This is a genomic window from Micromonospora sp. WMMA1976 (genome assembly GCF_027497335.1).
In the GTDB taxonomy this organism is placed as follows: domain Bacteria; phylum Actinomycetota; class Actinomycetes; order Mycobacteriales; family Micromonosporaceae; genus Micromonospora; species Micromonospora aurantiaca.
On record NZ_CP114912.1, the window covers coordinates 5,545,775 to 5,660,549 of the forward strand.

Here is a 114,775-nt window from a genome sequence, read left to right on the forward strand (position 1 = left end):
GTGACGAAGGTCGAGGCGGCCCGGATCGCCACCGGCTTCGGCATCCCGGTGGTGCTGACCGCCGCGCCGCTGGCCGCGCCGGCGCTGGCCGGGGAGCCGGTCGGCACGTACTTCCACCCGAGCAGCCGCCGCCCCGCCGCGCGCCTGTTCTGGCTGGCGCACGCCACCGCGCCCCGAGGTCGCCTGCACCTCGACCCGGGCGCGGTGCAGGCGGTGGTGGACCGCCGCAAGTCGCTGCTGCCCGCCGGCATCACCGCCGTCGACGGCGCGTTCACCGCCGGGGACCCGGTGGACCTGGTCGACACCGCCGGCGCGCCGGTGGCCCGAGGGCTGGTCAACTACGACGCGGTGGAACTGCCGGGCCTGCTCGGCCGCTCCACCTCCGAACTCGCCGCGGCGCTCGGCCCGGCGTACGAACGTGAGGTCGTCCACCGCGACGACCTGGTCCTGCTGTGAGCCCCACCGATGAAGGAGTACGCACGATGAGCGTCGTCGAGCAGGCCCGGCGAGCCCGGGACGCGGCGGAAGCCCTGGCCACGGCCACCCGTACCGTCAAGGACGCCGCGCTGCACGCGATGGCCGACGCGCTCGTGGCGCGTACCCCGGAGATCCTGACCGCGAACGCGGCGGACCTGGCGGCCGGGCGCGAGGCCGGGCTGTCGGCGGCCGTGCTGGACCGGCTCGCGCTCGACGAGGGCCGGGTGGCGGCGATCGCCGACGCGCTGCGCCAGATGGCCGCGCTGCCCGACCCGGTCGGCGAGGTGGTGCGCGGCTCGACGCTGCCCAACGGTCTGGAGCTGCGCCAGGTGCGGGTGCCGTTCGGTGTGGTCGGCATCGTCTACGAAGGCCGGCCGAACGTGACTGTCGACGCCGCCGGGATCTGCCTGAAGTCCGGCAACGCGGCGCTGCTGCGCGGCTCCTCGTCGGCCGCCCACTCCAACGCCGCGCTGGTCGCGGTGCTGCGCGACGCGGTCTCCGGCGCCGGGCTGCCGGCGGACGCGGTGCAGCTGCTCGACTCCAGCACGCGCGACTCGGTGAAGGAGCTGATGCGCGCCCGCGGCCTGGTCGACGTGCTGATCCCGCGCGGCGGCGCGTCGCTGATCCGCGCCGTGGTCGAGGAGTCGACGGTCCCGGTGATCGAGACCGGCGTGGGCAACTGCCACGTCTACGTGGACGCCGCCGCCGACCTCGGCAAGGCCCTGGCGATCACGTTGAACGCCAAGACCCAGCGCCTGTCCACCTGCAACACCGCCGAGTCGCTGCTGGTGCACCGGGACGTGGCGGACGCGTTCCTGCCGGCCGTGCTGGCCGCGTTCGCCGAGGCCGGGGTGACGGTGCACGGCACGCCCGCTGTTGCCGCCCACTCCGACGCCGTGGTGCCGGCCACCGAGGAGGACTTCGGCACCGAGTACCTCTCCGCCGACATCTCCGTCGCCGTGGTCGACTCGCTCGACGCGGCGGTCGCGCACATCCGCCGGTACGGCACCGGCCACACCGAGGCGATCGTCACCGACTCGCAGCGGGCGGCCCGGGAGTTCGTGGCCCGGGTGGACTCGGCAGCGGTCATGGTCAACGCGTCCACCCGTTTCACCGACGGCGGCGAGTTCGGCTTCGGCGCGGAGATCGGCATCTCGACGCAGAAGCTGCACGCGCGCGGCCCGATGGGTCTGCCGGAGCTGACCAGCACCAAGTACGTGGTGACCGGAGACGGGCACCTGCGCTGACCGGACGTGCCTTCGCGGCGCGCCGGTCGCCGTACTGGTCTGGGCACACGCCAGATCGGGGAAGTGGCGGTATCCCGGCACCTTTGATGCCGCTACTTCCCCGATCTGGTGTTGATCATCGGCATGACCAGCGGAGGCACAACGGGCGGCACCGGGCCGGACAGCAGCTCCGGTGCCGGCTGCGCAGCAGGCCCGGTGCTCTCGTCGGGGAGCAGATCGGGCGTGACGATCCAGGCGGACCACAGTCCCTGCCCACTGTCCGGACCGGCCGACACCTCAACACCGGCTGACGGATCAGGCCCTGCTCCCGATCCGGGCATCGCATCCGACCCGGTGTCCGGACGGAACCAGGTCTCAGGCCCGAGACCCCGGGCCGGAAACAGCTCCGGCGCGCCGTCCGACAGCGCGGGCGCGATCCCCGGTCCGGCCGACGGGTCGGTGCCGAAACTGGACGACAGGTCGGAGCCGAAGCCCGCCGAAGGTTCGGGATCGCGGCCTGCCGACGGCTCTGTGCCCTGGCGGGACGACGGATCGGGGTCGAGACCCGCCGATGCGACAGATGCCTCGGCCGGGCCGGTCAACGGGCGAGCCGGGGCGGGCAGCGGAGACACGGGCGCAGGCGACGCGGGCGTGGAGGCGGGCGCCCCGGAGTCGGGCGCGGGCGGCGGCGATGCGGGGAGCCGGCGCGGGCGCGGGGCCGGCACCGCAGGCAACGCGGGCAGCTCGGCGGTCTGCGGCACCACGAACGGCGCTCCGGAGACCGGTGCCTCGGGCGTGTTCGGGCGGCACGCGCGGATCGCCCGCAGCGTGGTGTGCACGTCGAACTGGTGGCCGTCGTCGCTGTCCCAGCCGCCGTCGCTGCGCTGCGTCTCGGCGAGCCGCCTGCGCGCGGAGACCAGCAGCCATTGCTCCTCGCCCACGTCGACCCGGCGCAGTGTGGCGGCGAGCCAGGCCACGTCGGCCGGGGACATCCGGGGGATCCGGTCGGCCAGCACCGCCTGGATGCGGGCGGACTCGTAGTACATCTGCTGGCGGTGCAGCACCGCGGCGGCGAGCCAGCCGGCGGGCAGGAAGGACGGCCAGCTGCCGTCCGGGGCGAGCTGCGCGGCGAGCGCCTGGGCCGCCGCCTGCACCACACCGGCGTACGCGCCGCCGACCCGGTGGTCGAGCGGACCGGCGGCCCGCGCGTCCAGGCCGGCCACGGTCAGCCAGAACCCGGCGTTCGCGGTCTGGTAGAGCCGTGCCTCGGGATCACCGGGGGTGGCCCACTCGGGGGCGAGCCCGGCCAGCGAGGGGTCCTCGTCCCAGCCGCCGTCTGGTAGTTGCCGGGCGGCCAGCCAGTCCAGCGCGTGCCGGGCGGCGGGGCGGCCCAGCGCGCCGAGGTCGTCCAGCTCGGCCAGGCGGAAGCAGGTCGCGTCGATCGAGGCGACCTCGTCGTCGAGGACGGCGGGCCAGCCGCCGCCGGGCGCCTGCCCGGACTCGGCGGCGTCGAGCACCTCGGGCGGCACCGGAGCGCCGGTACGCAGCCGGGAGAGGCGGGCGCGGTCCACCGCGTCACCGTGAGCGACGACGAATCCGATCGCCGCGTCCAAGTCCACCACGGCACTGACGGTACTGGCGCGGCCGCGGTTACGCCTCGGTAGCTCGGTCAGGACCACCCGGCCCAGCGGTCGCCGCGATCGATCGTTTGCCCACGCCAGGTGCCCCGGAGAGCACGATGGGCCCGCCCGGAGCGCCGGGCGGGCCCATCGACACGACTCAGTACGCGGGCAGCGACGGGTCGACCTGCTTGACCCAGGAGAGCACACCGCCCTGGAGGTGCACCGCGTCGGAGAAGCCGGCCGCCTTCAGCGCGGCCAGCGCCTCGGCGGAGCGGACGCCGGACTTGCAGTGCAGCACGATCTGCCGGTCCTGCGGGAACTTCGCCAGCGCCTCGCCGGAGAGGATCTCGCCCTTGGGGATGAGCGTCGCGCCGGGGATCCGGACGATCTCGTACTCGGCGGGCTCGCGCACGTCGACCAGGAAGATGCCCTTGCCGGAGTCCTGCCAGTCCTTCAGCTCCAGCGCGGTGATGGTCGAGTCGACCACCGCCTCCTGCGCCTCCTCGGAGACGGCGCCGCAGAAGTCCTCGTAGTCCTCCATCAGGTCGGTGAGGGTCGGGTTTTCACCGCAGAGCACGCAGTTCGGGTCCTTGCGGACCTTGATCTTGCGGTAGCTCATCTCCAGGGCGTCGTACACCATCAGGCGGCCGACGAGCGGCTCACCGATGCCGGCGAGCAGCTTGATCGCCTCGTTGACCTGGATCGACCCGATCGACGCGCAGAGCACGCCGAGCACGCCGCCCTCGGCGCAGGAGGGGACCATCCCGGGCGGCGGGGGCTCCGGGTAGAGGCAGCGGTAGCAGGGGCCGTGCTCGGCCCAGAACACCGACGCCTGGCCGTCGAAGCGGTAGATCGAACCCCAGACGTACGGCTTGCCGAGCAGCACCGCCGCGTCGTTGACCATGTAGCGGGTGGCGAAGTTGTCGGTGCCGTCGACGATCAGGTCGTACCGGGAGAAGATGTCCCGGACGTTCTCCCGGTCCAGCGCGGTGTTGTGGATCTCCACGTTGACCAGCGGGTTGATCTCGCGGATCGACGCCGCGGCGGACTCGGCCTTGGACCGGCCCACGTCGGAGACGCCGTGGATGACCTGGCGCTGGAGGTTCGACTCGTCGACGGTGTCGAAGTCGATGATGCCGAGCGTGCCGACACCGGCCGCGGCCAGGTAGAGCAGGGCCGGCGAGCCGAGGCCACCGGCGCCCACACAGAGCACCCGGGCGTTCTTCAGCCGCTTCTGCCCCTCCACCCCGACGTCCGGGATGATCAGGTGGCGCGAGTAGCGGCGGATCTCGTCTACGGTCAGCTCGGCGGCGGGTTCGACGAGCGGGGGCAACGACACGGTGGACTCCCCGGGATCGGCGGTGTGACCGCGCCATTGTCGCTCGCCCGGGCCGGGATCGGCCATGATGAGGGACACTGCGCCCGAACTGCGGGACCGGGAATAACTCAGACGCCGTCGGTGGGCTCGCCTTCGTAGCGCACGCCGCCGACGTACGGCCAGGCGTTCGGCAGGCAGCCGTCCAGCCCGTACGTCTGCTGCTGCATCACCGGCGCGGGCGCGCCGGGCGCGGGGCACGCCTGGTGCAGCTCGCCGAACTCGTGCCCGACCTCGTGGTTGATCACATAGGTGCGGTAGACCTCCAGCGGGGCGCCGTAGTCGGGCACCGCTGTCATCCACCGGGCCAGGTTGAGCACGACCCGTCCAGGCAGCCGGCAGGAGGTGTACCGGTCGGTGCGCAGGCCGCCCTCGGCACACATCCGCTCGGAGGTGACGGGGGTGGCGAGGTAGACGGTGAAGTCGGCGGCGGCCGCCTCGGGCACCCGCTGCACCCGCAGGTCCCCCGAGGCGATCCAGCTGCGCGGGTCGCCCAGTACCGCGTCCACGGTGGCGGCGAACCCGTCGGCGTCCTGCCCCGTGTCCTGCTCGACCTCGACCCGGTAGCGGCGCAGCGGGCCCTCCTGTCCGCGTACCGGAGATCGGCCCTGGGCCACCGCGAACGTGCCGGGGCCGGCGGTGGGGTAGGCGGTCGGCGCCGCCGGGACGTCGGCCTCGGCGGCGCCGCGCGCCAGCGACGGTTCGGCGGCGAGTGACGCCCCGCCGTGTCCGGACGGCGGCGTGTTCAGCCGGGTGATCCCGGCCGCGCCGCCGACGGCCGCGAGCAGCATCGCCAGCAGCAGCACCGAGCGGCGGCGGCGCCGGCGCATCCGGCGCAGCGTGGGACGCTCGGGTGGCGGCGTGGTGGGGTTGTCGTAAGGGGACGACGAGGTCATGACCTCAGCGTGCCATGCAATTCGGGCATTTAGCTGCTTTTGCCACCTATGCCGCGAATGTTCTTCACAAACCGGCGCTCAGAGGGCCGGCCCGGTGTACCGCTTCCCACCCACGTAGGGCCACGGGTTCGGCCGGCAGCCCTTGAGGAACAGCGTCTGCTGCTGCATCACCGGCGCCGCCCGGCCCGCACCAGGGCATCCCTCGTGCCGGTGCCCGAGCTGGTGGCCCACCTCGTGGTTGACCACGTACAGGCGGTACGTGTCCAGCGGCATCCCGGCCTCGACCAGGTGCGGCGCCGAGGTCCGCCACCGGTCCAGGTTGATCACCACCTTGCCCGGTACCCGGCACGACGTGTACGGCACCCCGCCCACCCGGATGTCGATCCCGCCCGCCCCGCACAGCCGCCCCGCCGTGTCCCGGGTGGCCAGGTAGATCGTGAAGTCGTACCGGTCGCCCGGGCCGACCCGCTGCAACCGCAGCGTGCCGCCGTCGACCCAGCTACCCGGGCCGGCCAGGGCGCGCTGCACCGCCTCGCCGAAGGCGCGGACCTCCTCGCCGGAGCCGTTCTCCACCGCCACCCGGTAGCGGCGCAGCGTCCCCGAGCGGCCGAGCACGCCGCTGGTCCGCTCGTCGTACGCGAAGCTGCCCCGGCCCTTCGCCGGCCCTGGGCCGGACAGCGTCAGCACCGGCGCGGCCGGCGAGCTGGGCGCCACCGGAGGCGGCGGCGGGACGCTCGGCGTGGACGGTTCCCGCGTGGGCGCCGGCGGCTGGGCGGCGAACCCGTCGGTGACCCGCGTCCCCGCGCCCGCCGACGGCAGTTGCACCGCCACGCCGACCCCGACCGCGGCGGCGGCGACGAAGGCGCAGACCACGAGCGCGGTACGCCAGCGCGGAGACGAGGAACGGGAGCGTGTGGCACGAGGGCGGCGGGAGCTGGGCATCCGGCTCAGCCTGCCATGTCACGCTCCGTTCCGCTCTCCCCCATGCCGGTGGTGAGCGACGGTGTCGCCTCGGCGAGCAGCCCGAGCACCGCCCGCGCCACGGTCCGGGGCACCTCCAACTGGGCCACGTGCCCGACGCCGTCGAGCATCAGCAGCCGGCTGTCCCGGATGACCCGCGCCGCCTGCGGCGCCACCCGCACGTCGACCAGCCGGTCCTGCCGCCCGCCCACCACGAGCGTGGGCGCCCGGACCGCCGAAGCCTGCCGCCACAGCGCGCCCTCCCCCGGCAGGTACGACCGCAGGAAGCTGCCGACCAGGCCCCGGAACGTGCGCACGTACGCCGCGGCGTAGTGGGCCGCCTCGTACCGGACCCGGATCTCGTCGATCGCCTCCTGCCGGCGCTGCTCGCTGATCCGGGTCAGGTCCGCCACGCACGCCTCCATCACCTGCTGCGCGGTCACCTCCGGACTGAACTGGGCCAACCGCCAGGCGGCCAGCCGTTCGCCCCTGGGGATCGCCAGCAGCGGGAGCATCCGCCCCTGCAACGAGCGCCGGAAGTCCAGGAACGGCAGCGCGGGCGAGACCAGGGTGAGCGTGCGGACCAGGTCCGGGCGCAGCGCCGCCACCCGGACCGAGATCGCGCCGCCGAGCGAGTTGCCGAACAGGTGCACCGGCCCCCTGTCGCTGTGCTCGATCCAGCGGATCACCCGCTCGGCGAAGGACGGGATCGTGTAGCGCGGCCCCGGCTCGCTGCGCCCGAACCCGGGCAGGTCGATCGCCTGGCCGTCGAGCCGGTCGGCGAGCAGGCCGGCTAGGTCGGTCCAGTTCTGCGCCGACCCGCCGAGGCCGTGCACGTACAGCGCGGGCTCCGCGCCGGGACCGGTGGCCGGGGTGTCGCGGACGTGCACGAGCGTGCCGTCGAGGCGTACGTGCCGGCCGGGCCAGGGCGGCGGGACGTGGTGTGCGGGAAGGCTGTGCTCCGGCCACAGTGCGGCGCGCTTCATGTCTCCAGTCTCCCCCGCACGGGCCGTACCGCACACCGGCTCAGGAGAGCAGCGCCTCCAGCCGCCGGTTCACCGCCGCGAGCGTGGCCCGCACGACCGCCTGCCGAGGATCCCCGGCCACCAGCGCCGAACCGGCCAGCTGCTCCACCCAGCCGTCGCAGACCAGCAGCACCACCACGGTGGCGACCTCGCAGTTGCCGAACGGCACCACGGCGGCGTGCTCCACGAAGCACCGGCCGTGGTCGCCGGCCGGAACGCCCCGGCCGAGCAACTCGTCCACCGCGGCGGCGGCGGCCACCGCGCAGAGCCGCAGCACGTACCCGTCGACCGCCGGCCCGGTCGCGTGCCCCTCGGCCGTGCGGTCGCCCGCGACCAGGCGGACCTCGGTGGTGGCGTCCAGGCCGAACGTGCTCACCAGGACGTGCTCGATCACCACCCGGGGCCCCGGCACGCCGCCGGTGTCCAGCGGTCGCGACGGCGCGGTCTCCGTCGTGGTCATCTGACCACCGGAGTACGACGTCCCGAGCGTCACCGGGCTGCCGGTGGACATGCCGGTCGGCGCGGCGGCCAGCGACGTCTCGTCGACGGCGGCGCGCCCCCGGTGGGTGGCCTGCCGGCGGCGGCGCGGCGGCTCGTCGGCGTCGCCGGGCGCCTCGGCCGGACGCGTGGCGCGGTCCGCACCGAACCGCGCGTCACCGGAGCGGTTCGCGGCCGGACGGATCACACCGGTCCGCGCCGGCATCTCGTCGCCGCCCGTCTCGTCACCGTTGCGGGCCTCGACAGGCTCGGACTGCGCGGCGCGGGCCTCGACCGGCGGCGGCTGCGTGCCGGGTGCCCGGTTCTCACCCGTACGCGGCTCACCGGCGCGCTCCAGCCGGGCCGAGCGGCGGCGCAGCGGGGCCGGCGGCGGCACGGCGGGCGCGCCGGGCAGGTTCTGCGGGGCGGCGGCCAGGCCCATCCGCTCCTGGAGCAGCCGGGCCACCAGGCGGCTCACCTCGGCCGGGTCGGCGCCGTCGGCCAGGTCGAGCCGAAGGCTGTGCGCGCCGGCCGGGGTGCGGCGCAGCGCGGCGTCGCGTACGCCCGCCACCTCGCGGACCGCGTCGAGGATCGCGTTGACGTCGAAGCCTTCCGGCCGCTCCCGCAGGGGCGCGGGTTCGTCGTCGCGGCGCAGGTGGGTGGCGATGCGGGCGAGTTCGGGGGTCTCGGCGGACGGTTCCACTGCCGGTGGCTCCGGCACGACGGGCACGTCCGGTTCCGAGGGGACGCGCTGCGGCAGCACGGGGGACGGTTCCTCCGGTCGGGGCTCGGCGACCGCGTCGGCGGCCGGCACCGGTTCCGGTGCGGACCGGCGGGCCGCGTAGGGAGGGGCGCTCGTCGGGTGGGGCGCGGGGGTGGGGTCGAACCGCGGCGGGCCGCTCGTGGCGGGCACGTCCGAGGTCGGCGGGGCGGGGACGGCCGCCTCCGTGGGGGCGTATCCACCAGCCTGCGCGGGCGGGGCGCCGGCCACCGGCGGCGCGCCGGGTGCGGGCGGGGCACTCGTCGGCGGGGGGCCCGGGGGCGTGATCAGCGGGGCGACCGGCACCGGCGGCCCGGCCCAGGAGGGCCGCTCGTAGCCGTGCGGCGGTTCGGCGTCGCCCCGGGCCAGCCGGAACGGCCGGGTCGCCTCGAGCGTCGGCTCGGGCGCGGCGGGCGGCTCGTAGCGGCGGGCCGGCTCCGGCCCGGCACCCGGCTCGTACGGCCGGGACGCCTCGGGCTCGGCGGGCGGCGGGTACTGCCGCGTCGCCTCGGGGCCGGGGGCCGGTTCGGCACGCAGCGGCTCGTACGGCCGTACCGGCTCGGGCCGGGGTGGCTCGTAGGCGGCGGGCGGCTCGACGCGGGCCGGCTCGTACGGCCGCACCGGCTCGGGCGCCCACTCGGCCGCGCGGTCCTCGCGGGCGGTGCGGTGGGCGGCGCTGTCGTCCTCCCACTCCCGGCGCTCGGCGGCGGGCTCCTCGGCCCGGCGGGCCGGCGGCTCCTCCGCTCCCCGGGCCGGTGGCTCCTCGGCCCGGCGGGCCGGTGGCTCGTCGGTGCGGGCCCACGGCGGGGCCCAGCCGTCACCCCAGCTCGGGCGGTTCCAGGACGGCCCGGACCAGTCCGGTTCGGCGGCCCTCGGGTCGTCGCCCGCCGGCGGGTCGGCGGCGGCCCGCGGCTCGGCGCCGGTCGCCCGGCCCTCGGGCGGGTGCGCCTCGCCCGGTGCGTGCTCCGCCCGGTTCGCGGCCGGGGGCGGGGTGACCGGCCGGTCGGCCCAGCCCCGGGACAGCGACGGGGCGGATTCGGTGTTGGGCGCGTGGAAGCCCGGCGGCACCTCGAACCCGGAGGCGGCGGCGCCGACCGGCGGGACCTGGAGCGCCGGTGGCGCGGAGGTCGGCCCGCTCTCGGCCCAGCGCGGGGCCCGGGCGGCCGGGTCGTCGGCGGCGTGCCGGGAACCGGCGGTCTCCCCCGGGTCGGTCGGCTGCTCGATCGTCGGCGCCGGGCGCGGGGCCGGCACGGCCAGCCGTTCGCCGTCGGTGGGCCGGGGCGGCTCGTCCGCGGGCGGGGCACTGACCGGCGCCTGGCGGGTCACTGGCGACTCCTCCCCGGCGTGGTGCACGCCGTTGACGTGACGGCCGTTGACGCGGCCCGGTTCCGGCGCGGAGTGGCCGGGCAGCGGGGCCGGCAGGTCGCCGTGCCGGGGCGAGGAGGCGGCCCAGCCGCCGAGGTCGCCGTAGGGCCAGCCGCCGGGCGCCGGGGCACCGCGGGACCAGCCGTTCGGCGGGGGCGCCCAACCGCCGCCGGTACGGGCCGGGTCGTCCTGCCGGCCCGTCCCGTCGCCGTGCTCTCCCGGGGTGGCGGCTCCGGGTTGCCCTGTTTCACTCACCGCGCGCTCCTTGGTCGCCCCCGCTGAGGCTACCGTGTGGTGACAGTGGCGATAAGTTACAGCGGCGGGCCAATTCCGCGACGGGTTCACGAACCCGGACCGGTTCGGGTGATACGTGCCGGCTCGTACGCAGATACTCGGAGGATCCGATGACCGCAGTGGGGAACGGTGCACAGACCGCCGGTCGGCCCACCCGCCTGCCCCGCTCGGCGCGCCGTAAGCAGCTGCTCGCCGCCGCTCAGGAGGTGTTCGTCGCGCAGGGCTACCACGCCGCCGCGATGGACGACATCGCCGAGCGGGCCGGTGTCTCCAAGCCGGTGCTCTACCAGCACTTCCCCGGGAAGATGGAGCTCTACCTCGCACTGCTGGACACGCACTGTGACGCGATAGTGGCAAATGTGCAGGAGGCGATGAGCGGCACCAACGACAACAAGGAGCGCGTCGGCGCCGCGGTGCGCGCGTACTTCGACTTCGTCGACCACGAGAGCGAGGCGTTCCGGCTGGTCTTCGAGTCGGACCTGCGCAACGACCCGGCGGTGCGGCAGCGGGTGGAGCGGGTCGAGCAGGGCTGCATCGCCGCGATCACCGACACGATCATCTCGGACACCGGGGTCAGCCGCTCGCATGCCGAACTGCTCGCCTCGGGCCTGGTCGGCGCCGCCGAGACGGCCGCCCAGTTCTGGCTCGCCGGCGGCCGCCAGGTGCCCAAGGCGGAGGCCGAGGCGCTGGTCGCGGCCCTGTCCTGGCGGGGCATCGCCAGCTTCCCGCTGCAAGGTGAGTCAGCCTGAACATCGGGCCACCGGATCGGATAGCCTTCCCACGGTGGCTTTTTCGCCCCAGTTGAGGAGGCACAGTGGAGGTCAAGATCGGCGTGCAGTACGCGCCGCGGGAGCTGGTCCTGGAGAGCGCGCAGTCGCCGGCCGAGATCGAGCAGATCGTGACCGACGCCTTCGCCAAGAGCGAGGGCACGCTCTCCCTGACCGACGAGAAGGGCCGGCGCGTGATCGTTCCGGTCGGCAAGGTCGCCTACGTCGAGATCGCCGAGGCGTCGCCCCGCGCGGTCGGGTTCACCGTTCGCTGATTCCCGCGGCACCGGCCGCCGTGGCGGGCCTCCCCGCCACGGCGGCTCAGTTGTTCAAGCCGACTGCTGTCATCCGCGCGGTGTGCGCCTCGGTCAGCCGGCGCAGCAGCCCCGGCACGTCCCCGCCGGTCCGCCCGATCAACGCGACGAGCGCGCCCCGGTCGGCGGCGGCCACCCGGCCCGCCTGGGACAGCGCCTCACCGAGCAGCCGCCGCGCCCACATCGACAGCCGCCCGGCCGCCCGGGGATCGGCCTCGATCGCGGCCCGGATCTCGGCCGCGGCGAACTCGGCGTACCGGGAGTCGTGCAGCACGTCCAGCAGCAGCGTCCGGTCCGGCTCGTCCAGGCCGTCGGCGATCCCGCGCAGGAAGTCGTCGGTGATCGCGTCGCCCACGTACGCCTTCGTCACCGCCTCCGCCCAGTCCCGCGGCTCGGTCGAGTCGTGGTACGCCCGCAGTGCCTCGACGTAGGGGGCCATCGCCTCCTCCGGGGTGACGCCGCAGGCGACGAGCCGGTTGGTGAGCCACCTGTAGTGCGCGATCTCGGTGGCGGCCATCTCGCTGAGCGCGGCGCGGCGGCGCAGGTCGGGTGCGAGGCGCGCGTCGGCGGCGAGGCGGTCGAAGGCGAGCAGTTCGCCGTAGGCGACGAGCCCGAACAGGTCGGCAGCGGCGGGGTCGGGGGCGGACACGAACGCAGGCTACCGGCGTCACTGATGTGACTCAAGTCACAACAATTCGCCCCGCGCGCACGGCCACCACCTGGGAATCGGGACGACTCAGGGACCGTTCAGGTACGATGAGACAGTTGCCGTGGGCACCGAATCGGTCACTTGCTGATCAACGCCGGTCCCCGACGCGCGTGCGGCCCGGTCCGGCTCGGCGAATTCGCCCCTGACCGCGTGGCCCGCGCCATACCGATCGCGCCCTGAGGACTTGAGGGGCGCACCACGAGAGGGCACCCCCAAATCCATATGAGCGAGCAGATTTCCGGCCAGCCACTGGCCCCCACCGCCCCGGTCCCCCCGGAGGCACCCACGTTCGCCGCGCTCGGCGCGCGGCAGGAGACCGTCGAGGCGCTGGCCGCCGCCGGTATCACCCGCGCCTTCGCCATCCAGGAGTACGCGCTGCCGATCGCGCTGCGCGGCGTCGACCTGATCGGGCAGGCGCCGACCGGCACCGGCAAGACGCTCGGCTTCGGCATCCCGCTGCTGGAGCGGGTGTTCGCCCCGTCCGAGGGCAGCGACGGCGTGCCCCAGGCACTCGTCGTCGTACCGACCCGCGAGCTGGGCATCCAGGTCGCCAAGGACCTCGACGCCGCGGGCCGTACCCGGGGTGTCCGGGTGCTGCCGATCTACGGCGGCGTGGCGTACGAGCCGCAGATCGAGGCGCTCCGCAAGGGCGTCGAGATCCTGGTCGGCACCCCGGGCCGCCTGCTGGACCTGCAGAAGCAGAAGCACCTGCGGCTCGACCGGGTCCGCGCGCTCGTCCTCGACGAGGCCGACCGCATGCTCGACCTGGGCTTCCTGGACGACGTCGAGAAGATCCTGGCGATGCTGCCGGAGGATCGGCAGACCATGCTGTTCTCGGCCACCATGCCGGACCCGATCGTCACGCTGTCCCGGCGCTTCCTGCGCCGGCCGGTGACGATCCACGCCGGGCACACCGCCGAGACCGGTCCGTCGCCGCAGACCAAGCAGCTCGCGTACCGCACGCACTCGCTGAACAAGGTCGAGATCGTGGCGCGCATCCTCCAGGCCGAGGGTCGCGGGCTGACCATGATCTTCACCCGTACCAAGCGGGCCGCCGACCGGGTCGCCGAGGACCTCGACTTCCGCGGGTTCGCCGTCGCCGCCGTGCACGGTGACCTCGGCCAGGGCGCGCGTGAGCGGGCGCTGCGGGCGTTCCGGGCCGGCAAGATCGACACGCTGGTCGCCACCGACGTGGCCGCCCGGGGCATCGACGTCACGGGCGTCACACACGTGATCAACTACGACTGCCCCGAGGACCAGGACACCTACACCCACCGCATCGGCCGTACCGGCCGGGCCGGGGCCACGGGCTCCGCTGTGACGTTCGTCGACTGGGACGACATGCCCCGCTGGCGGATCATCGACAAGACGCTCGGGCTGGACATGCCCGAGCCGCCGGAGACGTACCACACCTCCGCGCACCTCTACACGGACCTGGACATCCCGACGGACGTCAGCGGCACGCTGCCGACCGCCGAGCGCACCCGGGCCGGCCTGTCCGCCGAGGTCGAGGAGGACCTGGGCGGCGGCAGCCGGTCGCGCCGGGGCGCGCGGCGCGGCGACAGCCGGGGCCGCGAGCGCGGCGACCGTGACCGCGGTCGTGGCCGTGGCCGGGGTGGCGAGGACGGTTCGTCCGCCGGTTCGACCCCCGCGCAGGCCGACGCCGGGGACGACGAGGCCCCGCGTACGCCGCGTCGGCGCCGCCGCCGCCGGGCCGGCGAGACGGTGGCCGGTGAGCCGACCGCGGTGATCGGCACCGAGGGCACGGCCGAGGCCGCCGCCGCACCGCAGGCCGCGGAGGGTGAGGCGGCGAGCAAGCCGCGTCGCCGCCGCCGTCGTCGCAGCGGCAGCACCGGCGCGCCCGCCGAGGCCAGCAACGCCGACTGACGAACACCACGGAAACGGCCTCCCGGACCCCGGTCCCGGAGGCCGTCCCCATCCCCGCCCCTCCCACTCGCCCGCTCCCTCACTCCCCACTGCGACGATCATGAAGTTGGCGGTGGCGCGCACGGCGTGTCGCGCCGTCAACTTCATGATCGCCGGGCCGGGTGTCCCCCGGGCGGGCGGCGGTGGGGCCAGGAAAGGTAGGTACTGATGCCGGAAGCGCTGGACTCGGCGCTCGCCGAGGTGCGGGCGCTGCTGCTCGCGCCGGGGCTGACCCGCGCGGTCGCCGCCGGGCGCCGTCGCGGGCAGCGTCCCTCGGTGGTACGCGCGGAGCTGCGCCCGGTCACGCTGAAGGCCGGCCCCCGGTTGCAGATCGCCGTCTCCGACGGATCACGGCCGCACACCCGCAACGTGGCACCGGGTACGGAGGCCGGCGCGGCGGTGGACGAACTGCTCGCCGAGCCGTTCGGCAACTGGCACGTCGAGACAGCCGACGCGACGCTCCAGCTCCGGGTGACCAAGTCCGGCGAGGCGCAGGTGCACCGCGCGGCGGCCAGCCGTCCGGCCGCCGAGCCGGGCGGGCACGACCGGGCCAAGGAGTGGCTGCTCGACCCCGGCGACCCCCTGTTCCGGGAGATCGGCGGCTCGGCTGCCAAGCGCCGCCAGGTCGACGCGTTCCTGCGCGCACTGGCGGCCACGTTGCCCGACGACCTCACCGGCCCGCTGCGGGTGGTGGACCTGGGCTGCGGCAACGCGTACCTGACCTTCGCCGCCTACCGCTACCTGGTGCAGCGCGGCCTGGACGTGACGCTCGTCGGGGTGGACGTGCGCGAGGACCAGCGCCGCCGCAACACCGAGCTGGCCGATCGGCTGGGCTGGGCCGACCGGGTCGGGTTCGTGGCCGGCACCATCGCCGAGGCGCCCGTCGACCCGGCGCCCGACCTCGTGCTAGCGCTGCACGCCTGCGACACCGCCACCGACGAGGCGCTGGCCCGGGCGGTGCGCTGGGGCGCCCGCTGGGTGCTTGCCGCGCCCTGCTGCCACCACGACCTGGCCGCCCAGCTCCGCGCCGGTCAGGCGCCCGCGCCGTACGAGCTGCTGACCCGCCAGGGCATCCTGCGGGAGCGGTTCGCCGACGTGCTCACCGACTCACTGCGGGCCGCGCTGCTGCGTCTGCACGGCTACCGCGCCGAGGTGGTGGAGTTCGTCGACTCCCAGCACACGCCGCGCAACCTGCTCATCCGGGCACGGCGGACGGCGGGCGCGCCCACCGACGGGCAGCGCGCCGAGTATCGCGAGTTGATCGGCCAGTGGGGTGTCACGCCCCGGCTGGAGACGCTGCTGGCCGAGGCGCGCTGAACCGAGGCGCGCTGAGGAGCGCCGAGCGCGGCGGTCCTACCGCCCGCGCTCGCCCCGGTTGCGGTCGCCCCGGTCCAGCACCGACACCCGCTCACCGCGGTTCGATGCCCGCTCGCCGTCGTGCGACGCGCTCGGAAACGGCACCACCTTCCCGGCATGCTCGGCGTTGCCGGCGGCGGCGAAGGCGTTCCACGAGATGTCCACGAGCATCCGCTTCAGCTCGGCGTGCCGGAGGGCGGCGTTGCGCTGCAACGCCATCCGCGCTCCCAGTACCACCGAGGCCAGCGTGGTGCAGATGGCACCGGTCGCGGCGATCAGGTGTACCCCGGTCGCGTCGCCTCCGCGTACCGCCAGCACCAGCAGCCAGATCCAGAAGCCGAGAGCGAACAACGCGGCCTTGGCCACGAAGAAGAGGCTCACCGCGCCGGGGCGATGCGGTACGGGACGGTCCGGCTCGGCCATGCTTCTCCTCCATCGATTCCCAGGGTTTCCTCAGCCTATTACCCGAAGTGCATTACCCGAAGCAGGCTTCCGCAGTCGTCGAGTCTCGCCGACAGGACCTCCGGACCGATCAGTCAGTTACTTCTCCGGCCCGGCGTACTAGGCTCGGGGCGCGAGCCGGGCCACCGGAGGAGGGGGACAGATCCACCAGGGATGGGTTCCGCAGACGTTTCGCCACAGATGGCCTTCGCGCGCTTCGTACGCCGGGCCATCGACGCCGCGCGCGAGGAGCGCGGCTGGACGGTGACCGACCTCGCCACCCACACCGGTGTCGGCCGTTCCACTGTGTTCCGCTGGCTGGCCGGCGACTGGCAGGACTACCCCGAACTCGCGAAGGTCCGCGGCTTCTGCGCCGCCCTCGACCTGCCGGTGGCTGCGGCGTTCCGCGCGCTGGGCCTGCCCGACGCCGGCCCGGTGCCCCGCCGCCGGGGTGCCGAGGACGGCCCGGTGGAGGCCGACGTGCGCGTCATCCTGGATCGGCTCGCCGACCCGAACGTGCCCGCCGAGGAGAAGCACCACATCCGCGACCTGCTCCGCTACCTGGCCCGCCGACCGGTCCGCCGGGCCGGCTGAGCGCCGGGCGGGCGACGGGGCTACGGGGGCTCAGGGCACCGTCAGCGTGAACTCGGCGGTCCGCACCACGCCGCCGACCTGGAAGTCCAGGAACATCCGGTAGCTACCCGGCCCCGGCGCGGTCAGCCAGAACGTCACGTCGTCGCCGTCGCGCACCGGCTCCGGGTGCACGTGCAGGTAACCCAGGTCGCCCTCGCGCAACGCCACCAGGTGCCCGTACGCCCCGAGGTACGGCTCCAGCGCCGCCGCCGCGCCGTCCGCGCCGGTGACCCGGAACCGCAGCGGCACCGACTTCCCCACCTCCGGCGTGCCCGCGTACCCGACGCTGAATCCGTCGACGGTGGCCGACGTGGCGGCGGCGGGCAGCGGCCGGGGCCGGTACGCCCCGGACGCGGTCAGGTCGGCGCCGAGCACCACGGCGACCTGGCGGCCGTCGTCGGCCACCGCGGTGAAGTCCGCGTACATCCGCCAGGGGCCCGCGCCCGGCGCCGTGATCGGGACCGACCAGGTGCCGTCGGCGGCCATCGTCGGGTGCAGGTGCCGGTAGCCGCTGAGGTCACGCCGGACCATGATCACGTGCATCGGCTTGTCGTGCACGACGGCGAACCGGGTGACCGCCCGGCGCTGGTCGTCGCGGATCTGGAAGCGCAGCTCACCGGCGCGGTCCGCGACCAGCTCGGTCGACGGCACCAGCGTGTAGCCGGACGAAGTGATCGACAGCCCGGTCGCGCCGTCGCCGCCGCCCTGCGTGACGGTGGCGCCGTCGTGCGTGTGGGCGCCGGTGCCGGGTGAGTGGGCGTGCGCGCCGCCGTCTGCGCCGCCCGTGGCGACCCCGGCCGTGGCGCCTGCGGGCCGGGCCGGGCCGGCCGGCGCGTTCATCCGCCCGAGACCGAAGCCGAGCAGCACGGCGAGCACCAGGCCGCCCACCACCAGGGCCAGCCGCAGCGTCTCCCGGTCGACGGCGACGGGCCCGGCCGCCCCGGCCGAACCACTCGCGCCGTTCCCGGCCAGCGCCGCGTCCCGGGCCAGCGCCGCGTCCCCGGGCTGCGCAGCGGGAGCGTCGGAACCGGCCTCGGAGTCGTCGGGGACGACGCCGGTGCCGGACGTGACGGACGACGACTCAGGCACCGCCGCCGACCAGCTCGTAACCCGCCTCGTCCACAGCGGCACGCACGGACTCGACGGGCAGCGGCGCCGCGCTGGTGACAGTGGCGGTGCCGCTCGTCAGATCGATCCGGACCTCGTCGACGCCGGGCAGCGCGGACAGCTCCTCGGTCACCGCCTTGACGCAGTGTCCGCAGGTCATCCCGGTCACGGTGTACGTCTGGACGACGGGTCGCTGCTCGGTCATGACCCCACGGTACCGCCGCCCGGGTGCGGGCCCGACGACGGTCCGCCGACGGTGGTGACGCTCGCATTCCGCCCGGCCCGGGAACTTTCCGCGCCGGCCGGGAACCCGCCACGCACCGCCGGGAACCCGCCCGCGGCCGGACGGGTCAGCCGGCCACCGCGAGCGCCAGCGGCAGCACGTCCGGAGCACCGGCCCGGCGCAGCAGCCGCGCCACCATGCCCATCGTCCAGCCCGAGTCGACCAGGTCGTCCACCAGCAGCACCGGCCCGTCCAGCCCGGCCAGCGCGCCGGCCAGATCGTCGGGCAGCTGGAAGGCGTCGTGCAGCGCGCGTACCCGCTGGGCGCTGTTGCCGCGCGGCCCGCCGCCGCCAGGCCCGGCCGGGACGACGTGGCCGAGCAGCGGCAGCCGGCCCACGGCGGCGATCCGCTCGGCCAGCGAGCCGACCAGCAGCGGGCGCGTCCGGGAGCCGACCGCGACCACGACCGCCGGTCGCCGGGGCCACGGGTCGTCGCCGTGCGCCCACGCCTTCAGCACCTCGACCACGGCGGCCACCACGTCGTCGGGCACCGGGCCGTCCGGCGCCTCCGGCCCGACCAGCCCGCGCAGCCGCCCGCCCCAGCCCAGGTCGGACAGGCGCCCCACGGCCCGGCCGGGCAGCGCCTGCTCCGCCGGGGGGATGCGGCCCTTCAGGGGTACGCCGACCGACTCCAACCCGGTCGGCCAGAGCTTCTTGGGCGGGATCGGCACGCCGGGGCGCCCGAGGAACGTCTGCGCGGCGGTCAGCGCCTGGTCGGACACGGTGGCGTCGAACAGCGGGCCGGCGCAGTTGTCGCACCGGCCGCAGTCGGCCGCCCCGCTGTCGTCCAGCCCTTCCCGCAGGTAGCGCATCCGGCAGGCGGACGTCGAGGCGTACTCCCGCATGGCCCGCTGCTCGGCGGCGCGCGCGTCGGCGACGCGCCGCAACCGGGCCTCGTCGTAGACCCAGGGCTCGCCGGTGGCGAGCCAGCCGCCGCGCACCCGGCGGACCGCGCCGTCCACGTCGAGCACCTTGAGCATCAGCTCCAGCCGGGCCCGGCGCAGGTCGACCACCGGTTCGAGGGCCTGGGTGGAGATCGGCCGCTCGGTGTCCAGCGCGGCGAGCACGGCGCGGACCTGCTCCTCGGGCGGGAAGGCGAGCGAGGCGAAGTACCGCCAGATCGCCGCGTCCTCCACGCCCGGCAGCAGCAGCACCTCGGCGTGCTCGACGGCGCGGCCGGCGCGGCCGACCTGCTGGTAGTAGGCGATCGGCGAGGGCGGCGCGCCCAGGTGCACGACGAAGCCCAGGTCGGGCTTGTCGAAGCCCATGCCCAGCGCGCTGGTGGCGACCAGCGCCTTGATCTTGTTGTCCAGCAGGTCCTGTTCGGCGGCCCGCCGGTCGGCGTCCTCGGCCTGCCCGGTGTAGGAGGCGACCGACCAGCCCCGGCCGCGCAGGAAGTCGGCAGTCTCGGTGGCCGCCGCGACGGTGAGCGTGTAGACGATGCCCGAGCCGGGGAGCCGGTCCAGGTGGTCGGCCAGCCAGGCCAGGCGGTGGGCCGGGCTCGGCAGATCGAGTACGCCGAGGCGCAGCGACTCCCGGTCCAGCGTGCCGCGCAGCACCAGGGCGTCACCGAGCTGCTCGGCCACGTCCTGCGTGACGCGGGCGTTGGCGGTGGCGGTGGTGGCGAGCACCGGCGTGTGCTCGGGCAGGTTGGCCAGGAACGTGCGCAGCCGCCGGTAGTCCGGCCGGAAGTCGTGCCCCCAGTCGGAGACGCAGTGCGCCTCGTCGACCACGAGCAGCCCGGTGGTGGCGGCGAGCTTCGGCAGTACGCCGTCGCGGAAGTCCGGGTTGTTCAGGCGTTCCGGGCTGATCAGCAGTACGTCGACGGCGCCGGCGTGGATCTCGGCGGTGATCTGGTCCCACTCGTCCAAGTTCGCCGAGTTGATGGTGCGCGCCCGGATGCCGGCTCGGGCGGCGGACTCGACCTGGTTGCGCATCAGCGCCAGCAGCGGCGAGACGATCACCGTCGGCCCGTGCTGGTTCCCCTCACGCAGCAGCGCGGTCGCCACGAAGTAGACGGCCGACTTGCCCCAGCCGGTGCGCTGCACGCAGAGCACCCGCCGCCGGTCGACCACCAGCGCCTCGATGGCACGCCACTGGTCCTCGCGCAGCCGGGCGTGGTCGCCCGCCAGCCGTCGCAGCACCGCCTCGGCGCGCTCCCGGACGGCCATCCGATCCTGGCTCATCCGGCATTTCTACCAGGGAGGGCGGACGACTCCGGCGGGCCGGACGGCGACGTGGGCGCCGGTGCGGGCGTCGGCGTGGGCGTCGGTGCGGGTGGCAGGAAGATCAGCAGCTCGCGCAGCGAGTCCGTCGCCGCCGCCGGCAGCAGGCACCGTGCGGCCAGCTCCTCCATCGACGTGTACGGGCCGCGCATCCGCCGGTCGACCACCACGTGCTGCGCCTGCGACCGGGTCAGTCCCGGCAGCCCGGCGATCACCTGGTCCGGCACCGAGTTGACGTCCACCAGTCCGCCGTCGTCGTACGCGCGGGGCAGGTCGGGGCGCCCGATGCGCAGGTCGTCCCGGGCCGACGGGTACTGGTAGAGCAGGTAACGGGCGTACTCCCGGCGCAGCCGGTTGCGGTCGGCGTAGGGCCGCCCACGCCAGAGGCCGCGCAACCAGGTGAGCAGCCGGCCGTTGAGCAGCACCACGTGCGGGACGCCCGCCGCCCAGGTGGTAAGCCAGATCACTATCAGGGTGGCCTCGGGTCCGCTGACCTCCTCGGTCTCGCTGCTGCCCAGGACCACCACGAACGTCACGGCCACGGTCAGGTAGTAGATCGCGGCGGCGACGCTGCCCCAGCCCCGGCGCCAGACCCCGTAGAGCAGCACCACCAGCCACGTGAGCATGCCGAACGAGAACAGGGCGACGAGCGCGCCGCCCACAGTCGCGACGACGCTCAACCAGCCGGGCACACCGGATGGACGCCGGGACGGCGGCACGGGGCCGATAAGCGGCGCGACAGGGGGCGAGACCCAGGGCGGCAGGCCGGTCGGCGACTCACCGGGCGGTGGCGGCGGAAACGGACCACCCGGCTGCGCCGAGACGGTGAACTGCACCGGAACGGTGAGCTGAGCCGAGACCGTGGGCTGGGCCGGCGCGGCGGGCTGGGGCGGGCTCTCGGCCGGGCCGGTGGGCAGCGGCCGGGCCGGTGCCTCGGCGGGGGCCGGAAGCGGCTCCGGGCCGCCCGCCCACCTCTCGCCGGGTCCGGCCGGACGACGCGGCGCCTGAGCCAGGAGGTCCGGGTCGGCGCGCAGGATGCGCCGGTGCAGATCCTGGAGCGGCTCGCCCGGCTCGATGCCGTACTCGTCGCGGAGCAGCCCGGCGTAGTCGCGGTAGGCGGCCAGCGCCTCGGCCTGCCGTCCACTGCGGTGCAACGCCAGCATGAGCTGGTGGCGCAGCCGCTCCCGGACCGGGAACTCGGCGACCAGCTCGACCAGCCGGCCGACCAGCTCGCCGTGCCGGCCGTCGGCCAGCTCCAGGTCGACACGCGTCTCCAGGGCGACCGCGCGCATCTCCACCAGCCGGTGCCGGGCCGCGTCGAAGTACGGCCCGGCGAACCCGGTGAACGGTTCTCCCTGCCACAGCTCCAGCGCGGCGCTCACCTCGGCGAGCGCCTCCTCCGTACGCCCGGCCGCCTGGGCCGACCGCGCACGCCGTACGCCGCGCTCGAAGCGCACCACGTCCACCGCCTCGGGCGGCACCCGCAGCAGATAGCCCGCGTCGGTGAGGGTGAGCACCCGGGCCGGCGTACGCGGTGACCGGTCGGGTTCCAGCACCCGGCGCAGACCGGCGACGTGCTTCTGCACCACGTTGAGGCCGTTCACCGGTGCTTCGTCCGGCCAGACCGCCTCGACGATCTGCCCGCTCGGCACGGGACGGCCGGCGGCGAGCAGCAGCACGGCCAGTACGGCCCGCTGCTTGGCCGGCCCCAGATCGAGCTGACGGTCGGCGCACCAGGCCCGCTGCGGGCCGAGCACTTCGAAGCGCAGCGCCTCTGACATGCGAGTTTCCGCCCCCGTGTCGCCTGCCGGCACCCACTGTGGCCGACGGCAGTCGGACGGCAGCATATCGGCAGCGATGCCGCCGTGACGTCTGACGATACTTACCCGGCAACAATCACCTGGGAAAGTGAGTCGAACACCATGACGCAGCGATTCGGTTTCGCCGGCAACCTCCGGCGGATCGCGGCTCTCGCGACGGCCGTGCTGGCCACCACCGTCCTGTCCGCGGGGTGCGGGACCGGGGACGCCTCCGAGGGCGCCGGACCGGCGCCGAGCCCGTCGGCCGACCCGAAGGCCGCGCTGCTGGCCGCCGTGCCGGACGAGAAGGACCCGGCCTTCCGGTTCTCCACCATCGAGGGCACCGAGAAGTTCGACGGGCTGGTCGACCCGGCGGCGCGCGGCGTGGAGCTGACCGTGTCGGAGAAGGACCCCGAGTTCACCATGGGAATGACCTTCCGCGTGATCGAGGACGACATCTGGGTGCGCGTCAAGATCACCGGCATGCCCGGCCTGCAGGAGGCGATGAAGCTGCCGAAGCGCTGGATGCTCCTGGACCGCACGAAGCTCGACGACGCCTCGGAGGTGCCGGTCTACCAGAACGCCGACCCGGCCAACACGGCCGCTGTCATCCGGACCGCCGAGACGGTCGAGGATCGGGGCAACGGCACGTACGGCGGGTTCGCCGACCTGACCGCCAACGCCGACATCCGCGAGAACTTCAGCACGGTGGACGTGGCCGCGCTGGGTGAGGCGGCGAAGAAGGTGCCGTTCACGGCCGTGGTCGGGCCGGACGGGAACCTCACGTCGCTGACCCTGGACGTGCCGGCCGCCGGCAAGACGAAGGCGATGAAGCTGGTCGCCAAGTACTACGACTTCGGCAAGGCGCCGAAGCTCACCGCGCCGACGGGTTCGCAGGTGCAGAAGGCGCCGGCGTCGGCGTACGAAATGCTCAACGGCTGACCACGACGTACGCGAAGGGGCGGTGGCCACACGGGGGGCCGCCGCCCCTTCCACGTGTCAGCGGCCGAGCACGGAACCGCCGTTGACGCCGAGCACCTGTCCGGTGACGTACCCGGCGGACGGGCCGACCAGGTAGCGCACCGCCGCCGCGATGTCGTCCGGCACTCCGGCCCGGCCGACGAGCGTGGCGGCGACCCGCTTAGCGTGGCCCTCGGGCGTCATCCGGTCGCCGAAGAACTCGGTCTCGGCCACGTAGCCGGGGCTGACCACGTTCACGGTGATCTGGTCCGGCCCGAGCTGGGCGGCCAGGTCGTAAGCCCAGCCGTGCAGCGCGGCCTTCGCCGCCGAGTACGGCCCGGCGCCGCCGCGCTGTGCGGCGATCGAGCTGAGCAGGACCACCCGGCCGCCGGGGCGGCGCAGGGCGGGCAGGAGCGCCTCGGTGAGCAGGACGGCGGTCAGCACGTTGGCGTCCAGGGTGGCCCGCCACCAGTCCGCCACCCCGCCGAGCGAGTCGGTCGACCCGCCGAGGTAGCCCCCGGCGTTGTTGACGACGGCGTCCACGGCACGGTCCCCGACCGCGTCCACCACCGCGGCGACCTGCCCCGGATCGGTCAGGTCGGCGACGACAGGCGTGACCGCCCCGTCCCGTCCGCTCTCGTCACCGATCCGCCGCGCGGCGGCTTCGAGCACGTCACCCCGCCGCCCCACCACGAGAACGTCGAACCCGTCCTCGACGAGCCCACGCGCCACCGCGGCCCCGATCCCGGTCCCACCCCCACTGACAACCGCAAGCCGCCGCAGCTCCCCCATGAGGTCTCTCCCCTCCCCTTCCCCGCTCTCCCCGTTGATCAAGGACTTTGGGTCATCCTAACCGCGGCATCAGGACACAAACTCCTTGATCAACGGGGTGAAGGGAGGGGGATGGGAGCCGTCAGCGAGGGCGGCGGAGGGCCGTCAGGACGGGGGTCAGGCGGGAGCGGAGGCTGGCCAGGCCGCCGGGGAAGAAGTAGACGGCCAGGATGAACACCGTGCCCAGGACGAACAGGGGCTGGCTCAGCGGGTGACTCAGGAACGCCGGGAGGGCGTTCACCGCGTCGCTGCTGCCGAACGCGGTGAGCCGGTGGTCCAGGTACATGTAGAGGACGCCGCCCAGCACCGGCCCCCACCGCGTACCGGGGCCGCCGAGCACCACCATGACCAGCAGCGACAGCGTCAGCTCCGACGACGTGATGTGCGGGCTGGCGCCGCCGACGATCAGCACGTACACCACCCCACCGGCCGACGCGAGGCCGCCGGCCAGCGTGAACGCGACCAGCTTGAACCGGTACGGGTCGAGCCCGAGCACCCCGATCCGCCGCTCGTCGTCGCGCAGACCGGCCAGCACCCGCCCGGTCGGCGAGGCGCTGACCCGGTGCACCACGAGGACCACTATGGCCAGGTACGCGAGCGCCAGCCAGTACAGGTTCACCGTGTTGGTGACGCCCACCAGGGCAGCCGGCAGCCCCGACACGTCCAGTGGCAGGCCCTCCTCGCCACCGGTGAGGCCGCCGAAGTCGCGGGCCACCAGGATCGCCCCGACCTGCGCGAACGCCAGCGTCACCATGGCGAACGCGATGCCCACCGTCCGCAGGGCCACCGCGCCGAGCAGCGCGGCGAGCGTGGTCCCGCCGATCACCGTGAGCACTGCCGCCTGCCACAGCGGCAGCCCGGCCTTGGTGACCAGGATGTCGGTGCCGTAGACCCCGGCGGCGAAGTAGAGGGCGTGGCCGAAGGAGAGCATCCCGGTACGCCCGAACAGCAGGTCGTAGCCGGCCGCGAGCCCGCCGAACACCAAGCAGATGGCGAGCAGTTGCAGCGTGCCGGGCGAGTTCAGCGGCCCCTCGAAGATCCCGGGCAGGTGCAGCGTGGAGTACGGCAGCACGGCCGCCACCACCAGGGCCACCAACGGCAGGTACGGACGCAGGCCGTGCCAGCGGGAACGCCCGGGGGTCAGTTCGTCGGGCACCTGCGCCGGAGGCGCGTCGACCACCGAGTTGGTCATGCGTGAGCCACCTTTCCGGCCAGGCCCTGCGGACGCAGCAGCAGCACCACGGCGAGCAGACCGACCACGCACAGGTCGCCCAGCCCGGACGTGCCGTAGTAGTTGACGAACTGTTGCAGCAGCCCCACCGCGACCGCCGCGTACGCGGACCCGACCACCGAGCCCATCCCGCCGATCACCACCACGATGAACGCGAAGATCAGCAGTGAGCCGCCCTGCCCCGGCGAGACGGTGCCGAAGTAGACGCCACCGAGCGCGCCGGCCAGCGCGGCGGCGGCCCCGCCGATCGCGAAGACCAGCGTGAACGCCTTGCGCACGTCGATGCCGAGGGCTGTCACCATCTCCCGGTTCTCCACGCCGGCCCGGATGATCAGGCCGTACCGGGTCCAGCGCAGGAACGCCAGCAGCGCCCCGAGCACCACAGCGGCGGCGACGATCAGCAGCAGCCCGGCGTTCGGCACCTGGGCGCCGAGCACCGATGTCACGCCCCGGCTCCAGTCCGGTCGCGGGAACGGCCGCGGGTCGGCGCCCCAGGTGGCCTGGAGCAGCGCCACCCCGGCGAGCGACAGGCCGACGGTGACGAGCACCTGTTCGATGGTGCGGGAGTAGAGCGGCCGGATCAGCACCAGCTCCACCAGCACCGCGACGAGCGAACCGGCCAGCACACCGAAGACGACAGCCAGCACGAACCCGAACCCGTCCGGTCCGGCGCCGGGCAGGTTGCCCGAGGCCCACCAGGTCGCGTACGCGCCGACGCCGAGGAACAGCCCGTGCGCGAAGTTGAGCACGTCGGCGAGGCCGAACACGAGGGACAGGCCGGAGGCCACGAGGAAGTAGAGCGCCGCCAGGCCCAGCCCGGTCAGCGTCAACAGGACCACCGTGTTCACGCGTGCACCTCCCCGGAGCCAGAACCCACACCGAGCAACGACTTCGTCAGCGCCGTCTCCAGCAGCAGCTCGCGGGCGTCGCCGGTCCAGGCGACCTTGCCGGCGGAGAGCACCACCGCGTCGGTCGCCAGCCGCCGTACCACCGCCAGGTTCTGCTCGACCAGCAGCACCGGCACGGATTCCGCGACCCGTTCCAGCACCTCGGCCACCTCGGTCACCACCTTCGGTGCCAGCCCTTTCGTCGGCTCGTCGACAAGCAGCAGCCGGTTGTCGTTCAGCAGCACCCGGCCGATCGCGAGCATCTGCTGCTGCCCGCCGGACAGCGAGCCGGCCCGTTGCCGTCCGCGCCGCTCCAGCTCCGGGAAAAGAGCGAAGACCTTGTCGTACGCGGGCGTGACGCCCCGCCGCTCGGCCAGCCGCAGGTTCTCCGCGACGGTGAGCGCGGCGAAGACGCAGCGGTCCTCCGGCACGTAGCCGAGGCCGTCGCGGACCAGCCGGTGAGTGGGGCGGGCCAGCAGGCTGCGCGCTCCCATGCGTACGCTGCCGCGCACCTCGCCGCCGCGCGGCGTCAGCCCGACGATCGCGCGCAACGTGGTGGTCTTGCCGACGCCGTTGCGCCCGAGCAGCACCGTGACGCCGGTGGGCGCGACCTCGAACGACACCCCCTGGAGGATGTGCAGCCCGGCGATCCGCACGGACAGGTCCGCCACGGACAGGACAGGTTCCGCCATTAGAGCGCCTCCCCCAGGTACGCCTCCTGCACGGTGGCGTTCGCCATCACCGTGTCCGGGGTGTCGCACGCCAGCAGCGCGCCGTGGTGCATCACGGCGATCCGGTCGGCCAGTTCCAGGATCACGTCCATGTGGTGTTCCACCATGAGCACCGCCCGGCCGCTGTCGCCGGTCAACGACTTGATCACGCTGACCAGCTCGGGCACGTCCTCGGCGCTCACCCCGGCCATCGGCTCGTCCAGCAGCATCACCCGGGGCTCACCGGCGAGCAGCAGCGCGATCTCCAGCTTGCGCTTCTCGCCGTGGGCAAGGGTGCCGGCGAGCGCCGTACCCCTGTGGTGCAGGCCGACCCGGTCGAGTGCCGCGTCGGCGGCGGCGGCCACCTCCCGGTCGGCCGCCGCCCGCCGCCACAGCTTCATCGAGCCACCCCGGTGTGCCTGTACGGCGAGCCGGACGTTCTCCCGCACGCTCAGCGAGCCGAAGACCGAGGACGCCTGGAAGGTACGCCCCAGTCCGAGCCGGGCACGCCGGTGCGGCGGGAGCGCGGTGATGTCCGCGCCGTCCAGCAGGACCGTGCCCTCGGTGGGCCGGCGCAGGCCGGTGATCAGGTTGAACAGGGAGGTCTTGCCGGCGCCGTTGGGCCCGATCACGCCGAGGAACTCCCCCGGCGCCAGATCGAGGTAGACGGAGTCGACGATGGCGACCTCACCGATCCGCCAGGTCAGACCGCGGGTGGCGAGCACGGGTCAGCCCTTCATCTGCGCGACCGGCGGCGCGCTCTCGTCACCGGTGAGCGACTTCTGCGCGGTCGCCGTGAAGGCGGTGCCGCTGCCGGAGAGCTTCGCCTGGTACATCGGCTGGAGCAGGGCGTGGTCCTCGGCGCGGATCTTCATGGTGCCCTTGACGCCCTCGAACTCCCAGCCCTCCAGCGCCTTGACCATCTTCTCCACGTCGTCGCCGCCCTCCTGCACCGCGCGGACGACCATCTGCGCGGCGGCGAACCCGTCCGGGTGGAACAGGTCGAGCGTGCCGCCCGGCACCTTCGCCTTCGCGGCCTTGGCGGCCTCGGTGTCGCTCGCCCCGTCGAAGTAGTGCGACAGGAACGAGATCTTGCTGCCGGCCGCGCCGAACGTCGGCCACGAGGCGCGGATGTCCAGGCCGGTGACGACGGTGGTGGAGGCGAGGACGCCCTGCTGGTCGAGCGTCTGCCACATGGCGCCGGCGGTGGTGCCCGCCCAGGCGACGAAGAGCAGGTCCGGCTTGGCGGCCTTGATCTGGCTGGCGAACGGCGTGAACTCGGTGGCGCTGGCCGGGGCCCGGACGCTGCTCACGTTCGCACCGGCGCCGCCGATGACGGCCTTGACGGCGGCCTCGTTCGCGTCGCCGAACGCGCCGTCCTGCGCGAACACGACGACCTTCTTGCCGCCCGCGTCGCCGATGAACGACCGGGCGGTCACCACGTCCTGCCACGACTGCCGGCCGGAACGGAACGTGTACTTGTTCGCGCCGGTCACCGCGTCCGTGGCGGCCGGGCCGGAGATGAACAGCACCTTGTTCTGCGCGGCGATCGGCGCCACCTGGAGCGCCACCCCGGAGGAGGTGGACCCGGCGATGATCTTCGTACCCTTGCCGATCAGGTCCTTCGCGGCGGACACGGCCTTGGCCGGGTCGCCCGCGTCGTCGGCCTCGGTCACCTCGATCGTGCGGTCACCGACCTTGCCGGTGCCCTTCGTGGCGAAGTCGAGGCCCGCCTTGAAACCCTCGATGTACTGCTTGCCGTAGCTGGCGAGCGGCCCGGACTGGGAGTAGACCAGACCGACCTTGACCGGGGCGGCATCGCCGCCGCCGGATGCGGTGTCCTGCGGGCTGCCACAGGCCGTGGCGGCCAGAGCGACCGCCACCGAGGTGGCGGCGGTAAGGAACACCCGTCGCGTGTGCCGGATCGTCATTGCGACTCCAGGTGAGGACAGGGGGAATGTCAGTTGTCGGCTCACGCTAGAAGTGACGTCACCCACGGGCTATGTGGTCGGCGCACACAAGTCCCCGGGACGGGGTGGCCGCACGTTACAACGCCGGACATCGCCACGTAACCGCACCGACCCGGGATGGCCGTACCCACCACGCACGCCGCGCCGGGAATGTCGCCCCACGCCATCGCGCCCCGCTCACCGCCCGCCGCAGTCCCCGTCGTGGTCGGCCGCCCGTGCGCATCGTCGGCCACCGCCGCGCGGGCGGTCGCACCAGACCCAGTGGCGTACGGACTGCTCGTCCTCCCGCGACACGGTGGTCCCGGCGCGCTCCACGTCGGCCAGGAACCCGAGCGCCCGGCAGATGGCCCGCGCGAACCCCCGCGCGCCGTCGAGGTCGGCCGCGAGAATCGGCAGGTGTACGACGAACCGCTCCCGGCTCACCGCTGCGCGCCCGGGGTGAATCGGGACTGCCAGCTCTTGAGCGCCGCCTTGATGCGCGTGTTCTCCTCGGCGTACCGGGACGCGTCACGCCGGGCCAGCGCCAGGTCACCGGCCACCCGGTAGAGGAAGGCGTGCACCTCCGCCGGGTCGAGCCCGTGCCGCACCGTGCGGAACCTCCGCTCGCGGATCTGCCCGACGCTCAGCGGCCGGCACGAGTCCGAGCGGTACCAGCCCTGGTTCGGCGGGCCGCCCTTGCCACGTCGCCGGGATGGCTGGAACAGGTTGAGCACGTTACGCACGCCGATCCTCCTCACCGAGCCGTGGAGGCGGCCCACCCGCAGACAGGGGACGCGGGCGGGCCGCCGACCCCGAGACCGCAGCCCGTTCGGCGGTACGACCCCGGAGCCCAATCCGGGTCCGACACCCGAGGTTTGCCGAACCAACCGGAGCCGGACGCGGGTCAGCCTACCCAAAATACCTGCGTAGGTCGAGCGTCCACATCGGGCTTTCTGCTTGTTGCAGTTACTGGTGTAGGCCCGGCATGATCGGAGGTGCCGAACCGACCGGAGTCCTCACCATGCCTACAGCCGAAGCGCCATATCGTCAGATCGCCAACGAACTCGCCGCAAAGATCAAGAGTGGCGAGTTGAAGCCCGGCGACAAGCTGCCCTCGACCCGTGAACTCGCCGAGGCCTATGGCGTCCACATGAACACGGCGTCCCGCGCTCTCTCGTTGCTGCACGATCGCGAGCTGATCACCGGCCAGCCCGGCCGAGGCACCTACGTAGCCGAACCGCCGGCCTGATCAACTCCACTACGCCGAGGTGGCGGCATCATCCCGCCCGGAAGCAGCCACTTCCCCGAAGTGGCGCCCGCCCCGCACGACAAGCCCCGCCCGCCACCGCCCGCCACCGCCGATCTTGGAGTTGTGGCGCCCAGGATGTCCGGATTAAGGTGCTTCGCGAGGTGCCATAAGTCCAAGATCGGCGAGGCGGCCCCTCCACGGGGAGATCTTGGTACGGAATGGCCCTTGGAGGGGCCGTTTCGTACCAAGATCTCGGGGGCCGCCGAGCGCGACAAAGCACGGCGGGGTGCCCGCCGCTTGCGGCGGGCACCCCGTCACAGGGAAGCAGGGTCAGCGGCCGGCTCGGGCGGCAACCGCCGTGTCGGGGTGGTCGCTGAACACGCCGTCCAGGCCCAGGTCGAAGAACAGCTCGTACTCGGACGTGATGTCACCACGCGCGTTCGGGTCGGTGCCGATCCGGAAGTCCACAGGCAGGAACTGGTTCTCGGCCCGGAACGTCCACGCGTGCACCACCAGCTTCTGCCGGTGCGCGTCCCGGATCACCGACGTCGGCGCGAGCAGCCGTCCGGCGGAGTCCCGGGGCACGATCAGGTTCTTGTTCAGGCCGACGCCGTCGGCGTACCGGGAGATCCAGGCCAGTCCCGCGGGCGTCGCAAGGTCCGCGTAGGTCCGCTTGTCGCCGCCCGCGACGAAGTCGTAGGGCGCGCCGGACCCGTCCATGAGCTGCACCAGCCGTACGTCGATCATCTTGTCGAGCTTGCGCAGGTTGGCGGTCTCGAAGCTCTGCACGAACACCGGGTCGGCGCGGTGGGTGAGCCGGTTGCGGCGCAGCACCGCCACCAGCGGCTCCTCCAGCGGGCGGCCGATCGACGCGAAGTAGGTCGGGTGCTTGGTCTCCGGGTAGACACCGATGGTCCGGCCGCGGGCCTTCGACTCGGTCCGCGCCAGGTCGATGACCTCCTGGAACGTCGGGATCTCGAATTTGCCGTCGAACGCGGTGTTGGCGACCCGCACCTGCGGCAGCCGCTCCTTGGCCCGCAGCGTCTTCAGCTCGGCCAGCGTGAAGTCCTCGGTGAACCAGCCGGTGACTGTCACCCCGTCGATGGTCTTCGTCGCCTTGCGGGCGGCGAACTCGGGGCGGGCGCCCACGTCCGTCGTACCGGAGATCTCGTTCTCGTGCCGCGCGACCAGGACGCCGTCCCTGGTCGAGACCAGGTCCGGCTCGATGAAGTCGGCGCCCTGGCGGATGGCGAGCCGGTAGGCCTCCAGGGTGTGCTCCGGGCGGTAGCCGCTCGCGCCGCGGTGACCGATCACGATCGGCCGCTGAGCCGGGCGGGCCTGCTCGGCGGCGCGGTGGTCGGGGCCGGCCTGGGCGGTCACGGCCGGCACCACCACTGCGGCCGCCGCGAGCAGCGCGCCGGCCACGCCGAGGGCGGAAAGGGTACGTCGCAACGCCGTCTCCTGTCGTCGATGGGTACGCACAGCAGACCGGGCGTGGTTGACCGCCAGTTGGTCGGTTCCTGACCTGCCGGTGAATCTCCGGACGGAAGATGACGGGGTGCGCCGCCTGCTCCGGAAGCCCGTACGGCTGGTGCCGTTGGGGTTCCTGGCGGTGATCCTGGCCGGCACCGGCCTGCTCATGCTGCCCTGGGCCACCAGCGAGCAGCGGTACACCCCGTTCGTCACCGCGCTGTTCACGTCCACGTCGGCGGTGTCGGTGACCGGGATGGCGGTGACCGACACGCCGAACTACTGGAACGGCTTCGGACTCGTGATGATCACCGTGCTGACGCAGCTCGGTGGTCTGGGCATCCTGACCGGGGCGTCGCTGGTGATCCTGGCCGTCTCCCGCCAGCTCGGCCTGCGGAACCGGCTGCTCGTGCAGGCGGAGACCGCCGAGTTCGGCCTCGGCGACGTACGCCGGCTGCTGCTGCGCATCGCGGCGACCGTCTTCGTCACCGAGGCGCTGATGACGGCGGTGATCGCCGCGCGCCTGTTCCTGGCGTACGACTACCGTCCGGGCCGGGCGCTCTGGTCGGCGGTGTTCCACTCGGTGCAGGCGTTCAACAACGGCGGGTTCACCCTCTACTCCGACGGCCTGATCGCGTTCTCCCGCGACGGCTGGGTGGCGCTACCGCTCAGCGTCGGCGCGATCATCGGCGGGCTCGGTTTCCCGGCGCTGTTCGAGGCGGTACGCGAGTGGCGGCAGCCCGCGCGCTGGGCGGTCGCCACGAAGCTGACCGTCTGGGGCAGCGTGGTACTGACCGTCTTCGGCGTCGCCTACCTGCTGATGGCAGAGTGGGGCAACCCGTTCACGATCGGCACGTACGACGTGCCGGGCAAGCTGCTGGCGTCGTTCACCCAGATCGCGTTGAGCCGTACCGGCGGCTTCGACGTCATAAGCGTCGGGCACCTCACCGACGAGAGCTACCCGATGCTGATCGGCCTGATGTTCATCGGCGGCGGCAGCGCCAGCACCGCCGGCGGCATCAAGGTCTCCACGTTCTTCCTGCTCGGCTTCGCCATCTGGGCCGAGCTGCGGGGCGAACCGGACACCACTGTCGGGCGCCGCCGGGTGGCGGCGGCCAGCCAGCGGCAGGCGCTGACCGTGGCGCTGCTGAGCGTGGCGCTCGTGGCCGGCGGGACGGTCGGCCTGATCGCGCTGACCTCGCACATATCGTTCTCGGCCGCGTTGTTCGAGGTCACCTCCGCGTTCAGCACCACCGGCCTGACCGTCGGGGTGTCCGGGCAGCTCTCGCCGCCGGGCCAGTACGTGCTGACCGCGCTCATGTACATCGGCCGGATCGGGCCGCTCACGCTCGGCTCGGCCATCGCGTTGAACACCCGTCGACGGCTGTACCGCTACCCGGAGGAGCAACCCATTGTCGGCTAGACATCCGGAGGAGACCGGCATCGCGGTGATCGGCCTGGGCCGGTTCGGCGCGCGCCTGGCGGACTCCCTGTCCCGCCTCGGTTACGAGGTGCTGGCGATCGACCACGACCCGAACCGGGTCCAGCACTGGTCGGCCGACCTGGACCGGGTGGTGCAGGCGGACAGCACCGAGGAGGTGGCGCTGCGGCAGCTCGGGCTGGCGGACTTCCGCCGGGTCGTGGTCGCGATCGGGGCGTCGCTGGAGGCGAGCGTGCTCACCGTACTGGCGCTGGCCGAGCTGGGGATCGAGCAGATCTGGGCGCGGGCCACCTCGGAGAAGCACGCGAAGATCCTGCACTCGGTGGGCGCGCACCACGTGGTCTTCCCGGAGGCGGAGACCGGCGAGCGGGTGGCGCACCTGATCGTCAGCCGGATGCTCGACTTCATCGAGTTCGACGACGACTTCGCCATCGCCAAGATCAAGGTGCCGGCGCCGCTGGTCGGGCGGTCGCTGCGCGACATCGCACCGCAGGACCGGTACGGCGTGATGGTGGTGGGTGAGAAGCAGGCCGGGGAACCGTTTCGGTACGCCGGGCCGGACACCGTGCTGGAGGCGGACAGCGTCCTCATCGTGGAGGGCGGCATCACCCAGGTGCAGCGCTTCTCCGCGCTGACCTGACCCTCAGCCCTTCTTCGGACCCTTGCCCTTGCCGTGCTCACCCCCCTTCGGCCGGTCTACTTTGCTTTTCCCTTCGGCCCCTCCTTGCCCTTGGGCTTCGGCGCGGCCTTGGGCTTCGGTTTCGCCGGCGCCGGCTTGGCCTTCGCCGGCCCGCTCTTGGTGGTGGTCTTGGTGGTCGGCTTGACCGGCGTCTTCACCGGCGGCGCGGTGGTCGGCGCCGAACCGGCGATGCCGGAGACCTGCACGCCGCAGGTGCTGCCGCCGAGCGTGAACTCCACAGGCAGCGTGTTGCTCCCGGTGTAGCGGCCGGCCAGTGTCAGCTTCGTCGACGCGCCGGGTGCCAGCGCCGGGTCCGTCGCCGGTGCGGCGATCGACACGGTACGCCCCGCCTGACGTGCCGGGGGCTGGGCCGTGGTGACCGTCTGCTTGCCGGGGAACGTGAAGTTCATGGTCCAGCCGCGCAGTTCCCGGTCGCCGGTGTTGGTGAGCGTCAGCTCGGCGGAGAAGTCCTTGCCGGTGTCGCGGCGCAGCGAGTAGTCGACGGCACAGGGGATCGGCTCGGGCAGGCTCATCCGCGCCTCGGTCGGTTCCACCCCGCCGCTGGCCGGGCTCCGCGACGTCAGCCCCCACAGCGTGGCGGTAACGGCGATCAGCCCGACGGCGGCGACCCCGGCCTCCACCTTGCGCCGCCGCGCCACCGCCCGCCTCGTGCGGGTCCGTACCACCGAGAACGGCAGCGCGTCGGTCTCCGCCGACCAGGGCAGGATCGTGGTGCCGGCGTTCTCGGCGAGCGCCGGGTCCATCCGGCCGAACGCCGGCGACACCGGCACGATCGCCGCGATACCCGCTGCCTCGGCGAGCGTACGGGCCACCTCGGCGGTCGCCGGGCGGTCCTCGGGGCGCTTCGCCAGGCACCGCTGTACCAGCGCGGCGACCGGCTCGGGCAGGCCCGGCACCGCGGGCATCGGGTCCGGGTCGCGATACATGTGCGCGCGCAGCATCTCGGTGGTGGTGCTGGCCTGCCACGGCAGACGGCCGGTGAGCATCCGGTAGAGCAGCAGCCCCACCGCGTACACGTCGGTGGCGGGCGAGACGTGCCCGTTGTCCAGCCGCTCCGGCGCGAGGTAAGCCGGCGTGCCGAGCAGCGCGCCGTCCGGCCCCTTGTCGCTCTCCCCCACCAGCGCCGAGATGCCGAAGTCGACGACCTTCACCCCGGTCGGGGTCAGCATCACGTTGCCCGGTGTGACGTCCCGGTGCACTACGCCACGGGCGTGCGCGGCGGCCAGCGCCGAGGCGACCTCCGCGCCGATGGTCATGGCCTCCCGCCAGGGAAGCTGCCCGTCGCGGCCGAGCCGCCCGCTGAGCGGACCGCCGTCGACAAGCTCCATGACCACGTACGGCACGGTCAGGCCGACCTGCACGGACTCGCCGTAGTCGTACACGTTTGTGATGTTGGGGTGGCACAGCCGCGCGGCGGCCTGCGCCTCCACCCGGATCCGGTGCCGGAACGCCTTGTCGCTGGCCAGCCGCGAGGCCAGCACCTTGACCGCCACCTGACGGCCCAGCACCTCGTCGTAGCCGCGCCAGACGACCGACATGCCGCCCGCGCCCAACTGCTCGACGAGCCGATATCGCTCGCCGAGCAGTTGCACGCCGTTCCTGACCGGTCCACCCATGGTCGGTCCTGTTGCCCGAAGTCGACCCTGGTACACCTCAGCGGTCGGAATCGGTCAGGAAAGTCACCCGTTCAGGCGGTCGCGAGCAGTTGGTCCACCGGCGCGTAGTCGTCGGTGAGCACCATCGCGTCGCCCACCCATGCGGTCACCGCCGCCTCGTCCATCAGCGAGGCCGGCTCGGGCAGCAGCTTGAGGCCGGGCGGGATCGCGGCGAGCGGCAGCGGCGCGTCCGAGGCGACGATCACGAAGTTGGCGCCCTGCTTCCCGTCGATCGCGCCGGGCGGGGCGATCAGCGCGACGTGCGCGAACTCGGCCTTCACGGTGGCCAGTTCGGCCCGGATGAACCGGCCCGGCGGGTAGTCGATGACGTTCTGCACGTAGATGCCGTCCGGGCGCAGCACCCGCCGGATGTCGGCGGCCATCTCCCGGGTCGCCAGGTGCCACGGCACGACCAGGTGGCCGAACGCGTCGCCGACGATGAGGTCGCGGCTGTCGGCCGGCTCGCCGCGCAGCAGCACCCGCGCGTCGCCCACCTCGGCGCGCATCCCCGATCCGGTACGCAGGCCCAGCTCCCGCCGGTCCAGCTCGACCAGGCCGCCGTCCAGCTCGAACACCAGGTTGTCGGTGCCGGGCCGGGTCGCGGCCAGGTAGTGCGGCACGGTGAAGCCGCCGCCGCCCAGGTGCAGCGCGTCGATCGGCTGCTTCGCCGGCCGCGCCACGTCCGCGACCAGGCCGATCCACTGCGTGTACGCGTACTTCAGGTGGGTCGGCTCGCCCAGGTCGACGTACGAGTGCTCGGCCGAGTTGAGGTAGAGCGTGCGTCCCTGCGGCCACGACGGGTCCACCTCGACCCGGGCGCAGTGGTAGGCGGTCTCCACGTCGCACGGGTTCGGCGCCGCGGCGGTGAGCCCGGCGGCGGCGAGGCCGAGCAGCGCCAGCGCGGCCTTGACCCGGCCCGGCGCGGACAGCCCGCTCGGGCCGGCCTGCCGGCGCAGCCAGAAGCCGAGCGCCAGCCCGGTCACGCCGAGCACGGCGGCCAGCCCCAGCACGATGACGGTGCTGGACAGCGCCGCCACCAGCACGAAGCCGGTGCCGAGCGTGGCGGTGATGCCGCCGAGCGTGCCGATGCCGGACAGTTTGCCCACCACCTGCCCGGTGCGGCGCAGGTCGGCGAGCTGGAGCTTCACCACGAGCGGGGTGATCCCGGCCAGCAGCGCGGCCGGCAGCAGGACGGTGAGCGCGGTCAGCAGGAGCACCGCGCTCGCCGCGCCGCCGCGCAGCACCTCACCGGCGTACCTGACGATCGGCAGCGTGACCGCGGTGGCGATGCCGGCCAGCACCAGCGCCGGGGCGAGCAGGGTGCGCGGGTCACGCCGGTCGGCGAGCCACCCGCCGAACCACGCCCCGTACGCGATGGCGGCCAGCGCCATGCCGATCACCGAGCTGGTCACCTGGAGGGTCACCCCGACGTACGGGCCGACCAGGCGCAGCGACACGGTCTCCAGCACCAGCACGGCACCGCTGGAGAGGAAGACGAGGAACGCGGCGAGCCCGTTGGGCAGGGCCCGGGGCGGGACCGGGGCGTCGGCCGCCGGTCCCGCGATGACGTCTGACGATGTGCTGCTCACCGTGGCGATGCTACGCAGCGCTCGCGGCGGGCCGGGTCAATACATCGAGATGTGAACATGGTTTGTGTGGTCCGCTGCCGGGCTGCCACCGCCGCTGTACGCGCGCCAGCCGGTGTTCGGCATCCAGATCTGCCGATACCAGATGACGTACATGATGCCGAGTCGGTTGGCGTTGTTCTTCGCCCAGGCGGCGAGGCTGTCGCCGTACGCCTTGTCGCCGCCGGTGGCGGTCTTGTCCTCGAACCCGCCGCTGGCGGCGGAGAAGTCGCAGGCCCGGCCCTTGGGGTGCTCGCCGCCGCCACCGCTGCGGTGACACGAGGCGTAGCGCTTGTAACCGGCCGCCTTGGCCTGCTGGAGCATGTGCAGCGTGCGCGGCGTGATGCAGCCGGACGCGGGCGTCGGGTCGTCCACCGAGCAGGACTCCGACGGCCACGAGCCGTCCGAGTTGCGCGGGGCGGGCTTCGCCGACGAGGAGGTGCCGTTGAATCCGGACCCGGCGCCGGAGCTGACCTTCGCCAGCGCCACCTCGGCGTCCTTCTTCTTGCGGGCCTGCACCGCGACCTGCTTGGCCTGCTCGCGCACCTCGGCGTCGATGGCGAGTTTCGCCTCGGCCGCCTGCGCCTTCGCGTCGGCCAGCTCCCGCAGCCGCTTGCTGTCCCGCTGGGCCATCACGTCCAGCTCGGCCGCGCGCTTGAGGAAGTCGTTCGGGTCGGCGCTGGCGAGCAGCATCGACGTCGCGGTCAGCCGGCCCATCCGGTACGACTGCGCGGCGACCTCACCGGCCTGCGCGCTGAGCCCGACGAGGCGTACCTCGACGTCCTTGAGCTGGGCGGCGAGCGCCTTCTGCCGGCGCTTGGAGTTCTCCAGCTTGTTCTGGGCCTCGATGTGGCCCTTCGCCGCCGCCTCCAACGCCGCCCGCAGCTGCTTGCTGCCGCCCTCGTTCGGGGCGTTCGGGCTGGGTACGGCGGCGGCCGGGCCGGCGGCCACGCCGGAGCCGAGCAGCACGGCCACCGCGGCGAGCGCGGCGAGCAGCGACCGCCGGACGCGCCGGCCGGTAGGGCTGGTCCTGGGCACGTGTTGGTCCTTCCGTCGACCGCCGGCCCCCGTACACCGAGCGGCGTCTCCGCCGGCGCCGGACGGCGGCCTGCTGGCGGAGACCGCCGGTCACGATACCGGACCACACGCGACGCGCCAGGCCGGCGACGGCGTACGGCGTCCGACATCGACGCAGCGTGCCGCGCCCGTCGCACTACGCCGCTCAACCGCCCAGCAGGGCGGCGCTCACCTCGTCCCAGATCTCCGGGCTCGACGCCACCAGCAGTCCCCGGCCGTCGTCGGCCGGGTGGTAGTCGGCGCCGTCGAACCGGCGGGCCACGCCACCGGCCTCGCGCACCAGCAACGTGCCGGGTGTGTGGTCCCACGGCAGGGTGCGCCAGAACAGCACGAACTGCTGCTCGCCGGTGAGCACGTCCAGGTATTCCCGGCCCGCGCAGTGCTGGCCGGGCAGCAGCTCACCGATGCGGCGGCCGCCCTCCTCCACCCGGCGGCGGAAGTCCGGCGGCAGGAACTTCGTCGCCGCGGTGCCGCGCAGCGCGCCCACCCGCGGCTCGGCCGGCGGCGCGCTCAGCGACGCCCCGTCCAGCTCGGTGCCGGCGCCGAGCCGACACGCCGCCATCGTGCCGTCGAGCGGGTCGTACACCCAGGAGGCCACCGGTACGCCGTCGGTGAGCAGCGCCGCCATCAGCGCGAACGGCCGGCGACCGGCGGCGAAGTTGGAGGTGCCGTCGACCGGGTCGACGAGCCACACGTCGCCGCTGCCGCGCAGGTGCCGCAGCAGGTCCGGGTCCTCGGCGACGGCCTCCTCGCCGACCACCACCGAGCCGGGACGCAGCCGCCGCAGGCCCTCGGAGATCAGCACCTCGGCCTCGCGGTCAGCGACGGTGACCACCTCGCCCGGCGCCTTCTCGGAGATGTCGGACGCGTCGAGCCGGCGGAACAACGGCACGACGACCTTGGCCGCCGCCTCCTTCAGCAGCGCGCCGACGTCGTCCAGCAGCGGGTCAGCCACGCGGCGGCAGCTTGACCACGCTGACGAAGAACTCGTCGATCTGGCGGACCACCGAGATGAAGCGCTCGAAGTCCACCGGCTTGGTCACGTAGGCGTTGGCGTGCAGCTGGTAGCTGCGCAGGATGTCCTCGTCGGCCTGTGAGGTGGTGAGCACCACGACCGGGATGCGGCGCAGTTCCTCGTCCTTCTTGATCTCCTTGAGCACCTCCCGGCCGTCGCGGCGGGGCAGGTTCAGGTCGAGCAGGATCAGGTCGGGCGTCACCGCGTCCGCGTACCGGCCCTCGCGGCGCAGGTAGGCGAGCGCCTCGGCGCCGTCGGAGACGACGGTGAGGCGGTTGCGGAGCTTGTGCTCCTCGAACGCCTCCTGGGTCATCAGCACGTCGCCGGGGTCGTCCTCGACGAGCAGGACCTCGATCGGGCTCTTGCCGTCCGCGGGCGCGGTCATGCCACCGTCTCCTTCATGCCACCGTTTGTACCGTGTCGGTCCGCCTCCGCGGGCGGCTCTTCGCGTGCCTCGCCGTCCGGCTGCCGCCCGGCGTCCGCCGGGTCACCGTCGGCGGCCGGCGCGTCGGCCGGTTCCGCGGCATCCGCCGTGTCCTCGTCCGCCGCCTCCGCCGCCTTGGCGGCCTCGATGTCGGCCTCCAGCGCGGGCAGCGTGAACCGGATGGTGGTGCCCTCGTCGGTGTCGGTGTCCACCCAGACCCGGCCGCCGTGATATTCCACGATCTTCTTGACGATGGCCAGCCCGATGCCGGTGCCCGGGTACGCGTCCTTGGAGTGCAGCCGCTGGAAGATCACGAAGATCTTGTCGGCGAACTCCGGCTCGATCCCGATGCCGTTGTCCCGGCAGCTGATCTCCCACTCGCCGTCCACCAGCCGCGCCGACACGTGCACCTTCGGCGGCACGTCGGGCCGGCGGAACTTCACCGAGTTGCTGACCAGGTTGACCAGCAGGTTCGTCAGCAGCGGTTCCTCGCCGCGGATGGTGGGCATCTCGCCCCAGGTCAGGTCCGCGTCGGCGTACTGCAACGCCGCCTCGGTCTGCCCCGCCACGTCGCCCATCACCTTGTTCAGGTCGACCTCGGTGAAACCGGTGGTCAACCGGCCGATCCGGGAGAACGCCAGCAGGTCGTTGATCAGCCGCTGCATGCGCTGCGCGCCGTCCACCGCGAACGCGATGTACTGGTCGGCCCGCTCGTCGAGCTGCCCGGCGTAGCGCCGCTGCAGCAGCTGGCAGAAGCTCGCCACCTTGCGCAGCGGCTCCTGGAGGTCGTGCGAGGCGACGTACGCGAACTGCTCCAGGTCACGGTTGGAGCGGGTCAGCTCCTCGGCCTGCTTCTGCAACTGGCTGTTGACCCACTCGATGCGCTCCCGCGCCTCGCGTACCTCGTCCAGCTCGCGGGCGATCTTCATCCGCATCTGGTCGATGTCGTCGGCGAGGCGACGGAACTCCGGCGGGCCGGACCCCTCGATGCGGTGCCGGTAGTCGCCGTCGGCCACCTCGCGTACCTGGCCGACCAGGTCGGCCAGCGGGCGGATCAGGATCCGGTCCAGCGAGACCAGCATGACCACGCCGGCCGTCGTCACCACCAGCGCGGCGATGATCAGCAGCACGACCAGCGTGTTGCTCGTCTCGTTGACCCGGTCGGCGGTCTCCTGCCGGACCGTGAGGATCTCGTCCTGGAGCGTGTTCACCGACGTGCGGATGCCGTCGAACTGCTGGCGCGTCGCATCAGTGATCAGCGCCTGGCCGGCCGCCGGGCCGTCCCGCTCGACTGTGGTGATCACCGGCTCGGCCACCTGGGTCCGCCACTGCGCGGTCTGCTGCTCCACCACCTCCAGCGACCGGCGCACGTCCGGGTAGTCGGCGGAGAGATCGCGGATCGAGGTGACCAGGCTCTGCTCGCGCCGCACGCCCTCCCGATAGGGCTCCAGGTCGCTGCGGTCCCCGTTCACCGCGTACCCGCGCACCGAGGTCTCCTGGTCGAGCAGCACGCTCATCAGTTCCTGCGCCTGGACGCGCAGCGGACCGGTCTTGAGCAGCACCGCGTCGATGTTCTGCCGGTTCTGCGCGGCGACCGCCGCCTCCGCGCCGGCCAGCCCGAGCAGCAGCACCACCACCACGCCGAGCAGCGCGGCCACCCGCCGCCGCAGGGTCCACCCCTGCTGGTACGCCTTCACAGGTTCCTCCCCGTAGCCCTTCAACGACCACTACCGCGGGTCACCAGCAACATCGCCACGTCGTCGGCCAGCGGGCCACCGTTTATCTGCTCGGCCCGTCCGACCAGCCAGGCGGGTAGCTCGGCCAGCGGCACCGCCCGGTTCGCCGGGTCGGCGAGCAGCCCGGTCAGGCCCGGTACGTCGAGCCGTTCGTCACCGCCGTCCACCCGGCCCTCGATCAGGCCGTCGGTGTACATCAGCAGGGACCAGTCGTCGGTGTCGAACTCCAGGTCGAAGGCGACCGGGCGGCGCGGGCGTACGCCCAGCAGCAACCCGCCCTTGGCCGGCACCGGCGCGACAGTCCCGCCGCTGAGCAGCAGCGGCGGCGGATGACCGGCGAGGCGTACGGTGGCCCGCGCCGACGCCAGGTCGAGCCGGGTGGTGGCCACCGTCGCGAAGATCTCCTGGAGGCGGCGCTCGCTCATCAGCACCTGCTCCAGCGCGGGCAGCACCTCGTCGTCCGGCACCCCGGCCAGCACCAGCGCCCGCCAGGCCACGCGCAGTTCGACGCCGAGCGCCGCCTCGTCCACGCCGTGCCCGCAGACGTCGCCGACGATCAGGTCGATCCGGTCCGGCCGGGTCTGCACCACGTCGTAGAAGTCGCCGCCGATCAGCGCGGCATGCCGGCCGGGCCGGTAGAACGTGTGCACCGACACCTCGTCGGTGGTCATCAGCGGCTGCGGCAGCAGGCCGCGTTCCAGGCGGGCGGACTCGGCCTGGCGCAGCTCCACCTCGCGCAGCCGGCGGGCGTTCTCGTCGGCGCGCTTGCGCTCGACCGCGTACCGCAGCGCCCGGGTCAGCAGGACCCCGTCGACCTGGCCCTTGACCAGGTAGTCCTGCGCGCCCTCGGCGACCGCGACGATGCCCAGGTGCTCATCCGAGCGGCCGGTCAGGACGCAGACGGCGGCGCCGCTGGCCATCTCCAGCACCCGGCGCAGGCCGTCCAGGCCCTGCGCGTCCGGCAGGCCCAGGTCGAGCAGGACGCAGTCCACGCCCATCACCCGCTGCCGGGCCTCGCTGAGGCTGGTGGCGACCAGCAGGTCGATCATCGAGTTGGTCTCGGCGAGCAGCTCGCCGACCAGGAAGGCGTCGCCCTCGTCGTCCTCGACCAGCAGCACCCGCAGCCGCTCGCCCGGCGGTACGCCGCCGTGCAGCCCCGCCCCGGCCGACGGCACGTAGGCGGCACCCGACGCGCCGGCCCCACGGACCGGTCGGGTCACCGCCGCGAGACGCGGGAGTTCGCTGGTGATGTCGGACTCCTTCCGAATGCCCTGCTGATCCTGGCTGACACAACGGTCCCACCCCGACAGCGGCACGGTCGACCCACGATGTTACGCCGGGAGCGCTGTCACGCCCGCAGCGCACCGACCGAGGACTGCCGCCGCGGCCCTCGGGGGTGCAGGATGATCCCACCCCGTAGATCCACCCCGAGGAGTCCCTGTGGGCGCACCCCCCACCCGCCCCGCCGACCGCGCGTTCAGCAGGCCCCGCCGCCGGCCGATCGCCGCCCTGGCCGCGCTCGTCGCGCTGCTCGCCGTCGGGGCGGGCGTCCTGGTCGGCCTCTCCACCCCGGCGCCACGTCCGGCGGACGCGCCCGCCGGCGACTTCAGCGCCGCCCGGGCGTTCCGGAACGTCGAGGTGATCGCCGCCGAGCCGCACGTGGCGGGCAGCGCCGCAAACGACCGGGTACGCGAGCACCTGGTGGCGACGCTGCGCGGGCTGGGCCTTCAGACCGAGGTGCAGGACACGGTCGCGCCCGAGGCCGGGCAGCTGTCCGGCGCGGCGGGCGGGGCGACGCTGGCCCGGGTCCGCAACGTGGTGGCCCGGCTTCCCGGCACCGACCCGACCGGGAAGGTGTTCCTGGTCTCGCACTACGACTCGGTGCAGACCGGGCCGGGCGGCAACGACGACGCGGCCGGCACCGCCGCGATCCTGGAGGTGGCCCGGGCGCTGACCACCGGCCCGCGCCCCCGCAACGACATCGTATTCGTGCTGACCGACGCGGAGGAGGCGTGCCTGTGCGGGGCCGCCGGGTTCGCCGGCGACCATCCGCTCGCCCGCGACGGCGGGGTGGTGCTCAACCTGGAGGCGCGTGGCTCCACCGGCCCGGTGATCATGTTCGAGACGTCCCGGGACAACGCGAAGCTGGTCGAGATCTTCGGCAGGGCCGCGCCGCACCCGGTGGGCACCTCGTTCGCGGTGGAGATCTACCGGGCGCTGCCGAACGACACCGACTTCACCGCGTTCCTGGACCGGAAGTTCGTCGGGCTGAACTCCGCGTACATCGACGGCGGCGCGATCTACCACACCCCGCTGGACGTGCCGGCCCGGATGGACCGGGGCAGCCTCCAGATGCACGGTGACAACGCGCTCGGCCTGGCCCGCGAGTTCGGCCGTACCGATCTGAGTGACCTGAGCGCCGACCACGACGACACCTACTTCCCGGTGCTCGGCGGCCTGATCAGCTACCCCGGCTGGCTGACGGTGCCGCTGGCCGTGATCGCGCTGCTCGCCGTCGGCGCCCTCGGCTGGTTCCTGCGCATCCGGGGCCGGGCCACCGCCGGCACGCTCGCCGCCGGCTTCGGCCTCACCCTGGTGCCGGTCGTCGTGGCACCGCTCGGCGCGTGGCTGCTCTGGGCCGCGATCACCACGATCCGCCCGGGGTACGCCGAACTGCTCGACCCGTACCGCCCGGTCTGGTATCGGCTCGCCGTCGTGGCGCTCGCCGCCGCGGTGCTGTTCTGCTGGTACGCGCTGCTGCGCCGCCGCGTCGGCCCGGCCGCGCTGGCGTTCGGCGGGCTGGCCTGGCTCGCCGTGTTCGGTGTGCTGCTCGCCGTGGCGGTACCCGGCGGGGCGTACCTGACGACACTGCCCGCCCTGGCCGGTGCGCTCGCCGGTTTCGCCGCGCTCGCCACCCGCCGCGACGGACCGTGGCCGGTGGTCGCGGTGACGCTCGCCGCCGCGGTGGCAGTGGTAATCCTGCTGCCTCCGGTGGTGCTGCTGTTCCCGGCGCTCGGCATGGGCATGGGCGCGGTAGCCGCGCTCGTCGCGGTGCTGCTCGGCCTCGCCGTACTCCCGGTGGTGGACCTGCTGCACCCCCGGGCCGGCGGCCAGCGCGGCCTGCTCGCGCTGCGCGCACGCCGGCTCGGCGCGCTGCCCGCCGCGGCCGCCGCGCTGGCGGCGGTGGTGCTCGCCGGGGTCGGCCTCGCAGTGGACCGCTTCGACGCCGCACATCCCGTGCCGACCCACCTGATGTACGCGCTGGACGCGGGCACCGGGAAGGCGGCGTGGCTGACTCGCGAGGAGAAGCCGCAGCCCTGGACCGACGGATACGTCGACCGGAGCATCTCGCTGGCCGACGACTTCCCCGGGCTGGGCGACGGCGAGATGCGCGCCGGGCCGGCCACGGCCGCGCCGCTGCCCGCCCCGAAGGTGGAGACGCTCTCCGACACCCGCGACGGTGACCAGCGTGTGCTGCGCGTGCGGGTGGTGCCGCAGCGGCAGGTACGCCTGCTCACACTGCACGTCGACACCGGCACCGCCACAGTGCGGTCCGCCACGGTGGCCGGGCGGAGCGTGCCGGTCGAGCCGGGCGACGGGAAGTGGGGGTTCGGGATCGTGTTCCACGCCCCGCCGCCGGAGGGTGTCGAGGTCACGCTGACGCTCGTGCCGCGCGGCGGTGCCGTGTCGGTGCGGGCGATGGACGCCAGTGACGGGGTCTCCGGGGTGCCCGGGTTCCGGAAGCGGCCGGCGGGTGTGGGAGTGGTCGGCTCGCACAGTTCGGAGATGCTGGCGGTGGCGCGCACGTACCCGCTCTGACCGCCGCTTGATCGACACCAGCGCTTGATCGACACCACCTCGCCGAAGTGGCGGTATCCGCGCGCCGTGATACCGCCACTTCGGCGTACTGGAGTCGGCATGATCCCGCGAGCGGGTCTGACAGCGTCAGTGGATCTCCCTAGCATCGGTGCCGTGGGATACAACGTGGAGCCGTCCGGCCGCCTGCACCTTCCCGAGGGCGACGAGGCGGCCGCTCTCGCCGCTGTCCGGGTCGCCTGCTCCCAGCGGGACGGCTGGTTCGACCCGGACCTGCCACCCACGCCCGAGACGTTGACCGACATGGCGTGGGTGGGTGCGGCCACGTTCGTCCGCGACGGCGACTGGATCGAGGTCGGCCAGAGCCGGGACGACTTCAAGTGGTCGGGCCAGGCCATCGCCTTCTACGTCGCGCTGGCCCCGTTCGTACGCGCGGGAACCGTCCGGTTCGAGGGCGAGACGGGCGAACGCTGGTCCTACACCTACGCCGACGGCGGGATCACGCAGCAGGGATACAACGGCTGGGACGGCTCCACCGAGCTGGCCGGCTGAGGGCATGGACTTCTTCTGCTACCACCGGGACCGGCACGGCTCGAAGGCGTTGCGGAGTGACCTGGTCGAGGAGCACTGGGCCTACATGGACCGGTTCGCGGAGCAGATGATCGCGCGCGGCCCGACCCTTGCCGTCGACGGCACTCCGACGGGAAGCGTGCACCTCCTGGGCCTGCCCGGCCTCGCCGACGCGCGGGCGTTCGCCTTCGACGAGCCCAACTACCAGGCCGGCGCGTACCGGGACGTGATGCTGCGCCGGTGGCGGAACATGCTGGACCGCACCATGTGGGACTTCCCCGGCGGCCGGACCGGCGGCAACCGCTACCTGGTGCTGGGCCTCGGCCCGGAGCAGGACGACGGCCCGGTGCTTCCGCAGCGGCAGGACGAGTTGATCGCGTACGGGCCGTTGCTGTCCGACGACGGCGTGACGTGGGTGGGGACGGCGGCGCTGGTGCGGGCGACCGGGCCGGACGAGGCGCGCGCCGTGCTGGCCGCTGACCGGTACGCCGAGGTCGAGGTGCACAACTGGGTGTTCGGCGGCCGCCCGGCGTAACCGGCTACTCGTGATCTCCCAACCGGGTCTCACGGTATCCCCTTATGTCGTAGGCGACGTGCGGCTCGGCGAACTGCACAGGCTCTGTCGGTGCGGCGAGGGCGGTTCGCCGACTGGGGTACGCCGCCGAGTGTCCACAGGTGGCTAGGCTGGCGACGTGCCAAGCGATCCGGAGTGTGCGCGGCAGGCGCTGGCGATGTGGGACGGTTTCCCCGTTCACCGCGAGCCGCGTCCGATCGTGCTGACAGCGATGGGCATCAGAGCGCTCGACCGACTCATGGTGGACACGCAGTGGCGGTCGTTGTTCGACGCCCCCGGCGTCCCGGAGTCCGAGTTGCCGCCGGAGATCGCGCCGGCCGCCGTCGACTACTGCCGTGACGTGCAGAGCGGAGCGCAGAGACCGCTGGCGAACATCATCCGGGCGAACGGACCGTTCGCCACCGACCGGGGCACACGCGAACTCCCGGCGTGGATGATGCACCCCGACGACCGGCGATGGCCGTTCATCGCCTTGGACCCGGACTTCGAACGTCGGATGACGTGGCGGCCACCCGGCGTAGGAGCCGCTCATCACGAGGAGGCCGTGCTCGCGCACGATGGGCGCACCCTGACGTTCCGATTCATCGGAACGCCCGCGCAATACGCCGACTACCCCGACGCCGAGGTGTTCGAGACGGACACGGCGGTGCTCGTCGAGCCGGTGGAGGTCGCCCGCGACGGGAACGGTTATCGGCTGGACTACGCCGAGGAGCGCGAGGTGGTGGTGCGCCTGGCCGCTCCGCTCGGCAACCGGGTCCTGATCGGCGTCGGGCACGGTCCCGGAACAACCACCTTCGGCCTCCCCATAACGGTGCTCACCGCAGCCTGACCTGGTGAGCAGACGCGAAGGCGCCACCACCCCAGAGCGCCTGAGCGCTGGCCGGATGCGACCGGGTGTGCCGTCCGAGCACGTCAAGCCGTCCCGGGCGTTGATCGACGGCGTCTGTGCTCCCAACGGGCTCGTCGCTCGGCATAGGCACGCCGCGCATCCGACAGACTGACCGGCCGTTCGGCGTAGGCACGACGGGCATCCGTCAGACTGAGCGAACCGTTGGGGCCACCCCGCACCGTGTCCGCGTCCTCGTCGTCCTGCCCGTCGTCCTCCCAACCGCACACGAAGCAGATCTCGAACTGACCTCGCCCTTCGAGCGTCGGGTGCCGGCAGCAGGGACACGCGTAGGGTTCGCCACCCGCCTCGGCCACCACAGAACGCTGGTTCAGCCCCTCGACGTACTGCTCAAACCACCTGGTGCGACGCGCGAGTTCTTCTGCGGACGGCCCCTCCTGCTTGCCGGCATGCTCGTCCATCCTCTGCACCTCGCCTCGTCGATCGGTTGAAGTGACCGGGATACCGCTACTTCCAGCGGAAGTGCACGAAAAGGCGGCCGAAGTTCTTCGAGTCCTTCTCGACCCGGTGGTAGAGCTGCTTCACGTCCTTCTGGTCGAGGAAGCGCAGCACCTTCTTCTTCAACGCGCCGGAGCCCTTGCCCGGGATGATCTCCACGAGTGTGGCCTTCTTCGCCACCGCCTCGTCCATGATCCCGCGCAGCGCACGATCGATGTCGTGGCCCTTGTTGTAGATGTCGTGGAGATCGAGCTTGAGCTTCACGGTCCCATCCTAGGTACGCGGAAGGGCAGCCCGGGCGGGCTGCCCTTCCGCGTCATCGGTCAACGACCGACCTTGCCCTCCACCCGGCGCAGCGCGGTGGCGTAGTCGGTGTTCGTCGAGTACATCGCTGCCGCGATGCGCAGGTGCCGCAGCGCGTCCACCGGCCGGTTCATCCGCTCCAGCGTGCGGCCGAGCACGTGGTGCGCGTAGTGGTCGCTCGGGTCCCGGTCGACCAGCTCGCGCAGCTGCTCCTCGGCCCGGTTGAGCTGGGCCGACTGGAAGTACGCGCGGGCCAGCAGCTGCCGGACCGAGGAGTTGTCCGGCTCCGCCTCGATGATCGGTTCGAGCAGCCGGGCCGCTCCGGTCGGGTCACCCGCTTCGAAGAACATGGTCGCCCGCCGGTACTCCGCCAGAAGATCCACTCGACCCACCTCCTCGTGTCGCGCCAGGCCCTAGGTCCGACGCTGGCACAACACCGGCGCGAGCGCGAGTGTTCCTCGGGGCGAAGATCAGGTGGTCGGGTCGTACCGGCCGCCGATCAGGTCCCAGGCCCGGACACCACCGACGATTCCGGCAGTGTTCGGGACGATCACCACGTCGTCGCCCATCCGGGCCACCTGCTCGGGCCGGATCAGCCGCGAGTTGCCGCCGCCGAGATACAGCCGGTCCCAGCGGAACACCGGCCGCAGGCCGTCCACCACCTGCCGGATCCGCCGCGACCAGAACGCGTCGCCGAGCCGCCGCCGTTCCGGCTCCCCCACGTACGTGTCGTACGTGGTGTTCCACCGCACCGGTGCGTGCGACAGCTCCAGGTGCGGCGCCAGCACCCCGCCGTCGAACAACGCGCTGCCCAGCCCGGTGCCGAGCGTCAGCACCAGCTCGCAGCCGGTCCCGGCGACCACGCCCGCGCCGTGCACCTCGGCGTCGTTCAGCACCAGCGCCGGCACACCGAACGCCTCGGCTAACGCGGTGCGCGCGTCGTACCCGGACCACTCGGCCAGAAGTTCGGGATCGACGCGGCTGCGCGGCCCGGAGCGGGTCACGTAGTGCGGCGTCGCCACCACGACGCCGTGCCGGATCATGCCGGGCATGCCGACGGTGAGCCGGTCCGCCGCGGGCAGGCGGGCACCGAGATCCAGCAGCGTCTTGACGAACAAGGCCGGCGGCAACGGGTACGGCGTGGGCACGCGCAGCGGCCGTGCGCGCATGGTTCCGGCGGCATCCAGTACGGAGGCCTTTATCCCGCCGCCACCACAGTCGATCGCCAGTGTGGTCACCACGGCTGTGAGTCTCCCTCAGACCGGCGCCGCCGCGAGCGCGGGTCACGGTAATCCGGATGCGCCCGCCGGTAGGCTCGGTCATCTGATGAGCGCCACGTTGATCGCCAAGGACCTCACCGCCGGCCACGGTGACCGCCTCCTCTTCGAAGACCTCGACCTGGTCGTCGCGCCCGGCGACGTGGTGGGGCTGGTCGGGGTCAACGGCGCTGGCAAGTCCACGCTGCTGCGTACCCTCGCCGGTCTTGTCCCCCGCGAGCAGGGCTCGGTCTCGCTCAGCCCGCCCACGGCGACGGTCGGCTACCTGCCGCAGGAGCCGGAGCGCCGGCCCGGCGAGACGGTCCGCGAGTTCCTGGCCCGGCGCACCGGGGTGACCGCCGCGCAGGCCGCGCTTGATGCCGCCACCGAGGCGCTCACCGCCGGGACGGCGGGCGCCGACGACACGTACGCGAATGCTCTGGAACGCTGGCTCGACCTCGGCGGCGCGGATCTGGACGAACGGGCCGCGCAGGTGGCGGCGGAGCTGGGTCTCGACGTCGGCCTGGACCATCCGATGACCGGCCTGTCCGGCGGGCAGGCCGCCCGCGCCGGGCTCGCGTCGCTGCTGCTCAGCCGATACGACGTCTTCCTGCTCGACGAGCCCACAAACGACCTCGACCTGGCCGGGCTGGACCGGCTGGAACGCTTCGTCACCGGGCTGCGCGCCGGGACCGTGGTGGTCAGCCACGACCGGGAGTTCCTCACCCGCACGGTCACCCGGATCGTCGAGCTGGACCTGCACCAGCGGCAGGTCAACCACTACGGCGGTGGCTACGCGGCCTACCTGGAGGAGCGGGAGGTGGCGCGCCGGCACGCCCGCGAGGAGTACGAGGAGTACGCCGACACGAAGGCCGACCTGGAGGCGCGCGCCCGCACCCAGCGGGCGTGGATGGAGAAGGGCGTCAAGAACGCCCGCCGCAAGGCCACCGACAACGACAAGATCGGCCGCAAGTACCGCGCCGAGTCGACCGAGAAGCAGGCCGCGAAGGCCAAGCAGACCGCCCGGCTGATCGAGCGGCTGGAGGTGGTCGAGGAGCCGCGCAAGGAGTGGGAGCTGCGGATGGAGATCGCCGCCGCGCCCCGCGCCGGCGCCGTCGTGGCCTCGCTCCGAGGAGCAGTGGTACGCCGTGGCGGCTTCACGCTCGGGCCGCTGGACCTGCAGATCGACTGGGCCGACCGGGTGGCGATCACCGGGGCGAACGGCTCCGGCAAGAGCACCCTGCTCGCCGCGCTGCTCGGCCGGCTGCCACTGGACGAGGGGCACGCAGCGCTCGGCCCGGGTGTGGTGGTCGGCGAGGTCGACCAGGCCCGAGGGCTGTTCCTCGGCGACCAGCCGCTGCTCGACGCGTTCGGCGCCGCCGTACCCGATCTCGCCCCGGCGGACGTGCGGACGCTGCTGGCGAAGTTCGGGCTGCGCGCCGACCACGTGCTGCGGCCGGCGGCGACGCTGTCGCCCGGCGAGCGGACCCGGGCCGCGCTGGCCCTGCTCCAGGGGCGCGGCGTGAGCCTGCTGGTGCTCGACGAGCCGACGAACCACCTCGACCTGGCCGCGATCGAGCAGCTGGAGTCGGCGCTGGCCACCTATCCCGGCACGCTGCTGCTGGTGACCCACGACCGGCGGATGCTCGACGCGGTGAGCGTGAACCGGCGGCTGCGCGTCGCGGACGGACGGATCGCCGAACACTGATCCGTGCCGACCGGCGCGCGCGGGTCCACAATGAGCGCATGCTCAAGTGGGAGTACGCGCTGCTGGTCCGCCGCCGCCAGGCCGCCGCCACCGACGCCGGGTGGGAGGTCGTCTTCATCTGGTACGGCCCGGACGGCTCCATGATCGACGTGACGCCGTACGGCGACACCGCGCTGGCCCACCTGAACCGGGCCGGTGACCAGGGCTGGGAACTGGTCGCGATGAGCGAGGACCCGTCGCTGCCGGGCAACAACGAGTTGCACCGCTACCACCTCAAGCGCCCGAAGGCAGCGGCCGCCCAGCCGCGCCAGCGCATTCGAGGCTCCCGCACAGTCCGCCGAACCCTCTCCCCCTGACTCGCCTTCCTCTCTCCCCTCCCGCCGCTGATCTTGCAGTGACGGCCCTCGCCTGCCCCTTTCGCGAGCTTGGTCCGGGCCGCAACTCCATGATCGACGAGGCGCAGCCCAGACCCCCGCCATCGCCGCGCACAACCCGACCCGAGACCGGCGGTGATCAAGGAGTTTGGGTCCATCCACGCCCGAGTCGCGGGAGATCTTGGAAGGAAAGTGCCCCCATAGGGGCCGAAATCTTCCAAGATCTCAGGCACACGCCGGTGGTCGGACGGAGGGCTGGGGCGCGATTGGGCGGGCGGGGCCGACGCGGGCGGGGCGCGGTTGAGCGGGGGGCCGGGGTGGACGGAGGCGTGCTGGCGGGGTATATCGGGGCGAATCGGGGGTAACGGGCCGCCGGAGGTGGCGCATGGTGGCGATGGGGCAGACCGCGCTCTCGGGTGAGCGACTCCGGCAGACCGACGGCTTCCTCGCCGAGGCGTGGGCCGACATGGTCCGGCACGACGAGCGGCTGCGCGGAACAGCGGTCGAGGTGCGCTTCGACCGGGGGGTGGCGCACCTGACCGGCGAGGTCGCCGACCCGGAGCAGCTACGGCTGGTACGGGAGCTGATCGGCCGGCTGTCCGGCGTACTCGGGGTCTGGTGCCGGGTCACAGTGGCCGGGCGGGCGCCGGTGGTGGTCGACCTGGGCTGCGGCGCGACCAAGCAGTGGCCGGGCAACCTGGGGCTGGACATCTACCCGGCGCCGGGCGTGAACGCGGTCGCCAACCTGGCCGGCTCGCTGCCGCTGCGCGACGACTCGGTGGACGTGTTCTTCGCGGTGCACATCGTCGAGCACCTGATCGACTTCCTGCCGCTGTTCGACGAGTGCCACCGGGTGCTGCGGCCCGGCGGGGTGCTGCACGTGATGAGCCCCTGGTGGCGGCACGTCAACGCGGTGGCCGACCCGACGCACGTACGCCTGCTCGACGTGCAGACGTTCAAGGGCATCTGCGGTCAGCGCCCACCCGGTACGCCGCGCTGGTATCCGCTGCACGTCGGCTGCGACGGCGCCTCGATCTTCGCCGACCTGACCCCCCTGCCGCCGGACGCCCCCGCCCCACCCCCGTCCCACCTGGCCCGCTTCTTCGACTGACCCTCGCCGACCACCCCCAGGACCACCCCCAGGACCACCCCGTCGATCATGAAGTTGGCGGCACTCAAGGAGATCGACTTCGCCGTCAACTTCATGATCGACGGGGACGAGAACGCGGGTTAGGCGGACTCGCGCAGGGCCAGGTGGTGGGGGGCCACCAGTTCGCGCGGTGGGGAGTCGCGGTCGGGGCCCAGGCGGCCCGCCAGGAGCTCTACCGCGAGGCGGGCGATGCGTTCCTTGTCGGGGGCGACAGTGGTCAGCGTCGGGATCGAGAAGCGGCCGTCCTCGATATCGTCGAAGCCGGCCACCGCGACGTCCTCGGGCACGCGCAGGCCCATCTCGTGCAGGGCACGCAGCGCGCCGAGCGCGAGCGTGTCGTTGAAGCAGAAGACGGCGTCGGGGCGTACCCCCGTGGTGAGCAGGTGCCGCATGGCGGCGGCGCCGTCCGCGCGGTGCCAGGCCGGCGCGGGCGCCACCAGGCGCTCGTCGTACGCGATGCCGGCCTCGGCCAGCGCGGCGGTGTAGCCGGCCAGGCGGAGGCGGGCGCTCGCGCCCTCGGGGGTCCGCCGGGAGCCGATCGCGGCGATCCGGCGGCGGCCGAGCCCGAGCAGGTGGGCGGTGATCTCGCGGGCGGCGGCCACGTTGTCGATCATGACGTGGTCGGCAGGGCCGTGGTCGACGCGTTCGCCGAGCAGCACCACGGGCAGGCCGGCCAGCGCGGCGAGGTCGTCGGCGGTGAGCGCGAGCGGGCTCAGGATCAGGCCGTCGATCATGTGGTCGCCGATCCCGCTGGCGGCCTTGCGCTCCCGCTCGGAGCGACCACCGGTCTGGTCGATCAGGACCGTCCAGCCGTGGTCGGCGGCGGCGGTGACGACGTGCCGGGCCAGCTCGGCGAAGTAGGGGATGTCCAGTTCGGGTACGGCCAGCGCGATCACCCCGGTGCGGCCCTTGCGCAGGTTGCGAGCAGAAAGGTTGGGCCGGTAGTTGAGCGCGGCGATGGCCTCCTCGACGCGGGCCCGGGTGTCGGCGCGCACGTGCTGGTAGCCGTTGACGACGTTGGAGACGGTCTTCACCGACACTCCGGCGCGCTCCGCGACGTCCTTGAGCCTGTGCCGCACTGCACTTCCTTCCGGTGAACGCTGGCCGCACTGTACCGCGCCACGGCGACGCAACTGCCTCTTTACACGGGCGCTTACAACGTTGTACAAACCACTGACAACGGAGTGACAGCGGTCACCCGAACCAGCAGCGAGGGAGAGGTTGCCATCGTGCCGAACGCGCAGCTCACGATCGATCCGGCGTTCCGGGTCGCGCCAGCGGATCGCCGGATCTTCGGCTCCTTCGTCGAGCACATGGGCCGCTGCGTCTACGGCGGGGTGTACGAACCGGGCCACCCCACAGCCGACCGGCGAGGGCTGCGGCGCGACGTGCTGGACCTGACCCGTGAGCTGGGCGTCTCCGTGGTCCGCTACCCGGGCGGCAACTTCGTCTCCAGCTACCGCTGGGAGGACGGCATCGGCCCGGTCGGTGACCGCCCGCGCCGGCTCGACCTGGCCTGGAAGACCGTCGAGACAAACGAGTTCGGGCTCGACGAGTTCATGACCTGGGCGGCCGAGGCCGGGATCGAGCCGATGATGGCGGTCAACCTCGGCACCCGCGGCGTGACCGAGGCGCTCGATCTGCTGGAGTACACAAACCACCCGGGCGGCACCCAGATGTCCGACCGGCGCCGCAAGCACGGCGCCGAGCAGCCGTACGGGGTACGGCTGTGGTGCCTCGGCAACGAGATGGACGGGCCGTGGCAGGTCGGGCACAAGACCGCCGACGAGTACGGCCGCCTCGCCGCCGAGACCGCCCGCGCGATGAAGATGATCGACCCCTCGATCAGCCTGGTCGCCTGCGGCAGCTCCGGCCGGGGCATGCCCACGTTCGCCGCGTGGGAGGCGACGGTGCTGGAGCACACCTACGAGCACGTCGACTACATCTCCGCCCACACCTACTACGACCCCTCCGACGGCGACCGGGCCAGCCTGCTCGCCTCCGCCGTCGACATGGACGCCTTCATCACCGAGGTCGTCGCCACCGCCGATTACGTGGGCGCCAAGCTGCGGCAGAAGCGCAAGCTGAAGATCTCCTTCGACGAGTGGAACGTCTGGTACCAGTCCCGCCTCCAGTCCGACCTGGACCGGCGTGGCTGGGTCGAGGCGCCGGCGCTGATCGAGGACGACTACACCGCGATCGACGCGGTGGTGGTGGGCGACCTGCTGATCACCCTGCTCCGGCACGCCGACCGCATCGGCGTGGCGTGCCAGGCGCAGCTCGCCAACGTGATCGCCCCGATCCGTACCCGCAACGGCGGTCCGGCGTGGCGGCAGAGCATCTTCCACCCGTTCGCGCTGACCGCCCGGTACGCCCGCGGCACCGTGCTGCGGACCGAGCCCACCGGCCCCACCCACGAGACCCGGCGGTACGGCGACGTGCCCGCGCTGGACACCGTCGCCGTGCACGACGAGGAGACCGGCGCGCTGGCCGTCTTCGCGGTCAACCGCAGCTCGCAGGACGTCCCGCTCGACCTGGACCTGCGCGGCCTGCCCGGCCTGCGAGCCGAGGCACACACCACAGTGGCGGCCGGAACCGACCCGGACGCCACGAACACCGAGGCGGACCCGGAGCGGGTCACACCCCGGGACCTCACCACTCCCGCTGTCGACGGCGGCCGGGTCTCCGTGCTGCTGCCGGCCACCTCCTGGAACCTGCTGCGCTTCGTGCCGGCGCCGTGACACGTCATCCAGGGCGTCTCCCGCAGCGGAAGGGGTGAGCGGGTAAGGAAGGGCCCCTTGTTAACGCCTCCGGTAGGAGAAGGGCCCCTTCTTAACGCCAGGCGTTAAGAAGGGGCCCTTCTTCGGGTGCCCGCCTCAGGGGGTGGGGGCGGGCTCGGGGGTGTCCGAGTGCTCGCGACGGGCGAGCCGGTTCTTGCGGTGGCCGTACCCGAAGTAGATGACCGCGCCGATCAGCATCCAGGCGAGGAACCGCAGCCACGTCTCCACCGACAGGTTCAGGCTCAGGTAGAGGCACGCCAGCGCGGTGAGGATCGGCAGCACGGGCGAGAACGGCACCTTGAACGGCCGTTCCAGGTCGGGGCGGCGCTTACGCAGGACCGGCACCGCGATCGCGACCAGCGTGAACGCGCAGAGCGCGCCGATGCTGACCAGGTCGGCAAGCGCGGACAGCGGCAGGAACCCGGCGAGCAGCGCCACCGCGATCGTCATGATCCCGGCGATCCGGTACGGCGTACCCCAGCGCGGGTGCACCTTCGCGATGGCGGGCGGGATGAGCCCGTCCCGGGCGATGGCGAAGCCGATCCGGCCCATCGCCACCAGGTCGACCAGGATCACGCTGGTGAGCCCGGCGACGGCGGCGATGGAGACGAGCACCGCGGCCCAGCCGGCGCCGACCGCCCGGAACGCGGACGCGATCGGCGCGCCCTCGTCGATCTCGGTGTACTTGACCATGCCGACCACGACCAGCGAGACGCCGATGTAGAGCACCGTCGAGATGAGCAGCGTGCCGAGCAGACCCAGCGGCAGGTCCCGCTTGGGCTTGCGGGTCTCCTCACCCAGGTTCGCCACGGCCTCGAACCCGGTGTACGCGAAGAACACCACGGCGGCGGCGGTGAGCACCCCGACGAAGCCGAAGACGGAGGGCTCCAGCCCGAAGATGGCCTGGGTGACCGGTTGCTTGATGCCGTCGTCCCCGGCCCCGGCCGGCTCGGCGGACGGGATGAACGGGCTGAGGTTGGCCGCCTTGACGAAGAACAGCCCGGCGATGATGACGAAGGCGCAGATCGCCACCTTGACCAGCACCAGCAGGTTGGTGACCCGGGCCGACTCGCGGATGCCGACGATGGCGACCACACCGAGCACCAGCACGATGCCGATCGCGCCGAGGTTGACGACGCTGCCCTCTTCGGCGAACCAGGCGCTGGGCAGGCCGAACAGGTCGGCGAGGTAGCCGGACCAGCCGCGGGCCACCACCGCCGCGCCGAGCGCGAACTCCAGCAGCAGGTCCCAGCCGATGATCCAGGCGACGATCTCGCCCATCGTCGCGTACGCGTAGGTGTAGGCGCTGCCGGCGGTCGGCACGCTGCTGGCGAGTTCGGCGTAGCAGAGCGCGGCGAGCAGCGCGACCAGGCCGGCGATGCCGAACGAGATCACCACGCCGGGCCCGGCGCTGTTGCGCGCCTCGACGCCGGTGAGCGTGAAGATGCCGGTGCCGATCACGATGCCGATGCCGAAGCCCATCAGGTCGACCGCGCCGAGCCGGCGCCGCAGGCCCGGTTTGCCGTCCTCGCCGTCGGCGTCGCCCTGGGCGAGCACGTCGCCGATCGGCTTGGTCCGCAGGACCGACATCTGATCACCTCCCCCGCCGTGTGGCCGCCACGGTGGCGGTCTGTGACCGGGCTAGCTACCCAGCCGTTTTCCGCTCCAATCCCGCACCGCAGGTCTCGGAATCGTCACGATCCGGCCGAGTCGGACGGCGCGGGACATCGATCACCGGTCGGGGTCTTGCGCCGGGCACGGATAGATGAAAGTTTTCTACCGGCGGCATGGATGGCACGGCGAATCTTGCCGTACGCTCCGCCGCCGACCGTCCCCCCGGACCCGACGAAGGGACCGCACCGCATGAAGGCAACTCGGCTGGGAGCCGCCGCGCTGGCCGCGGCGCTGCTCGGCACGCTGGTCGCCGGCACGCCTGCGCAGGCCGCCCCCGGCGACACCGGCACCGCCACTTCCCCCTCCACCGACTGCGTCACCGACCCGGCCACCCCCAAGCGCCAGTTCCGGGCCATGTGGATCGCCTCGGTGACGAACATCGACTGGCCCAGCAAGGACTCCTGGACCGCACCGGACCAGGTGGCCAAGCAGAAGGCCGAATACCTGGCCTGGCTCGACCTGGCCCGCAAGCTCAACCACAACGCCGTCGTGGTCCAGGTCCGCCCGACCGCCGACGCGTTCTGGCCCTCGCCGTACGAGCCGTGGTCGGAGTACCTCACCGGCGTACGCGGCAAGAACCCGGGCTGGGACCCGCTGGCCTTCCTGGTCGCCGAGTCGCACAAGCGCAACCTGGAGTTCCACGCCTGGTTCAACCCGTACCGCGTCTCGATGCCCGCGCCCGGCGGCGCCGGCGCCGACCTGTCGCAACTGGCCCCGGACAGCCCGGCCCGCCAGCACCCCGACTGGGTCTTCGCCTACCCGCCCGCCGGCGTCGCCGGCAGCCGGCTCTACTACAACCCCGGCGTCCCCGAGGTCCGCGAGTTCGTCCAGACCGCGATGATGGACGCGGTCAAGCGGTACGACATCGACGGCGTGCACTTCGACGACTACTTCTACCCGTACCCGAGCGGCACCCACCAGGTGCCCGACGACGCCACGTTCGCGGCGTACAACAGGGGCTTCACCGACAAGGCCGACTGGCGGCGGGACAACATCAACCTGCTGATCCAGGAGATGAACGCCAAGATCAAGGCGGTCAAGCCGCATGTGAAGTTCGGCGTCAGCCCGTTCGGCATCTGGCGCAACGCGTCAGCCGACCCGAACGGCTCGGACACCACCGGCTCGCAGTCGTACGACATCATCTCCGCCGACTCCCGCAAGTGGGTCAAGGAGGAGTGGATCGACTACATCGTGCCGCAGCTCTACTGGTACATCGGCCAGTACCCGGCCGCCGACTACGCCCGGCTGGTGCCGTGGTGGGCCGAGCAGGTGCGCGGCACGCGGGTGCAGCTCTACATCGGCCAAGCCGACTACAAGAGCGGAGACCCGGCGTACGGGTCGTTCTGGATGAACCCGCAGGAGCTGTCGAACCACCTGACGCTCAACCGGTCGTACCCGGAGGTGCTCGGCAACGTGCACTTCTCCGCGGTGCAGGTCCGGGCGAACCGGCTCGGCGCCACCGACATCTACGCCGCCGAGCACTACTCCCGCCCGGCGCTGGTGCCCACCATGACGCACCTGCCGCGCAAGCCGCTGCTGTTCCCGGTGGTCACCAAGGCCCAGCGGGAGGCGGACGGGGTACGCCTGAGCTGGCGGCAGCCGGCCGACGGCAAGGGCCCGCTCGGCACCGCCGCGTCGTACGCGATCTACCGGTTCGACGGGCACGGCCTGGCCGGGCGCTGCGACTTCGCGGACGCCTCGCACCTGGTCGGCACCGTCCGGGCCACCGATGGCGCCGTGCAGTCCTGGGTGGACACCACGGCGGCCGACGGCGCCCGGTACACGTACTACGTGACCGCGCTGGACCGGCTGGCGAACGAGAGCCCGGCGAGCCCGCCGCGCTTCGTCCGCTGATCCACCCCGGATGCCCCCGGGCCGCCTCGCCGGCCCGGGGGCATTCGTCTGTTCAGGCGGATGTCAGCGAGCCGTTCCCCGAGGCATCGCCCCAGCTCACCGATTTGATCGACACTTGTCGACATCCGGAGATCCCGGCCACCACCCCCGGAGGTTCCCGTGTCCCGTCGACTCGCCACCACCCTCGCCGCCGGCGCGCTCGCCCTGCTCACGCTGCTCGGCCTGGCGACACCGGCCGCCGCCGCGGTGAGCACCCAGCAGAAGCTGTCCGTCCTGACCAGTTGGACGCAGACCAGCGCGTCCAGCTACAACGCCTGGAACAGCGCCCGGCAGAACCGGGCGCCCTGGACCGAGTACGGCTTCGACTGGTCCACCGACTACTGCTCGTCCAGCCCGGACAACCCGGTCGGGTTCAACTTCAAGCTCTCCTGCTACCGGCACGACTTCGGCTACCGCAACCACAAGGCGATGGGCGTCTTCTCGTCCAGCAAGTCCCGCCTGGACAGCGCCTTCTACGCCGACCTGAAGCGGGTCTGCGCCACGTACAACGCGGTGGTCCGGCCCGCCTGCTACAGCCTCGCCTGGACGTACTACCAGGCGGTGAGCGTCTTCGGCTCGGTCGCCGCCGTGTCGCAGGCCGACCTCGACCGCGCCGCCCGGATGAAGGCCGACGCCCAGCGCCGCGCCGCCGCCCTCACCTGACGCACCGCGCCGGGGAGTCCGCCGCCCGGCGGGCTCCCCTCCGGCTCACCGGCCGACCGCTGCGCCCGGCCGTCCTCCAGCGCGGTCGGCCCGCTCAGCCGGCTGTGCTGCGTGGCTCGAACGCCGGCCAGGAACCCGGCGGCCGCGCGCCGAACCGGGGCGAGTCGGCGGCCAGGTCCGGGTGCTCGACGTGCAGCGCCAGCGCCGCCACCTCGTCCAGCCGCAGCCCCGTCCCGGCCCCGTAGGCGGCGTCGAACGCCTCGTCGCCGAGCACCCGCCGCAGTTCCGCCTGCCGGGCCGACCAGTACGGGCCGTATATCCCCGGCGTGGCCCGCAGGTTCGCCCGGGTGGCCTGCGCCGCCCCGAACAGCCGGGCCGCCGCCAGCGCGTCCCCGGCGAGCGCGCAGCGCACCGCTATCGCGTTTATCGTGTCGCAGGCCCGGCCCAGGTAGCCGTGGCTCATCCGGGACCGCAACGCCACCAGCAGGTGCTCGTGCGCGGCGACCAGATCACCCCGGGCCAGGGCCACCATGCCGAGCAGCATGTCCACCGACCGGCCGCCCCGCTCGGCCGGCCGGGCCGCCTCGACCGGACGGGCCGCGGCGAGCAGGTCGGCCGCCTCGTCCAGCGCACCCCGGCGCCAGAGCAGCTCGGCGAGGTTGTAGACGGCCAGCAGCGCGTCCCCCACCACGTCCTGCGCGTACGCCCAGTCGATCACCTCGCGGCAGATCCGCTCCGCCTCGGCGAACTGCCCCATGTCGACGAGCGGCGCCGCGCGCCCGGCCAGCACCCGGGCCAGCAGCCCCCGGTCACCGGACTGCCGGGCGGCCGCCTCGGCCCGCTGCGAGTACCGCAGCTCCTCGCCGAACTCGCCGTCCGCGCCCGCGTGCAGCGAGTGCATGTGATACGCGGCCGCCAGTTCGGCGTCCGGCATCGGCTCGCCGGTCTCGGCGAGCCGGCCGTAGAGCCGGAACAGCCAGAGCCGCCCCTCCCGGGCCAGGCCGCGCTCCCGCCACCACTGATCCAGGTCACCGGCGAGCGACAGGCCCGACCGGGCGCTGCCGCCGGTGGCACACCAGCGCAACGCGGCCCGCAACTCGTTGGCCAGCGGGTCGAGCGCGTACAGGGAGAGCGTCACCGGGCGGCCGTCCGGGCCCAGGTGCGCCCGGTCCAGCGCGTGCCGGCACCAGGCGACGTGCCGGTCCCGGGCGCTCTGCTCCTCGCCGGCCTCGACCAGCCGCCGCGCGGCGTACGCCCGGATCGGGTCGAGCATCCGGTAGGTGCTGCCGGAGGCGTGCGGCTCGGCCAGCACCATCGACTTGTCCACGAGCACCGAGAGCGGGTCGAGCGGATCCTCGTCGAGCAGCCACTGCACGGTCGGCAGGTCCACCGGCCCGGCGAACACCGCCATCCAGCGCAGCAGCCGCGCCGAGCGCGCGCCGAGCGTCCGGTACGACCAGGTCACAGTGGCCTGGATGGTCAGGTGCCGCTCGCTCGCCGACCGCTGCACCGCTCGTGTCGCCGGGGTGGGCGGTGCAGCGCCGGTAGCGGCGGCCACCAGGTCCACCGTGTCCTGCTGGTTGCCGCTCCAGCCCGCCTCCACCGGTGGCGGTTCCGCCGTCTCCCGCCCGGCGTCGAGCGTGCCCAGCATGTCGTCCAGCCGCTCGGCCAGCTGCCCGGCCGAGAGCACCCTCAGCCGGGCGGCGGCAAGCTCTATGGCCAGCGGCAACCCGTCCAGGCGGCGTACCACCCGGTGCAGGTCGGCCTGCTCGGCCGGCTCCGGCGCCCGGCCGCCGCGGGCCACTGCGGTACGGTCCAGCAACAGCGCCACCGCGTCGCTCCCACCACCGTCGGGGCCCTCGTCCACCGACAGCGGCGGTATCCGCCACACCACTTCGCCGGGTACGCCGAACGACTCCCGGCTGGTCGCCAGCACCCGCACACCCCGGCCACCGGCGAGCAGCCGGCCGATCACCTCGGCCGACGCGGCGGTCTGGGCGTCGCAGGTGTCGAGCAGCACGAGCATCCGGCGCGGCGCCGCGTACTCGACGAGGGTGTCGACCATCGGCCGGCCGGGCTCCGGGCGCAGGCCGAGCACGGCGGCGATCTCGAACGCCACCAGTCCCGGGTCGGTCACCGCGGCGATGTCGACGAACCAGACGCCGTCCGGGTAGTCCTCGACTATCCCGGAGGCCAGCTCCACCGCCAGCCGCGTCTTGCCGGCGCCGCCCGCGCCGAGCACCGTCACCAGGCGGTACGCCTCGACCAGCCGCCCCAGCTCGGCGCGCTCGGCCTGCCGGCCGACGAACGAGGTGACCTGGGTGGGCAGGTTGTGCGCCGTCGCGTCGGCGGTACGGGGACGCGGGAACCGCCGCTCCAACCCGGGCGCGACGAGCTGGAACAGCCGCTCCCGGTCGTCGAAGCCGCGCAGCCGGTGCAGTCCGAGGTCCAGCAGGGACACCCCGTCCGGCAGCGGGTCGGCGTGCCGGGCGGTGGCGGCCGAGCACAGCACCTGCCCGCCGTGCGCGGCGGCGGCCACCCGGGCGGCCCGGTGCACCTCGGGGCTGGCGTACTCGCCGTCGCGGGGCTCGGCGTAGCCGGTGTGCAGTCCCATCCGTACCCGGGGGGTGGCGTCCGGGTTGGGCCACTCGTGCCCGGCGAGCGCGCGCTGCGCGGTCAGGCAGGCGCGGACCGCGGCGGCGGCGTCGGGGAACGCGAGGAAGAACGAGTCCCCCTCGGTCAGCAGCTCGGCTCCGTCGGTGCCGGCCAGGGTGTCGCGCAGCAGCCGCCGGTGCTCGTGCAGGACCGGGCGGTAGACCGGGCCGAGCATCCGGGCCAGCCGCGTCGAGCCCTCGATGTCGGTGAACACGAAGGTCACCCACCCGCTGGGGAGGTGGTGTCCTTGCGACATACGTCGAACCTCCGCCCGGTGACGTCGGGTTCATGCTGCCCTATGGTCGTGCCGTCACGCATCGTGAGAACGGCTGGGCAGATTCCGCCCCAAGGTGCCAAAAGATCACACCGGCGGCAAGACCCCGATCGACCCGCGGGACGGAAGGCGGAAAGTCAGCAGCCGCAGGAGCCGCCGCAGCAACCACCGCCGCTGGGAATCCCACCACTCGGGGCGGAGCCGCCCCGTCCGGTGACGGCCACCGTGGACAGCAGTTTCACCGTGTCGGCGTGGCCCTGCGGGCAGGCGGCCGGCTGCGCGGCCTCGGCCATCGGACGGCTGACCTCGAAGGTGTCGCCGCAGGCGCGGCAACGGAACTCGTACCGGGGCATGTCCCAAGCGTACGGCCGGGCCTGACGTCGCCACCCGGATGGGTGATACTCGACGGGTGGTGGACGGCGAACGGCGAGCGACGGCCCGGCCCCTGCGACCCGCCGCGCCACCCGACGACGGCACCCTCGCCATCCCGCGGCCCCGCAAGGCCGGCGCCGAGTCGGTCGGGAAGCCGCAGATAAAGCCGGACGCCGAGCCCGACGCGGACGCCGAGCCCGATGAGAAGCCGCAGCCAGAACCGGGCGCGAAGGCAGACGCCGAGCCCGGGTCGGGCGGGGACGAGCAGCCGGATTCCGCACCGGAGACGAAGGCCGAGGCGGCGGCCGAGAGCGGCGGGCGGCGTCGGCGGATGCCGTTCGCGCACGCCGTCCGGACGCGCCCGAGGCAGCTCGTCGTCGGCGCCGCCCGGGGCACCCGTGCCTGGTCCCGGCGGCCCGGCGGGCGCACCACGCTGCCCGCGCTGTTCCTGCTCGCCCTGGTCGCCGCCGCCGCCACCGCCGGTGCGGTGGTCGTGCCGGCGGCGGTCGACCGGCCGGAGACGGTCGCCGAGGCCACGCCGTCGCAGAGCGTGCCGCAGACCGCGGCGGCGCCCGCCACGCCGCCGTTGCCGGAACTGACCGGCCTGCCCGGCACCGCCGCGCCCACCGGCACGCCGCTGCCCGGTGCGACCACCGCCCCGGTGCTGCCCGCCGGGCGCCCGGCCGACGCGCTCACCGGCTGGGCGCAGCGGGTCAGCGCGGTGACCGGCGTCCCCGTGGTGGCGCTCCAGGCGTACGCGTACGCCGAACTGGTGCTCGCCCAGACCAACCGTGGGTGCCAGCTGAGCTGGACCACGCTGGCCGCCATCGGGTACGTCGAGTCGCGCCACGGCGCGGCGAACGGCGCCACGCTGCAGGCCGACGGCCGGGCCCTGCCGGAGATCAGGGGAGAGCCGCTCGACGGGCAGGGCGGCCGGTCCCGCATCCTCGACACCGACCAGGGGCTGCTCGACGGCGACCGGGTCCACGACCGGGCGCTCGGACCGATGCAGTTCATCCCCACCACCTGGCAGGAGATCGGCGCGGACGCGGACGGCGACGGGGTGAAGAACCCGCACGACATCGACGACGCGGCGCTGGCCGCCGGGCTCTACCTGTGCAAGGGCGGCCGGAACATGACCATCCCGGGTGACTGGTGGGGCGCCATCCTGTCCTACAACGATGTGCGTCGGTACGCCCAGGCCGTCTTCGACAAGGCCGACGAGTACGGCAGGCTCAGCCGCAACGTGAGGTGACGGCTCGCGTACATTCGCGGACTGAACCCTTCCCCCCGGCTGCCGTTGACGGCAAGCTAGACGGGTGATGGTGCGCGAGTGGGATCCCAGGACCGCGTCGTCCGCCGAGATCGCGTCCCTGCTGGACACGCTGAACGCGGTCCTGGCGGCCGATCTGCCGCAGGACCCGCCTTGGCGGGAGAGCTCCATGCGGGAGTATCTGTCCGAGGTGATGCCCGGCGAGCGGCGGATCTCGTGGGTCGCGCAGGACGACGCCGCCCCGGACGGCACGCCCGGCGCGATCCTCGGGCATGTGCACGTGCTGCTGCTCGGCGGCATCGGCGTGCTCGAGGTGCTGGTGCACCCGGCAGTCCGGCGCAGCGGGATCGGCCGTGAGCTGGTGCGGGTGGCCGCCCGCCGGGTCTGGGACGAGGGCTTCCAGTCGATCGGCGTGGAGGTGGTCGGCGACACCCCGGCCGTGGGGTTCTACGAGTCGCTGGGCTTCACCCGCGACTACGTGGAGACCCGCAGCGTGCTCGACCTGCGCTCGGTGGACTGGCCGGCGCTCACCGAGATGGCCGCCGAGGTCGGCGCGGGCTACCGCGTGGAGTTCTGGCCGGGTGGCCCGCCGGACGAACTGATCGAGGCGTACGCGCGGGCCAAGGCCGAGGTGCGCGACTCCGACGACGTGGAGCTGCGGCCCAGCTCCTACGACCCGGACCGGCTGCGCGACAGCCTCGCCACGCTGCACCGGCGCGGCATGAAGCCGTACATCGTGCTGGCGTTGCACGAGCAGACCGGCGAGGTGGCCGGATTGACCGAGGTGGTGGTGCCGGCGCAGCACCCGACCCGGGCCGACCAGTACGACACGATCGTCGTCCACGACCACCGCGGCTACGGCATCGACCGGGCCATCAAGGCGCGGATGCTGCTGGAGCTGCGCTCGGCCGAGCCCGAGGTGGCCGAGGTGCAGACCTGGAACGCGCAGGACAACGAGTCGATGCTGAAGGTCAACGCCGAGCTGGGCTACCGCCCCGACCGCGACTGGTGCGAATACGGTGTGGACGTCGCCGAACTGGTGCACCGGCTGGACAGTCACCGCTGACCGTTCACCGCCCGGCCATCGAAGGGCTGGACGGTGTACCCACGAGAGCCTTAACGTTCGTTAGTTCCTGTCCACCCATCGTGGAGGCCCCATGCGCCCGCGCCGCACCCTCGCCGCGCTCGCGACCACCGCCGCCGTCACCCTCACGGCGATCGCTGTCGCACCCACCGCGGCCAGCGCCGCGCCCACCGACCTCTTCATCTCGGAGTACGTCGAGGGATCGTCGAACAACAAGGCCGTCGAGCTGTACAACGGCACCGGCGCCCCGATCGACCTGGCCGCCGGCGGCTACCAGCTCCAGCTCTTCTTCAACGGCGCCACCACCTCGACCAACGTGGCCCTCACCGGGACCGTCGCCGCCGGTGACGTGTTCGTCTTCGCCGCCGCGGCGGCCGCGCCGGCGATCCTCGCCCAGGCCGACCAGACGTACTCCGGTTCGCTGTTCAACGGCGACGACGCCATAGTGCTGCGCAAGGGCGGCACGGTGGTCGACTCCCTCGGCCAGGTCGGCGTCGACCCGGGCACCGAGTGGGGCAGCGGGCTGACCAGCACCGCCGACAACACGCTGCGTCGCCTGCCCTCGGTGACCGCCGGCGACACCGACCCGGCGGACCCGTTCGATCCGGCCGCGCAGTGGGCCGGCTTCGCCACCGACACGTTCGACGGGCTGGGCAGCCACACCGTCGGCGGCGGCGGACCGGTCGACCAGCCGGCCACCCTGAACTGCGGCGGCGCGCTGACGCTGTCGGCGGGCGCCACCGCGACCCGCGAGGTGACCGCTACCGACGCCGACGACACGATCACCGACCTGGTGGTCACCTCGGTCGTGCCGGTGCCGGCGAGCGGCTCGATCAGCCGTACCGCGTTCACCCCGGCGACCGCCGACGGCGGCACGGCCACCGCGACGCTGACCGCCACCGGCCTGCCTGCGGGTGGCTACGCGGTCACCGTGACCTCCACCGACACCGACGGCGACAGCGCCACCTGCACGCTCACCGTGCAGGCCACCAGCGTGCTGTCGATCGGCGAGGTGCAGGGCCGCACCGCCGGCGACGAGGACGGTCGCACCGACCGGTCGCCGCTCGCGCCGGCCAGCGGCAACGGCACCAGCTCCACGCTGTACGACGTACGCGGCGTCATCACCGGCATGTCGCTGACCCGCAGCTCGGCCGGGGCCGACCAGTGGGGCTTCTACCTCCAGAGCCGGCTCGGCAGCGAGGACGGCGACCCGCTGACCTCCGACGGCCTGTTCGTCTTCATGGGCTCGTTCACCACGCTGATCGGCGGGTACGCCCCGACCGTCGGCGACGAGGTCGTGCTGCGCGGCCGGGTCTCCGAGTACTTCAACCAGACCCAGCTCTCCGGCGCCTCGCTGGTCCGCAAGCTGGACTCCGGCCTCGACGTGGACACCGCCGTCCGGGTCGACGACGCGGTCCCGCCGGCCGAGGCGGCCGCCGCCGACCTGTTCTGGGAGCGGCACGAGGGCGAGCGGATGCGGGTACGCGCCGGCAGCGGCGTGTCCGCGCCCCGGCACATCTACTCCTCCACCGCCGACTCCGAGATCTACGTACTGGACCGCGAGGACCCGATCATGAAGCGGTCCGACCCGTACGCCCGCCGGGTGTTCCGGGACGCGCACCCGCTCGACGACATCCCCGGCACGCTGTTCGACAACGGCAACAACCAGCGCATCCTGCTGGGTGCGGGCGGCGTGAAGGCGACCGCCGGTGACTCCCGGGCGCTGCTGCCCGAGGCGCGCACGTTCGACACGCTCACCGAGGACGCCTACGGCTCCGTCTCGTACGCCTTCAGCAAGTACAGCGTGCAGCCCGAGCAGCTCACCCTGACCGGTGGCGCCGACCCGGCCGCGAACCACCCGCCGCAGCCGGCCGACCGCGGCAGCGAGGTAGCGATCGCCACCTACAACGTGGAGAACCTGTACGACTACCGGGACGACCCGTTCGACGGCTGCGACTTCGCCGGCAACACCGGCTGCCCCGGCGTCAGCCCGCCGTTCGACTACGTGCCGGCGAGCCCGGAGGCGTACGCCGCCAAGCTCGCAGTGCAGGCCCGGCAGATCGTCCAGTCGCTGCACAGCCCGGATCTGATCCTGGTGCAGGAGGCCGAGGACCAGGACATCTGCTCGGTGGTCGACGGCGGGCTCGCCTGCGGCGACACCGACAACGCCGACGGCGCGCCGGACACCGTGCAGGAGCTGGCGCTCGCCATCGCGGCGAACGGCGGCCCGGCGTACGCCGCCGCGTACGACCGGACCGGCGCGGACGCCCGGGGCATCGCCTCGGCGTTCCTCTACCGGACCGACCGGCTGACGCTCGCGGAGGCCACCGCCGCGGACCCGCTGCTGGGCTCCGCCCCGACGGTCCAGTACCGCTCGGCGGCGCTGCCGTCCAACGCCGACGTGCAGAACCCCAAGGCGCTCAACGCGGTGCTGCCGGCCGACGTGGACCGGTCGACCGGGGTGGACGGCAGCAACGTCTACACCCGCGCGGCGCAGGTGGCCCGGTTCACTGTGAAGGCCGGTCCCGGGTCGAGCGAGCGGTTCACGCTCTGGGCGGTCGCCAACCACTTCTCGTCCGGGCCGGACAGCCGGGTCGGGCAGCGCCGTGAGCAGGCCGCGTACGGTGCGGCAATCGTGCAGGCGGTCGAGGCGAGCGATCCGAACGCCCGCGTGGTGTACGGCGGCGACCTGAACGTCTTCCCCCGCCCGGACGACCCGATCGCCACCGCCCAGAACCCGACGCCGTCGGACCAGCTCGCCCCGCTGTACGAGGCCGGGCTGCACAACCTCTGGGACGACCTGGTGAAGGACGCGCCCGCGTCGGCCTACTCGTACACCTTCAGCGGCCAGGCGCAGACGCTGGACAACCTGTTCGTGAACGACCCGATGCACGACGACCTGGTGCAGGTACGGACGGCGCACATCAACGCCGACTACCCGACCGACGCGCCGGAGCTGGGCGACCGGGGTGCCAGCGACCACGACCCGCAGGTGGCCCGGTTCCGGTCGCGCGCCTCGCTGCGGGTCGCGGACACCTCGGTCACCGAGGGCGACAAGGGCACCAGCACGATGACGTTCACCGTCACCGTGTCCCGCCCGCTGTCCGAGCCGGCCCTGATCTGCGCCACCACCTACGGCACCACCGCCCAGGCCGGGTCGGACTACGACCCGTACGTGGGCTGCCGGGTGCTGGCCGCGGGCCGGACCTCGCTGACGTTCCCGGTCACCGTGCGCGGCGACCGTAAGCGCGAGGCGGACGAGAAGCTCACGCTGTACGTGGCCGGCGTGCCGGGCCTGCGGCTGGCCGACCCGTCTGGCGTCGGGACGATCCTGAACGACGACTGAGCGGTGTGCCGCGCGGCGGCCCGTCGATCCCCTCATGGGCGGATCGGCGGGCCGCCGCGGTATCCGCACCTTTGCGGGTCGGGCGGGGGCGGCACGCTCCGGTACTTGGCCACCCGCACCTCCCACTGGCTGCGGCGGCGCAGCCAGTCCCGGACCTCCCGGTTGCGGTAGAACGTCTCCGGCGGGCGGGCCAGCCCGTACCGGTCGGCCCACCACTCCCCCGGCTCGGGGTCGGTGACGATGTCGAGGTGGGACGGGTACCGCCGCTCCGCGCCGTCGCGCAGGTCGGCCCGGTCACGCATCGGCTTGAGCACCCGGCCGGCCTCGTCGACGACCACGAGCCGGAAGCCGGCCGTGCCGACGATGCGCGACAGCATGGCCAGGCTCGGCGTCAGCGTCCCCGCCTCGATACGCCCGATCGTGCTCGGATGCACCCGGGCGAACCGGGCCAGCTCACGCTGGCTGGTGTCGGCCCGGCGACGCACCGCCCGGACGATCCCCGGCGCCGGGAACGGCACGTCGAACGGCTCGGTGAGCAGCGCCGGCCCGCCGTCCGCCGCCGCCGAGGCGGGCGCGACGGATGCGGTGGGCACGCCAGGTGCGCCGGGCGCGGTGGGCGCGGTGGGCGCGGTGGGCGCGGTGGGCGCGGTGGGCGCCTCCGGCTCGGTGTCGGCGATGTCTGTCACGCCGCCCACGGTCCCGTCTCCCGCACCGACCGGGCAACCCCGCTCCCCGCCCTTGTGGAAAACCCGGGATGCGACGTCCAACTCGCATGGCAGCGACCGCCAGCACACACACAGAGTGACTCTTACGCAGAGTTACTGGCTGCCACCAGAGCGAGCGACCCGGCCGCGGCATAAAAGCGACTTAAGCGGACACAAGCCTCGCGATCGCGGCGGCAAGGATAACTACCTCGGCACACTTTGCTCTGCAGCCACCGACGCAGCGCTCACGATTCGTGACAGTTGCGCCAATGGCTGCAGAGCAAAGTCGGCGAGGGGGAAGTGTCCCGCCAGCCGAAAGAATACGCTGAGTGACCGCCTTGGGCTGTGGACAACGTGCGGCGACCACAACGAGGAGGGCGAAACCGGAGGATGGCGAGCCGAGCCCTGCCGCCGCACGTGGCGGCAGCAGACGGACCACCCGGCCGAGCAGTGGTCAGTAACGCTCGCGCAGCAACTGGGCGGCCTCGACGGCCCAGTAGGTGAGGATGATCTGGGCGCCGGCCCGGCGGATCGAGGTGAGCGTCTCCAGTATCACCCGCTCCCGGTCGATCCAGCCGTTCGCGGCGGCCGCCTCGACCATCGCGTACTCGCCGGAGACCTGGTAGGCCGCGACCGGGACGTTCACCGCGTCCCGGACCGCCGACACCACGTCGAGGTAGGGCAGCGCCGGCTTGACCATCACCATGTCGGCGCCCTCGGCCACGTCCAGCTCGACCTCGCGCAGCGACTCGCGCAGGTTCGCCGGGTCCTGCTGGTAGGTGCACCGGTCCCCCTCCAGCGCCGACTCCACGGCGTCGCGGAACGGGCCGAAGAAGGCGGAGGCGTACTTCACCGCGTACGCAAGCACCGAGACGTCCTGGTGCCCGGCGGCGTCCAGCGCCTTGCGGACCACACCGACCTGGCCGTCCATCATCCCGGACGGCCCGACCACGTGGACCCCGGCGGCGGCCTGGGCCACCGCCATGTCGGCGTACGCGGCGAGCGTGGCGTCGTTGTCGACCCCACCGTCCGGGGTGAGCAGACCGCAGTGCCCGTGCGAGGTGAACTCGTCCAGGCACAGGTCGCTCATCACGACAGTCGAGTCACCGACCTCGGCGATCACGTCCCGGATCGCCGTGTTGAGCACGCCGGCCGGGTCGATGCCGCCGGAGCCGGTCTCGTCCCGCGTCTCGGGCACCCCGAACAGCATGATCCCGCCGACCCCGGCCTGGACCGCCTCCGCCGCGGCCTTGCGCAGCGAGTCCCGGGAGTGCTGGAGCACCCCCGGGAGCGACGCGATGGCCCGCGGCTCGGTCAGGCCCTCCTTGACGAACATCGGCACGACCAGCTCGGCCGGGTCGACGCGGGTCTCGGAGGCCAGCCGCCGCACGGCCGCGTTGCGGCGCAGCCGGCGGGGCCGGATCTCGGGGTACGGCATGACGGGGCCTCCTGTCAGCGGAACCGCAGGGCGGTCGGGCCCTGCACCTTGGAGCCCCGGCGCTGCTTCGCCGGCATGGCGGCGAGCTTCTCCCGCAGCTCGACGGCGTAGGCGGCGAGCGCCTCCACCAGGTCGGGTACCGAGGCGTGCGGCGGCTGCACGTCGACGCGCAGGCCGAACTCGGTGGCGGTCTCCGCCGTCTTGGGCCCGATCACTGCAACAACGGTCCGGGCGTGCGGCTTCCCGGCGATACCGACGAGGTTCCGCACCGTGGACGACGAGGTGAACAGCACCGCGTCGAACCCGCCCGACTTGATCGCGTCGCGGATCTCGGCGGGCGGCGGCGCCGCCCGCACGGTCCGGTACGCGGTCACGTCGTCGACCTCCCAGCCGCGCTCGGTGAGCCCGGCGGCAAGCGTCTCGGTGGCGATGTCGGCGCGCGGCAGCAGCACCCGGCCCACCGGGTCGAGGATCTCGTCGTGCGGCGAGAACTCGGCCAGCAGGCCCTCGGAGGACTGCTCCCCGGAGGGGATCAGCTCGGGCTGGATGCCGAAGGCGCGGACGGCTTCGGCGGTGGCGTCACCGATGCAGGCGATCTTCACGCCGCCGAAGTGGCGGGCGTCCAGACCGTGCTCGGCGAACTTCTCCCACACCGCCCGGACCGCGTTCACCGAGGTGAAGATGACCCAGGCGTACCGGCCGTCGACCAGGCCCTTCACGGCCCGCTCCATCTGCGCCGGGGTACGCGGCGGTTCGACCGCGATGGTCGGCACCTCGCACGGGATCGCCCCGTACGCGCGCAGCCGTGCGCTCATCACGCCGGCCTGCTCCTTGGTGCGGGGCACCAGCACCTTCCAGCCGTACAGCGGGCGGTTCTCCCACCAGCTCAGCTTGTCGCGGTCGGTGACTGCGGCGCCGACGGTGAGCACCACCCGGCCGGTGAAGCCGAGCGCCGCCGCGACGAAGGAGTCCACGCTCGACGTGGTGGTGTACTGCGTCTCGCCGGTGCCGTCGCCGGTCACCCCGACCGCTGTGGTGCCGTCGACCCCGGCGGCCAGCAGGCCGTCCCGGACGGCGGCCAGGTCACCGGCGTCCACGGCGAGCGCCAGCGAACCCCGCCCGACGGCGGTGGCGAGCGCCTCGAAGTCCAGCGCGGTGACGTCCTCGACGTCGGCGGCGGTGCGTACGCCCGGCAGCGGGACACCCGCGTAGGTGGCCACGCCCTCGGCCTGGCCGACGCCCGGCACCACCTCGAAGTGCGCGGCGGTACGCGCGACCGCCTGCACCTCCTTGACCACCGAGTCGTGGCCGAACGGGTCACCGGAGACGAGGTGCACGGCGTTCTGCCCGGCCCGGGCCGCGGAGATCAGCACCTTCGCCACGTCCCCCGGTACGCCCTCGGCGGGGCTGAACTCGGCGTCCGGCCGGGCCTGGGCGCGGACGTGCGCCAGGAGCGACTCGGGTACGCCCCGGTCGTAGACCACCTGGTCGGCGTCGACCAGGGCGTCCAGCGCCCGGCGGGTCAGCAGGCCCGGGTCGCCGGGTCCGGCCCCGACGAAGGCGATCTGGCCTACGGGCTTACGGGTGCGGGTCATTCTGTGCTCCCAAGTTGCTGGGTCCCCGGGCCGGCCTGTGCGTCCTGGCCGAGGATCGAGTCGGCGCCGAGTTCGAGGAGTTCGGCGGCGAGTGCCTTGCCGATCTCCGCCGCGTCGGCGGGCGTTCCGGTGCGGGACAGCCGGAGGTCACGCGAACCGTCCGGGCTGATCACCGCACCGCGCAGGTAGATCTCCTGATTGACGTCGCCCTCGTCGGTGGGCTCGCCTTCGGCGAGGACGGCGTACGCGGCCACGGGTGCGCTGCACCCTGCCTCCAGGGTGGCCAGCAGCGCCCGTTCCGCGGTGATCGCGGCACGGGACGGCGCGTGGTCGAGCAGCGCGAGCAGCTCGATCACGTCCTGGTCGTCGGCCCGGCACTCGACGGCCAGCGCACCCTGGGCGGGCGCGGGCAGCATGAGCATCGGGTCGAGCGTCTCGGTGATGACGTCGGCGCGGCCGATCCGGTTGAGCCCGGCGCGGGCGAGCACGACGGCGTCGAGGTCGGCGTCCGGGCCGAGCACCCGGCCGAGCCGGGTGTCGATGTTGCCTCGGATCGGGGTGACCTCCAACTGCATACCCAGCGCGTGCAGCTGGGCGATCCGGCGCAGCGCGCCGGTGCCGACGATGGCGCCGGGCGGCAGCTCGGCGAGCGTACGGCCGTTCGTCGCCACCAGCGCGTCACGCGGGTCCTGCCGGGGCGGTACGGCCGCGACGTGCAGGCCGGGCGCCGCCGCGGTGGGCAGGTCCTTGTACGAGTGGACGGCGAAGTCGATCTCGCGGGCGGTCAGCGCGTCGCGCAGCGCGGACACGAACACGCCGACGCCGAGCCGCTGCACCGGGGCGGTGGACCGGTCGCCGGCGGTCACCACCTCGACCAGCTCGACCGGCCGGCCGGTGGCCGCGGTGAGGGCCTCGGCGACGTGGCCGGACTGGGCCATCGCCAGGGCGCTGCCCCGGGTACCGAGGCGAAGGGGGGCGGTCATCGCGCACCTCCGGTGGGCGGGACGTCGGCGGCGTCGAACGACGGCCGGCCGTCGAGGTCGGTGGCGACCACATCGGGGACGGTGTCGACCGGGGACGTCTGCGGGACGTCCAGGTCGAACAGTTCGCGCAGCAGCGCCGCGTACTGGTCACCGCCGGGCTCGGCGGCGAGCTGGCGGACCCGTACGGTCGGCTGGTGCAGCAGGCGCTGCACGACCCGGTGCACGGTGCGGGCGACCTCGGCGCGCTGGTCGTCGCTTAGGTCGGGGCGGCGCTGGCCGAGCCGGCGCAGCTCGGCGCTGACGACGTCCTCGGCCCGGCCGCGCAGGGCGGCCACCGTCGGCGCGACGTCGGCGCCGCGCAGCCAGCTCAGGAACGCCTCGACCTCACCGGTGACGATCCGGGCCACCTCGGCGGCGTCGGCGGCGGCCGGTCCGTCGGCGAGGACGGCGGCCATCCGGTCGATGTCGATCACCTCGACGCCGGGCAGCTCGTCGACGCCGGGCTCGACGTCGCGCGGGACGGCCAGGTCCAGCAGGACCAGCGGGCCGCGGCCGGCGTCCCGGCGGGCCAGCGCCCGGGTCACCACGTCGCGGGTGAGCACCGGCTCGGTGGCGGCGGTGGCGGCGACCACGACGTCGACGGCGGCGAGCGCGGTGATCAGCTCGGCCATCGGTACGGCGGACGCGCCGTACGACTCGGCGAGCCGGACGGCACGGGCGGCGCCCCGGTTGGTCACGGTGAGCGGGCCGGCGCCCAGCCGGGACAGCGTGGCTACGCCCAGCGACCCCATCGCGCCGGCGCCGACCACCATGGCGGGCCGGCCGGCCAGGTCGCCGTCGAGCAGCTCGGCGGCGAGGTCGAGGGCGGCGGTGACGACGCTCTGCCCGGCCCGGTCGATGTCGGTCTCGGCGTGTGCGCGCTTGCCGACCCGCAGCGCCTGCTGCATCAGCTCGTGCAGCAGGCGACCGGCCGAGTCGGCGCCACCGGCGGAGTGGTACGCGTCGCGGAGCTGGCCGAGGATCTGCGCCTCGCCCACCACCATCGAGTCGAGACCGGCGGCCACCCGGAAGACGTGGTCCACGGCGGCGGCGTCGTAGTGCACGTAGAGGTGCGGTGCGAGCGCCGCGGGCTGGCAGCCGGCCTGGTCGGCGAGGACCGCGCAGATGTCGCCGAGTCCGCCGTGGAACCCGGAGACGGCGGCGTAGACCTCCACCCGGTTGCAGGTGGAGACCAGGACGGCCTCGGCGACGTACGGCTGGGCGATCAGGCGGTCCAGCGTGCGGGTGAGGTCGGCGGGCGGGACGGCCAGCTGTTCCAGGGTGGCGACCGGGGCGGTGCGGTAGGACGCGCCGACGACGAGCAGTTTCACGTGCCGATCGCCTCCTGGGTGTCGGTTGCCGCGAGTCCGCCGGGCAGGGCGGTGAGGGCGGACCCGCCGGTGGCGGGGAGCGCGGTCAGCGATGCCTTGCGGTGCTCGTGGAAGGACAGGATCTGCAGCTCGATGGCGAGGTCGACCTTGCGCACGTCGACCCCGTCCGGAACCGAGAGTACGCACGGCGCGAAGTTGAGGATGCTCGTCACGCCGACGGCGACCAACTGGTCGGCGACCGCCTGGGCGGCCGGGGCGGGCGTGGCGATGACGCCGATCGAGATCGACTCCTCGGCGACGATCCGGGGCAGCTCGTCGACGTGCCGTACGACCAGGCCGTTGATCACTTCGCCGACGCGGGACCGGTCGGCGTCGACGAGCGCGGCGATGCGGAATCCGCGGTTGGCGAAACCGTCGTAGCCGGCCAGGGCGTGACCGAGATTACCCACGCCGACGAGCGCGACGGCGCGGCACTGGGTGAGCCCGAGCACCGAGGAGATCTGGTCGACGAGCAGCGCGACGTCGTAGCCGACGCCGCGGGTGCCGTACGAGCCGAGGTGGGACAGGTCCTTGCGGAGCTTCGCGGAGTTGACGCCCGCGGCGTTCGCCAGGCCCTCGCTGGACACCGTCTCATGCCCGGCGTCGGCGAGTGCGTGCAGCGCACGCAGGTATTCCGGGAGCCGGGACACGGTCGCCTCGGGCAGGTCCGGAAGTGCCGGTACGGCACCGGTGCGACCGGGCGCGCCTGGTTGACGGTGCTGGCTCATGAGACTCCGTGCGGTGCGATCCTCGACCAGCGACGGGGGCCGGTCGTTTCGGGACTCCCGCTGGCGACCGAGATTGCCGGCTGTGCTAGCAGGGCGCGTCGGAACTACAGAGTAGGTGTTTGTGAAGGGGTGCACAAATCGCGATCTTGAAAGCTCGCGACGCGCCTTCACCTGCCCCTCCATTCCCGCAAGATCGATCAACCGCGTCTCTCGGCGGCGCGTGGCGATTATTGCTCAATCCAGACTTCCCTGACCAATCGCGCGGGGCCCGTAGCGCTCCGTGACCGGCGTGGCGAGGCGAGTCTCACGTTTTCAGTAGGGAGAACCCCACCCCGAAGAGGCCAGCGTGCGGGATGGGTGGGCGGGGCACGCGCCCATAGCCTCGACTCATGACCGCAGCACCACCGGCCACCGCGCCCACTCCGCTGTCCCCCGTCCACGGGCTCCTGCGCCGCCTCGCCCGCGACACCACCTACGTGCTCGTGGGCCTCCCGCTGGCGATCGTCAGCTTCGTGCTCGCCGTGGTGGGGATCGCACTCAGCGCCGGGCTGCTGGTGACCACGCTCGGCCTGCCGATCCTCGCCGGCTTCCTCTACGCGGCCCGCGGGCTGGCCGACATCGAGCGGCTGCGGCTCGCCGGGGTGCTGGACCGGCCCCGGGTACGCCCGGTCTACCGGACCCCCGAGCCGGGCGCCGGGTTCTGGCGCCGCGTGTTCACCCCGATCCGGGACGCGCAGTCGTGGCTGGACCTGCTGCACGCGTTCGTCCGGCTGCTCGTCGCGCTACCCACGTTCGTGCTGCTCGTGGTCTGGTGGGTGCTGGCGCTGGGCGGCACGCTCTACGTCGTCTACGACTGGGCCATCCCGCGCGGCGTCGACGACCAGGACCTGAGCCAGCTCCTCGGGATGGGTGACGGCGCGGGCGCGCGGATCGCCCTGAACACCGCTATCGGGGTGTTCGCCCTGTTCACCCTCCCGCTGGTGGCGCGCGGCTGCGCCCGGCTCCAGGCCGGGCTGGCGTACTCGCTGCTCACCGGCGTGGCCGAGATGCGGCAGCGGATCATCACGCTGGAGGAGCAGAAGCGGGCCGCCGCCTCGGCCGAGGCGGTCGCGCTGCGCCGGCTGGAGCGCGACATCCACGACGGCCCGCAGCAGCGGCTGGTCCGGCTCGCCATGGACCTCGGCCGGGCCCGCCACCAGCTCGCCGCCGACCCGGAGGCGGCCCGGCAGACGCTCGACGAGGCGGTCGCGCAGACCCGGGAGACGCTGGACGAGCTGCGCGCCCTGTCCCGGGGCATCGCGCCGCCGATCCTGGTCGACAGGGGGCTGCCCAGCGCGCTCGCCGCGCTCGCCGCCCGCGCGCTCGTACCTACCGAGCTGGCCGTGGACGACGACCTGGGCACCGCCGCCGGACGGCTCGACCCGGGGCTGGAGAGCACCGCGTACTTCGTGGTGGCCGAGGCCCTGACGAACGTCTCGAAGCACAGCCGGGCGAACACCTGCCGGGTGGAGGTCACCCGGAAGGTGGGCCGGCTGGAGATCACCGTCACCGACGACGGCGCCGGCGGCGCGCACCTGGCCAAGGGCCACGGGCTCAGCGGCATCGCCGACCGGGTCCGGGCGGCCGGCGGCACGCTCGAGGTGGACAGCCCGGCCGGCGGCCCGACCCGGGTCCACGCCGAACTGCCGAGGTGACGCGGCGCGCCCGGCATCCGGACCGCCGGCCCGGCGCCGGGTCCGGGCGTGATAGACACCGGACCCATGCGGGTGGTGATCGCGGACGACGCCGTACTGCTCCGGGAGGGGCTGGTCCGGCTGCTGACCGAGTACGGGCACGAGGTGGTGGCGGCCGTCGGTGACGGTGACGCGCTGGTCGAGGCGGTGGTGACGCACCGGCCCGACGTCTCGGTGGTGGACGTGCGGATGCCGCCGTCACACACCGACGAGGGACTGCGCGCCTCGGTGGAGGCCCGCCGCCGGGTGCCCGGTACGCCGATCCTGGTGCTGTCCCAGTACGTCGAGGTGTCGTACGCCGACGACCTGCTGGACACCGCGGGCGGGGGCGGCGGCGGGATCGGCTACCTGCTCAAGGACCGGGTCGCCGCGATCGACGAGTTCCTCGACGGCCTGGCCCGGGTGGCCGCCGGCGGCACCGTGCTCGACCCGGAGGTGATCAGCCAGTTGCTGGTCCGGCGGCGGCGCGACGACCCGCTGGCGTCGCTGACCCCGCGCGAGCGCGAGGTGCTGGCGCTGATGGCCGAGGGCCGCTCGAACACCGCCATCGCCCGGACACTCGTGGTCAGCGACGGCGCGGTGGAGAAGCACGTCCGCAACATCTTCACCAAGCTGGACCTGCCCCCTGATGCGACCACCCACCACCGCCGCGTCCTGGCCGTGCTGGCCCACCTGCGCGCCTGACCCGGACCGGTCAGGGCAGCGTGCGGGCCAGCGTCACCGCCTCGGTGAGCGTGTCGGCGGCCGGGTGGCCGCTGCCGCGCAGCCGGTCCGGGTCGGACAGGCCCCCGGTGTAGAGGACGCAGCGGGCGCCGACCGAGGCGGCCGCGTCGGCGTCGTCCAGCGAGTCGCCGATCAGCACCACCTCGTGCCCGCCCAGCCCCAGCTCGGCCAGGTGCTTCTCCAGCCACTCGGCCTTGTGCCCGCCGCCGATCGTGGCACGCAGCCCGTCCACCCGGCGGAAGTGCGGGGTCAGCCCGTACGTGTGCACTGTCGGCACCAGCTCGTCGTGGAACCACATGGACAGCAGCGACTGGCTGCCCTCCCAGGACTCGATCGCCGTGGTGGCGTCGGCGGCCAGGGCGCAGGTGGTCAGCCCGGCCCGGTACGCGTCGTGGAAGACCCGGTCGAGCACACCGAACGCCTCGGCGTCCACGGCTCGGCCGAGCATCTCGGCGTAGTAGTCGGCGATCGGCCGCCGGAACCGCACCCGGTGCTCGGCGGCGGTGACCGCCGGTCCGCCGGCGCTGGCAAAGGCGACGTTCGTGGCCTGGACCACCAGGTCGAGGTCGTCGAGGAGCGTTCCGTTCCAGTCCCACACGAGGTGGCGTCGCATACCCGTCACCCGAGCACCATAGTGCTAGAGCTGCGGCGTGGTCAGATCGCGCAGCAGCCGGTCCTCCTCGACCCGCCAGTAGCCGTGCTCCTTGCCGTCGAGCAGCACCACCGGCAGCCGGTCGCCGTAGTCGCGCTCCATCTCCAGGTCGCCGGTGACGTCCCGCTCGACCCACCGGTCGCCGGTGACCGCCACCACCCGGTCGAGCGCGGCCTTGGCGTCGTCGCACAGGTGGCAGCCGGGGCGGGTGATCAGGATGAGCCTCGGGTCACTGGACATCGGATACCTCCGTGCGGATCTCGGTCGGCGTCGCCGGCGACGGCACCGCGGGCGCCGGGCGCAGCTCGGTCTTGCGTACCTTGCCGATCGCCGAGTACGGCAGGCTGTCGACGAACTCGACGGCGGTCGGGCACTTGAACCGGGCCAGGTTACGCGCGCAGTGTGCGAGCAGGTCCTCCGCCGTCACCGGCGGGCCGGCCGCCCGGACCACGTACGCCCGCACAGTCTCGCCGGTCCGCGGGTGCGGCACACCGAGGACTGCCGACTCGGCCACGCCGGGGTGGGCCCGGAGCACCAGCTCCACCTCGTGCGGGTAGACGTTGAAGCCGTTTACCAGGATCAGCTCGCCGAGCCGGTCGACCAGGAACAGGTCTCCGTCGCCGTCGGCGTACGCCACGTCGCCTGTCGCCCACCAGCCGTCCGGGTCCGGCCCGCCCCGCCCGTCCGGCCAGTAACCGGCGAACAGGTTCTCCCCGCGTACCACGATCTGCCCGGGGTCGGTGCCAGTCGCCTCGTCGGAGAGGTCCATCTCGTCCTCGTCGGGGGCCTCGGCGGGCACCCCGTCGCGCCACAGCTCGGTGCCGTCGGACCCGACCAGGCGCAGCCCGACACCGGGCAGCGGGCGGCCGATCGACCCCGGTTTCGGCTCGCCGCCGACGAGCGTCGAGGTGAGCACCGGCGCGGTCTCGGTGAGCCCGTATCCGACGTGCACCGGATGCCCGGTCAGCTCGGTGAAACGCGCCCCGGCCGCGAGCGGCAGCGGCGCCGCGCCGCACACCGCGACGCGCACGGAGGCGAGCGCCGCGGCCGGGTCGCGCGCCGCCTCGGCCCAGGTCAGGAACATCGACGGTACGCCGACGAGCACCGTGACCCGGTGCCGCGCGATGTCGTCCAGCGCTCCGGCCGGGCCGGGCTCGTCGACGAGCACCCCGGTCGCGCCGTGCCGCACGACGGCGCCGAGCGCGGAGTTCAGCCCGTACGCGTGGAACAGCGGTAGGGCGAGCAGCACGACGTCGTCGGGGCCGACCACCGGTGGTTCGATGCGGTCGACCTGGTCGTGGTTGGCGGCGAGGGCCCGGTGCGACAGCATCGCGCCCTTGGGCCGCCCCTCGGTGCCGGAGGTGTAGAGCAGGACGGCGAGGTCGTCGCCGGAGCGGGCCGGGAACCCGGCCGGGGTGTCGTCGCCGGCCACCGGCGGCGTGGTGTGCACGGTACGCAGCGCGGGCAGTTCGGCGGCGTCCACGCGGCCGGTCACCTCGGGCGCACCGACCAGCACGGCCGCGCCGGAGTCGGCGAGGACGTGCCGCAGTTCGCGGGCGGTCAGCGCGGGGTTGACAGGTACGGCCACCAGACCGGCCCGGAGCGCGGCGAGGTAGGTGACCACGAAGTCCGGCGTGTTGCCGAACGCGATCGCCACCCGGTGCGGGTGGCCGGTTCCGTCGGCCGGTGGCGCGTCGGCGAGCAGCGCGCGGGCGGTGGTGGTGACCGCGTCGTCCAGCTCGGACCAGGTCAGCGTCCGGTCGCGCCAGTGCAGCGCGGCCCGGTCGCCCCGCTGTTCGGCGGCGTGGCGGAGCCGGTCGGCGAGGTTCGGCGCGGAGCTTTCGGCGGCGTCCTGCACGGTGGCTGAGTCTGGCACAGCGGTGTCCGACAGGCCATGCCCGGACACGGCGCCGGGTCCGCCGCACGGGACTGCAATTGCCGTACGGTGGGATTCCTAGCCACGGGATGAGGATCTCCAACGGCGCCCGGGCGGACAGCCGGAAGTGACCCGGCCGCACCGCTGCCGCGACACGCCGAGCGAAAAGAAAATCGGCTCCGACCAGGACTTTCCACTGCGGACCAGGTTCCGGCGCGAAAGTCAACCACACGCGACGGACAACCGGTCCGCCATGTGTGCGACCTGGCGGGAAATACTTCCGCTCTGTGTAACGGACTTGCCACGCGTGGGTGACGTTGGCCCTATCATCACTCGGGTCGGCTCACCCCATTTGCCGTGAGTCGACACCCCTCAGCCCGAGGAGGCCCCCGTGCCCGTGAGCGCATTGGACCAGCACCTCAAGGGGATCTGCCGCCCGTCGGCACGTCCCGACCCGGCCGTGCCCGACCGGGTGTTACCCGGTCCTCCGGCGCGGTCACTGTCCGCCAAGCCTGGGGAGGCGCGGTGACCACCTTCGGTTACGCCGAACGACCGGCCGGCGTCACCGGCCCGGCCCAGCGCAACCCGCTCAACGAGCGCGCGGACCCCGGCCCGCGGAGCGCCGACGGCCAGCTCGCGGTACGCGGCGACGGGCGGCGTGTCCGCAGCCGCGCGCACCACACGAACGAGGCACCACCCCGCCCCGCGACCCCGGGCAGCAACGCGAAGCCCACGACCGGCCGCCTGGGCAGCCCGGCCCGCCCCACGATGCCGGCCCAGGCGCGACGCGGCGACGCGGCGACCGGGACCGAGCCGTCCGCCGCCGAGACCGCGATCCTGCCGGCGGTGACCGCGGGTGACACCGCCGTCCTGCCCGCCGTACCGGCCGCGCCCGCCACCGGCTTCCCCAGCCGCCCCGACCCGTCCGACCCGGCCACCGAGGTGTGGACGCTGGTCGAACGCGCGCAGGCGGGCGAGTCCGAGGCGTTCGGGCTGATCTACGACAGGTACGTCGACACCGTCTTCCGGTTCGTCTACTTCCGGGTCGGCAACCGCCAGCTCGCCGAGGACCTCACCTCCGACACGTTCCTGCGGGCGCTCAAGCGGATCGGCAGCTTCACCTGGCAGGGACGCGACCTCGGTGCCTGGCTGGTCACCATCGCCCGCAACCTGGTCGCCGACCACTTCAAGTCCGGGCGCTACCGGCTGGAGGTCACCACCGGTGACGTCCTGGACGCCGACCGGGAGGACCGCGGGCCCGAGGGCAGCCCCGAGGCCGCGGTGGTGGAGCACATCACGAATGTCGCCCTGCTCACCGCCGTCAAGCAGCTCAATCCGGAGCAGCAGGAGTGCATCGTGCTGCGGTTCCTCCAGGGCTTCTCGGTGGCCGAGACGGCCCGCGCCATGGGCAAGAACGAGGGTGCCATCAAGGCTCTGCAATACCGGGCGGTCCGGGCGCTGGCCCGGCTGCTGCCCGACGGGTTCCACTCCTGATCGGTCCGACCCGGCCGGCGCACGCTCGCCGGGCGGTGTCGCATGCCCGACGTACCCCACCCCGCCCCTCACTCCCGGTGATTTCGCCGCCGCCCCAGCCGTAACCGGCGACCGGCGCGGTCCGTTTCTCCGGGTGCGACCAGTGGTTGTCCCGGCGTCCCCCGGGCCACCCGGTCCGGCGGGTCAGGTCGGCCGTTCCGGTCGGCTTCGGGCCACACGCTGCCACCGGTCGCTGGTGACGACGACGGCCGCCCGGCCGTGACCAGCGAGAGGGGGTGCCGCGGTGGACAGCGACCTCTTCTCCCGTCGGCGAGCCGAGCGCTTCGCGCAACTCCTCGACGAGGCCAACGGCGGACGCCGGCACCACGTCCGGTCCAAGGCGGACGGTGAACTCACCGCGCTCGTCGAGGTGAGCCGCCGGATCACCGCCGAGCGGCCCGACGTCGAGGTGGACGCCGAGTTCCGTACCGGCCTGCGGGCGATGCTCGTGGCCACCGTCGAACGCGAGGGCGTCGGCGCGCCGGACAAGACCGGCACCTCCGGCGTACGCGGCGCGCTGCTGCCCGCCATCACCGGCCGCCGGGCGCGGGCCCGGGGCGCGATCCTGGTCGGCGTGGCCGCCGGGGCGATCGCCCTCTCCGGCATCTCCGCCGCCAGCGAGAACGCGCTGCCCGGTGACGCCCTGTACGGCATGAAGCGCTCCACCGAGCGCGCCCAGCTCGCGCTCGCCAGCTCGGACATCAGCCGCGGTCAACTCTTCCTCGACTTCGCCCGTACCCGGCTCGACGAGGCCGCCTCGGTCCGCGACGACCGGCTCGGCTTCAGCGCCGTCCTGGACGACATGGACGCGGACACCCGCCAGGGCGTACGCCTGCTGACCACCGTCGCCGCGCAGCGCTCCGACCCGGCGGCGCTGGACGCGGTGGACACCTTCCTCGCCGGCCAGCGCCGGGTGGTCAGCGGCCTGCTCGACCGGCCCGACCACGCCGACCGGGAGCGCACCCGGCGCTCGCTGTCCCTGCTCGACGCGGCCGGCAAGCGCGCCGACGCGCTCCGCGAGGCGATCGCCTGCGGGCTGCCCGCGCCGCAGGCCAGCGACATGCTCGGACCCGCGCCGTCGACCTGTCCGGGCGACCGCTGAGCGATCGACGCCTACCGCGCCACACTTCTCCCGGCGGACACCCGGCCGTCACACCGTGCCGGATACGCTCGACTCGGAGCACGTACGCGTCGTCGAGGCAGGGAGGTCGCCGTGGCCGAGAGCCGGAAGGTGACCGTCAGCACCGACGCGCACGGGCACACCGCGGGCTGGTCGGAGACCCCCTCGGCGCCGGCGACCACTGTCACGCCCGACCCCACCGCCGCCGCGTTCTTCGACGTGGACAACACGATGATGCAGGGCGCGTCGATCTACTGGTTCGCCCGCGGGCTGGCTGCCCGGAAGTACTTCACCACCGGCGACCTGGCCCGGTTCGCCTGGCAGCAGGCACGGTTCCGACTGCTCGCCACCGAGCACGCGGGCGACATGTCGCAGGCCAAGGAGGCCGCGCTCGCCTTCGTTCAGGGCTGGCGGGTCGACGACATGGAACGCCTCGCCGACGAGATCTTCGACGAGCTGATGGCGCCGCGCATCTGGGCCGGCACCCGTCGCCTGGCCCAGCGCCACCTCGACGCGGGCGAGCGGGTCTGGCTGGTCAGCGCCGCCCCGGTGGAGATCGGCCGGGTGATCGCGACCCGGCTCGGCCTGACCGGCGCGATCGGCACGGTGGCCGAGGTGGTCGACGGCGCGTACACCGGACGGCTGGTCGGTGACCTGATGCACGGGCCGGCGAAGGCCGAGGCGGTCACCCAGCTCGCCGCCGTGGAAGGGCTGGACCTGGCCCGGTGCGCCGCCTACAGCGACTCGGCGAACGACCTGCCGATGCTCTGCGCGGTCGGCCGGGCGGTGGCCGTCAACCCCGATCCGGCGCTGCTGCGGCAGGCCCGCGAGCGGGGCTGGGACGTGCGCGACTTCCGCACCGGGCGGCGGGCCGTACGCATCGCCGTGCCCTCCACCGCGGCGGCCGGGCTGCTCGCCGGCGCGGTCACGGCCGGCCTGGCGCTGCACCGGCGCCGCCACCGCGACGCCTGAACCGGCTCAGGGGCCGAACGGGTCCGGCCGGCGTTCGAGCAGCTTGTGCAGCGTCTGCTGGATCGTCTCCCGCACCTGGTCGGCGAGGTTGAACACCACGAGCGGGTCGTCCGCCGCGTCGCGCAGGTGCGCGGTCGGGATCGGCGGGCAGAACTCGATCAGCCACTTGCTCGGCAGCGGCACCATGCCCAGCGGACCCAGCCAGGGGAACGTCGGCGTGACCGGGAAGTACGGCAGCTTGAGCAGCCGGGCCAGCGGCTTGATGTCGGCGAGCATCGGATAGATCTCCTCGCCGCCGACGATCGCCACCGGCACGATCGGCGTCCCGGTGCGCAGCGCGGCCGAGACGAACCCGCCCCGCCCGAAGCGCTGGAGCTTGTAGCGGTCGGCGTAGAGCTTGCCGACGCCCTTGAAGCCCTCCGGGAACACGCCCACCAGTTCCCCGTTGCCGAGCAGCCGCTCCGCGTCCGGGTTGCAGGCGACGGTGCCGCCGGTCTTGCGGGCGATCTCGGAGACGACGGGCATCCGGAAGACCAGGTCGGCGCCGAGCAGCCGCAGGTAGCGATGCGCCGGGTGCCGGTCGTGCAGCGCGGTGGAGAGGATCAGCGCGTCGAGCGCCACGGTGCCGGAGTGGTTGCCCACGACGAGGCCGGCGCCCTCGTCCGGTACGTGCTCGATGCCGCTGACCTCGGTGCGGAACCAGTCCCGGTAGAGCAGCCGGACCAGCGGGTGGACCACCGCGTCGGTCAGGTCGGGGTCGAAGCCGAACTCGTCGACCTCGTAGTCACCGGCGAGCCGCCGCCGCAGGAACGCCAGCCCCTGGGCCACCTTGCGGTCCCAGTGGTCCCCCGGCCGGTCGGCCACCGCCGGCCCGGCGGGGTTCTGCGTCTCACCGCCCGGCGTGCTCCCGGCGGGCGGCTCAGCCACCGCCTTCTTCGCCACCGCCTTCTTGGCGACGGTCTTCTTGGCGACCGTCTTCTTCGCCGGCTGGTGGGGCGTGGCCGGGTCCGCAACGCCCGCGCCCGGCTCGTCGGCGGAGGTGTCCGGCTCGTCCGGCGGCACCGCCGGGCGGGCGGACGGCGCGGTCACCCGGCGGTGCCCGTTGCGCCGCGCCGGCTCCGCGCCCGGATCCGGCACACCCAGCGGTACGTCGAAGCGCCCGTCGCGCCGCTCGTCGGGGCTGCTCACGAACGCTCCCGTACGGTCGAGCGGACCTGCCTGATGCTCTCCAGCACCAACTGCTCGGCGGCGGCGAGCTGGTCGCGGGTGACCACGACGCCGCCGTGGTGGGCGCGGATGAAGTCCTCGAACGCGGCGGCGGTCGAGCGGGGCGTGAAGCCGTACTCCCGCTCCAGTCGGCTGGTGTCCACCACCCGACCGTGCACGAAGAGGTCCACCTGATCCAAGCCGTACCGGCCGAAGCCCAGACTGCGGGCGATCGCGGCGACCCCGGCCAGGCCCGGTTCCAGCACCGGCACCGCCACCCGGCCGGCCCGGCGGATCGCCTGGGACAGCGACAGCACCCCCGGCCCGGCGACGTTGTACGTGCCCGGATGGTCCTCGGCGACGGACCGGTGCAGCACCTCCAGCGCGTCGTCGAAGTGCACGAACTGCAGGCGCGGATCGCGGCCGAAGACGGTGGGCACCACGGGCTGGGAGAAGTAGCGGGTGAGCGTGGTGTCGGCGGCGTACCCGATGAACGGGGCGAAGCGCAGCACCGTCGCGGTGACGTCGGGCCTACGGCGGCGGAACCCGCGGACGTACCCCTCGATGTCGAGGATGTCGCGGCCGAAACCGCCGCGCGGCACCTCGCGCGGCTCGGTCTCCTCGGTGAAGACGGCCGGATCGCGGAACGACACCCCGTACGCGGCGGTGGACGAGCGGACCACGAGCTTGCGCAGCCGGGGCGCGCGTTGCGCGGCGGCGAGCAGCTGCATGGTGCCGATGACGTTCTGTTCCTTCATCCCCGCCCGGCCGCCCTGCTGCGGGTCGGGGGCGGTGACGAGCGCCAGGTGCACCACGGTGTCGACGTCGAGGTCGTGCAGGAGGCCGCCGAGCGAGTCGAGGTCCAGGCGGATGCGTTCGACGTCGGAGAGCAGGTCGGTCAGCTCGGGGTTGGGTGGTGCCGGGTCGACCCCGATGACGCGTTCGATCCGATCGTCGGCGGCGAGCCGGGCGGCCACGTGGGCGCCGAGCCAGCGGCCGACCCCGGTGACGACGACGACCCCCGGGGCACCGGAGGTGTCACCGGGGGTCATGTCGTGCGCCTAGCGCGGCAGGCGGGATCGAGCCGGGACGTCCGCGGCCTGATCACCTGAGCCTCCGAGGGTCGACAGTTGGCAAGTGGTGCCGGTGCCGGGCTGCTGCCCGGCACCGGTCACTTGCCGAGACGGCGACGCTGGACGCGGGTCTTGCGCAGCAGCTTGCGGTGCTTCTTCTTAGCCATGCGCTTGCGGCGCTTCTTGACCACCGAGCCCATACGAAAGCCTTTCGATGCAACGTGCGGGGCGGACCGGACGGCACCACCACGGGTGGCGCCGTGACCGCTTGCGGACAACGGACCGGACCAGCGTGGTGGGCAGGGCACACCAGAGAGCGGTCACGGTCGTGGCCCAGCCTAACCGGAGTGCGTCAGCAGGACCAACGCGCCCCCGTCGATGCCCTTTTCGTCGCACTCGGCGGACCGGTGCGCCGAGGGCTCAGGCGGACTCCTGGAAGGCGCCCCGGAGGTATTCGTGCACGGCGTGCTCGGGCACCCGGAACGACCGGCCGACCCGTACCGCGGTCAGCTCACCGCTGTGCACGAGGCGGTAGACGGTCATCTTGGAGACCCGCATGACCGTCGCCACCTCGGCGACGGTCAGGAACCTGACATCCGACAGCCGTGCGTCGGACTGCGACCCGGCCATGGCTCACCGACCCATTCCCGTGCCCGGCGCGTGTCACCGGGCAGGTGTTCCCGCCTCGACGAGCGACGCGCGTGTAACCAGTACGGTAGCGGGACGGCTGTGACCTGCGCGATCCCTTCCACCCTTTGATCATGGCGAGGCAGCCGTTCACCCGATGTCCACCAGGGCTTTTTCGCCCGGACGGGTGTCTCGTCCGATCCGGCTACTCGGCGCGCAGCGCCACCACCGGGTCGAGCCGTCCGGCCCGCTGCGCCGGCACCACGCCGAAGACGATGCCGACCGCCGCGGAGACGCCGAACGCCAGCGCCAGCGACCACCAGGTGATCGCCGCCGGGATCGGCGAGAACGCGTCCACGAGCAGCGCGGTGCCCACGCCCAGCGCCATCCCGGTCAGGCCGCCCACCGAGGTGAGCAGCACCGCCTCCAGCAGGAACTGCACGCCGATGTCGCGGGGGCGGGCGCCGACCGCCTTGCGCAGGCCGATCTCGCGGGTCCGCTCGCGTACCGAGACCAGCATGATGTTGGAGACACCGACGCCGCCGACCAGCAGCGAGATGCCCGCGATGGCGGCCAGCACGCCGGTCAGCACGCCCAGGATGTCGCCGAGCACGCCGAGGATCTGCCGCTGGGTGACGGCGCTGAACTCGGTGTCCGGGTGCCGGCGGGACAACTCCGCGACGATCCGGTCACCGAGTTCGTCGATCCGCTCCCGGTCCGGCGCCTTCACCGCGATGCCGTCGATGCGCTGGGTGCCCCAGAGCCGTTGCGCCGCCGTCACCGGTACGTGCACCTCGTCGTCCCGGTCCACGCCGAGGCTCTGCCCGAGCGGGGCGAACACGCCGATCACCCGGAACCGGACGCCGGCCAGCGTGACCTGCTGGCCGAGCGGATCCCGGTCGGGAAAGAGCGCCCGGGCCACCGAGTCGCCGAGCACCGCCACCCGGCGGCTGGTGTCCACGTCCGCCCCGGTGAGGTAGCGGCCCCGCGACAGCGACCTGGTGAACACCGACGGGGTGGTCTCCAGGACGCCCTGCACCGTGGTGAAGTCGGACCGGTTGCCGGCCCGGGCGGTCGCGCCGGAGGCCACCGTCACGGCGACCCGGCCGGGGTCGCCGACCACCCGGGAGACGGCGTCGGCGTCGCTGAGGTCCAGCGGCGAGACCACCGGGGCGTTGCCCACCTCGATCCGGCCCGGCACCACCAGCAGCAGGTTCGAGCCGAGCCCTTCGACCTGCTGCTCGACCTGCTGCTTCGTGCCGGTGCCGATCGCTACCAGGATCACCACCGAGGCCACCCCGATGATCACCCCGAGCATGGTCAGCAGGCTGCGCATCCGGTTGGCCCGCAGCGCGTCCGACGCCACCCGCCACGCCTCGGCCAGCCTCATCCGGCGTCGCCCCAACCTCGCGGAAGGCGCCCGGTGGCCCCGGTGGCGCCACCGGGGCCACCGGGCGGGTGCCCCGGGCCGCTTCCGGACGCGGACCGGGGCTCCGCGCTGGGAGCGGGGTCCAGTGTCGCAGGTACGCCGGAACCGTCCGACGGCGGTCGATCATGAAGGCTGTCGGACCGGATGAGCCCGTCCCGTACCGCGATGCGCCGGTGTGCCCGGGCGGCCACCTCCTGGTCGTGGGTCACCATCACCAGCGCCACGCCCGACTCGGCGTTCAGCTGTTCCAGCAGCTCCAGCACCGCCTCGCCGGTGGCACTGTCCAGGTTGCCGGTCGGCTCGTCGGCGAGCAGCACCGCCGGTTCGGTGACAAGCGCCCGGGCGATCGCCACCCGCTGCTGCTCGCCGCCGGAGAGCTGGTTGGGCCGGTGGTGCAGCCGATGGCCGAGCCCGACCCGGCCCAGCATCGCCGCCGCCCGCTCCCGCCGCTGCCGCGCCCCGACACCCCGGTAGACGAGCGGCAACGCCACATTGTCCACAGCCGACGTACGGGCCAGCAGGTGGAACGCCTGGAACACGAAGCCGATCGTCTCGTTGCGCAGCGTCGCCAGCTCCGGCGCGGTGAGCGTGGTCACGTCCCGCCCGCCGATCACCAGCCGACCGCCGCTGGGCCGGTCCAGCCCGCCGAGCAGGTGCATCAGCGTCGACTTGCCGGAGCCGGACGGGCCGATCACCGCCACGTACTCGCCCTGGTCGATGGTGAGCGACACCCCGCGCAGCGCGGACACCGAGACCCCGTCCAGCTCGTACGTGCGCCAGACGTCGACCGCCTCGACCGCCGGTACGGTCACCGCAGTTCCTGGCCGTCGCGCACCTGGTCGGCGCCGCGCACCACCACCCGGTCACCGGCCCGTACGCCGTCGACGATCTGCACCAGGTCCTGCCCCTGCACGCCCACCGTCACCGGCACCCGGTCGGCCCGGCCGTCGCGCAGCACCCAGACCGCGTCCCGCCCGTCGGTGGAGAACACCGCCGACGCCGGCACCGCCACCGCGTCGGCTGCCTCCCGCACCCGCAGCCGCACGACGGCGTTCATGCCGGGGCGGGGCGCCGGAGCGGCCTCGGCCTCACCGAGGCGGCCGGCGCCCAGGTCGAGCCGGACCCGGTAGGTGACGCCACCCCGCGCCGAGCTGGTCGGCAGCACGTCCACCGACCGCACCGTGGCGTCGTACGTCGCGCCGGTCACCGCATCCAGCTCGACCGACGCGGGCACCCCGGCCCGGACCAGCAGCACGTCGGTCTCGTCCACCTCGGCGAGCAGGCCGAGCCGGCCGACGTCCACCACGGTGAGCACCGGCGTGCCGGCGGTGACCCGGCCACCGGCCGGGATCGCGTCGTCCACCCCCGGCGGCGGACCGCCCTGCCCGCCACCGCCCAGCGCCGACGGGTCGAGACCGGGCACCCCCGCGCCACCCGCCGCACCCAGCAGCCCGGCCAGGTCGGCCGGTGCCGGCGACCGGGTGCCGCCCGGCTGCACCACACCGGCGATCGGCGCGCGCAACGTCAACGCGTCCACTGTCGCCTTCGCCAGGTCGTACGCCTGCTGGGCCTGGAGTCGTTGCGCGGCCGACAGCGCGCCGACGGCGCTGTTCAGGCCGGCGACGCCGCGCTGCACCTGGGCCACGGCCCGGTCGGCGGCACGGGCGGCCGACTCGTACTGCCGCTGCGCCGAGGAGACCTGGAGCAGCAGCGCGGCGCGTACCCGCGGGTCGCCGACCTTGCCGGCGGCGGCGCGGGCGGCGGCGAACGCCTCGTCGGCGGCCCGGTCCGTGCCGCGCCGGCTGCCGCCCAGGTCGCCGGTGCCGGTGCCCCGCCCGGCCCGCTCAGCCGCGCGCAACGCGTCCCGCGCCTTCGCCAGGCGGTCCCGGGCCGACGGCGAGTCGATCACCGCGAGTACCTGCCCCCGGGTCACCCGCTGGCCCGGCTGGACCCGCAGGCGGGCGAGCGTGCCGTCGGCGGGTGCGGTGAGCGTGGCGGCGGCCCGCGCGGTGACGGTGGCCGGGGCGTCGATCACCTCGCTAACCGGCGCGCGGCCCACCTCGGCGACTGTCACCGCCGGGGCGTCGTCGCCGCAGGACGCGGCGGTCGTGCCGGTCAGCGCGACGACGGCGAGCACAGCGGTGACGAGACGGAAGCGGCGGGCCGCGGGCAGCCGCGGCGAGGGAGTGCGGGCCACCCGGCCCATGCTACGACCCGTCGACAGGTGTCGACGTTCAGCCGACGACGGCCCGCACGTAGGCCACGCAGTCGTCGTGCAGCATCGACCACTGGTCGCCGAACACCTCGTCGGCGGCCTGCTCCGGGGTCCGGCCCTGGTGCACCACGGCCCGGTAGAAGTCCAGCATCCGCTGCTCGCCGTACCTGTCGACCAGATGGCGTACGGCCAGGTAGCCGACGCCGTACGCGCCGCCGACCCGGTCGTCGCTCGCGTCGTCGGCCGGCGCCACCTCGTCCAGCCGCCCGGACCACCCGCCGCGCAGCAGGTCCCGCACCTCGGTCAGGCCGTCGTAACGGTGCACCGGCTGGCCGTCGGCACCGGCGTACTCGGCCAGCCCCTCCACCAGCCACCAGTCCGCGCGGTCGGCGTAACCGCGGTCGGGGAGCGAGGCGGCGTGGGTCAGCTCGTGCCGGAGCAGGTCGTCGAGGCCGGCCGGGGTGACGATCTGGGCGTTCAGCACGACGTCGTGACGCCCACCGCCGACACCCACCGCGTAGCCGGCTGTCCACTTCGGCCGCCCGCCGCCGTACCAGCGCTGCCACTCGCCCTTCCCGGCGTAGTAGACGACGTACCGGTCCGGCGGCCGGCCGCCGATCGCGTACCGGTCCGCGGCCCGGGCCGCGGTCTCCGCCTGGGCGAGCAGGCCGGGCAGCTTGCGCCGCTGGGCCGCCGTGGTGGCCACCACGACCCGCTTGCCGACCGTCACGGCCAGGTCGTTCGCCTGCCACGGCCGTACCCCGGCCGGGTCCGCCTCGGACGGTTCCAGCGCGGTCAGCCGGGGTTCCTCCCCCGCCAGCCGCCAGCGCGCGCCCAGCTCCACAGTGCTCGGCGCGCAGTCCGGCACCACGAAGCAGTAGCCCACGGTCACCGTCTGTCGCCACTCCCCCGGCCGCCCCTCGACAGCCTCCGGCACCCCGTCGGCCGCCGGCCGCCACACGGTGACCCGCAGCGCCCGCAGCGCCGCGTACCGGCGGCTCAGCGCGGGCCGGGCCGCCGGCTCGGCGACCGCGAGGAAGCCGGCCCGGTCCGCGCCGACCAGCGCGGTGGCCTGCCGGTCCAGCAGCGCGAGCATCCGTTTGCCGAGCCGCCGCTGCGCCGCCGTGCCCGGGTCGTCCTTCGCGGCCGACCGCCCGGCCGCGTCCGGCGCCGACCCTCGCAGGAGTACGCCGGGCACCGCGCCCGCCACCAGGCCGAGCGCGAGTCCGAGCGCGGTCCAGAGCGGCCACCGCCGCCGTGTCCGCACCGCCCGCGTCCGCGCCGGGTCCGGCTGCGCCAGCGGTACGGGGTACGGCGCCGCAACCGCCAGGAGGTGCGGCGATTGACTCGTGCCCGCGACGGGGCGCGGCGACGGACTCGTGTCCGCGACCGAGGGCGCGACGGGATGTGGCGGCGGGTCCGCGTCTGCATCAACGGCCCCGGCTGGGCGGGAGGGTGGGTCCGTGTCCGCCTCGATCGCCCCGGCCGGGTGCGGCGGCGGGCCGGCGTCCGCTGCCGGTTCGCCGGCATCGGCCGCGCCGTCGGCGTTCTCGCTCGGCACGGGTGCGGGTTCGCCGTCGCCGGCCGGAGCGGCGACGGCGGGCCGGGGTGCGGCGTCGGCGTGGTCCGCCGACGGCGGGTCTGCGTCGGCGGCGTCCACGTCGGCAACGGGGGCACCGCCCGGAGTGACGGCGGTACGAGGCTCGTCGCTGTCCGCCGTCCGGCCGGGAGGCTGCTCGTCGCCGTCGGTCACCGGCGAAGGGTACGACCAATCGGGCGTTCCGGGAAAGAGTCCCGTCGCTGTTCCGCCGCGCCCCGAGATCTTGGAAGGAAAGTGCCCCCAGAGGGGCCGAATCCTTCCAAGATCTCTCAGATGGGGGTGCCGGTCAGCGTCAACGCGGCCTTGTCGGCTGCCCACAGGGTCACCAGGGCCAGTCCGGGGGCGGCGTGGCCGGCCAGGGCGAGCAGGACGCCGCCGGTGAGGAAGCAGGCGGCCTGGACGGCGAGCTTGGCCGGGTCGGGCAGCGTCACTGCGGCACGCGGCGAGCAGAACAGTCCCCACACCACGGCGATCACCAGCGGGGCGCCGAGTCCGGCCAGCAGGCGCAGCGGCCAGCCGACGTCGAGCGTGAAGCCCCAGTAGCCGGCCGAGCCCAGCAGGGCCAGCTCCAGCAGGAAGATCACGCCGAGCAGCACCGCGGTCATCGGTCCCTCCAGGAACGGTAGGCGCGGTCCAGGCCCGCGATCATCTCGCCGAAGGAACGGTCGGTGTCGCGGGGCAGCCCGAATCCGCCGGCCGCCTCCAGGGCGACGAAGCCGTGCACGGCGGCCCGGAACATCCGGATGGCGTCGGTCGCGGCGTCGCCGTCGAGGCCGTACCCGAGCAGGATGGCCCGGACCGCGCCGACCGCGCGCTGCCCGGCGGCCAGATGCTCGGGGTCGGCCGGGTCGGGCGCCCGCTGGGCGGCCGGGTAGCGGCCGGGGTGCTGCCGCGCGTACTCCCGGTAGGCGGCGGCGACGGCGCGCAGCGCGTCGTCGCCGGAGCGACCCGCGGCGGCGGCCGTGAGCACGTCGGCGATCTCGGCGGTGGCGAGCACGGCGAGCCTCTGGTGCAGCGCGTCCGCGCCCCGGACGTGCTTGTAGAGGCTCGGCAGCGCGACGCCGAGCCGGGCGGCGAGCGCGGCCAGCGTCAGCTTCTCGTAGCCGACCTCGTCGGCGAGCGCGGCGGCCTCCCGCACGACAGTCGCCGGGGTCAGCCCGGCCCTAGGCACCTGCGGTCACCGCCAGGAACTCGACCAGGTCGGCGGCGGTGGCGTCGGGCTGGTCGGCGTGCGGGTAGTGGCCGGAGTCGGCGACCATCCGGGCCTCGGCCACGGCGAACAGCCGGCGTGCGGCCCGCGCCTCGGCGCCCGGGTCGGGGAAGTCCGGGTCCTTCGTACCCATCAGCACCAGCACCGGCCGGCGCACCTCGGGCGCGCGGGCGGTCCAGTGCGGGTCCACCGGTGCGATCACGCCGCGCACCGCGGCCATCCGCCCGCGCAGCTTGGCGACCAGCTCCTTGCGGTACGCGGCGTCGTCCGCCGGCCGCCCGCACGGGAACAGCGTGCGGTGGAACAGCCCGAACAGCCGAGGGCTGCGCAGCACCGCCGCCTGCGCCACACGCATCAGCGGGTTCGGCTTCGGGGTGCCGACGAATGGGCTGACCTGCACGATGCCGCTGACCAGGTCTGGCGCCTCGGCGGCGGCGAAGACGACCGCGGCGGCGCTGGACGAGCTGCCGACCAGGGTGGCGGGCTCCCCGCCGAGCGCCCGCACCACGGCGAGCAGGTCGCCGCCGACGTGCTCGGGGGCGTACGTGGGCCAGTGCGGGCTGGAGTCGCCGTGCCCGCGTACGTCGACCGAGGCGACCCGGTAGCCGGCCGTGATCAGCCGGGGCGTCAGGTGCCGGAAGGCGGCCCGGTTCTCCCCCATGCCGTGCGCGAGGACCACGAGCGGTCCCGACCCGTACACCTCGTACGCGATCGTGCCGCCGTCCCGCGCCAGTCGGCTAACTGTCATAGCCAAAAAGCTAATGCCATTAGCCAAACTCGTCAAGCTTGACCTCAACCCGAGGTGAGGTCGCACGATCCCGGCATGCCGATCACCGCCGACACCCACGTACGCCTCGCCCGCCCGAGCCGCGACCTCGCCGCCACCGAACGGTTCTGGACGCAGGGGCTGGGCCTGGACGTGCTCTACCGGAGCGAGGGCGGTCACGCGGACGAGCACGACCTGGTGATGCTCGGCCTCCCCGGGGCCGGCTGGCACCTGGAGCTGGTCGGTGGTCCGACGCTCACGGTCGAGCCGCGCCCCACCGGGGAGGATTTGTTCGTGCTCTACCTCGACGGCCCCGCCGACGAAGAACTGGTCCCGAGACTGGAACGGGCCGGCGGGACCAGGGTCTCCGCCGGCCCGTACTGGGACAGGTGGGGTGTCACGCTCGCCGACCCGGACGGCTACCGCCTCGTGCTGTGCACCCGGGCCTGGTCGAACGACTGACTCACTTCTTCGACAGCACCGCGCGGCCGAAGAACGCCAGGTTGGCCGGGCGCTCGGCGAGCCGGCGCATCAGGTAGCCGTACCACTGGTCGCCGTAGGGGACGTACGTCCGCACCGTGTAGCCCTCGCCGACCAGGCGCTGCTGCTCCTCCGGGCGGATGCCGTAGAGCATCTGGAACTCGAACCGGCCCGGGTCGCGGTCGAACCAGCGCGCCCGGTCCTCGCCGATCGCGATCAGCCGCGGGTCGTGCGTGGCGAGCATCGGGTAGCCGTCGCCGGACATCAGCACGTTCATGCAGCGCACGTACGACTTGTCCACCTCGCGGGCGGACTGGTACGCCACCGACTCCGGCTCCTTGTACGCGCCCTTGCACAGCCGCACCCGCGACCCCGCCGACGCCAGCTCCCGGCAGTCCGACTCGGTCCGCCGCAGATACGCCTGGAGCACCGCGCCGGTCGACGGGTGGTCCTTGCGGAGCTTCGCCAGGATGTCCAGCGTCGAGTCGGTGGTGGTGTGGTCCTCCATGTCCAGCGTGACAGTGGTGCCCGCCGCGTCGGCCGCCGCGCAGATCGCCCGCGCGTTGTCGTACGCGAGCTGCTCGTCGAACATCTGACCCAGCGCGGACAGCTTCACGCTGACCTCGGCGGCCGGGGTGAGCCCGGCGGCGGCGAGGCGGCTCAGCAGCGTGAGGTATTCGTCCCGGGTGGCGTTCGCCTGCTCCGGGGTGGTGGTGTCCTCGCCCAGGTAGTCGAGGGTGACCGCTTGGCCGTCGGCGACCAGCTCGCGGGTGGCGCGCAGCGCGTCGTCGGTGGCGGCGCCGGCGACGAACCGGCGGACGACGTCCCGGGTGAACGGGGCCGTCGCGACGAGCCGCTCCACCTGGGAAGACCGGGAGGCGGCGAGGATGACGGAACGGAGCATGAGCCGAGCGTAACGCTCACCACCGGGCCCTCGCCGGGTGCGTCCGAGGCCCGCTGCTCCCGTCCTCAGGCCCGGCCCGGGCACCCCCGGCTGGCGGGGATCGGCTACAACGTTCACGTGGATCGACGACACCCCCGGCGCCGGCTCCGCTCGGCCTCCGTGCAGCTCGGCGCGCTGACCGCGCTGGCCCTCGCGCTCTCCGGCTGCAACAACGGTTACGACGACGACGATGACGACTGCGCGCTCGGACCGGCCGGCGGAGGCGGCGACACCGTCGCGGTCGCCCTGCTCGTGCCCGCGCCGGCCACCGCCACGCGCGGCGAACCGGCCCCGACCGCCGCGCTGCCCGAGCGCGGTGGGTTCGGCACCCACCTCGCCTCCTGCGGCGGCTGACGTGCGCCGCGAGGCGAGCACGCCGCGCCCCGGCTGGGACGAGACCATCCGGGCCCAGGGCCTGGTGTACGTGGACACCGAGCTGCCCGACGGCGAGATCATGTCGTACTGGGACGAGACGGCCGCGTACTCGTTCACGCTCGACGAGGTGCTCCGGCTGGAGGAGGCCACGGAGGAACTGCACCGGATGTCGGTGGCCGCCGCCGAGCACGTGGTGGCCCGCCGCCGGTACGCCGAGTTCGGCATCCCCGAGTGGGCCGCCGAGGCGGTCGCCCGTTCGCTGCGGGAGTCCCCGCCGACGCTCTACGGCCGGTTCGACCTCTGGTACGACGGCAGCGGACCGCCGAAGATGCTGGAGTACAACGCCGACACCCCGACCGCGCTGGTCGAGGCGAGCATCGTGCAGTGGTACTGGCTGGAGCACACCCGTCCGGAGGCGGACCAGTGGAACAGCCTGCACGAACGGCTGGTCGGCGCCTGGGCCAAGATCGGCGCCGGGCTGCACGAGCCGCGGGCGCACGTGCTGTGGTCCGAGGAGGAGGAATCGGGCGAGGACCAGATCACCGCCGGCTACCTGGCCGAGACGGCCCGCCAGGCCGGGCTGGACGTGACGCTCATGCCGATCCAGCGGGTCGGCTGGGACGGGCGGCGCTTCGTCGACGCCGACGACCGGCCGATCACCACCTGCTTCAAGCTCTACCCCTGGGAGTGGATGCTGGCCGAGCCGTACGGGCGACCTGCGCTCGACCCGGGCACCCCCACCACCTGGATCGAACCGGCGTGGAAGCTGCTGCTGTCGAACAAGGCGCTGCTCGCCGTGCTCTGGGAGATGTACCCGGGGCACGACTACCTGCTGCCCGCGTACCTGGACTCGCCGCGCGGCATGACCGAGTACGTGGCCAAGCCGCTGCTCGGCCGCGAGGGCGGCTCGGTACGCATCGTGACTGGCGACACGGAGATCACCAACCCGGGGATCTACGGCGACGAGGGCTTCTGCTTCCAGGAGTTCCGCGCGTTGCCCGAGTTCGAGGGCAACCGGACGGTGCTCGGCAGCTGGATCGTGGACGGCGAGTCAGCAGGCGCCGGCGTGCGCGAGAGCGAGAGCCTCATCACTGACGGTTACGCGCGGTTCCTGCCCCACTACATCGACGCACCGCGTCCGCTCTGAGTCGTCTACCGTTGGTGTCGTGAACTTCGACGCGTACGCCCGGACCGGGGTCGAGCTCGTCAACGCCCGGCTGGACGACCTGGACGGCCTGCGGGCCGTCTTCTCGGACGAGCAGGGCTGGATGCGCGACGAGGTCGCGGAACGGGACCTGGCGATCTTCCGGCGGGCGCAGAAGCGCCTCCGGGACGTCTTCGAGTACGGCACCTCGGGCCGGGACAACGAAGCGGTGGCGGAGTTGAACGCGCTGCTGGAGGCGTTCCCGGTGCAGCCGCGCATCTCCGGCCACGACTCCTCGGACTGGCACATGCACGTGACCAGCCGGGGCGCGTCGGTCTCCTCGGAATACCTGGCCGGCGCGGTCTGGGGCCTGTCGGTGTGGCTGTGCGAGTACGGCAGCGCCCGCTTCGGGGTCTGCGCCGACGACCGCTGCGGCAACGTCTATCTGGACACCTCGTCCAACTGCTGCCGCCGGTTCTGCTCCGAGCGCTGCGCCACCCGCTCCCACGTGGCGGCGCATCGGGCGCGCAAGCGTGCCGCGGTCGGCGAGCAGGCCGTCCCGGCGCAGCCACTGTCCCCGGTGAGCTGACCTCCGGCGCTCCGGCCGCCCGCCCGTGTGCGAGCGGCCGGGGTGGTCCGTGCCGGTCAGACGTCGACCGGGGAGGGCGCGGTCAGGTTGGCCCGGGCGAACTCCAGCGACTCCCGCAGGTCCGCCTCCCGGACCGCGCGGCTCTTCGCGCCCCGGGTGGTCACCTCCACCGCCACCGAACCGGTGAACCCCCGCCCGGCCAGCGAGCGGAGCATCTCCGCGCAGGGCTGACCGCCGCGACCGGGCACCAGGTGCTCGTCGCGCCCCTCGCCGGTGCCGTCGCCCAGGTGCACGTGCGCCAGCCCGGAGCCCATCCGGTCGGCCATCGCCATCGCGTCGGTGTGCGAGGCCGCACAGTGCGACAGGTCGAGCGTGTACGAGGCGTACCCGATCTCGGTGGGATCCCAGCCCGGCGCGTACGGGACGAACTGCCGCCCCGCCATCCGCACCGGGTACATGTTCTCCACCCCGAAGTGCAGGCCGCCGAACTGCCCGGCGATGGCGTCGAGCCCGTCGGCGAAGGTGCGCGCGTAGTCACGCTGCCAGGTGAACGGCGGGTGCACCACGACAGTGGGCGCCTCCAGCGTCTCGGCCAGCTCGGCGGCCTTACGCAGCCGCTCCCACGGGTCGGGGCTCCACACCCGCTGGGTGACGAGCAGGCACGGGGCGTGGACCGACAGCACCGGGACGCCGTAGTGCTCGGCGAGGCCGCGCAGCGCGCCCGCGTCCTGGCTGACCGGGTCGGTCCAGACCATCACCTCGATGCCGTCGTAGCCGAGCTCGGCGGCGAGCTGGAACGCCGCCGCGGTCCGTTCGGGGAAGACCGAGGACGTGGACAGGAGCACCGGAACGCGGTAAGTCACGCCTTCGAGGGTAGCCCCAACCGCCGGCGAGCATCGGGACGAGCAACCGCAAAGCAACCCAGAGCGCTCGTACGGTCACATCGGCGCGAGCTGATCCAACCGGCGCAGGATGACCCCCTCCCGCAGCGCCCACGGGCAGATGTCCACGCAGTCCACGTCGAGGCGCCGCATCACCGCCTCGGCCACCACCGCACCCGCGAGGAGCTGATGCGCCCGCTGCGCGCTGACCCCCTCCAGCTCGGGCAACTGGGCCGGCGGGATGTGCCTGATGAACCCGAGCACCTGCCGCAGCCCGGTACGGGTCAGGCTGCGCCGCGCCCACAGACCCGCACCCGAAGGCGCGGCGCCGGCCAGCCGGGCCAGCGTGCGGAACGTCTTCGAGGTGGCGACCGGACGCTCCCAGCCCACCGCCGTCAACTGCTCCACCACCGGGTCGAGCTGCGCGTCCACGTACTCCCGCAGTTCCTCCACGGCCTCGGCCGACGGCGGCGCCGTGCCGGCCGGATCCACCGCGAGCCGCTCCCGGCTGAGCCGCCCCGCGCCGAGCGGCAGCGAGATCGCCACGTCCGGGTGCTCGTCGATGCCGGCGGCCAGCTCCAGCGAGCCACCGCCGATGTCCATCGCCAGCAGCCGCCCGGCGGACCAGCCGAACCACCGCCGCACCGCCAGGAACGTCATCCGCGCCTCGTCCGCGCCGGAGAGCACCTCCAGGCGTACGCCAGTCTCGTCGCGGACGCGCGCCAGCACGTCGGCGGCGTTCGTGGCGTCGCGGACCGCGCTCGTGGCGAACGCCAGCAGATCCTCGGCGCCCAGCCCGTCAGCCGCCGCCCGGGCCATGCCGACCGCCTTGACCAGGCCGTCCGCGCCGCCGTCGGTGAGCGCGCCGTCCGGCCCGATCTGCTCGGCCAGCCGCAGCACCACCTTCTCGGAGTGCGCCGGCCAGGGATGCGCGCCGTGGTGGGCGTCGACCACCAGCAGGTGCACAGTGTTGGAACCGACGTCGAGGACACCCAGTCGCATGGGGAAGACCCTAGGGCCAACACGTTTCGTCGGCTCGGCGGCCGGGCGGGGTCACCGCGCGTACGCTGGTCCGAGTGACAGGGCAGATCGAGCTTCACGTGCTGGTGGACGACCCCGAGGACCCGCGCAGCCGGGAGGTCGGGCTGGACTTCCCACGGGAGTGGATCGAGTTCGTCGACCCGGCCGACGCGAAGCACGTAGTCCGCGCCGACCTGACCTGGCTGCTGTCCAGCTGGACGTGCATCTTCGGCAAGGGCTGCCACGGCATCATCGCCGGGCGGGCCGCCGACGGGTGCTGCTCGCACGGCGCGTTCTTCACCGACTCCGACGACGAGAAGCGCGTCCGGGCCGCGGTGAAGCGGCTGACACCGGAGACGTGGCAGCACTTCCGGCGCGGGTTCAAGAACTGGACCGAGAACGACACAGTCGACGGCAAGACGCCGGCCCGGCGTACCGCCACCCGCGACGTGGACGCCCCGTGCGTGTTCCTCAACGACGCCGACTTCGCCGGTGGGGGCGGCTGCGCGCTGCACGCCCAGGCGCTACGCGACGGGGTGCACCCGCTGGAGTACAAGCCGGACGTCTGCTGGCAGTTGCCGGTACGCCGCGACCAGGAGTGGCACAAGCGGCCGGACAACACGAAGGTGCTGATCTCCACGCTGGCCGAGTTCGACAGGCGCGGCTGGGGCGCGGGCGGGCACGACCTCGACTGGTGGTGTACGTCCTCCACCGACGCGCACGTCGGCGCCGAGCCGATGTACGTCTCGTACGGGCCGGAGCTGACCGCGCTGATCGGCGCGCCCGCGTACGCGAAGCTGGCCGAACTCTGCGCCGCCCGGCAGCGCCAGGGTCAGATCGCGCCGCACCCGGCAAGCGAGTGAAGGCCGGCACCCCCGTCTTGGGGTGCCGGCCTTCAGTTCTTGGTCTTAGCTGTTCCAGTGCTCGGCGACGAGGTCGGCGGCCTGCTGCTCCCACTGGGCGTAGTGGTCCGGGTAAGCGGAGACCTGGACGGTCTGGGCGGCCTTGGTCAGCGGCATGTCCTGCCAGCCGTCGACCTGCTTCAGACCCTTCAGGAACGCCGTCGTCGAGTACTCAGGATCGGTGATCTGCTCCACCGTGCCCCAACCGGAGGACGGGCGCTGCTGGAACAGGCCCTGCGAGTCGTGGTCGTTACGGTCACCCAGGTGGCCCAGGTTCTCCAGCTTCGACTCCTGCAACGCGGTGGCGATGGACACGACCGCGGCACGCTCGTCCATACCGGCCTTCTTCGTCGCCGCGATGATCGCCTTCACGTTCTTGGTCTGCTCGTCGTTCAGGTCGATCCGCGACTGCTCACCCTGGACGCCGTGCGGGATCAGCTTGTCACCCTGCACCGTGGCCGCAACCGGCTTGGTATGGGTGGTGGTGTCGGCCGCGTGGGCGGCGACCGGACCGGCGAACACGCCACCGGTGAAAGCCAGACCAGCAATACCCAGAACGCTCTTACGCAGAATCGTGTTCATCACAAGTGCTCCATTCGGGGGTCGACGCACCCGCCGGGGGACGGGATACGTGGGCACCGTCAGGCGCTCAAAAAGTCTTCGGGGGGATCTCTCGGCTGCTCGCGGGGGCGGGGCCTCTACGCGGCGCCGGAAGCATGTCCAACGACCCACCACCCGGCATCATTCCCGGGCGGCTCACGCCACCACCGGGCGGGTTCACGTCGTCGGAACCGTGTTCAACGACCAGCCGACCGGGATCATTCCCGGGGGCCCTGACGCAGCGTTGATCATGAGGTTGGCGGCGACAAACCGGACACCAGACGCCGCCAAGTTCATGATCGACGCGACCGGGCAGGGCGTGCGCCGGACGGGGGCGCAGCGGCCGCCGACGAGCCACGCGATCTTGCAGTTCCCGCCCTCCGGGCGTCCCAATTGCGCGGTTCACGGGGTACCAAAGTGCAAGATCGCGCGTCAGGAGTCCCGGCGGGGCCGAGAACTCCCCGAAGCCCCGGGGTCAGCGATCTTGGAGTTGTGGCACCTCGCGAATGATGCGAAACGGGCATCCTGGGTGCCACAACTCCAAGATCGACGCAAAGGGCCCAACGCGGCCCGGGCGGATCAGGGCTCGAACTTGTAGCCCAGACCTCGCACCGTGACGATGTAGCGCGGGGCGGAGGGCTCCGGCTCGATCTTGGAGCGCAGCCGCTTCACGTGCACGTCGAGCGTCTTGGTGTCGCCCACGTAGTCGGCGCCCCAGACCCGGTCGATCAACTGGCCCCGGGTGAGCACCCGCCCGGCGTTGCGCAGCAGCAGCTCCAGCAGCTCGAACTCCTTGAGCGGGAGCTGCACCCCGGCGCCGCCGACTGTCACCACGTGCCGTTCGATGTCCATCCGGACCGGGCCGGCGGCGAGCGTCGGCGCGCCCGTCTCGTTCGACTCGGCGCTCTGCCGGCGCAGCACCGCCCGGATGCGGGCGACCAGTTCACGCGGCGAGTACGGCTTGGTCACGTAGTCGTCGGCGCCGATCTCCAGCCCGACCACCTTGTCGATCTCGCTGTCCCGCGCGGTGACCATGATGATCGGCACGTGCGAGCGCTGGCGGAGCTGCCGGCAGACCTCGGTGCCGGACATCTCCGGCAGCATCAGGTCGAGCAGCACGATGTCGGCGCCGGTCCGGTCGAACTCGGTGAGGGCGGCGGGGCCCGTCGCGGCGACGGACACCTCGAATCCCTCCTTGCGGAGCATGTAGGACAGGGCGTCGGAGAACGACTCCTCGTCCTCGACCACCAGTACGCGGCTCAACGGGTGTTTCCTTTCCTGTGGTCAGACCTGCCGGAGCTCGGCCGGGCCGGCCTCGATCCCAGCGGAGGCGAGTGTCGTCTCCAGGTCGTCCGGGGGGCGTGCGGGCAGCCGGAGAGTGAACGTCGACCCCCCACCAAGGGTGCTCGACACGTCGACCCGGCCGCCATGGTTGCTGGCGATGTGTTTGACGATGGCCAGGCCCAGGCCGGTGCCGCCGGTGGACCGGGAGCGGGCCTGGTCGGCCCGGTAGAAGCGCTCGAAGATCCGGTCGACCTCGTTCGGTGCGATACCGATGCCCTGGTCTGCCACGGCGATCTCGACGTGTTCCTCGGTGCCGGTGACAGTCACCCGTACCGTGGTGTCCTCGCCGGAGTAGTTGATCGCGTTCTCCACCAGGTTCGCCACAGCGGTGGCGAGCTGGCTGTCACTCCCGTACACCGTCAGGCCCCGCTGCCCGCCGACGGCGATCTCCACCCGGCGCGCGGTGGCCGCGGTGCGGGTGCGGTCGACGACCTCGGCGAGCACCCAGTCCACCGAGACCGGCTCGGGCGCGGGCTGCGGTTCGGCGCCCTGGAGGCGGGTCAGTTCCAGCAGTTCCTGCACGAGGCGGCCGAGCCGGGTCGACTCGTGCTGGATCCGCTCGGCGAACCGCCGCGCGGCGACGAGGTCCTCGGACAGGTCGGGCGCGCCGTCGGCGGCCGGTTCGGTGGCGTCGACGAGCGCCTCGGCGAGCAGTTGCAGCGCGCCGATGGGCGTCTTCAGCTCGTGGCTGACGTTCGCGACGAAGTCCCGGCGTACCCGCGCGAGACGGTGCGACTCGGTGACGTCTACCGCCTCGATCGAGATGTAGCCGGAGCCCAGCCCCATCGCCCGCAGGTGCACGCCGAGCGGGTTGTCGCCGCCGCCGTCGCGACCCCGGGGCAGGTCCAGCTCGATCTCGCGCCGCACGCCCGTGCGGCGGACCTGCCCGGCGAGGGTACGGATCAACGGGTGCGCCGCGATCGAGCCGGGTGTCGCCCCGGTACGGAGCAGACCCATCGCCCGGGCGGCCGGGTTCACCAGCACCGGCACGTCGTCCGGGCCGAGCACCACCACGCCCGCGCGCAGCGAGTCGATCGTCTTGCGGCCGAGCCCGGGTAGGCCCCCCTGCTGGTCGTCCGGAATCGTCGTCCTCCCTGCGTCACGACGGAGGATCCCGCCGCCCCGCGACGCCCGGCGGCGCCGCCATTCGTCAACGGGTCCGGACAGCAGCGCCCCGGCGACCAGCCCGGTCACCAGCGCTCCGGCCACCACGACGGCCACCGCCCATTCCACCCGGCGATCGTAGGGTCATTGTTAACCCGGGTATCGGGCGCAAAGGGACGAACCACTCTCGCTTTCGGCAAAGTTCACCTGCGGGCCCAGCGTCGTTCATCCGCGTTCACCCTGGTGCCGACCGTTCGGCCTAGCGTGGGGCGCGCACCTGCTCCTGCCGTACCCCTCGGGGGTGGCGGCCACCGAACCCAGGAAGTGACGATGCGCGACGAGTTCCGGGCCGACCTGCAGATTGTCAGCCAGTTGCTGGTGGACATGGCCGAGGCGGTACGCGCGGCCATGCGGCAGGCCACCAAGGCGCTGCTCACCGCCGACCGGACGGCCGCCGAGACGGTGATCGCGCGGGACGCCGAGATCGACGACCTCTACCGGCACGTGGAGGAGCGGGTCTGTGACCTGCTGGCCCGGCAGGCGCCGGTGGCCTCCGACCTGCGGGCGATGATCACCGCGTTGCACGTGGCAGCCGATCTGGAGCGGATGGGCGACCTGGCCGACCACGTGGCGAAGACGGCGTTGCGCCGGCACCCGTCCCCGGCGGTGCCGGCGGAACTGCGGCCGGTCTTCACCGACATGGCCGGGATCGCCGACCGGATGGCCGAGAAGATCGGCTCGGTGCTGGCCGAGCCGGACGCCGACATGGCCGCCGAGCTGGACGGCGACGACGACGCGATGGACGACCTGCACAAGAGCCTGTTCGGCGTGCTGCTCGGCGACGACTGGCCGTACGGGGTGGAGACGGCGATCGACGCGACGCTGCTGGGTCGCTTCTACGAGCGTTTCGCCGACCACGCGGTGAACGCGGGCGAGCACGTGGTCTACCTGATCACCGGGTCGACGTCCGGCTGAGAACCGTGGGCGGGGCCGCCTCGGGGGAGGCCCCGCCCACGCCGTCTCAGCGGCCCTGGTTGGCGACCGCGGCGGCGGCGGCCTTGGCCGCCTCCGGGTCGAGGTACGTCCCGCCGAGCACCTGCGGACGCAGGTCGGCGTCCAGGTCGTAGCGCAGCGGGATGCCGGTGGGGATGTTCAGCTTGGCGATCGCGTCGTCGGAGATCTGGTCGAGATGCTTGACCAGCGCGCGCAGCGAGTTGCCGTGCGCGGCCACCAGCACCGTCCGGCCGGCCAGGATGTCCGGCACGATCGAGTCGTACCAGTAGGGCAGCATCCGTTCGACGACGTCCTTCAGGCACTCGGTGCGCGGCATCAGCTCGGTCGGCAGCAGCGCGTACCGGGGGTCGCCGACCTGCGACCACTCGTCCGCGTCGTCGATCGGAGGCGGCGGCGTGTCGTACGAGCGGCGCCAGAGCATGAACTGCTCCTCGCCGTACTCGTCGAGGGTCTGCTTCTTGTCCTTGCCCTGCAGGGCGCCGTAGTGGCGCTCGTTGAGCCGCCACGACCGGCGCACCGCGATCCAGTGCCGGTCGGCGGCGTTCAGCGCCAGCTCGGCGGTGCGGATGGCTCGGCGCATCAGGCTCGTGTGCACCACGTCCGGCAGCAGGTCGTGCTCGCGCAGCAGTTCGCCGCCGCGCCGCGCCTCGGTCTCCCCCTTGGTGGTCAGGTCGACGTCGACCCAGCCGGTGAAGAGGTTCTTGGCGTTCCAGTCGCTCTCGCCGTGCCGCAGCAGGACCAGCGTCCCGACGGTGGGCCCCTCGCTCGCAGTCATGCCGATCATCCTGCCGTACGACGCCGGCGGACACGCGGCGACCTGTGGTGACGACCACCACGTGGAAAACCTGATGACCACGGCTCCGGCCCGGCACTAGGTTGTAAGGCGCATTAAAGAGGTCGGTCATTACCACACGGGGGCATCGGGATGCGGGCAGCGCGAGGCTGGTTACAGGACACGGCGGGTGGCCTGCCACGGACGTTCTGGTACCTCTGGGCCGGCACGCTGATCAACCGGCTCGGCTCGTTCGTCCTGATCTTCCTGGCCATCTACCTGACCCAGGAACGCGGCTTCTCCGCCGCCCAGGCCGGACTGGTGATCGGCCTCTGGGGCGCCGGCGGCGCGGTCGGCACCACCATCGGCGGCACCCTGACCGACCGCTGGGGACGGCGGCCCACGCTGCTCGTCGCGCACGTCGGCGCCGCGGGCATGATGCTCGCGCTCGGCTTCGCCCGCCCGCTCTGGGCGGTCGCCGTGGGCGCGTTGCTGCTCGGCGCGTTCGCCGAGGCGGCCCGCCCCGCCTTCGGCGCGATGATGGTCGACGTGGTGCCGGACAAGGACCGGCTGCGCGCCTTCTCGCTGAACTACTGGGCCATCAACCTCGGTTTCGCCTGCGCCGCCGTGCTCGCCGGCTTCGCCGCCCAGGGCAGCTACCTGCTGTTGTTCCTGGTGAACGCGACCACCACACTGGTGACCGCGCTGATCATCTTCGCCAAGGTCGGCGAGACCCGCGGCCCGGTCACCGCGCTCCCGGTCAAGGGGATGGCGGCGCCCGCCGGCGCGTTGCGCACCATCCTCGCCGACCGGGTGTTCCTCGGCTTCGTCGCGCTGAACCTGCTCGCCGCGCTGGTGTTCCTCCAGCACATCTCGATGCTGCCGATCGCGATGGGCGACTCCGGGCTCAGCCCGGCCACGTACGGCTCGGTGATCGCACTGAACGGCGTGCTCATCGTGGTCGGCCAGCTTTTCGTACCCCGGCTCATCAAGGGCCGCAGCCGCTCGCACGTGCTGGCGCTCGCGGCGCTGGTGATGGGCGCCGGGTTCGGGCTCACCGCGTTCGCCGACACGGTCTGGCTCTACGGCCTGACCGTGCTGATCTGGACCGTCGGCGAGATGCTCAACTCGCCGTCCAACGCCACCCTGATCGCGGAGCTGTCCCCGGCCGCGCTGCGCGGCCGCTACCAGGGCGTCTTCTCGCTGTCCTGGCAGCTCGCCGGCGCCGCCGCGCCGATCCTCGGCGGCCTGGTCCGCGAGCACGCGGGCAACAGCGCGCTCTGGCTCGGCTGCGCTGGCATCGGCGTCGTGGCGGCGGTCGCCCACCTGATCTCCGGTCCGGCCCGGGAGCGCCGCGCTGTCGCGCTGCGCGCCGTGGGCACGCCGGTCACGCCGGTCACCGCCACCGCCTACCCGGCGCCCGAGGCGGGCGAGGCCGCGGCGACCGCACCGGCCGCGCCGGTCCGGGCCGGTTCCTGAGTACGCCCCGACGCGACCGCCCCGAGGCGGGTGGATACCGTACGGGACGGAATCGGTAAGGAAACCTTCCTGGAGGGCTGGTGCACGGCCTGCGGCGCTGGTGGGACGACACGGCCGGCGGACTACCGGCCACGTTCTGGTACCTCTGGTCCGGCCTGCTGATCAACCGGGCCGGCGCGTTCGCGCTGCTGTTCCTGTCGCTCTACCTGACCGCTGCGCGGGGCGCCCCGCCGTCGCTGGCCGGGCTGGTGGTCGGCGCGTACGGGATCGGCGGCGCGGCCGGCACGCTGCTCGGCGGCGTGCTGGCCGACCGGTGGGGACGCCGGGCCACGCTGCTCGCCGCCCACCTGGCCGCCGCCGCCCTGATGACGGCGCTGGCGTTCACCACGCACCTGGCGGCGATCGCCGTACTCGCCACGCTGGTCGGCGTGGCACACTCGATGCCCAGCCCGGCATTCGTGGCCGCCATCGTGGACGTGGTGCCCGAGGCGCGCCGCTCCCGCGCGTTCAACCTGCAGTTCTGGGCGTTCAACCTGGGCATGGCGGTGGCCTCGCTGCTGGCCGGCATCCTCGCCGAGGCGAGCTTCACGGCGCTGTTCCTGGTCGACGCCGGAGCCACGCTGGCCGCGGCGGTGGTGATCGCGCTGAAGGTGCCGGAGACGCTCACCCGGCGGCCCGCGCCCATGCCACGGGCGGTGGTGGGACGGCGTCCCGGGCTGCACACCGCGCTCACCGACCGCACGTTCCTGGTGTTCGTCGGGCTGACGTTCCTGCTGGCCGTGCTGACCATGCAGACCTCCACGATCATGCCGCTGGCGATGCGCGAGGACGGTCTGCGCCCGTCGGCGTACGGGCTGGTGGTCGCGCTCGGCGGGGCGCTCATCGTGGCCGGGCAGCTGTTCGTGCCCCGGCTCATCGAGCCGTACCGCAAGTCGAGCGTGCTGGCCGTCTCCACCGGCCTGATGGCGCTCGGGTTCGGCGCGCTGACGGTGGCCGACGGGCTGCCGCTCTACCTCGGCGCGGCGGTGGTCTGGACGGTCGGGCAGATGCTCGCCGCGCCGCCGAACGCACAGATCAACGCGGACCTCGCGCCGCCCGAACTGCGCGCCCGCTACCAGTCGGTGTTCTACCTGACGTTCCCGGCCGCGTCGTTCGTGGCGCCGGCACTCGGCGGGCTCAGCCTGGAACACCTCGGCGCGCGGCACTGGCTGGTGGTGGGCGCGCTCGGCCTGCTGGCCGCTGCCGGGCACCTGCTCGCCGGGCCGCGCCGGGAGCGGCGGGTGGCCGCGCTGCGGGCCGCGGCGGCGGAACCGGTGACGTCCGCCCGCTGACGGGCTCGAGAAGACAACGGCAGAGCGCCCACCCCGACCCCCGTCGAGATGGGCGCTCGTACCGTACGCCCGGCGGCGGCGGGCGACACTCACCCCCGTAAGCGTCGCCCGCTCGCGCCGCCGGTTCCACGGGTGGCACCGTCCCCCAACGGCGTGCTCCACCCGATCTTCGCATCTCGCCTGCGCGGATCTGATCGATCCACCGCTCCCCCGAACGGAAACAAGCGTGACGCGGTGCAATAAAGTTAGTTCGCCCGGATTCCGGATTCAACCCAGAACGCTGTCTTGCCCGTCACAGCACCCGTGTCGGAAAACCGGCTTTCCGTGTCGTCGTCCCTGGAATGGCAAACACGGCGTTCCCGTCGGCCATTCCCGTAAACCTCAGCCGTCCTCGCGATTCGGGTTCTCGGTCCGGAAGAAGTTGCTCTGCCGGCCGTCCCGCATCTGCTCCTGGTAGATCAGGTTCAGCCGCCGCAGGTCGAACGTGCGGAACCAGTCGTCCCAGGTGATCTCGCGGATCCGGCTGCTCTCCCGGTACCCGGGGATGTTGAACGTCAGCACCCCGGCCCGGCCCTCGCGCTCGGTTCCGGCGATGGTGGCGGGCTTCGCACCCCGCGCCCGCGCCCAGCGCTGGATCACCTCGTGGTTCCGGGTGACCAGGCTCCGGCCCGGACGCTCCGGCCGGTCTGCGAGCGACGTGATGAGCTGCGACGATCCGATCGACCGGCTGGACGCCGGCCCACGGGTCGGTGCCGCCTGGGCCCGGGCGGACGACGCCTTCCGAGCCGGCGCCGCCTTGGCCCGCGACGGGGCCGCCTTGGCGCGCGAAGGAGCTGCCTTCCCCCTCGACGGAGCTGCCTTCGCCCGAGCGGGCGCGGCCTTCGCCCGTGACGCGGCAGTGGCGCGCCCGGGTGCCGCCTTCGCGCGGGACGGAGCTGCCTTCGCGCGCGATGTCGTCGCCCGCGACGAGGTCGCCTTCGCCCGAGCCGGAGCCGCCTTGGCCCGAGCCGGCATCGCCTTCGCCCGCGACGAGGTCGCCTTGGCGCGAGCGGGGACCGCCTTGCGCGTACCCGTCGCCTTGGCCCTGGCGCCGGTGGCGCGTGCGGCCGGCGCGGCCTTCGCCGGCGACGTGGCGCTCCGGCGGGCCGACGTGGTCCGCTTCGCCGCAGTGGTCTTCTTCGCGGCGGTGCTCTTGCGGGTCGCCGACGGCCGGCCGGCCGGGCCGGTGCTCCGCCGGGCGGCGCCGCCCTCCCCGCGCATCGCCCGCGCCAGGGTCTTCACCAGTTCCGGCTTCCGCAGCGCGGAGATCCCCGAGACCCCGCGCCGCTTGAGCTGGCTGCGGAGGTCGTCGACCTTCATCCGGGAGATCGCCGACTCCGACACCCTCGGGGTGTTCGGCGTCTGATTGCCGGTTTGCCGCTTGGTCCGGGTCGCAGTCGTGCCGCGACCTGAGCTGTTGCGCTGAGCCATGGGACACGCTCCTCGACAGTCCGTCCTCGGCCCGCGGTGGGTCCCAGTGCTCCGCACCGCGCGGGGCGGCATACCCGTCAGGAGGGCTCCGAACCTCCGGCGGACGATCCGGCAGCGGCGGAAGGCTCGAAGAGGTGCGCGAACGCGGCCAGGTTCGCTGTCGACTCGCCGCGCTTGACCCGCCACTCCCACTCCCGGCGGATGGCGGTGCCGAACCCGATCTCCAGCATGCTGTCGAACGACTCGTCCGCGTACGTCAGCACCGAACCGAGCAGCCGGTCCAGCTCGTCGGCGTCCACCCCGGCCAGGTTGACCCGCCCGGTCAGGTAGACGTCGCCGACCGCGTCGATGGAGAACGAGACGCCGTACATGCGGGCGTTGCGCTGGAGCAGCCACGCCCACAGCTCCTCGCGGCGCTCGTCCGGCTGGCGCATCACGAACGCCTCGACCCGCAGCGCGTGCTCACCCACGATCAGGTTGCAGATCGTCTTGAGCTTGTGCGTGCCGGGCAGCGTCACCGCGTACGACGCCTCACCGGTGGACTCCCACTCCAGCTCGCGCTCCGCGCAGACGGACTCGATCAGCGCGGCGACCTCACTCGTGCGGCTCATCGCACCCACTCTACGACCGGCGTACCGGGGCCGCCCGGTGGCCGGTGGAGATCACCAGGAGCACAGCGCGGCCGGTTCGCCGAGCCGCCGCGCCAGCCGGGCCCGGTGCTCGGTGATCGCCTCCCCGTAGACCGCGAGCAGGCCGGAGGCGGTGCGGTGCCAGGAGAAGTCCCGGGCGTGCCGCTCGGCGCCGCGGCCCAGCGCGGCACGGCGTACCGGATCGGGCAGCAGGCGGGCCAGCGCGCGGGCCCAGTCGACCGGGTCGTGCCCGTCGATGAGCATGCCGCTGACGCCGTCGCGTACCGCCGTCACCAGGCCGCCCACGGCGGCGGCCAGCACCGGCGTGCCGCACGCCTGGGCCTCCAGCGCGACCAGCCCGAACGACTCGTTGTGCGACGGCACCGCGACCAGGTCGGCGGCGCGGTAGAGGGCGGGCAGGTCCGCGCCGGTCTGCGGCGGGAGGAAACGCACCCGGTCGGCGATGCCGAGCGCGTGCGCCAACTCGATCAGGGCGGTGGGCCGGTCCAGGCCGCTGCCGCTGGGCCCGCCGCAGATCACCACGGTCAGCTCGTCGGCCAGCGCCGGATCCCGTTCACGCAGCGCGGCGGCGGCGCGCACCAGCACGTCCGGCGCCTTCAGCGGCTGGATCCGGCCGACGAACGCGACCACGTAACCGTCGGTCGGCAGGCCGAGCCGGCGGCGCGCGGCCCGGGTCGCGGCGTCCCGGTCGCCCGCGGCGGGACGGAACCGGTCCAGGTCGACGCCGGGTTCCACGATCGCCACCCGGTCCGGCTCGGCCGCGTACCGGTCGAGCAGGTCGCGGGCCTCGACCCGGGTGTTGGCGACCAGCCGGTCCGCCTCGGTGACCACCTGCTCCTCACCGATCACCCGGGCCTTCGGCTCGGGACGGTCCCCGGCGGCCAGGCGCGCGTTCTTGACCTTCGCGAGGGTGTGCGCGGTGTGCACCAGCGGTACGCCCCAGCGCTCCTTGGCCAGCCAGCCGACCTGGCCGGAGAGCCAGTAGTGCGAGTGGATCAGGTCGTAGTGGCCGGGCGGACGGGCCGCCTCGGCCCGCAGCACCCCCGCGGTGAAGGCGCAGAGCTGACCCGGCAGTTCCTCCTTGGTCAGCCCCTCCAGCGGCCCGGCGGTGACGTGCCGGACGGACACGCCGGGCGCCACCTCGACCACCGGGGGCAGGTCACCGGCGGTGGCCCGGGTGAAGATCTCCACCTCGACGTCGGCCTCGGCCAGCCGCCGGGCCACCTCCAGGATGTAGACGTTCATGCCGCCCGCGTCACCGGTGCCGGGCTGGTGCAGCGGCGACGTGTGCACCGACAGGGTGGCGATACGGCGGGGCCGCGGCCACGGAAGGGCACCTCGCTGACGACCGACACCGGTGTGCAAATCCGCCACGTCCGCTCCCTCTGTCACGGTTGATGCCGTCCCGCACGACCGGCGCTTCTCGGTCAACCCGTGTGCCGGATGTCATCTTCCCCATCGGGGTACGGAAATGCTTTCCGCCGGGTCCCGGGCGTGACGGACCTCATCCCGCCGACCGGCCCGGCGACGGGAGACAATGTCCGGATGACTTCAGTCGCCATCGTCACCGGGGCGTCCAGCGGGATCGGCGCGGCCACCGCCCGCCGGCTCGCCGCCGAGGGATTCCACGTGCTGGCCGCCGCCCGGCGTACCGACCGGCTGGCCGCGCTGGTCGCCCAGATCGAGTCGGCCGGCGGCGCGGCGACAGCGGTGGCCTGCGACGTGACCTCGGACGAGTCGGTGGCCGGACTGGCCGCCGCCGCCGAGGCCGCCCCCGGGCCGGTAACGCTGCTGGTGAACAACGCCGGCGGCGCCCGCGGCCTGGACCCGGTCGAGACCGCCGACGTGGGCGACTGGCAATGGATGTACGACGTCAACGTGCTCGGCACGCTGCGCGTCACCAAGGCGCTGCTCCCGGCGCTGGAGCGCTCCGGCGCCGGCACGGTCGTGATCGTCAGCTCCACCGCCGGGCACGTGGTCTACGAGGGCGGCGGCGGCTACACGGCCGCCAAGCACGCGCAGACCGCGATCGCCGGCACGCTCCGGCTGGAACTGTGCGGGCGCCCGGTCCGGGTGATCGAGATCGACCCCGGCATGGTGAAGACCGTGGAGTTCGGCCTGGTCCGCTTCGGCGGTGACACCGACCGGGCCGAGGCGGTCTACGCCGGAGTCGCCGAACCGCTGGTGGCCGACGACGTCGCCGACTGCGTCGCCTGGTGCGCGACCCGCCCGCACCACGTCAACATCGACCAGCTCGTGGTCCGCCCGCTGGCCCAGGCCGCGCAGCACAAGGTGCACCGGACGTCCTAATGGAGCGTCCGCTCGGCGTGGCCACCCGGGGCACGACGAACCCCAACCGGCTCCGGCGGGTGGACAACTGGATCGTCGAGACCTGCGGCGACGCGCTGCGCGCCGCCGCCGACCCGCTCGTGGTCGACCTCGGCTACGGCGCCACCCCGGTCACCCCCGTCGAGCTGCGCGCCCGGCTGGCCGCCGGGGTCCGCGCCGACGTGCGGGTGGTCGGCCTGGAGATCGATCCGGTACGCGTCGCCGCCGCCCTGCCCGCCGCCGACCCGCCCGGGCTGACGTTCGCCAGGGGCGGCTTCGAACTGGCCGGGCTGCGTCCCGCGCTGGTACGGGCGTTCAACGTCCTCCGCCAGTACGACGAGAGCGAGGTGGCCGACGCCTGGCGTACCGTCACCGGGCGGCTCGCGCCGGGCGGACTGCTGGTCGAGGGCACCTGCGACGAGCTGGGCCGGCTCGGCTCCTGGGTGCTGCTCGACGCCACCGGCCCGCGCACCCTCACCCTGTCGGCGAAGCTCACCACGCTGGAGAGCCCGGCCACGCTCGCCGAGCGGCTGCCGAAGGCCCTGATCCACCGCAACGTGCCGGGTGAACGCGTCCACGACCTGATCGAGGCGCTGGAGCAGGCGTGGCGCTCGGCCGCCGGTTACGCCCCGTTCGGCCCCCGGCAGCGCTGGCTGCGGACGGTCGAGGCGGTGAAGGAGTCAGGCTGGCCGATCCAGGACACCCCGCGCACGTGGCGCCACGGCTACCTGACGCTCCCCTGGCCCGCCGTGGCCCCCCGCTAACCCGCGCCGCCCCTGCCCCCCCCGCCCGCCACCCGCCCCTCTCGGCGAGCCCTGACGAGGTCTCCCTCGGGCGCGTTGATCTTGCACTGGCCGCGCCGGCAGAACGGGTCAACACGCCCGCACCGAGGGCCGGAAGTACAAGATCGCGGGGGTGAGGCGGGCGGGGGCCAGGGCGAGGGCGAGGGCGAGGGCGGTCAGATGGTGCAGTTGATGAGGACGGGCTCGGGGTGGAGGGTTACGCCGAACCGGGACTGGACGCCGTCGCGGATCTCGCGCGCCAGCGCCACCAGGGCGGCCGTACTGGCGGTGCCGGAACGGTTCGTGAGCGCCAGCGTGTGCTTGCTGGAGATGGCGACGCCCTCCGGGCCCGCGTACCCCTTGCCGAACCCGGCCTTGTCGATCAGCCACGCCGCGCTGACCTTCACCGCGCCGTCGGCACCAGGCCAGTGCGGCGGCTCCCCCACGTCGGCGGCGCGTTCCCGCATCTGCTCGAACACCTCGCCCGGCAGCACCGGGTTGGTGAAGAACGAGCCCACCGACCAGGTGTCCGGGTCTGCCGGGTCGAGCACCATGCCCTTGCCGGCGCGCAGCTTGCGCACCGTGGCGCGGGCTTCGGCGAGCGGCACCCGGTCGCCCACCTCGACGCCGAGCGCCCGGGCCAGTTCGGCGTAGCGGACCGGGCCGGACAGCGGGGACCGGGTGAGCCGGAAGTCGACGGTGAGCACCACCCAGCGGTCGCTGTACTTGAAGATGCTGCCCCGGTAGACGAACCCGCAGTCCGCCGCGGCGATCCGCACCACCTCGCGGCGGGTACGGTCGTACGCCTCGACGGCGACGATCGTCTCGGCGACCTCCTGGCCGTACGCGCCGACGTTCTGGATCGGGGTCGCGCCGGCCGAGCCGGGGATGCCGGAGAGGCACTCCAGCCCGGACCAGCCGCGCTCGACGGTGGCGGCGACGAGGTCGTCCCACGGCTCGCCGGCTTCGACACGTACCGTGACGGTGTCGCCGTCCTCGGCGACGGCCCGGAACCCCCGGGAGCGGACGAGCACGACGGTGCCGGGGAAGCCCTGATCGCCGATCACGACGTTGCTGCCGCCGGCCAGCACCAGTACGGCCTGCTCGCGGGCTTCCGCTTCCTGCACCTTCAGCACGATCTGGGTGGCGTCCTCGGCGGTCTCCAGCCGCCCGGCGGGTCCGCCGAGCCGGAGCGTGGTGTAGCGCGCCAGGGTGGCCGGATCGGTCGGTTCACCGGCAGTAGCCGGTTCGGCGTAGACGTCTGACACGCCTTTCACCCTAGGCTGAGGGGTAGCCGGAGCACCCACTGGTGGCCCGGTCACCCCCGGGAGGATGGCGATGAGCAGACTGCACCACACGAAGGACTTCTGGATCGGCGCGCTGCGCACGGAGGGCCCCGCCTTCGCCACGGCGGTGGCCGAGGCGCCGCCCGAGACACCCGTGCTGTCCTGTCCCGGCTGGACTGTCACCGATCTCGCTCATCACCTGACCCGCGCGTACGTCTGGGTGGGCACCGTGCTGTCCACGGGCGGCACCACGCGCCCGGAGCGGCACGACCCGGAGCCGCCGGCGGGTCTGACCGCGGCGCAGTGGTACGCGCAGGAGTACGAGCGGATCACCGCGCTGCTGGAGGCGACGGATCCGGAGGCGCCGGCCTGGAACTTCGCGCCCCAGCCGAAGAAGGCGGCCTTCTGGCCGCGCCGGATGGCGCACGAGACGGCCGTGCACCGCTGGGACGCCCAGCTCGCGATCGGTGCGGGTGATCCGATCGAGGCGAAGCTCGCGGCCGACGGGGTGAGTGAGGTGCTGGACACGTGGCTGCCGGCGGGACGGCGGGTGCAGCCCGGGCAGTGGCGCGGCGTGGTGCAG

Annotated in this window: 104 protein-coding genes and 3 pseudogenes (2 of these 107 cut by a window edge); 40 read left to right on the forward strand and 67 right to left on the reverse strand. The window is 73.4% G+C overall.

The genetic code is table 11. The features are described 5' to 3' along the window. Together proB and O7546_RS25545 are read left to right on the forward strand one after the other, a co-directional pair. Positions 1–456, forward strand: partial view of a glutamate 5-kinase gene (proB, locus tag O7546_RS25540; protein ID WP_269697685.1) — the end only. The gene continues 654 nt to the left of window position 1, outside the view; 456 of the gene's 1,110 nt are visible here — the last part of the coding sequence; the start codon falls outside the window, past its left edge; it ends in the stop codon at positions 454–456. Between the two features lie 26 nt (positions 457–482). Next, positions 483–1,724, forward strand: a complete 1,242-nt coding sequence (locus O7546_RS25545) for a glutamate-5-semialdehyde dehydrogenase (RefSeq protein WP_269697686.1) — start codon at positions 483–485, stop codon at positions 1,722–1,724. 782 nt (positions 1,725–2,506) lie between these two features. Here the strand turns inward: O7546_RS25545 and O7546_RS30785 are convergent. The 6 genes and pseudogenes from O7546_RS30785 to O7546_RS25575 all read right to left on the reverse strand — a co-directional run. After that, a pseudogene (locus O7546_RS30785) lies at positions 2,507–3,391 on the reverse strand (hypothetical protein); the annotation flags it as partial. Positions 3,392–3,482: 91 nt separating this feature from the next. Further along, positions 3,483–4,730 (reverse strand): adenylyltransferase/sulfurtransferase MoeZ, encoded by a 1,248-nt coding sequence (gene moeZ / locus O7546_RS25555; protein WP_281600106.1) that lies wholly within the window; start codon positions 4,728–4,730, stop codon positions 3,483–3,485. Positions 4,731–4,771: 41 nt separating this feature from the next. Continuing rightward, positions 4,772–5,596, reverse strand: coding sequence for a DUF3152 domain-containing protein (locus O7546_RS25560; RefSeq protein WP_194801462.1), 825 nt, complete (start codon positions 5,594–5,596; stop codon positions 4,772–4,774). A 78-nt stretch (positions 5,597–5,674) separates the two neighbouring features. Beyond that, positions 5,675–6,538, reverse strand: a complete 864-nt coding sequence (locus tag O7546_RS25565) for a DUF3152 domain-containing protein (protein ID WP_194801463.1) — start codon at positions 6,536–6,538, stop codon at positions 5,675–5,677. A 5-nt stretch (positions 6,539–6,543) separates the two neighbouring features. Further along, positions 6,544–7,542, reverse strand: coding sequence for an alpha/beta hydrolase (locus tag O7546_RS25570; RefSeq protein ID WP_281600107.1), 999 nt, complete (start codon positions 7,540–7,542; stop codon positions 6,544–6,546). 40 nt (positions 7,543–7,582) lie between these two features. Beyond that, positions 7,583–10,438: a hypothetical protein gene (locus O7546_RS25575; protein ID WP_194801465.1), complete on the reverse strand. Its 2,856-nt coding sequence runs from the start codon at positions 10,436–10,438 to the stop codon at positions 7,583–7,585. Positions 10,439–10,587: 149 nt separating this feature from the next. Between O7546_RS25575 and O7546_RS25580 the strand changes: the two genes are divergently transcribed. Both O7546_RS25580 and O7546_RS25585 read left to right on the forward strand, forming a co-directional pair. Beyond that, a complete protein-coding gene (locus O7546_RS25580) occupies positions 10,588–11,226 on the forward strand; it encodes a TetR/AcrR family transcriptional regulator (RefSeq protein WP_194801466.1) in 639 nt (212 codons plus the stop codon). A 65-nt stretch (positions 11,227–11,291) separates the two neighbouring features. Beyond that, positions 11,292–11,519 carry a DUF3107 domain-containing protein gene (locus tag O7546_RS25585; RefSeq protein ID WP_013288692.1) on the forward strand — a complete coding sequence of 76 codons (228 nt, stop codon included), beginning with the start codon at positions 11,292–11,294 and terminating at the stop codon, positions 11,517–11,519. Positions 11,520–11,565: 46 nt separating this feature from the next. On the opposite strand, the gene O7546_RS25590 is transcribed toward O7546_RS25585, so the two are convergent. Continuing rightward, positions 11,566–12,207, reverse strand: a complete 642-nt coding sequence (locus tag O7546_RS25590) for a ferritin-like fold-containing protein (RefSeq protein WP_281600108.1) — start codon at positions 12,205–12,207, stop codon at positions 11,566–11,568. Between the two features lie 282 nt (positions 12,208–12,489). On the opposite strand from O7546_RS25590, the gene O7546_RS25595 reads away from it, so the two are divergent. After that, the gene (locus O7546_RS25595) at positions 12,490–14,154 is read left to right on the forward strand and encodes a DEAD/DEAH box helicase (RefSeq protein WP_194801468.1); all 1,665 of its coding nucleotides are present in this window, start codon (positions 12,490–12,492) and stop codon (positions 14,152–14,154) included. 207 nt (positions 14,155–14,361) lie between these two features. Next, the gene (locus tag O7546_RS25600) at positions 14,362–15,510 is read left to right on the forward strand and encodes an SAM-dependent methyltransferase (protein ID WP_194801469.1); all 1,149 of its coding nucleotides are present in this window, start codon (positions 14,362–14,364) and stop codon (positions 15,508–15,510) included. Between the two features lie 36 nt (positions 15,511–15,546). On the opposite strand, the gene O7546_RS25605 is transcribed toward O7546_RS25600, so the two are convergent. Continuing rightward, positions 15,547–15,972 (reverse strand): hypothetical protein, encoded by a 426-nt coding sequence (locus tag O7546_RS25605; RefSeq protein ID WP_194801470.1) that lies wholly within the window; start codon positions 15,970–15,972, stop codon positions 15,547–15,549. Between the two features lie 192 nt (positions 15,973–16,164). On the opposite strand from O7546_RS25605, the gene O7546_RS25610 reads away from it, so the two are divergent. After that, on the forward strand, positions 16,165–16,584 hold the full coding sequence (locus tag O7546_RS25610) for a helix-turn-helix transcriptional regulator (RefSeq protein ID WP_026268433.1): 420 nt from the start codon (positions 16,165–16,167) through the stop codon (positions 16,582–16,584). 30 nt (positions 16,585–16,614) lie between these two features. Here O7546_RS25610 and O7546_RS25615 read toward each other — a convergent pair whose 3' ends face one another. The 4 genes from O7546_RS25615 to O7546_RS25630 form a co-directional block, all read right to left on the reverse strand. Beyond that, complete coding sequence (locus O7546_RS25615; protein WP_281600109.1) at positions 16,615–17,712, reverse strand: hypothetical protein; 1,098 nt, start codon at positions 17,710–17,712, stop codon at positions 16,615–16,617. Then, positions 17,705–17,935 (reverse strand): heavy-metal-associated domain-containing protein, encoded by a 231-nt coding sequence (locus O7546_RS25620; RefSeq protein ID WP_013288699.1) that lies wholly within the window; start codon positions 17,933–17,935, stop codon positions 17,705–17,707. Before O7546_RS25620 ends, O7546_RS25615 begins: the two co-directional genes overlap by 8 nt. A 145-nt stretch (positions 17,936–18,080) precedes the next feature. After that, a complete protein-coding gene (locus tag O7546_RS25625; RefSeq protein WP_269697691.1) occupies positions 18,081–20,198 on the reverse strand; it encodes a DEAD/DEAH box helicase in 2,118 nt (705 codons plus the stop codon). Beyond that, positions 20,195–22,018 (reverse strand): BTAD domain-containing putative transcriptional regulator, encoded by a 1,824-nt coding sequence (locus tag O7546_RS25630; protein WP_281600110.1) that lies wholly within the window; start codon positions 22,016–22,018, stop codon positions 20,195–20,197. The genes O7546_RS25625 and O7546_RS25630 overlap by 4 nt, the downstream gene beginning before the upstream one ends. A gap of 141 nt (positions 22,019–22,159) precedes the next feature. Here O7546_RS25630 and O7546_RS25635 point away from each other — a divergent pair, with 141 nt between their 5' ends. Continuing rightward, a complete protein-coding gene (locus O7546_RS25635; RefSeq protein ID WP_194801474.1) occupies positions 22,160–22,978 on the forward strand; it encodes a hypothetical protein in 819 nt (272 codons plus the stop codon). A 57-nt stretch (positions 22,979–23,035) separates the two neighbouring features. On the opposite strand, the gene O7546_RS25640 is transcribed toward O7546_RS25635, so the two are convergent. From O7546_RS25640 to O7546_RS25675, 8 genes are all read right to left on the reverse strand, one after another. Further along, a complete protein-coding gene (locus tag O7546_RS25640) occupies positions 23,036–23,788 on the reverse strand; it encodes an SDR family oxidoreductase (protein ID WP_194801475.1) in 753 nt (250 codons plus the stop codon). A gap of 121 nt (positions 23,789–23,909) precedes the next feature. Continuing rightward, complete coding sequence (locus O7546_RS25645) at positions 23,910–25,019, reverse strand: branched-chain amino acid ABC transporter permease (RefSeq protein ID WP_194801476.1); 1,110 nt, start codon at positions 25,017–25,019, stop codon at positions 23,910–23,912. Next, entirely contained in the window at positions 25,016–25,906 is an 891-nt protein-coding gene (locus O7546_RS25650; protein ID WP_091426567.1) for a branched-chain amino acid ABC transporter permease, read from the reverse strand. Before O7546_RS25650 ends, O7546_RS25645 begins: the two co-directional genes overlap by 4 nt. Continuing rightward, positions 25,903–26,637: an ABC transporter ATP-binding protein gene (locus O7546_RS25655; RefSeq protein ID WP_194801477.1), complete on the reverse strand. Its 735-nt coding sequence runs from the start codon at positions 26,635–26,637 to the stop codon at positions 25,903–25,905. The genes O7546_RS25650 and O7546_RS25655 overlap by 4 nt, the downstream gene beginning before the upstream one ends. Then, positions 26,637–27,380 (reverse strand): ABC transporter ATP-binding protein, encoded by a 744-nt coding sequence (locus tag O7546_RS25660; protein ID WP_013288706.1) that lies wholly within the window; start codon positions 27,378–27,380, stop codon positions 26,637–26,639. The genes O7546_RS25655 and O7546_RS25660 overlap by 1 nt, the downstream gene beginning before the upstream one ends. A 3-nt stretch (positions 27,381–27,383) precedes the next feature. Next, positions 27,384–28,586, reverse strand: a complete 1,203-nt coding sequence (locus O7546_RS25665) for a substrate-binding domain-containing protein (RefSeq protein WP_128136766.1) — start codon at positions 28,584–28,586, stop codon at positions 27,384–27,386. A gap of 216 nt (positions 28,587–28,802) precedes the next feature. Continuing rightward, complete coding sequence (locus tag O7546_RS25670; RefSeq protein WP_194801478.1) at positions 28,803–29,048, reverse strand: hypothetical protein; 246 nt, start codon at positions 29,046–29,048, stop codon at positions 28,803–28,805. Next, entirely contained in the window at positions 29,045–29,347 is a 303-nt protein-coding gene (locus O7546_RS25675; RefSeq protein ID WP_281600111.1) for a DivIVA domain-containing protein, read from the reverse strand. Before O7546_RS25675 ends, O7546_RS25670 begins: the two co-directional genes overlap by 4 nt. A gap of 278 nt (positions 29,348–29,625) precedes the next feature. Here O7546_RS25675 and O7546_RS25680 point away from each other — a divergent pair, with 278 nt between their 5' ends. Next, the gene (locus tag O7546_RS25680) at positions 29,626–29,853 is read left to right on the forward strand and encodes a winged helix-turn-helix domain-containing protein (protein ID WP_064446847.1); all 228 of its coding nucleotides are present in this window, start codon (positions 29,626–29,628) and stop codon (positions 29,851–29,853) included. Positions 29,854–30,183: 330 nt separating this feature from the next. On the opposite strand, the gene O7546_RS25685 is transcribed toward O7546_RS25680, so the two are convergent. Further along, complete coding sequence (locus O7546_RS25685) at positions 30,184–31,305, reverse strand: glycerophosphodiester phosphodiesterase (protein WP_281600112.1); 1,122 nt, start codon at positions 31,303–31,305, stop codon at positions 30,184–30,186. A gap of 106 nt (positions 31,306–31,411) precedes the next feature. Here O7546_RS25685 and O7546_RS25690 point away from each other — a divergent pair, with 106 nt between their 5' ends. After that, the gene (locus tag O7546_RS25690) at positions 31,412–32,746 is read left to right on the forward strand and encodes a potassium transporter TrkG (RefSeq protein WP_194801481.1); all 1,335 of its coding nucleotides are present in this window, start codon (positions 31,412–31,414) and stop codon (positions 32,744–32,746) included. Continuing rightward, positions 32,736–33,404, forward strand: coding sequence for a TrkA family potassium uptake protein (locus O7546_RS25695; protein WP_194801482.1), 669 nt, complete (start codon positions 32,736–32,738; stop codon positions 33,402–33,404). Before O7546_RS25690 ends, O7546_RS25695 begins: the two co-directional genes overlap by 11 nt. A 56-nt stretch (positions 33,405–33,460) precedes the next feature. On the opposite strand, the gene O7546_RS25700 is transcribed toward O7546_RS25695, so the two are convergent. From O7546_RS25700 to O7546_RS25730, 7 genes are all read right to left on the reverse strand, one after another. Then, entirely contained in the window at positions 33,461–35,080 is a 1,620-nt protein-coding gene (locus tag O7546_RS25700; protein WP_269697694.1) for a serine/threonine-protein kinase, read from the reverse strand. 71 nt (positions 35,081–35,151) lie between these two features. After that, complete coding sequence (locus O7546_RS25705; protein ID WP_269697695.1) at positions 35,152–36,708, reverse strand: fused MFS/spermidine synthase; 1,557 nt, start codon at positions 36,706–36,708, stop codon at positions 35,152–35,154. Between the two features lie 36 nt (positions 36,709–36,744). Beyond that, entirely contained in the window at positions 36,745–37,782 is a 1,038-nt protein-coding gene (locus O7546_RS25710) for a hypothetical protein (RefSeq protein WP_281600113.1), read from the reverse strand. A 184-nt stretch (positions 37,783–37,966) separates the two neighbouring features. Next, positions 37,967–38,776: an inositol monophosphatase family protein gene (locus tag O7546_RS25715; RefSeq protein WP_194801486.1), complete on the reverse strand. Its 810-nt coding sequence runs from the start codon at positions 38,774–38,776 to the stop codon at positions 37,967–37,969. After that, complete coding sequence (locus tag O7546_RS25720; protein ID WP_194801487.1) at positions 38,769–39,221, reverse strand: response regulator; 453 nt, start codon at positions 39,219–39,221, stop codon at positions 38,769–38,771. The genes O7546_RS25715 and O7546_RS25720 overlap by 8 nt, the downstream gene beginning before the upstream one ends. Beyond that, positions 39,218–40,957 (reverse strand): sensor histidine kinase, encoded by a 1,740-nt coding sequence (locus tag O7546_RS25725; RefSeq protein ID WP_194801488.1) that lies wholly within the window; start codon positions 40,955–40,957, stop codon positions 39,218–39,220. The genes O7546_RS25720 and O7546_RS25725 overlap by 4 nt, the downstream gene beginning before the upstream one ends. A 20-nt stretch (positions 40,958–40,977) precedes the next feature. After that, positions 40,978–42,216, reverse strand: coding sequence for a fused response regulator/phosphatase (locus tag O7546_RS25730; protein ID WP_194801489.1), 1,239 nt, complete (start codon positions 42,214–42,216; stop codon positions 40,978–40,980). A 220-nt stretch (positions 42,217–42,436) separates the two neighbouring features. On the opposite strand from O7546_RS25730, the gene O7546_RS25735 reads away from it, so the two are divergent. The 4 genes from O7546_RS25735 to O7546_RS25750 all read left to right on the forward strand — a co-directional run bounded on the left by O7546_RS25735 (position 42,437) and on the right by O7546_RS25750 (position 46,785). Continuing rightward, positions 42,437–44,815: a M28 family peptidase gene (locus O7546_RS25735; RefSeq protein WP_281600114.1), complete on the forward strand. Its 2,379-nt coding sequence runs from the start codon at positions 42,437–42,439 to the stop codon at positions 44,813–44,815. A 153-nt stretch (positions 44,816–44,968) separates the two neighbouring features. Then, a complete protein-coding gene (locus O7546_RS25740; protein ID WP_194801491.1) occupies positions 44,969–45,364 on the forward strand; it encodes a hypothetical protein in 396 nt (131 codons plus the stop codon). A 4-nt stretch (positions 45,365–45,368) separates the two neighbouring features. Then, positions 45,369–45,917: a YciI family protein gene (locus tag O7546_RS25745; protein ID WP_269697697.1), complete on the forward strand. Its 549-nt coding sequence runs from the start codon at positions 45,369–45,371 to the stop codon at positions 45,915–45,917. 157 nt (positions 45,918–46,074) lie between these two features. Continuing rightward, positions 46,075–46,785: a hypothetical protein gene (locus O7546_RS25750; protein WP_194801493.1), complete on the forward strand. Its 711-nt coding sequence runs from the start codon at positions 46,075–46,077 to the stop codon at positions 46,783–46,785. An 83-nt stretch (positions 46,786–46,868) separates the two neighbouring features. On the opposite strand, the gene O7546_RS25755 is transcribed toward O7546_RS25750, so the two are convergent. The 4 genes from O7546_RS25755 to O7546_RS25770 all read right to left on the reverse strand — a co-directional run bounded on the left by O7546_RS25755 (position 46,869) and on the right by O7546_RS25770 (position 48,845). Further along, the gene (locus tag O7546_RS25755) at positions 46,869–47,264 is read right to left on the reverse strand and encodes a CPCC family cysteine-rich protein (RefSeq protein WP_194801494.1); all 396 of its coding nucleotides are present in this window, start codon (positions 47,262–47,264) and stop codon (positions 46,869–46,871) included. Positions 47,265–47,310: 46 nt separating this feature from the next. Continuing rightward, positions 47,311–47,565: a Smr/MutS family protein gene (locus tag O7546_RS25760; RefSeq protein WP_013288724.1), complete on the reverse strand. Its 255-nt coding sequence runs from the start codon at positions 47,563–47,565 to the stop codon at positions 47,311–47,313. 59 nt (positions 47,566–47,624) lie between these two features. After that, a complete protein-coding gene (locus O7546_RS25765) occupies positions 47,625–47,987 on the reverse strand; it encodes a tetratricopeptide repeat protein (protein ID WP_018787684.1) in 363 nt (120 codons plus the stop codon). 87 nt (positions 47,988–48,074) lie between these two features. Next, positions 48,075–48,845, reverse strand: coding sequence for an ROK family protein (locus O7546_RS25770; protein ID WP_194801495.1), 771 nt, complete (start codon positions 48,843–48,845; stop codon positions 48,075–48,077). Between the two features lie 85 nt (positions 48,846–48,930). Here O7546_RS25770 and O7546_RS25775 point away from each other — a divergent pair, with 85 nt between their 5' ends. The 3 genes from O7546_RS25775 (at position 48,931) to O7546_RS25785 (ending at position 52,053) form a co-directional block, all read left to right on the forward strand. Further along, positions 48,931–50,568, forward strand: coding sequence for an ABC-F family ATP-binding cassette domain-containing protein (locus O7546_RS25775; protein ID WP_281600115.1), 1,638 nt, complete (start codon positions 48,931–48,933; stop codon positions 50,566–50,568). Between the two features lie 38 nt (positions 50,569–50,606). Further along, positions 50,607–50,924, forward strand: a complete 318-nt coding sequence (locus O7546_RS25780) for a hypothetical protein (protein ID WP_194801497.1) — start codon at positions 50,607–50,609, stop codon at positions 50,922–50,924. A gap of 403 nt (positions 50,925–51,327) precedes the next feature. Next, complete coding sequence (locus tag O7546_RS25785) at positions 51,328–52,053, forward strand: methyltransferase domain-containing protein (protein ID WP_194801498.1); 726 nt, start codon at positions 51,328–51,330, stop codon at positions 52,051–52,053. A 119-nt stretch (positions 52,054–52,172) separates the two neighbouring features. Here O7546_RS25785 and O7546_RS25790 read toward each other — a convergent pair whose 3' ends face one another. Then, positions 52,173–53,171 (reverse strand): LacI family DNA-binding transcriptional regulator, encoded by a 999-nt coding sequence (locus O7546_RS25790; protein ID WP_194801499.1) that lies wholly within the window; start codon positions 53,169–53,171, stop codon positions 52,173–52,175. Positions 53,172–53,321: 150 nt separating this feature from the next. Between O7546_RS25790 and O7546_RS25795 the strand changes: the two genes are divergently transcribed. Beyond that, positions 53,322–54,833 carry an alpha-N-arabinofuranosidase gene (locus O7546_RS25795; RefSeq protein ID WP_281600116.1) on the forward strand — a complete coding sequence of 504 codons (1,512 nt, stop codon included), beginning with the start codon at positions 53,322–53,324 and terminating at the stop codon, positions 54,831–54,833. Positions 54,834–54,968: 135 nt separating this feature from the next. On the opposite strand, the gene O7546_RS25800 is transcribed toward O7546_RS25795, so the two are convergent. Then, positions 54,969–56,462: an amino acid permease gene (locus O7546_RS25800; RefSeq protein WP_281600117.1), complete on the reverse strand. Its 1,494-nt coding sequence runs from the start codon at positions 56,460–56,462 to the stop codon at positions 54,969–54,971. Positions 56,463–56,735: 273 nt separating this feature from the next. On the opposite strand from O7546_RS25800, the gene O7546_RS25805 reads away from it, so the two are divergent. Together O7546_RS25805 and O7546_RS25810 are read left to right on the forward strand one after the other, a co-directional pair. Next, complete coding sequence (locus tag O7546_RS25805) at positions 56,736–58,400, forward strand: family 10 glycosylhydrolase (protein ID WP_194801502.1); 1,665 nt, start codon at positions 56,736–56,738, stop codon at positions 58,398–58,400. Between the two features lie 159 nt (positions 58,401–58,559). After that, positions 58,560–59,102, forward strand: a complete 543-nt coding sequence (locus tag O7546_RS25810) for a phospholipase (RefSeq protein ID WP_194801503.1) — start codon at positions 58,560–58,562, stop codon at positions 59,100–59,102. Positions 59,103–59,253: 151 nt separating this feature from the next. Here O7546_RS25810 and O7546_RS25815 read toward each other — a convergent pair. Both O7546_RS25815 and O7546_RS25820 read right to left on the reverse strand, forming a co-directional pair. After that, positions 59,254–62,013: pseudogene (locus tag O7546_RS25815) on the reverse strand (adenylate/guanylate cyclase domain-containing protein); the annotation flags it as partial. A 155-nt stretch (positions 62,014–62,168) separates the two neighbouring features. Then, a complete protein-coding gene (locus O7546_RS25820) occupies positions 62,169–62,384 on the reverse strand; it encodes a zinc ribbon domain-containing protein (protein ID WP_194801505.1) in 216 nt (71 codons plus the stop codon). Positions 62,385–62,440: 56 nt separating this feature from the next. On the opposite strand from O7546_RS25820, the gene O7546_RS25825 reads away from it, so the two are divergent. From O7546_RS25825 to O7546_RS25835, 3 genes are all read left to right on the forward strand, one after another. Then, on the forward strand, positions 62,441–63,658 hold the full coding sequence (locus tag O7546_RS25825; RefSeq protein WP_281600118.1) for a murein transglycosylase: 1,218 nt from the start codon (positions 62,441–62,443) through the stop codon (positions 63,656–63,658). A gap of 67 nt (positions 63,659–63,725) precedes the next feature. Next, positions 63,726–64,742 carry a GNAT family N-acetyltransferase gene (locus O7546_RS25830; protein ID WP_194801543.1) on the forward strand — a complete coding sequence of 339 codons (1,017 nt, stop codon included), beginning with the start codon at positions 63,726–63,728 and terminating at the stop codon, positions 64,740–64,742. Positions 64,743–64,833: 91 nt separating this feature from the next. Continuing rightward, entirely contained in the window at positions 64,834–68,106 is a 3,273-nt protein-coding gene (locus tag O7546_RS25835) for a lamin tail domain-containing protein (protein WP_281600119.1), read from the forward strand. A 32-nt stretch (positions 68,107–68,138) separates the two neighbouring features. Here the strand turns inward: O7546_RS25835 and O7546_RS25840 are convergent, their stop codons facing one another. The 6 genes from O7546_RS25840 to O7546_RS25865 all read right to left on the reverse strand — a co-directional run bounded on the left by O7546_RS25840 (position 68,139) and on the right by O7546_RS25865 (position 74,963). Next, positions 68,139–68,792 (reverse strand): helix-turn-helix transcriptional regulator, encoded by a 654-nt coding sequence (locus O7546_RS25840; protein ID WP_281600120.1) that lies wholly within the window; start codon positions 68,790–68,792, stop codon positions 68,139–68,141. A 472-nt stretch (positions 68,793–69,264) separates the two neighbouring features. Further along, a complete protein-coding gene (gene hemB, locus O7546_RS25845) occupies positions 69,265–70,248 on the reverse strand; it encodes a porphobilinogen synthase (protein ID WP_281600121.1) in 984 nt (327 codons plus the stop codon). A gap of 14 nt (positions 70,249–70,262) precedes the next feature. After that, positions 70,263–71,843: a uroporphyrinogen-III synthase gene (locus O7546_RS25850; protein ID WP_194801510.1), complete on the reverse strand. Its 1,581-nt coding sequence runs from the start codon at positions 71,841–71,843 to the stop codon at positions 70,263–70,265. Continuing rightward, positions 71,840–72,826: a hydroxymethylbilane synthase gene (gene hemC / locus O7546_RS25855; protein ID WP_194801511.1), complete on the reverse strand. Its 987-nt coding sequence runs from the start codon at positions 72,824–72,826 to the stop codon at positions 71,840–71,842. Before hemC ends, O7546_RS25850 begins: the two co-directional genes overlap by 4 nt. Beyond that, entirely contained in the window at positions 72,823–74,196 is a 1,374-nt protein-coding gene (locus O7546_RS25860; RefSeq protein WP_194801512.1) for a glutamyl-tRNA reductase, read from the reverse strand. The genes hemC and O7546_RS25860 overlap by 4 nt, the downstream gene beginning before the upstream one ends. Then, complete coding sequence (locus O7546_RS25865; RefSeq protein ID WP_262013169.1) at positions 74,193–74,963, reverse strand: redox-sensing transcriptional repressor Rex; 771 nt, start codon at positions 74,961–74,963, stop codon at positions 74,193–74,195. Before O7546_RS25865 ends, O7546_RS25860 begins: the two co-directional genes overlap by 4 nt. A 389-nt stretch (positions 74,964–75,352) precedes the next feature. Between O7546_RS25865 and O7546_RS25870 the strand changes: the two genes are divergently transcribed. Beyond that, positions 75,353–76,657, forward strand: coding sequence for a sensor histidine kinase (locus tag O7546_RS25870; RefSeq protein WP_281600122.1), 1,305 nt, complete (start codon positions 75,353–75,355; stop codon positions 76,655–76,657). Between the two features lie 66 nt (positions 76,658–76,723). Then, a complete protein-coding gene (locus O7546_RS25875) occupies positions 76,724–77,380 on the forward strand; it encodes a response regulator transcription factor (RefSeq protein ID WP_151014019.1) in 657 nt (218 codons plus the stop codon). Between the two features lie 10 nt (positions 77,381–77,390). On the opposite strand, the gene O7546_RS25880 is transcribed toward O7546_RS25875, so the two are convergent. Genes O7546_RS25880 through O7546_RS25890 form a run of 3 tightly spaced genes read right to left on the reverse strand, consistent with a single transcriptional unit; the run spans position 77,391 to position 79,977 of the window. Further along, positions 77,391–78,032: an HAD hydrolase-like protein gene (locus O7546_RS25880; protein WP_281600123.1), complete on the reverse strand. Its 642-nt coding sequence runs from the start codon at positions 78,030–78,032 to the stop codon at positions 77,391–77,393. A gap of 24 nt (positions 78,033–78,056) precedes the next feature. Then, positions 78,057–78,311, reverse strand: a complete 255-nt coding sequence (locus O7546_RS25885; protein ID WP_013288752.1) for a glutaredoxin family protein — start codon at positions 78,309–78,311, stop codon at positions 78,057–78,059. Continuing rightward, on the reverse strand, positions 78,301–79,977 hold the full coding sequence (locus O7546_RS25890; protein ID WP_281600124.1) for an AMP-binding protein: 1,677 nt from the start codon (positions 79,975–79,977) through the stop codon (positions 78,301–78,303). The genes O7546_RS25885 and O7546_RS25890 overlap by 11 nt, the downstream gene beginning before the upstream one ends. Positions 79,978–80,472: 495 nt before the next feature. On the opposite strand from O7546_RS25890, the gene O7546_RS25895 reads away from it, so the two are divergent. The 3 genes from O7546_RS25895 to O7546_RS25905 all read left to right on the forward strand — a co-directional run bounded on the left by O7546_RS25895 (position 80,473) and on the right by O7546_RS25905 (position 83,572). Then, positions 80,473–81,441, forward strand: coding sequence for an ECF subfamily RNA polymerase sigma factor, BldN family (locus tag O7546_RS25895; protein WP_281600125.1), 969 nt, complete (start codon positions 80,473–80,475; stop codon positions 81,439–81,441). Positions 81,442–81,724: 283 nt separating this feature from the next. Further along, positions 81,725–82,582: a DUF5667 domain-containing protein gene (locus tag O7546_RS25900; RefSeq protein WP_281600126.1), complete on the forward strand. Its 858-nt coding sequence runs from the start codon at positions 81,725–81,727 to the stop codon at positions 82,580–82,582. A gap of 111 nt (positions 82,583–82,693) precedes the next feature. Then, on the forward strand, positions 82,694–83,572 hold the full coding sequence (locus tag O7546_RS25905) for an HAD-IB family hydrolase (protein WP_194801520.1): 879 nt from the start codon (positions 82,694–82,696) through the stop codon (positions 83,570–83,572). Positions 83,573–83,578: 6 nt separating this feature from the next. Here the strand turns inward: O7546_RS25905 and O7546_RS25910 are convergent, their stop codons facing one another. From O7546_RS25910 to O7546_RS25960, 11 genes are all read right to left on the reverse strand, one after another. Then, a complete protein-coding gene (locus O7546_RS25910) occupies positions 83,579–84,436 on the reverse strand; it encodes a lysophospholipid acyltransferase family protein (RefSeq protein WP_030269196.1) in 858 nt (285 codons plus the stop codon). Between the two features lie 320 nt (positions 84,437–84,756). Continuing rightward, positions 84,757–85,830, reverse strand: a complete 1,074-nt coding sequence (locus O7546_RS25915) for an NAD-dependent epimerase/dehydratase family protein (protein WP_194801521.1) — start codon at positions 85,828–85,830, stop codon at positions 84,757–84,759. Positions 85,831–85,949: 119 nt separating this feature from the next. Beyond that, positions 85,950–86,051: an AURKAIP1/COX24 domain-containing protein gene (locus O7546_RS25920; RefSeq protein WP_007465623.1), complete on the reverse strand. Its 102-nt coding sequence runs from the start codon at positions 86,049–86,051 to the stop codon at positions 85,950–85,952. Positions 86,052–86,271: 220 nt separating this feature from the next. Then, complete coding sequence (locus O7546_RS25925; RefSeq protein WP_013288759.1) at positions 86,272–86,481, reverse strand: helix-turn-helix domain-containing protein; 210 nt, start codon at positions 86,479–86,481, stop codon at positions 86,272–86,274. 202 nt (positions 86,482–86,683) lie between these two features. Further along, positions 86,684–87,868 carry an ABC transporter permease gene (locus tag O7546_RS25930; RefSeq protein ID WP_013288760.1) on the reverse strand — a complete coding sequence of 395 codons (1,185 nt, stop codon included), beginning with the start codon at positions 87,866–87,868 and terminating at the stop codon, positions 86,684–86,686. Then, positions 87,865–88,719 carry an ABC transporter ATP-binding protein gene (locus O7546_RS25935; RefSeq protein ID WP_269697713.1) on the reverse strand — a complete coding sequence of 285 codons (855 nt, stop codon included), beginning with the start codon at positions 88,717–88,719 and terminating at the stop codon, positions 87,865–87,867. The genes O7546_RS25930 and O7546_RS25935 overlap by 4 nt, the downstream gene beginning before the upstream one ends. Then, complete coding sequence (locus tag O7546_RS25940) at positions 88,716–90,113, reverse strand: efflux RND transporter periplasmic adaptor subunit (protein WP_194801524.1); 1,398 nt, start codon at positions 90,111–90,113, stop codon at positions 88,716–88,718. The genes O7546_RS25935 and O7546_RS25940 overlap by 4 nt, the downstream gene beginning before the upstream one ends. 28 nt (positions 90,114–90,141) lie before the next feature. Next, positions 90,142–91,875: a hypothetical protein gene (locus O7546_RS25945; protein ID WP_228532311.1), complete on the reverse strand. Its 1,734-nt coding sequence runs from the start codon at positions 91,873–91,875 to the stop codon at positions 90,142–90,144. A 116-nt stretch (positions 91,876–91,991) separates the two neighbouring features. After that, positions 91,992–92,327 (reverse strand): YrdB family protein, encoded by a 336-nt coding sequence (locus tag O7546_RS25950; RefSeq protein ID WP_194801525.1) that lies wholly within the window; start codon positions 92,325–92,327, stop codon positions 91,992–91,994. Further along, positions 92,324–92,893 carry a TetR-like C-terminal domain-containing protein gene (locus O7546_RS25955; RefSeq protein ID WP_194801526.1) on the reverse strand — a complete coding sequence of 190 codons (570 nt, stop codon included), beginning with the start codon at positions 92,891–92,893 and terminating at the stop codon, positions 92,324–92,326. Before O7546_RS25955 ends, O7546_RS25950 begins: the two co-directional genes overlap by 4 nt. Then, positions 92,886–93,680, reverse strand: a complete 795-nt coding sequence (locus tag O7546_RS25960; RefSeq protein WP_281600127.1) for an alpha/beta hydrolase — start codon at positions 93,678–93,680, stop codon at positions 92,886–92,888. Before O7546_RS25960 ends, O7546_RS25955 begins: the two co-directional genes overlap by 8 nt. Before the next feature lie 75 nt (positions 93,681–93,755). On the opposite strand from O7546_RS25960, the gene O7546_RS25965 reads away from it, so the two are divergent. Beyond that, the gene (locus tag O7546_RS25965; protein ID WP_194801528.1) at positions 93,756–94,160 is read left to right on the forward strand and encodes a VOC family protein; all 405 of its coding nucleotides are present in this window, start codon (positions 93,756–93,758) and stop codon (positions 94,158–94,160) included. 1 nt (position 94,161) lies between these two features. On the opposite strand, the gene O7546_RS25970 is transcribed toward O7546_RS25965, so the two are convergent. Next, positions 94,162–95,082, reverse strand: a complete 921-nt coding sequence (locus O7546_RS25970; RefSeq protein ID WP_030502864.1) for a proline dehydrogenase family protein — start codon at positions 95,080–95,082, stop codon at positions 94,162–94,164. Positions 95,083–95,199: 117 nt separating this feature from the next. Between O7546_RS25970 and O7546_RS25975 the strand changes: the two genes are divergently transcribed. Genes O7546_RS25975 through O7546_RS25985 form a run of 3 tightly spaced genes read left to right on the forward strand, consistent with a single transcriptional unit; the run spans position 95,200 to position 97,229 of the window. Continuing rightward, the gene (locus O7546_RS25975; protein ID WP_269697715.1) at positions 95,200–95,475 is read left to right on the forward strand and encodes a hypothetical protein; all 276 of its coding nucleotides are present in this window, start codon (positions 95,200–95,202) and stop codon (positions 95,473–95,475) included. A 1-nt stretch (position 95,476) separates the two neighbouring features. Continuing rightward, complete coding sequence (locus tag O7546_RS25980) at positions 95,477–96,643, forward strand: glutathionylspermidine synthase family protein (protein ID WP_194801529.1); 1,167 nt, start codon at positions 95,477–95,479, stop codon at positions 96,641–96,643. 19 nt (positions 96,644–96,662) lie between these two features. Then, positions 96,663–97,229, forward strand: a complete 567-nt coding sequence (locus O7546_RS25985) for a CGNR zinc finger domain-containing protein (protein WP_018787720.1) — start codon at positions 96,663–96,665, stop codon at positions 97,227–97,229. A gap of 56 nt (positions 97,230–97,285) precedes the next feature. Here O7546_RS25985 and O7546_RS25990 read toward each other — a convergent pair whose 3' ends face one another. Both O7546_RS25990 and O7546_RS25995 read right to left on the reverse strand, forming a co-directional pair. Beyond that, complete coding sequence (locus O7546_RS25990) at positions 97,286–98,092, reverse strand: sugar phosphate isomerase/epimerase (RefSeq protein ID WP_281600128.1); 807 nt, start codon at positions 98,090–98,092, stop codon at positions 97,286–97,288. 75 nt (positions 98,093–98,167) lie between these two features. After that, positions 98,168–99,112 (reverse strand): Ppx/GppA phosphatase family protein, encoded by a 945-nt coding sequence (locus tag O7546_RS25995; RefSeq protein WP_194801530.1) that lies wholly within the window; start codon positions 99,110–99,112, stop codon positions 98,168–98,170. Between the two features lie 74 nt (positions 99,113–99,186). Between O7546_RS25995 and O7546_RS26000 the strand changes: the two genes are divergently transcribed. Next, positions 99,187–99,993 carry a hypothetical protein gene (locus O7546_RS26000; protein WP_194801531.1) on the forward strand — a complete coding sequence of 269 codons (807 nt, stop codon included), beginning with the start codon at positions 99,187–99,189 and terminating at the stop codon, positions 99,991–99,993. 45 nt (positions 99,994–100,038) lie between these two features. Here the strand turns inward: O7546_RS26000 and O7546_RS26005 are convergent, their stop codons facing one another. From O7546_RS26005 to O7546_RS26015, 3 genes are all read right to left on the reverse strand, one after another. Next, on the reverse strand, positions 100,039–100,614 hold the full coding sequence (locus tag O7546_RS26005) for a hypothetical protein (RefSeq protein WP_281600129.1): 576 nt from the start codon (positions 100,612–100,614) through the stop codon (positions 100,039–100,041). A 597-nt stretch (positions 100,615–101,211) separates the two neighbouring features. Continuing rightward, positions 101,212–101,895: a response regulator transcription factor gene (locus O7546_RS26010; protein WP_030272198.1), complete on the reverse strand. Its 684-nt coding sequence runs from the start codon at positions 101,893–101,895 to the stop codon at positions 101,212–101,214. Positions 101,896–101,916: 21 nt separating this feature from the next. Then, on the reverse strand, positions 101,917–103,089 hold the full coding sequence (locus tag O7546_RS26015; RefSeq protein ID WP_269698164.1) for an ATP-binding protein: 1,173 nt from the start codon (positions 103,087–103,089) through the stop codon (positions 101,917–101,919). A 321-nt stretch (positions 103,090–103,410) separates the two neighbouring features. Between O7546_RS26015 and phoU the strand changes: the two genes are divergently transcribed. Further along, entirely contained in the window at positions 103,411–104,055 is a 645-nt protein-coding gene (phoU, locus tag O7546_RS26020) for a phosphate signaling complex protein PhoU (protein ID WP_281600130.1), read from the forward strand. Positions 104,056–104,101: 46 nt separating this feature from the next. Here the strand turns inward: phoU and O7546_RS26025 are convergent, their stop codons facing one another. Then, positions 104,102–104,869 carry a phosphoglyceromutase gene (locus O7546_RS26025; protein ID WP_194801803.1) on the reverse strand — a complete coding sequence of 256 codons (768 nt, stop codon included), beginning with the start codon at positions 104,867–104,869 and terminating at the stop codon, positions 104,102–104,104. Between the two features lie 150 nt (positions 104,870–105,019). On the opposite strand from O7546_RS26025, the gene O7546_RS26030 reads away from it, so the two are divergent. Next, positions 105,020–106,345: an MFS transporter gene (locus O7546_RS26030; protein WP_194801804.1), complete on the forward strand. Its 1,326-nt coding sequence runs from the start codon at positions 105,020–105,022 to the stop codon at positions 106,343–106,345. 80 nt (positions 106,346–106,425) lie between these two features. Beyond that, the gene (locus O7546_RS26035; RefSeq protein ID WP_269697718.1) at positions 106,426–107,676 is read left to right on the forward strand and encodes an MFS transporter; all 1,251 of its coding nucleotides are present in this window, start codon (positions 106,426–106,428) and stop codon (positions 107,674–107,676) included. Positions 107,677–108,057: 381 nt separating this feature from the next. Here O7546_RS26035 and O7546_RS30790 read toward each other — a convergent pair. The 3 genes and pseudogenes from O7546_RS30790 to mshA all read right to left on the reverse strand — a co-directional run. Continuing rightward, a pseudogene (locus O7546_RS30790) lies at positions 108,058–108,588 on the reverse strand (hypothetical protein); the annotation flags it as partial. A gap of 635 nt (positions 108,589–109,223) precedes the next feature. Then, positions 109,224–109,757 (reverse strand): YbjN domain-containing protein, encoded by a 534-nt coding sequence (locus O7546_RS26050; protein ID WP_194801807.1) that lies wholly within the window; start codon positions 109,755–109,757, stop codon positions 109,224–109,226. Positions 109,758–109,808: 51 nt separating this feature from the next. Next, positions 109,809–111,170 carry a D-inositol-3-phosphate glycosyltransferase gene (mshA, locus tag O7546_RS26055; protein ID WP_135242198.1) on the reverse strand — a complete coding sequence of 454 codons (1,362 nt, stop codon included), beginning with the start codon at positions 111,168–111,170 and terminating at the stop codon, positions 109,809–109,811. Between the two features lie 171 nt (positions 111,171–111,341). Here mshA and O7546_RS26060 point away from each other — a divergent pair, with 171 nt between their 5' ends. Continuing rightward, positions 111,342–112,106 carry an SDR family oxidoreductase gene (locus tag O7546_RS26060; RefSeq protein WP_194801808.1) on the forward strand — a complete coding sequence of 255 codons (765 nt, stop codon included), beginning with the start codon at positions 111,342–111,344 and terminating at the stop codon, positions 112,104–112,106. Then, positions 112,106–112,888, forward strand: coding sequence for a class I SAM-dependent methyltransferase (locus tag O7546_RS26065; protein WP_194801809.1), 783 nt, complete (start codon positions 112,106–112,108; stop codon positions 112,886–112,888). The genes O7546_RS26060 and O7546_RS26065 overlap by 1 nt, the downstream gene beginning before the upstream one ends. 194 nt (positions 112,889–113,082) lie before the next feature. Here the strand turns inward: O7546_RS26065 and O7546_RS26070 are convergent, their stop codons facing one another. Beyond that, positions 113,083–114,174: a UDP-N-acetylmuramate dehydrogenase gene (locus tag O7546_RS26070; protein ID WP_194801810.1), complete on the reverse strand. Its 1,092-nt coding sequence runs from the start codon at positions 114,172–114,174 to the stop codon at positions 113,083–113,085. 70 nt (positions 114,175–114,244) lie between these two features. Between O7546_RS26070 and O7546_RS26075 the strand changes: the two genes are divergently transcribed. Then, positions 114,245–114,775, forward strand: partial view of a maleylpyruvate isomerase family mycothiol-dependent enzyme gene (locus O7546_RS26075; RefSeq protein ID WP_269697722.1) — the 5' portion only. 225 nt of this gene lie beyond the right edge of the window; the window shows 531 of its 756 coding nt (coding positions 1–531); it begins with the start codon at positions 114,245–114,247; its stop codon lies beyond the right edge, outside the window.

Bases quoted from the DNA above. Each gene is read 5' to 3' on its own strand.
- O7546_RS26025 (WP_194801803.1), bottom strand. From the start codon at position 104,869: ATGACTGCGAGCGAGGGGCCCACCGTCGGGACGCTGGTCCTGCTGCGG.
- O7546_RS25640 (WP_194801475.1), bottom strand. From the start codon at position 23,788: ATGGGGGAGCTGCGGCGGCTTGCGGTTGTCAGTGGGGGTGGGACCGGG.
- hemB (WP_281600121.1), bottom strand. From the start codon at position 70,248: ATGCCGTACCCCGAGATCCGGCCCCGCCGGCTGCGCCGCAACGCGGCC.
- O7546_RS25700 (WP_269697694.1), bottom strand. From the start codon at position 35,080: ATGGGTGGACCGGTCAGGAACGGCGTGCAACTGCTCGGCGAGCGATAT.
- moeZ (WP_281600106.1), bottom strand. From the start codon at position 4,730: ATGGCCGATCCCGGCCCGGGCGAGCGACAATGGCGCGGTCACACCGCC.
- O7546_RS25930 (WP_013288760.1), bottom strand. From the start codon at position 87,868: ATGAGGCTGGCCGAGGCGTGGCGGGTGGCGTCGGACGCGCTGCGGGCC.
- O7546_RS25940 (WP_194801524.1), bottom strand. From the start codon at position 90,113: ATGGGCCGGGTGGCCCGCACTCCCTCGCCGCGGCTGCCCGCGGCCCGC.
- O7546_RS25995 (WP_194801530.1), bottom strand. From the start codon at position 99,112: ATGCGACTGGGTGTCCTCGACGTCGGTTCCAACACTGTGCACCTGCTG.
- O7546_RS25835 (WP_281600119.1), top strand. From the start codon at position 64,834: ATGCGCCCGCGCCGCACCCTCGCCGCGCTCGCGACCACCGCCGCCGTC.
- O7546_RS25865 (WP_262013169.1), bottom strand. From the start codon at position 74,963: ATGAGCCAGCACCGTCAACCAGGCGCGCCCGGTCGCACCGGTGCCGTA.
- O7546_RS25780 (WP_194801497.1), top strand. From the start codon at position 50,607: ATGCTCAAGTGGGAGTACGCGCTGCTGGTCCGCCGCCGCCAGGCCGCC.
- O7546_RS25600 (WP_194801469.1), top strand. From the start codon at position 14,362: ATGCCGGAAGCGCTGGACTCGGCGCTCGCCGAGGTGCGGGCGCTGCTG.
- O7546_RS25885 (WP_013288752.1), bottom strand. From the start codon at position 78,311: ATGTCCAGTGACCCGAGGCTCATCCTGATCACCCGCCCCGGCTGCCAC.
- O7546_RS25950 (WP_194801525.1), bottom strand. From the start codon at position 92,327: ATGACCGCGGTGCTGCTCGGCGTGATCTTCCTGCTGGAGCTGGCCCTG.
- O7546_RS25665 (WP_128136766.1), bottom strand. From the start codon at position 28,586: ATGACGATCCGGCACACGCGACGGGTGTTCCTTACCGCCGCCACCTCG.
- O7546_RS25850 (WP_194801510.1), bottom strand. From the start codon at position 71,843: ATGACCCGCACCCGTAAGCCCGTAGGCCAGATCGCCTTCGTCGGGGCC.
- O7546_RS25755 (WP_194801494.1), bottom strand. From the start codon at position 47,264: ATGGACGAGCATGCCGGCAAGCAGGAGGGGCCGTCCGCAGAAGAACTC.
- O7546_RS25775 (WP_281600115.1), top strand. From the start codon at position 48,931: ATGAGCGCCACGTTGATCGCCAAGGACCTCACCGCCGGCCACGGTGAC.
- O7546_RS25875 (WP_151014019.1), top strand. From the start codon at position 76,724: ATGCGGGTGGTGATCGCGGACGACGCCGTACTGCTCCGGGAGGGGCTG.
- O7546_RS25580 (WP_194801466.1), top strand. From the start codon at position 10,588: ATGACCGCAGTGGGGAACGGTGCACAGACCGCCGGTCGGCCCACCCGC.
- O7546_RS25970 (WP_030502864.1), bottom strand. From the start codon at position 95,082: ATGCTCCGTTCCGTCATCCTCGCCGCCTCCCGGTCTTCCCAGGTGGAG.
- O7546_RS25605 (WP_194801470.1), bottom strand. From the start codon at position 15,972: ATGGCCGAGCCGGACCGTCCCGTACCGCATCGCCCCGGCGCGGTGAGC.
- hemC (WP_194801511.1), bottom strand. From the start codon at position 72,826: ATGACCGCCCCCCTTCGCCTCGGTACCCGGGGCAGCGCCCTGGCGATG.
- O7546_RS25610 (WP_026268433.1), top strand. From the start codon at position 16,165: ATGGGTTCCGCAGACGTTTCGCCACAGATGGCCTTCGCGCGCTTCGTA.
- O7546_RS25620 (WP_013288699.1), bottom strand. From the start codon at position 17,935: ATGACCGAGCAGCGACCCGTCGTCCAGACGTACACCGTGACCGGGATG.
- O7546_RS25635 (WP_194801474.1), top strand. From the start codon at position 22,160: ATGACGCAGCGATTCGGTTTCGCCGGCAACCTCCGGCGGATCGCGGCT.
- O7546_RS25630 (WP_281600110.1), bottom strand. From the start codon at position 22,018: ATGTCAGAGGCGCTGCGCTTCGAAGTGCTCGGCCCGCAGCGGGCCTGG.
- O7546_RS25920 (WP_007465623.1), bottom strand. From the start codon at position 86,051: ATGGGCTCGGTGGTCAAGAAGCGCCGCAAGCGCATGGCTAAGAAGAAG.
- O7546_RS26005 (WP_281600129.1), bottom strand. From the start codon at position 100,614: ATGAACACGATTCTGCGTAAGAGCGTTCTGGGTATTGCTGGTCTGGCT.
- O7546_RS25570 (WP_281600107.1), bottom strand. From the start codon at position 7,542: ATGAAGCGCGCCGCACTGTGGCCGGAGCACAGCCTTCCCGCACACCAC.
- O7546_RS26065 (WP_194801809.1), top strand. From the start codon at position 112,106: ATGGAGCGTCCGCTCGGCGTGGCCACCCGGGGCACGACGAACCCCAAC.
- O7546_RS25545 (WP_269697686.1), top strand. From the start codon at position 483: ATGAGCGTCGTCGAGCAGGCCCGGCGAGCCCGGGACGCGGCGGAAGCC.
- O7546_RS25805 (WP_194801502.1), top strand. From the start codon at position 56,736: ATGAAGGCAACTCGGCTGGGAGCCGCCGCGCTGGCCGCGGCGCTGCTC.
- O7546_RS25720 (WP_194801487.1), bottom strand. From the start codon at position 39,221: ATGACCGCGCCCGCGGACGGCAAGAGCCCGATCGAGGTCCTGCTCGTC.
- O7546_RS26060 (WP_194801808.1), top strand. From the start codon at position 111,342: ATGACTTCAGTCGCCATCGTCACCGGGGCGTCCAGCGGGATCGGCGCG.
- O7546_RS25595 (WP_194801468.1), top strand. From the start codon at position 12,490: ATGAGCGAGCAGATTTCCGGCCAGCCACTGGCCCCCACCGCCCCGGTC.
- O7546_RS25820 (WP_194801505.1), bottom strand. From the start codon at position 62,384: ATGCCCCGGTACGAGTTCCGTTGCCGCGCCTGCGGCGACACCTTCGAG.
- O7546_RS25870 (WP_281600122.1), top strand. From the start codon at position 75,353: ATGACCGCAGCACCACCGGCCACCGCGCCCACTCCGCTGTCCCCCGTC.
- O7546_RS26050 (WP_194801807.1), bottom strand. From the start codon at position 109,757: ATGAGCCGCACGAGTGAGGTCGCCGCGCTGATCGAGTCCGTCTGCGCG.
- O7546_RS26030 (WP_194801804.1), top strand. From the start codon at position 105,020: ATGCGGGCAGCGCGAGGCTGGTTACAGGACACGGCGGGTGGCCTGCCA.
- O7546_RS25785 (WP_194801498.1), top strand. From the start codon at position 51,328: ATGGTGGCGATGGGGCAGACCGCGCTCTCGGGTGAGCGACTCCGGCAG.
- O7546_RS25830 (WP_194801543.1), top strand. From the start codon at position 63,726: ATGGTGCGCGAGTGGGATCCCAGGACCGCGTCGTCCGCCGAGATCGCG.
- O7546_RS25915 (WP_194801521.1), bottom strand. From the start codon at position 85,830: ATGACCCCCGGTGACACCTCCGGTGCCCCGGGGGTCGTCGTCGTCACC.
- O7546_RS25680 (WP_064446847.1), top strand. From the start codon at position 29,626: ATGCCTACAGCCGAAGCGCCATATCGTCAGATCGCCAACGAACTCGCC.
- phoU (WP_281600130.1), top strand. From the start codon at position 103,411: ATGCGCGACGAGTTCCGGGCCGACCTGCAGATTGTCAGCCAGTTGCTG.
- O7546_RS25745 (WP_269697697.1), top strand. From the start codon at position 45,369: ATGGACTTCTTCTGCTACCACCGGGACCGGCACGGCTCGAAGGCGTTG.
- O7546_RS25880 (WP_281600123.1), bottom strand. From the start codon at position 78,032: ATGCGACGCCACCTCGTGTGGGACTGGAACGGAACGCTCCTCGACGAC.
- O7546_RS25560 (WP_194801462.1), bottom strand. From the start codon at position 5,596: ATGACCTCGTCGTCCCCTTACGACAACCCCACCACGCCGCCACCCGAG.
- O7546_RS25960 (WP_281600127.1), bottom strand. From the start codon at position 93,680: ATGACAGTTAGCCGACTGGCGCGGGACGGCGGCACGATCGCGTACGAG.
- O7546_RS25800 (WP_281600117.1), bottom strand. From the start codon at position 56,462: ATGTCGGTCCTGCGGACCAAGCCGATCGGCGACGTGCTCGCCCAGGGC.
- O7546_RS25625 (WP_269697691.1), bottom strand. From the start codon at position 20,198: ATGAGCCAGGATCGGATGGCCGTCCGGGAGCGCGCCGAGGCGGTGCTG.
- O7546_RS25645 (WP_194801476.1), bottom strand. From the start codon at position 25,019: ATGACCAACTCGGTGGTCGACGCGCCTCCGGCGCAGGTGCCCGACGAA.
- O7546_RS25655 (WP_194801477.1), bottom strand. From the start codon at position 26,637: ATGGCGGAACCTGTCCTGTCCGTGGCGGACCTGTCCGTGCGGATCGCC.
- O7546_RS25565 (WP_194801463.1), bottom strand. From the start codon at position 6,538: ATGCCCAGCTCCCGCCGCCCTCGTGCCACACGCTCCCGTTCCTCGTCT.
- O7546_RS25965 (WP_194801528.1), top strand. From the start codon at position 93,756: ATGCCGATCACCGCCGACACCCACGTACGCCTCGCCCGCCCGAGCCGC.
- O7546_RS25925 (WP_013288759.1), bottom strand. From the start codon at position 86,481: ATGGCCGGGTCGCAGTCCGACGCACGGCTGTCGGATGTCAGGTTCCTG.